This window comes from Porcincola intestinalis (assembly GCF_009696445.1).
Classification (GTDB): Bacteria; Bacillota; Clostridia; order Lachnospirales; family Lachnospiraceae; genus Porcincola; species Porcincola intestinalis.
Genome location: NZ_VULZ01000008.1, coordinates 1 through 115,343 on the forward strand (window position 1 = coordinate 1; position 115,343 = coordinate 115,343).

At 50.4% G+C, this 115,343-nt stretch carries 103 protein-coding genes and 6 pseudogenes (1 of these 109 running past the window's edge); 88 read left to right on the forward strand and 21 right to left on the reverse strand.

Going from position 1 to position 115,343, the window contains the following annotated elements; genetic code table 11:
* Nucleotides 1–128: 128 nt before the first annotated feature.
* Nucleotides 129–1,433 carry an MATE family efflux transporter gene (locus FYJ35_RS08215; RefSeq protein ID WP_154525440.1) on the forward strand — a complete coding sequence of 435 codons (1,305 nt, stop codon included), beginning with the start codon at nucleotides 129–131 and terminating at the stop codon, nucleotides 1,431–1,433.
* A gap of 133 nt (nucleotides 1,434–1,566) precedes the next feature.
* On the opposite strand, the gene FYJ35_RS08225 is transcribed toward FYJ35_RS08215, so the two are convergent.
* Nucleotides 1,567–2,091: a GNAT family N-acetyltransferase gene (locus FYJ35_RS08225; RefSeq protein ID WP_154525444.1), complete on the reverse strand. Its 525-nt coding sequence runs from the start codon at nucleotides 2,089–2,091 to the stop codon at nucleotides 1,567–1,569.
* A 69-nt stretch (nucleotides 2,092–2,160) separates the two neighbouring features.
* Here FYJ35_RS08225 and FYJ35_RS08230 point away from each other — a divergent pair.
* The 13 genes and pseudogenes from FYJ35_RS08230 to FYJ35_RS08290 all read left to right on the forward strand — a co-directional run.
* Nucleotides 2,161–2,325: pseudogene (locus FYJ35_RS08230) on the forward strand (recombinase family protein); the annotation flags it as partial.
* A gap of 163 nt (nucleotides 2,326–2,488) precedes the next feature.
* Nucleotides 2,489–2,794 (forward strand): hypothetical protein, encoded by a 306-nt coding sequence (locus FYJ35_RS08235; RefSeq protein WP_154525446.1) that lies wholly within the window; start codon nucleotides 2,489–2,491, stop codon nucleotides 2,792–2,794.
* Between the two features lie 63 nt (nucleotides 2,795–2,857).
* Nucleotides 2,858–3,778 carry a carbon-nitrogen hydrolase family protein gene (locus FYJ35_RS08240; protein WP_154525448.1) on the forward strand — a complete coding sequence of 307 codons (921 nt, stop codon included), beginning with the start codon at nucleotides 2,858–2,860 and terminating at the stop codon, nucleotides 3,776–3,778.
* A gap of 336 nt (nucleotides 3,779–4,114) precedes the next feature.
* Nucleotides 4,115–4,522: a MerR family transcriptional regulator gene (locus FYJ35_RS08245; RefSeq protein ID WP_154525450.1), complete on the forward strand. Its 408-nt coding sequence runs from the start codon at nucleotides 4,115–4,117 to the stop codon at nucleotides 4,520–4,522.
* A 38-nt stretch (nucleotides 4,523–4,560) separates the two neighbouring features.
* Entirely contained in the window at nucleotides 4,561–4,911 is a 351-nt protein-coding gene (locus FYJ35_RS08250) for an alpha/beta hydrolase (RefSeq protein ID WP_205839775.1), read from the forward strand.
* A 46-nt stretch (nucleotides 4,912–4,957) separates the two neighbouring features.
* On the forward strand, nucleotides 4,958–5,479 hold the full coding sequence (locus FYJ35_RS08255; protein WP_235906465.1) for a cyclophilin-like fold protein: 522 nt from the start codon (nucleotides 4,958–4,960) through the stop codon (nucleotides 5,477–5,479).
* 26 nt (nucleotides 5,480–5,505) lie between these two features.
* A complete protein-coding gene (locus tag FYJ35_RS08260) occupies nucleotides 5,506–6,048 on the forward strand; it encodes a flavodoxin family protein (RefSeq protein ID WP_154525452.1) in 543 nt (180 codons plus the stop codon).
* 67 nt (nucleotides 6,049–6,115) lie between these two features.
* A pseudogene (locus tag FYJ35_RS08265) lies at nucleotides 6,116–6,430 on the forward strand (cupin domain-containing protein); the annotation flags it as partial.
* 378 nt (nucleotides 6,431–6,808) lie between these two features.
* On the forward strand, nucleotides 6,809–7,054 hold the full coding sequence (locus FYJ35_RS08270) for a helix-turn-helix domain-containing protein (protein WP_154525454.1): 246 nt from the start codon (nucleotides 6,809–6,811) through the stop codon (nucleotides 7,052–7,054).
* Nucleotides 7,051–7,650, forward strand: a complete 600-nt coding sequence (locus FYJ35_RS08275) for a DUF1819 family protein (protein ID WP_154525456.1) — start codon at nucleotides 7,051–7,053, stop codon at nucleotides 7,648–7,650. The genes FYJ35_RS08270 and FYJ35_RS08275 overlap by 4 nt, the downstream gene beginning before the upstream one ends.
* Before the next feature lie 5 nt (nucleotides 7,651–7,655).
* Nucleotides 7,656–8,285 (forward strand): DUF1788 domain-containing protein, encoded by a 630-nt coding sequence (locus tag FYJ35_RS08280; protein ID WP_154525458.1) that lies wholly within the window; start codon nucleotides 7,656–7,658, stop codon nucleotides 8,283–8,285.
* A 22-nt stretch (nucleotides 8,286–8,307) separates the two neighbouring features.
* Nucleotides 8,308–10,767 (forward strand): annotated as a pseudogene (gene brxC / locus FYJ35_RS08285) (BREX system P-loop protein BrxC); the annotation flags it as partial.
* A 262-nt stretch (nucleotides 10,768–11,029) separates the two neighbouring features.
* Complete coding sequence (locus tag FYJ35_RS08290; RefSeq protein WP_154525462.1) at nucleotides 11,030–11,794, forward strand: class I SAM-dependent methyltransferase; 765 nt, start codon at nucleotides 11,030–11,032, stop codon at nucleotides 11,792–11,794.
* Nucleotides 11,795–11,878: 84 nt separating this feature from the next.
* Here the strand turns inward: FYJ35_RS08290 and mobQ are convergent, their stop codons facing one another.
* From mobQ to FYJ35_RS08310, 4 genes are all read right to left on the reverse strand, one after another.
* Complete coding sequence (mobQ, locus tag FYJ35_RS08295; RefSeq protein ID WP_154525464.1) at nucleotides 11,879–13,405, reverse strand: MobQ family relaxase; 1,527 nt, start codon at nucleotides 13,403–13,405, stop codon at nucleotides 11,879–11,881.
* Between the two features lie 137 nt (nucleotides 13,406–13,542).
* Nucleotides 13,543–13,902: a DUF3847 domain-containing protein gene (locus FYJ35_RS08300; RefSeq protein WP_154525466.1), complete on the reverse strand. Its 360-nt coding sequence runs from the start codon at nucleotides 13,900–13,902 to the stop codon at nucleotides 13,543–13,545.
* 74 nt (nucleotides 13,903–13,976) lie between these two features.
* Entirely contained in the window at nucleotides 13,977–14,159 is a 183-nt protein-coding gene (locus FYJ35_RS08305) for a hypothetical protein (protein WP_154525468.1), read from the reverse strand.
* A 79-nt stretch (nucleotides 14,160–14,238) separates the two neighbouring features.
* Nucleotides 14,239–16,074 (reverse strand): recombinase family protein, encoded by a 1,836-nt coding sequence (locus tag FYJ35_RS08310; RefSeq protein ID WP_154525470.1) that lies wholly within the window; start codon nucleotides 16,072–16,074, stop codon nucleotides 14,239–14,241.
* A 64-nt stretch (nucleotides 16,075–16,138) separates the two neighbouring features.
* Between FYJ35_RS08310 and FYJ35_RS08315 the strand changes: the two genes are divergently transcribed.
* The 13 genes from FYJ35_RS08315 (at nucleotide 16,139) to FYJ35_RS14705 (ending at nucleotide 33,463) form a co-directional block, all read left to right on the forward strand.
* Nucleotides 16,139–17,422, forward strand: a complete 1,284-nt coding sequence (locus FYJ35_RS08315) for a hypothetical protein (protein WP_456300130.1) — start codon at nucleotides 16,139–16,141, stop codon at nucleotides 17,420–17,422.
* A 127-nt stretch (nucleotides 17,423–17,549) separates the two neighbouring features.
* On the forward strand, nucleotides 17,550–21,188 hold the full coding sequence (pglX, locus tag FYJ35_RS08320; protein WP_328597065.1) for a BREX-1 system adenine-specific DNA-methyltransferase PglX: 3,639 nt from the start codon (nucleotides 17,550–17,552) through the stop codon (nucleotides 21,186–21,188).
* Between the two features lie 3 nt (nucleotides 21,189–21,191).
* On the forward strand, nucleotides 21,192–21,368 hold the full coding sequence (locus FYJ35_RS08325; RefSeq protein WP_154525474.1) for a hypothetical protein: 177 nt from the start codon (nucleotides 21,192–21,194) through the stop codon (nucleotides 21,366–21,368).
* 90 nt (nucleotides 21,369–21,458) lie between these two features.
* Nucleotides 21,459–21,794, forward strand: a complete 336-nt coding sequence (locus FYJ35_RS14990; protein WP_328597066.1) for a hypothetical protein — start codon at nucleotides 21,459–21,461, stop codon at nucleotides 21,792–21,794.
* Complete coding sequence (gene pglZ, locus FYJ35_RS08330) at nucleotides 21,794–23,992, forward strand: BREX-1 system phosphatase PglZ type A (protein WP_328597067.1); 2,199 nt, start codon at nucleotides 21,794–21,796, stop codon at nucleotides 23,990–23,992. The genes FYJ35_RS14990 and pglZ overlap by 1 nt, the downstream gene beginning before the upstream one ends.
* A 26-nt stretch (nucleotides 23,993–24,018) precedes the next feature.
* The gene (gene brxL / locus FYJ35_RS08335; protein ID WP_154525476.1) at nucleotides 24,019–26,130 is read left to right on the forward strand and encodes a protease Lon-related BREX system protein BrxL; all 2,112 of its coding nucleotides are present in this window, start codon (nucleotides 24,019–24,021) and stop codon (nucleotides 26,128–26,130) included.
* Between the two features lie 40 nt (nucleotides 26,131–26,170).
* Nucleotides 26,171–29,800, forward strand: coding sequence for an ATP-binding protein (locus FYJ35_RS08340; protein ID WP_154525478.1), 3,630 nt, complete (start codon nucleotides 26,171–26,173; stop codon nucleotides 29,798–29,800).
* Nucleotides 29,801–29,809: 9 nt separating this feature from the next.
* A complete protein-coding gene (locus tag FYJ35_RS08345) occupies nucleotides 29,810–30,367 on the forward strand; it encodes a hypothetical protein (protein ID WP_154525480.1) in 558 nt (185 codons plus the stop codon).
* 133 nt (nucleotides 30,368–30,500) lie between these two features.
* Nucleotides 30,501–32,345, forward strand: coding sequence for a DUF262 domain-containing protein (locus FYJ35_RS08350; RefSeq protein ID WP_154525482.1), 1,845 nt, complete (start codon nucleotides 30,501–30,503; stop codon nucleotides 32,343–32,345).
* Between the two features lie 50 nt (nucleotides 32,346–32,395).
* Nucleotides 32,396–32,530 carry a DUF6998 domain-containing protein gene (locus FYJ35_RS15390; protein ID WP_408634777.1) on the forward strand — a complete coding sequence of 45 codons (135 nt, stop codon included), beginning with the start codon at nucleotides 32,396–32,398 and terminating at the stop codon, nucleotides 32,528–32,530.
* A 10-nt stretch (nucleotides 32,531–32,540) separates the two neighbouring features.
* Nucleotides 32,541–32,732, forward strand: a complete 192-nt coding sequence (locus FYJ35_RS15395) for a hypothetical protein (protein ID WP_408634785.1) — start codon at nucleotides 32,541–32,543, stop codon at nucleotides 32,730–32,732.
* A gap of 12 nt (nucleotides 32,733–32,744) precedes the next feature.
* Nucleotides 32,745–33,263, forward strand: coding sequence for a pyridoxamine 5'-phosphate oxidase family protein (locus FYJ35_RS08355; RefSeq protein WP_154525484.1), 519 nt, complete (start codon nucleotides 32,745–32,747; stop codon nucleotides 33,261–33,263).
* Complete coding sequence (locus FYJ35_RS14705; protein WP_235906466.1) at nucleotides 33,242–33,463, forward strand: Fic family protein; 222 nt, start codon at nucleotides 33,242–33,244, stop codon at nucleotides 33,461–33,463. Before FYJ35_RS08355 ends, FYJ35_RS14705 begins: the two co-directional genes overlap by 22 nt.
* A 647-nt stretch (nucleotides 33,464–34,110) precedes the next feature.
* Here FYJ35_RS14705 and FYJ35_RS08365 read toward each other — a convergent pair.
* Together FYJ35_RS08365 and FYJ35_RS08370 are read right to left on the reverse strand one after the other, a co-directional pair.
* Nucleotides 34,111–34,998: a nucleotidyl transferase AbiEii/AbiGii toxin family protein gene (locus tag FYJ35_RS08365; RefSeq protein WP_154525486.1), complete on the reverse strand. Its 888-nt coding sequence runs from the start codon at nucleotides 34,996–34,998 to the stop codon at nucleotides 34,111–34,113.
* A complete protein-coding gene (locus tag FYJ35_RS08370; RefSeq protein WP_154525488.1) occupies nucleotides 34,995–35,582 on the reverse strand; it encodes a type IV toxin-antitoxin system AbiEi family antitoxin domain-containing protein in 588 nt (195 codons plus the stop codon). The genes FYJ35_RS08365 and FYJ35_RS08370 overlap by 4 nt, the downstream gene beginning before the upstream one ends.
* Nucleotides 35,583–35,719: 137 nt before the next feature.
* On the opposite strand from FYJ35_RS08370, the gene FYJ35_RS15400 reads away from it, so the two are divergent.
* The 5 genes and pseudogenes from FYJ35_RS15400 to FYJ35_RS08390 all read left to right on the forward strand — a co-directional run bounded on the left by FYJ35_RS15400 (nucleotide 35,720) and on the right by FYJ35_RS08390 (nucleotide 38,900).
* Nucleotides 35,720–35,962, forward strand: coding sequence for a type II toxin-antitoxin system PemK/MazF family toxin (locus FYJ35_RS15400; protein WP_154525490.1), 243 nt, complete (start codon nucleotides 35,720–35,722; stop codon nucleotides 35,960–35,962).
* Complete coding sequence (locus tag FYJ35_RS08380) at nucleotides 35,959–37,314, forward strand: MATE family efflux transporter (protein ID WP_154525492.1); 1,356 nt, start codon at nucleotides 35,959–35,961, stop codon at nucleotides 37,312–37,314. The genes FYJ35_RS15400 and FYJ35_RS08380 overlap by 4 nt, the downstream gene beginning before the upstream one ends.
* Nucleotides 37,315–37,332: 18 nt before the next feature.
* Nucleotides 37,333–37,554 (forward strand): annotated as a pseudogene (locus tag FYJ35_RS14425) (DDE-type integrase/transposase/recombinase); the annotation flags it as partial.
* A gap of 81 nt (nucleotides 37,555–37,635) precedes the next feature.
* On the forward strand, nucleotides 37,636–38,307 hold the full coding sequence (locus FYJ35_RS08385; RefSeq protein ID WP_154525494.1) for an MFS transporter: 672 nt from the start codon (nucleotides 37,636–37,638) through the stop codon (nucleotides 38,305–38,307).
* A gap of 38 nt (nucleotides 38,308–38,345) precedes the next feature.
* The gene (locus FYJ35_RS08390; RefSeq protein ID WP_328597071.1) at nucleotides 38,346–38,900 is read left to right on the forward strand and encodes an MFS transporter; all 555 of its coding nucleotides are present in this window, start codon (nucleotides 38,346–38,348) and stop codon (nucleotides 38,898–38,900) included.
* A 131-nt stretch (nucleotides 38,901–39,031) separates the two neighbouring features.
* Here FYJ35_RS08390 and FYJ35_RS08395 read toward each other — a convergent pair whose 3' ends face one another.
* From FYJ35_RS08395 to FYJ35_RS08410, 5 genes are all read right to left on the reverse strand, one after another.
* Entirely contained in the window at nucleotides 39,032–39,811 is a 780-nt protein-coding gene (locus FYJ35_RS08395) for a DUF4097 family beta strand repeat-containing protein (RefSeq protein ID WP_205839777.1), read from the reverse strand.
* Nucleotides 39,808–40,812 (reverse strand): permease prefix domain 1-containing protein, encoded by a 1,005-nt coding sequence (locus FYJ35_RS14430; protein WP_205839778.1) that lies wholly within the window; start codon nucleotides 40,810–40,812, stop codon nucleotides 39,808–39,810. The genes FYJ35_RS08395 and FYJ35_RS14430 overlap by 4 nt, the downstream gene beginning before the upstream one ends.
* Entirely contained in the window at nucleotides 40,809–41,144 is a 336-nt protein-coding gene (locus FYJ35_RS08400) for a PadR family transcriptional regulator (protein ID WP_154525500.1), read from the reverse strand. The genes FYJ35_RS14430 and FYJ35_RS08400 overlap by 4 nt, the downstream gene beginning before the upstream one ends.
* Nucleotides 41,145–41,283: 139 nt before the next feature.
* Nucleotides 41,284–41,610, reverse strand: a complete 327-nt coding sequence (locus tag FYJ35_RS08405; RefSeq protein ID WP_154525661.1) for a branched-chain amino acid transporter permease — start codon at nucleotides 41,608–41,610, stop codon at nucleotides 41,284–41,286.
* A 5-nt stretch (nucleotides 41,611–41,615) separates the two neighbouring features.
* The gene (locus FYJ35_RS08410) at nucleotides 41,616–42,320 is read right to left on the reverse strand and encodes an AzlC family ABC transporter permease (protein WP_154525502.1); all 705 of its coding nucleotides are present in this window, start codon (nucleotides 42,318–42,320) and stop codon (nucleotides 41,616–41,618) included.
* Between the two features lie 185 nt (nucleotides 42,321–42,505).
* Here FYJ35_RS08410 and FYJ35_RS08415 point away from each other — a divergent pair, with 185 nt between their 5' ends.
* The 19 genes from FYJ35_RS08415 (at nucleotide 42,506) to lysS (ending at nucleotide 62,576) form a co-directional block, all read left to right on the forward strand.
* The gene (locus FYJ35_RS08415; protein ID WP_154525504.1) at nucleotides 42,506–44,092 is read left to right on the forward strand and encodes an ATP-binding protein; all 1,587 of its coding nucleotides are present in this window, start codon (nucleotides 42,506–42,508) and stop codon (nucleotides 44,090–44,092) included.
* 9 nt (nucleotides 44,093–44,101) lie between these two features.
* Entirely contained in the window at nucleotides 44,102–46,624 is a 2,523-nt protein-coding gene (locus FYJ35_RS08420) for a DEAD/DEAH box helicase (RefSeq protein ID WP_154525506.1), read from the forward strand.
* A gap of 70 nt (nucleotides 46,625–46,694) precedes the next feature.
* Nucleotides 46,695–47,471: a uridine phosphorylase gene (udp, locus tag FYJ35_RS08425; protein WP_154525508.1), complete on the forward strand. Its 777-nt coding sequence runs from the start codon at nucleotides 46,695–46,697 to the stop codon at nucleotides 47,469–47,471.
* 118 nt (nucleotides 47,472–47,589) lie between these two features.
* Nucleotides 47,590–48,033 (forward strand): cytidine deaminase, encoded by a 444-nt coding sequence (gene cdd / locus FYJ35_RS08430; RefSeq protein ID WP_268892540.1) that lies wholly within the window; start codon nucleotides 47,590–47,592, stop codon nucleotides 48,031–48,033.
* Between the two features lie 33 nt (nucleotides 48,034–48,066).
* Nucleotides 48,067–48,210 carry a hypothetical protein gene (locus tag FYJ35_RS08435; protein ID WP_154525512.1) on the forward strand — a complete coding sequence of 48 codons (144 nt, stop codon included), beginning with the start codon at nucleotides 48,067–48,069 and terminating at the stop codon, nucleotides 48,208–48,210.
* Complete coding sequence (locus FYJ35_RS08440; protein ID WP_154525514.1) at nucleotides 48,207–49,058, forward strand: hypothetical protein; 852 nt, start codon at nucleotides 48,207–48,209, stop codon at nucleotides 49,056–49,058. Before FYJ35_RS08435 ends, FYJ35_RS08440 begins: the two co-directional genes overlap by 4 nt.
* Nucleotides 49,059–49,201: 143 nt before the next feature.
* Complete coding sequence (locus FYJ35_RS08445; RefSeq protein WP_154525516.1) at nucleotides 49,202–50,263, forward strand: peptidoglycan-binding domain-containing protein; 1,062 nt, start codon at nucleotides 49,202–49,204, stop codon at nucleotides 50,261–50,263.
* A 7-nt stretch (nucleotides 50,264–50,270) separates the two neighbouring features.
* The gene (locus FYJ35_RS08450) at nucleotides 50,271–51,425 is read left to right on the forward strand and encodes a GTP 3',8-cyclase MoaA (RefSeq protein ID WP_154525518.1); all 1,155 of its coding nucleotides are present in this window, start codon (nucleotides 50,271–50,273) and stop codon (nucleotides 51,423–51,425) included.
* Nucleotides 51,426–51,431: 6 nt separating this feature from the next.
* Entirely contained in the window at nucleotides 51,432–52,448 is a 1,017-nt protein-coding gene (locus FYJ35_RS08455; RefSeq protein WP_154525520.1) for an MOSC domain-containing protein, read from the forward strand.
* Between the two features lie 27 nt (nucleotides 52,449–52,475).
* Nucleotides 52,476–53,519, forward strand: a complete 1,044-nt coding sequence (locus FYJ35_RS08460) for a molybdopterin-binding protein (RefSeq protein ID WP_154525522.1) — start codon at nucleotides 52,476–52,478, stop codon at nucleotides 53,517–53,519.
* A 23-nt stretch (nucleotides 53,520–53,542) separates the two neighbouring features.
* Nucleotides 53,543–54,076: a cyclic pyranopterin monophosphate synthase MoaC gene (gene moaC / locus FYJ35_RS08465; RefSeq protein ID WP_328597068.1), complete on the forward strand. Its 534-nt coding sequence runs from the start codon at nucleotides 53,543–53,545 to the stop codon at nucleotides 54,074–54,076.
* A 346-nt stretch (nucleotides 54,077–54,422) separates the two neighbouring features.
* Complete coding sequence (locus FYJ35_RS08470) at nucleotides 54,423–55,478, forward strand: SPFH domain-containing protein (RefSeq protein ID WP_154525524.1); 1,056 nt, start codon at nucleotides 54,423–54,425, stop codon at nucleotides 55,476–55,478.
* 186 nt (nucleotides 55,479–55,664) lie between these two features.
* Complete coding sequence (gene argF, locus FYJ35_RS08475; RefSeq protein ID WP_154525526.1) at nucleotides 55,665–56,648, forward strand: ornithine carbamoyltransferase; 984 nt, start codon at nucleotides 55,665–55,667, stop codon at nucleotides 56,646–56,648.
* Between the two features lie 205 nt (nucleotides 56,649–56,853).
* Entirely contained in the window at nucleotides 56,854–57,141 is a 288-nt protein-coding gene (locus tag FYJ35_RS08480; RefSeq protein WP_154525528.1) for a hypothetical protein, read from the forward strand.
* A 100-nt stretch (nucleotides 57,142–57,241) separates the two neighbouring features.
* Nucleotides 57,242–58,225, forward strand: coding sequence for a biotin--[acetyl-CoA-carboxylase] ligase (locus tag FYJ35_RS08485; protein ID WP_154525530.1), 984 nt, complete (start codon nucleotides 57,242–57,244; stop codon nucleotides 58,223–58,225).
* Between the two features lie 41 nt (nucleotides 58,226–58,266).
* Complete coding sequence (locus FYJ35_RS08490) at nucleotides 58,267–58,689, forward strand: DUF6145 family protein (RefSeq protein ID WP_235906467.1); 423 nt, start codon at nucleotides 58,267–58,269, stop codon at nucleotides 58,687–58,689.
* Complete coding sequence (gene dusB, locus FYJ35_RS08495) at nucleotides 58,674–59,687, forward strand: tRNA dihydrouridine synthase DusB (RefSeq protein WP_235906468.1); 1,014 nt, start codon at nucleotides 58,674–58,676, stop codon at nucleotides 59,685–59,687. The genes FYJ35_RS08490 and dusB overlap by 16 nt, the downstream gene beginning before the upstream one ends.
* A 134-nt stretch (nucleotides 59,688–59,821) precedes the next feature.
* Complete coding sequence (greA, locus tag FYJ35_RS08500; protein ID WP_154525534.1) at nucleotides 59,822–60,304, forward strand: transcription elongation factor GreA; 483 nt, start codon at nucleotides 59,822–59,824, stop codon at nucleotides 60,302–60,304.
* Between the two features lie 25 nt (nucleotides 60,305–60,329).
* Entirely contained in the window at nucleotides 60,330–62,576 is a 2,247-nt protein-coding gene (gene lysS / locus FYJ35_RS08505; protein ID WP_328597069.1) for a lysine--tRNA ligase, read from the forward strand.
* Between the two features lie 157 nt (nucleotides 62,577–62,733).
* Here lysS and FYJ35_RS08510 read toward each other — a convergent pair whose 3' ends face one another.
* The gene (locus tag FYJ35_RS08510) at nucleotides 62,734–63,606 is read right to left on the reverse strand and encodes a LysR family transcriptional regulator (RefSeq protein ID WP_154525536.1); all 873 of its coding nucleotides are present in this window, start codon (nucleotides 63,604–63,606) and stop codon (nucleotides 62,734–62,736) included.
* A gap of 122 nt (nucleotides 63,607–63,728) precedes the next feature.
* Between FYJ35_RS08510 and FYJ35_RS08515 the strand changes: the two genes are divergently transcribed.
* The 8 genes and pseudogenes from FYJ35_RS08515 to FYJ35_RS08550 all read left to right on the forward strand — a co-directional run bounded on the left by FYJ35_RS08515 (nucleotide 63,729) and on the right by FYJ35_RS08550 (nucleotide 68,754).
* Complete coding sequence (locus tag FYJ35_RS08515; protein WP_154525538.1) at nucleotides 63,729–63,944, forward strand: hypothetical protein; 216 nt, start codon at nucleotides 63,729–63,731, stop codon at nucleotides 63,942–63,944.
* A gap of 20 nt (nucleotides 63,945–63,964) precedes the next feature.
* Nucleotides 63,965–64,966, forward strand: coding sequence for an alpha/beta hydrolase (locus FYJ35_RS08520; protein ID WP_154525540.1), 1,002 nt, complete (start codon nucleotides 63,965–63,967; stop codon nucleotides 64,964–64,966).
* A gap of 2 nt (nucleotides 64,967–64,968) precedes the next feature.
* Nucleotides 64,969–65,556, forward strand: coding sequence for a sugar O-acetyltransferase (locus tag FYJ35_RS15230; protein WP_408634786.1), 588 nt, complete (start codon nucleotides 64,969–64,971; stop codon nucleotides 65,554–65,556).
* Between the two features lie 64 nt (nucleotides 65,557–65,620).
* Nucleotides 65,621–65,842 (forward strand): annotated as a pseudogene (locus tag FYJ35_RS15235) (flavodoxin family protein); the annotation flags it as partial.
* A gap of 227 nt (nucleotides 65,843–66,069) precedes the next feature.
* Nucleotides 66,070–66,558, forward strand: a pseudogene (locus tag FYJ35_RS08535) (DUF4143 domain-containing protein); the annotation flags it as partial.
* Between the two features lie 386 nt (nucleotides 66,559–66,944).
* The gene (locus FYJ35_RS08540) at nucleotides 66,945–67,523 is read left to right on the forward strand and encodes a GNAT family N-acetyltransferase (RefSeq protein WP_235906469.1); all 579 of its coding nucleotides are present in this window, start codon (nucleotides 66,945–66,947) and stop codon (nucleotides 67,521–67,523) included.
* Nucleotides 67,524–67,732: 209 nt separating this feature from the next.
* Nucleotides 67,733–68,155, forward strand: coding sequence for a flavodoxin domain-containing protein (locus tag FYJ35_RS08545; RefSeq protein ID WP_154525544.1), 423 nt, complete (start codon nucleotides 67,733–67,735; stop codon nucleotides 68,153–68,155).
* Nucleotides 68,156–68,193: 38 nt separating this feature from the next.
* A complete protein-coding gene (locus FYJ35_RS08550; RefSeq protein ID WP_154525546.1) occupies nucleotides 68,194–68,754 on the forward strand; it encodes a DUF3793 family protein in 561 nt (186 codons plus the stop codon).
* Nucleotides 68,755–68,767: 13 nt separating this feature from the next.
* Here the strand turns inward: FYJ35_RS08550 and FYJ35_RS08555 are convergent, their stop codons facing one another.
* The 3 genes from FYJ35_RS08555 to FYJ35_RS08570 all read right to left on the reverse strand — a co-directional run bounded on the left by FYJ35_RS08555 (nucleotide 68,768) and on the right by FYJ35_RS08570 (nucleotide 72,072).
* The gene (locus FYJ35_RS08555) at nucleotides 68,768–69,721 is read right to left on the reverse strand and encodes an L-lactate dehydrogenase (protein ID WP_154525548.1); all 954 of its coding nucleotides are present in this window, start codon (nucleotides 69,719–69,721) and stop codon (nucleotides 68,768–68,770) included.
* 56 nt (nucleotides 69,722–69,777) lie between these two features.
* Complete coding sequence (locus FYJ35_RS15405) at nucleotides 69,778–71,007, reverse strand: DNA/RNA non-specific endonuclease (protein WP_328597070.1); 1,230 nt, start codon at nucleotides 71,005–71,007, stop codon at nucleotides 69,778–69,780.
* A 207-nt stretch (nucleotides 71,008–71,214) separates the two neighbouring features.
* Nucleotides 71,215–72,072 carry a DegV family protein gene (locus FYJ35_RS08570; protein WP_154525550.1) on the reverse strand — a complete coding sequence of 286 codons (858 nt, stop codon included), beginning with the start codon at nucleotides 72,070–72,072 and terminating at the stop codon, nucleotides 71,215–71,217.
* A gap of 246 nt (nucleotides 72,073–72,318) precedes the next feature.
* On the opposite strand from FYJ35_RS08570, the gene FYJ35_RS08575 reads away from it, so the two are divergent.
* Nucleotides 72,319–72,597, forward strand: a complete 279-nt coding sequence (locus tag FYJ35_RS08575; protein WP_154525552.1) for a glutathione S-transferase N-terminal domain-containing protein — start codon at nucleotides 72,319–72,321, stop codon at nucleotides 72,595–72,597.
* A 187-nt stretch (nucleotides 72,598–72,784) separates the two neighbouring features.
* On the opposite strand, the gene FYJ35_RS15000 is transcribed toward FYJ35_RS08575, so the two are convergent.
* The gene (locus tag FYJ35_RS15000; protein ID WP_331469197.1) at nucleotides 72,785–73,552 is read right to left on the reverse strand and encodes a gamma-glutamyl-gamma-aminobutyrate hydrolase family protein; all 768 of its coding nucleotides are present in this window, start codon (nucleotides 73,550–73,552) and stop codon (nucleotides 72,785–72,787) included.
* 190 nt (nucleotides 73,553–73,742) lie between these two features.
* Between FYJ35_RS15000 and FYJ35_RS14435 the strand changes: the two genes are divergently transcribed.
* From FYJ35_RS14435 to FYJ35_RS08615, 7 genes are all read left to right on the forward strand, one after another.
* Nucleotides 73,743–74,753, forward strand: a complete 1,011-nt coding sequence (locus FYJ35_RS14435) for a hypothetical protein (protein WP_205839780.1) — start codon at nucleotides 73,743–73,745, stop codon at nucleotides 74,751–74,753.
* A gap of 136 nt (nucleotides 74,754–74,889) precedes the next feature.
* Nucleotides 74,890–75,279 carry a MerR family transcriptional regulator gene (locus FYJ35_RS08590; RefSeq protein ID WP_154525554.1) on the forward strand — a complete coding sequence of 130 codons (390 nt, stop codon included), beginning with the start codon at nucleotides 74,890–74,892 and terminating at the stop codon, nucleotides 75,277–75,279.
* Nucleotides 75,280–75,344: 65 nt separating this feature from the next.
* On the forward strand, nucleotides 75,345–76,748 hold the full coding sequence (locus tag FYJ35_RS08595; RefSeq protein ID WP_154525556.1) for a hypothetical protein: 1,404 nt from the start codon (nucleotides 75,345–75,347) through the stop codon (nucleotides 76,746–76,748).
* Nucleotides 76,749–77,221: 473 nt separating this feature from the next.
* The gene (locus tag FYJ35_RS08600; RefSeq protein WP_154525558.1) at nucleotides 77,222–79,039 is read left to right on the forward strand and encodes an outer membrane protein assembly factor BamD; all 1,818 of its coding nucleotides are present in this window, start codon (nucleotides 77,222–77,224) and stop codon (nucleotides 79,037–79,039) included.
* On the forward strand, nucleotides 79,036–79,884 hold the full coding sequence (locus tag FYJ35_RS08605) for a hypothetical protein (protein WP_154525560.1): 849 nt from the start codon (nucleotides 79,036–79,038) through the stop codon (nucleotides 79,882–79,884). The genes FYJ35_RS08600 and FYJ35_RS08605 overlap by 4 nt, the downstream gene beginning before the upstream one ends.
* 469 nt (nucleotides 79,885–80,353) lie before the next feature.
* Entirely contained in the window at nucleotides 80,354–80,632 is a 279-nt protein-coding gene (locus FYJ35_RS08610; RefSeq protein WP_154525562.1) for a type II toxin-antitoxin system Phd/YefM family antitoxin, read from the forward strand.
* A 2-nt stretch (nucleotides 80,633–80,634) separates the two neighbouring features.
* A complete protein-coding gene (locus FYJ35_RS08615) occupies nucleotides 80,635–80,952 on the forward strand; it encodes a type II toxin-antitoxin system RelE/ParE family toxin (RefSeq protein ID WP_154525564.1) in 318 nt (105 codons plus the stop codon).
* 81 nt (nucleotides 80,953–81,033) lie between these two features.
* Here the strand turns inward: FYJ35_RS08615 and FYJ35_RS08620 are convergent, their stop codons facing one another.
* Nucleotides 81,034–82,422, reverse strand: a complete 1,389-nt coding sequence (locus FYJ35_RS08620; RefSeq protein WP_205839781.1) for an MATE family efflux transporter — start codon at nucleotides 82,420–82,422, stop codon at nucleotides 81,034–81,036.
* A 300-nt stretch (nucleotides 82,423–82,722) separates the two neighbouring features.
* Here FYJ35_RS08620 and FYJ35_RS08625 point away from each other — a divergent pair, with 300 nt between their 5' ends.
* The 6 genes from FYJ35_RS08625 to FYJ35_RS08650 all read left to right on the forward strand — a co-directional run bounded on the left by FYJ35_RS08625 (nucleotide 82,723) and on the right by FYJ35_RS08650 (nucleotide 89,849).
* Nucleotides 82,723–84,084: an MATE family efflux transporter gene (locus FYJ35_RS08625; RefSeq protein WP_154525566.1), complete on the forward strand. Its 1,362-nt coding sequence runs from the start codon at nucleotides 82,723–82,725 to the stop codon at nucleotides 84,082–84,084.
* 329 nt (nucleotides 84,085–84,413) lie between these two features.
* The gene (locus tag FYJ35_RS08630) at nucleotides 84,414–85,103 is read left to right on the forward strand and encodes a histidine phosphatase family protein (RefSeq protein ID WP_154525568.1); all 690 of its coding nucleotides are present in this window, start codon (nucleotides 84,414–84,416) and stop codon (nucleotides 85,101–85,103) included.
* Between the two features lie 61 nt (nucleotides 85,104–85,164).
* On the forward strand, nucleotides 85,165–86,556 hold the full coding sequence (locus tag FYJ35_RS08635; protein ID WP_154525570.1) for an MATE family efflux transporter: 1,392 nt from the start codon (nucleotides 85,165–85,167) through the stop codon (nucleotides 86,554–86,556).
* Between the two features lie 179 nt (nucleotides 86,557–86,735).
* Nucleotides 86,736–87,530 (forward strand): tRNA (guanosine(37)-N1)-methyltransferase TrmD, encoded by a 795-nt coding sequence (trmD, locus tag FYJ35_RS08640; RefSeq protein ID WP_154525572.1) that lies wholly within the window; start codon nucleotides 86,736–86,738, stop codon nucleotides 87,528–87,530.
* 17 nt (nucleotides 87,531–87,547) lie between these two features.
* Entirely contained in the window at nucleotides 87,548–88,633 is a 1,086-nt protein-coding gene (locus tag FYJ35_RS08645) for an asparaginase (RefSeq protein ID WP_235906470.1), read from the forward strand.
* Nucleotides 88,634–88,676: 43 nt separating this feature from the next.
* Nucleotides 88,677–89,849, forward strand: a complete 1,173-nt coding sequence (locus FYJ35_RS08650; protein ID WP_277067456.1) for a cation diffusion facilitator family transporter — start codon at nucleotides 88,677–88,679, stop codon at nucleotides 89,847–89,849.
* Nucleotides 89,850–89,978: 129 nt separating this feature from the next.
* Here FYJ35_RS08650 and FYJ35_RS08655 read toward each other — a convergent pair whose 3' ends face one another.
* On the reverse strand, nucleotides 89,979–91,325 hold the full coding sequence (locus tag FYJ35_RS08655) for an MATE family efflux transporter (RefSeq protein WP_154525578.1): 1,347 nt from the start codon (nucleotides 91,323–91,325) through the stop codon (nucleotides 89,979–89,981).
* A 255-nt stretch (nucleotides 91,326–91,580) separates the two neighbouring features.
* On the opposite strand from FYJ35_RS08655, the gene FYJ35_RS15005 reads away from it, so the two are divergent.
* The gene (locus FYJ35_RS15005; RefSeq protein ID WP_205839782.1) at nucleotides 91,581–92,726 is read left to right on the forward strand and encodes a GNAT family N-acetyltransferase; all 1,146 of its coding nucleotides are present in this window, start codon (nucleotides 91,581–91,583) and stop codon (nucleotides 92,724–92,726) included.
* A 51-nt stretch (nucleotides 92,727–92,777) separates the two neighbouring features.
* Entirely contained in the window at nucleotides 92,778–93,539 is a 762-nt protein-coding gene (locus tag FYJ35_RS08670; protein WP_154525580.1) for a UTRA domain-containing protein, read from the forward strand.
* Nucleotides 93,540–93,693: 154 nt separating this feature from the next.
* Here the strand turns inward: FYJ35_RS08670 and FYJ35_RS08675 are convergent, their stop codons facing one another.
* Nucleotides 93,694–95,046 carry a glutamate-5-semialdehyde dehydrogenase gene (locus FYJ35_RS08675; RefSeq protein WP_154525582.1) on the reverse strand — a complete coding sequence of 451 codons (1,353 nt, stop codon included), beginning with the start codon at nucleotides 95,044–95,046 and terminating at the stop codon, nucleotides 93,694–93,696.
* Between the two features lie 341 nt (nucleotides 95,047–95,387).
* Between FYJ35_RS08675 and pckA the strand changes: the two genes are divergently transcribed.
* From pckA to FYJ35_RS08715, 8 genes are all read left to right on the forward strand, one after another.
* Nucleotides 95,388–96,995, forward strand: a complete 1,608-nt coding sequence (pckA, locus tag FYJ35_RS08680) for a phosphoenolpyruvate carboxykinase (ATP) (protein ID WP_154525584.1) — start codon at nucleotides 95,388–95,390, stop codon at nucleotides 96,993–96,995.
* Between the two features lie 128 nt (nucleotides 96,996–97,123).
* A complete protein-coding gene (locus tag FYJ35_RS08685) occupies nucleotides 97,124–97,300 on the forward strand; it encodes a hypothetical protein (protein ID WP_154525586.1) in 177 nt (58 codons plus the stop codon).
* A gap of 32 nt (nucleotides 97,301–97,332) precedes the next feature.
* Nucleotides 97,333–99,456 carry a glycogen debranching protein gene (locus tag FYJ35_RS08690; RefSeq protein WP_154525588.1) on the forward strand — a complete coding sequence of 708 codons (2,124 nt, stop codon included), beginning with the start codon at nucleotides 97,333–97,335 and terminating at the stop codon, nucleotides 99,454–99,456.
* 48 nt (nucleotides 99,457–99,504) lie between these two features.
* The gene (mnmA, locus tag FYJ35_RS08695; protein ID WP_154525590.1) at nucleotides 99,505–100,701 is read left to right on the forward strand and encodes a tRNA 2-thiouridine(34) synthase MnmA; all 1,197 of its coding nucleotides are present in this window, start codon (nucleotides 99,505–99,507) and stop codon (nucleotides 100,699–100,701) included.
* A 157-nt stretch (nucleotides 100,702–100,858) separates the two neighbouring features.
* Nucleotides 100,859–102,841 carry an excinuclease ABC subunit UvrB gene (gene uvrB / locus FYJ35_RS08700; protein ID WP_277067462.1) on the forward strand — a complete coding sequence of 661 codons (1,983 nt, stop codon included), beginning with the start codon at nucleotides 100,859–100,861 and terminating at the stop codon, nucleotides 102,839–102,841.
* 80 nt (nucleotides 102,842–102,921) lie between these two features.
* Nucleotides 102,922–106,002, forward strand: coding sequence for an excinuclease ABC subunit UvrA (gene uvrA / locus FYJ35_RS08705; protein WP_154525594.1), 3,081 nt, complete (start codon nucleotides 102,922–102,924; stop codon nucleotides 106,000–106,002).
* Nucleotides 106,003–106,063: 61 nt separating this feature from the next.
* Nucleotides 106,064–107,044 (forward strand): serine O-acetyltransferase, encoded by a 981-nt coding sequence (locus FYJ35_RS08710; protein ID WP_235906471.1) that lies wholly within the window; start codon nucleotides 106,064–106,066, stop codon nucleotides 107,042–107,044.
* 48 nt (nucleotides 107,045–107,092) lie between these two features.
* Nucleotides 107,093–108,214 carry a cobalt-precorrin 5A hydrolase gene (locus FYJ35_RS08715; RefSeq protein WP_154525596.1) on the forward strand — a complete coding sequence of 374 codons (1,122 nt, stop codon included), beginning with the start codon at nucleotides 107,093–107,095 and terminating at the stop codon, nucleotides 108,212–108,214.
* Here FYJ35_RS08715 and FYJ35_RS08720 read toward each other — a convergent pair.
* Nucleotides 108,181–108,690: a tRNA (cytidine(34)-2'-O)-methyltransferase gene (locus FYJ35_RS08720; protein ID WP_154525598.1), complete on the reverse strand. Its 510-nt coding sequence runs from the start codon at nucleotides 108,688–108,690 to the stop codon at nucleotides 108,181–108,183. The genes FYJ35_RS08715 and FYJ35_RS08720 overlap by 34 nt on opposite strands.
* 330 nt (nucleotides 108,691–109,020) lie before the next feature.
* On the opposite strand from FYJ35_RS08720, the gene FYJ35_RS08725 reads away from it, so the two are divergent.
* From FYJ35_RS08725 to FYJ35_RS08745, 5 genes are all read left to right on the forward strand, one after another.
* On the forward strand, nucleotides 109,021–109,845 hold the full coding sequence (locus FYJ35_RS08725; protein ID WP_154525600.1) for a nucleotide-binding protein: 825 nt from the start codon (nucleotides 109,021–109,023) through the stop codon (nucleotides 109,843–109,845).
* On the forward strand, nucleotides 109,833–111,218 hold the full coding sequence (locus FYJ35_RS08730; RefSeq protein ID WP_154525602.1) for a nitrogenase component 1: 1,386 nt from the start codon (nucleotides 109,833–109,835) through the stop codon (nucleotides 111,216–111,218). Before FYJ35_RS08725 ends, FYJ35_RS08730 begins: the two co-directional genes overlap by 13 nt.
* Nucleotides 111,219–111,315: 97 nt before the next feature.
* Nucleotides 111,316–112,569: a nitrogenase component 1 gene (locus tag FYJ35_RS08735; protein ID WP_154525604.1), complete on the forward strand. Its 1,254-nt coding sequence runs from the start codon at nucleotides 111,316–111,318 to the stop codon at nucleotides 112,567–112,569.
* 143 nt (nucleotides 112,570–112,712) lie between these two features.
* Nucleotides 112,713–115,172, forward strand: a complete 2,460-nt coding sequence (gene hypF, locus FYJ35_RS08740; RefSeq protein WP_154525606.1) for a carbamoyltransferase HypF — start codon at nucleotides 112,713–112,715, stop codon at nucleotides 115,170–115,172.
* A 40-nt stretch (nucleotides 115,173–115,212) separates the two neighbouring features.
* On the forward strand, nucleotides 115,213–115,343 hold the 5' portion of the coding sequence (locus FYJ35_RS08745; RefSeq protein WP_154525608.1) for a HypC/HybG/HupF family hydrogenase formation chaperone. Its footprint extends 76 nt past the window's final position; the window shows 131 of its 207 coding nt (coding positions 1–131); it begins with the start codon at nucleotides 115,213–115,215; the stop codon falls past the right edge of the window.

The window sequence follows — 115,343 nt, forward strand, 5'->3', positions numbered from 1 at the left end:
TCATGACCCCTGTTGAATACCATGAGAACTATTATGTAGCGGCATAAGAATACCGCCAGTCGATCATTCGACTGGCGGCACAAAACTTTTTAATTATTCACTGTCCTCTTGACGGGTAGCACAGCACCATGACCCTGCCTATGGTTTTATCCATGCTGGTTAATTCTCTATACAACATTATCGACAGCTTTTTCGTCGCGCAGATTAGCGAGGAAGCTATGACGGCGTTATCACTGGTTTACCCGGTTCAAAATTTTATCAATGCTGCCGGAATTGGATTTGGCGTTGGCATCAATGCAGTGATCTCCTTCTATCTGGGCGCGGGGGATCACAGAAAAGCGGATCAGGCAGCCACGCAGGGACTTGTGCTTGCCGTGATTCATGGCATTGTTATGACAGTCTGCTGTATTACGATCATGCCGGCTTTTTTAGGAATGTTCACTTCATCCAAGACAGTGATTGAACTTGGCGTCCGCTATTCTGTTATTGCGTTCGCTTTTACATTGATTATCATTGTTGGTGTTACATTCGAGAAACTATTCCAAGCTGTAGGAAACATGAAAACAACCATGATCAGCTTGATGTGTGGGTGTATAACAAACATTGTCTTAGACCCCGTTCTGATTTTTGGCTATGGTCTATTCCCTGAAATGGGAATCGAAGGCGCCGCGCTGGCAACCGACATCGGGCAGGCTCTGACGCTGACGATTTACCTTGTAGTCTATCTTGCGCGGCCAATTCGCGTGCATATCCGCAGGCAGTACATTCTCCCCAGCAAAAAGATGGTAATAAAGCTGTACTCCATCGGCATTCCCGCAACCCTGAATCTCGCGCTTCCGTCTCTTTTGATTTCGGCGCTTAATGCGATTTTGGCGGCATATTCCGAAGTGTATATTCTGGTTTTGGGAATCTATTACAAATTGCAGACATTTGTCTATCTTCCAGCGAATGGCATTGTGCAGGGGATGCGCCCCCTGATCGGCTATAACTACGGCGCGGGGGAACACCAACGGGTCAGCCAGATCTTTAAGATCGTTTTGTGCATAAGTGGTATCATTATGGTGCTTGGGACAGTGATATGTCTGCTAATCCCCGGCCAGCTTATGGGGCTGTTTACCCACACAGAAGCGACAATCCAGACCGGGGAAACAGCCCTGCGTATCATCGGCGCCGGTTTTATCGTCTCGGCGGTTTCCGTTACATCTTCCGGCGCACTGGAGGGACTTGGAAAAGGCATTCCTTCATTACTGATTTCACTTTGCCGGTATGTTGTGGTTATCATCCCAACTGCGTTTTTACTCAGCAGGTTTTTCGGAGCGGTTGGCGTCTGGAATGCGTTTTGGATCACGGAAGCGATTACAGCAATCATTTCTATTTGTGTTTACTACAAGGCAATAGCACAAAGCCAGCTGAGCCAGTCAACAGTAAAATGAACGTTGCTTTGCGACGCCGTTGACAGCCCCGACTGCGTGACGGAAATCCGCATGGGCAACTCTGTCCTTGTGGTGTCCGGCTTTTTCAAGCAGGGCAGCACCGAAAACGCCGCCGACAATATAGCCACTTTTCTCACAAAAGAAGTTCGTAAAGTTTAAATTGCATGGGGATACCTATATCAGCATAAGTAATGGCTACCGTATCTACATACTCAAAGCCAAATGATGTATATACTTTCACCGGCACATCGTTTCCTACAATACAGTCCAAGCGTATTGCTTTTTGTTTCCAGCCTTTTGCGGTCTGAATTGCGTGTTTCACAAGTTGTTTTGAGTATCCTCGGCCGCCATAGTCCGGTAAAACGCGCAGAGCGTGGAGAATGACTACTTCATTTTTCTCCGCGTTAATATGCCACTGGACGGTATGATAAGCGTCGTCACAATCGTGGTTTATAATATAGGCAGCGACAATTTTATCACTTTCTACACCAACAAACTGAAAACCACTGTGAATAGCGTCCTTTACCATGTCTTGCGAGGGAAACCCACCTTTATCTCCATCAGGCAAGAAATCCTTTTCTCCGAGAACTTCACACATCACATTGTAAAAGGACATGATTTTCTCAAAATCGCACATTGTAGCTTGCTTTATCTTCATTGTTTTGCTTACCTCATGTCCGGATTTTAAGATAATCTACCATAAAAACATAAAGATTTCTACTCAACACAAGACTGCTACATCTGCGGCAGCTACAAGAAACGCACCCGCGACTGTACGACGCACTCTATCCGCACCGACCTACTGACCGCCGGTGTCCTCGCCAATCTCCGGCAAGTGACCGAATACGCCGCCAAGCATGAGAGTCGCTTTGTGAAGCTGCTTGTCCAGCAGGAAGCCCACCAGAAATTAGTCACTCGCTTTATATAGCTAAAGTAGGTGTGGTCAAAATGACCATGCCTGCTTCGTTTGGAAAAGAATGGCTTCATTTATTCTAAAGTAGGTGTCCCCAAATTGGGGACACCTACTTTAACACACGAAAGTGGTTTGGGCCATTTTGACCCTAAGCAAAATTGAAGCCTTGCTGGCTTTTAGTCGTGCCCATTTTGGGCACGACTACCACAAGATGCTGAAGATCGTGATCCCCAATGCGGGCAGCACATGCTGCCCCATACATCTGAAACAGGCCGAAAGGCCTTCTCACATTGACAAGCAGGGCAATGCAGATACAACTGCGGACACAGGTGCGAAACTTAAAAAAAATTTTAATTTCGGAAGTGACGATATATCGCGGCATGAGACCTATGATTATGAAGGCATTAAAATCCAAAATTTATCAGACTGGCTGCTGAAGATTGAATAAAGGCAGCAAGAAAGTGATAGAATTAAGCAAATCGAAAATTGTATAAGGAGTGAAATCGTCGGTATGAAAGACCTCGAACCCACTTGTAAAATCGCACTGGTGCAAGCAGAGCCTGTTATGTTCAACAAAAGCGCATCGCTTAAAAAGGTGCTTCAATATATTAATGAAGCTGCAAGCCAAAAGCCGAATTTAATCGTTTTCCCGGAACTGTTTATTCCTGGATACCCTGTTGGAATGAATTTCGGTTTTAGCATGGGAAAACGAAGCGAAGAAGGGCGAATAGACTGGAAGCGATATTATGATGCCTCCATTGTTGCTGGAGAGACGGAGTTCCGACAACTCGCAGAGGCAGCCAAGAAAACAGAGGCATATATCAGTCTCGGTTTTTCCGAGAGAGATGCCGTTAGCGGAACACTTTATAACAGTAATGTCATTTTTGAACCGGACGGGTCATATAAGGTGCACAGAAAATTGAAGCCGACAGGCTCTGAGCGCCTTGTATGGGGAGATGCAAATAAGGATTATTTTCCTGTTACTGAAACGCCGTGGGGACCGATCGGCAGCATGATTTGTTGGGAGAGCTATATGCCACTTGCTCGTGTGGCACTCTATCAAAAGGGAATTACCATTTATATTTCACCAAATACTAATGACAATCCGGAGTGGCAAGCCACTATTCAGCACATTGCAATCGAAGGAAAATGCTTCTTTGTAAATGCTGATATGATCATCAGACGCAGTTCATATCCTTCTGACTTATGTGAGCACAATATCATATCTGAACTTCCGGAATTTGTGTGCAGAGGTGGAAGTTGTATACTTGATCCGTATGGTCATTATTTGACAAAGCCGGTATGGGATGAAGAGACCATCATCTATGCAGAACTCGATATGAGCTTGCCTGCTGCCTGTAAAATGGAGCATGATGTAATCGGACACTATGCTCGTCCAGATATACTTGAATTAAAAGTTAGTGAAAAATGATAATCTGTTGTCTCGATAACTTCCGGTTTGTCGAACTGAAAACTTCACTACTGATGATACATATCAGTCTTTCACATCCAGTGAGAGGCTGATTTTTTATGGCTTTCGTTTTACCGTTCCGAAGCATTGCATTGGCATCCGGCAGCCATACAGTGAAGAGCGGAGACGCCAAAGGAACGCCTTCGTTTTTCAGCCTGAAGAGATTCTGCTGATGCTTTTTTGTAAGGAAAACCACGATAATTTCAAAATAGTACTTGACCTGGAGCTAACTCCAAGGGGTATAGTCCAACTACAGATGACAAAGCAAGCGGCATACTGTAAAGAAGGGTGATGACGATGACGATAAAAGAAGTTTGCGAAAAATTCAATCTTTCTCCGGACACGCTGCGCTACTATGAGCGCGCAGGTGTAATTCCGGAAGTCAGAAGAACGAAAGGCGGGATCAGAGATTATTCCGATGAAGATCTGAAATGGGTTGAGAATGCTGTCTGTATGCGAGGTGCCGGAGTCCCCGTCGAGATGCTGATTGAGTATGTACGACTGTTTCAAATGGGAGATGAAACCATTGAGGCAAGACGTGATCTTTTTTTGGAGGTTCGTAGTGGAATTCAGAAAAAACTGGATCAGTATCAGGAAACGATGAACCGGCTCAATTACAAGATTTCCCGGTATGAAGAAGCCGTGAAGACGGGTGTACTCAGCTGGGATGCCGAAGATAACAAGAAGGATTCCTTAAGCCAATAAGAGTGATTCGAAGGAGAAAAGAAACGCCATATCCTTCCGTGGAAGCTCTGCCGAAAACGGATCGGATCACCAATGAATGGAATCGCTTCTATGCAGTGCCGCGGGGGCATCATCCGAACGCGAGAGGCGGTTTTACTACTACCTCCAATCTGGCCATGATGCAGTTTAAGTGCCTTGATTATATTGATGAAATTTCGCCGCGTCCGATTCTCTTTGTGGCAGGCGATCATGCTCATTCTCGCTCTTTCTCAGAAAAAGCGTACGAGAAGGCGGCGGAGCCGAAAGAACTGTATATTGTTCCGGATGCGGAGCATATCGATCTTTATGATCAAGTGGATAAGATTCCGTTTGATAAGCTGGAGAATTTCTTCAAAGATTCGTTAAAGTGATGAATGGCAAGCAGCCTGATTGAGTGAAAGGAGCGCACGGAAAGAAATGAACAGGTTTGTATTGGCCGGAATGCTCAGTTTGATTTTACTTATCTCAGGGTGCGGCTTCAACATGGATACGGAGGAAACCATCAAGGAAACAGATCCTCCATCGGAAAGCAATGCTGGAGATGAGATGGAAAATAATATGGATGAATCAATGCCGGAGGAATCTGCGGCTATAAGGATGACAATAGAAAACATACCGGTCCGGATTACATGGGAAGACAATGAATCCGTAACAGCTTTGAGAGAACTTGCCCGGAAAGAACCAATTCAGATCCACATGTCAATGTATGGCGGCTTTGAGCAGGTTGGACCGATCGGGACATCGCTTCCAAGAGATGATGCAGAGACAACGACATCTGCTGGAGATATTGTTCTTTACTCTGGAAATCAGCTGGTAGTTTTCTATGGGTCCAATTCATGGGCTTATACAAGACTTGGCAGAATTACGGACAAAACGAAGGAAGATCTGTCTGAACTGCTTGGAAATGGTGATGTGACGATAACGATACAGACAGATTGAGAACAACATCAGAAAGGAACCAATCCATGAGTAAAATACTTGTAATTTCAACCAGTCTCAGGAGTCATAGTAATTCAGAATTCCTAACCGAAAAAATGACAGAGGGTATCCGGGAAGCTGGCCATGAAGTGGAAACAATCAGTCTCAAAGGTAAGAACCTGAAGTTCTGCACCGGCTGCCTCGTCTGTCAGAAGACGCAGAAATGCGTTCTGAATGATGATGCGGTCTGGATCGCGGAAAAGGTAAAGATGGCAGATACACTGGTATTTTCAACACCGATTTATTATTACGGCTTAAGCGGGCAGATGAAGACCCTGCTTGATCGGATGAATCCGCTGTATCCTTCCGATTATCAGTTCCGGAATGTTTATCTGTTGACCGTCGCGGCAGAAGATGAATCCAGTACACCGGAGAGGGCAGTCAGCAGTCTGCAGGGATGGATTGACTGCTTTCCTAAGGCGCGTCTTGCCGGAACTTTATTCTGTGGCGGCTTGAACGATGCGGGAGAGGCAGCGGAGAATTCTGATATTTTGGAGAAGGCTTACCAGTTTGGCAAGGCAGTTATTTAAAGGGAGTAGAGGAGAAACGGAAGCATGGACGATAAGATTGTTCAGACGGCGGGAAGAGACAGACTTGCAGAAGTTTCTAGCACCGGTTTCCGCTTCGCAGATCGGAATCCACAATGTTACCTTTGAGCCGGGCTGTCAGAACAACTGGCATATCCATCATGCCAAAAGCGGCGGCGGTCAGATTCTGATCTGTGTCGGGGGCAGAGGATGGTATCAGGAATGGAGCAAGGAACCGGTTGCGATGAAGCCGGGTGACTGCGTAAACATTCCTGTTGGCGTGAAGCATTGGCATGGCGCAGCAGAGGACAGCTGGTTCTCGCATCTGGCAATAGAAGTTCCGGGTGAGGAAACATCCACAGAGTGGCTGGAAGCATCCAAATAATACGGAATAAGCAGCACTAAGCCATAACGATATTGGAGTGATACCGGGTAACTGGTATCACTCTTTTTTAGTGTTCGAAGGAACGCGCAGCCATCTCTGCAGGAGATGTTCAAGGGGATTTGGGGGTGCTTCCCCAGCGAACAAAAATTGGCTTTGTATTACAAAGACACGGCTCGCACAGTAACTGCGAGATTATGTTCTTAGGTGATTCGCAGGAGAAGAAAACGAATACCAGTCGGATGATTTGAGATTTGCAAATGCCAATTATATTGTTGTTGGTATGCACCACTATTGCTATACTGACAATATCCAAATAAGCACATGGTTGAAGTGCATGCTTGAGCGTACAATCTGTTAATTCATGATGGAGAGAAGACAATGGCTGTGAGTTATAACAAACTTTGGAAACTGTTAATCGATAAAGGCATGAAGCGGACGGAACTTCGAGATGCTGTTGATATGAGTACAAATACGCTGGCGAAGCTGGGAAAGAACGACTACATCTCTCTGGAGATTTTGGATAGAATCTGCACGTATCTTAAATGTGATATCGGTGATGTGATGGAGTTTGTGCCTCCCAAGGAGCAGCCTGAAAATCCTTTCGGGAAAAAGGAGGGCAGATGAAACAAAAAAGTTATAGTGCCAGCGCGGTTAAATTCGCCTTCTGGTTTCCAGAGTTCCGAAAAATAATTGGCCTACTTGCGGAAGGAAAATCACAGGATGAAATCAAAAGATTGTGCCTTAAAGAAAATGCACTTGGAACATCATCTGTTGCAAGAGCAAATAGAATTTTTCTGACGGTTACAGCGAGGATTAGAGAGCTTGATTCAAGCATCTATTCTTTGTTTACGACTTCTGATCTTGCGACACAGAAACTGATTGATCTGGCTGCAATCATGGCTTCAGATCTGCTTTTCTTTGAGTTTATGTACGAAGTTTTCAAAGAAAAACTTTTGGTTGGGGCGGAGGAATTGTCCGACCTCGATTACAGGTTTTTCTTCCACAATAAACAGCTTCAGGCTGAAAAGGTAGCGGCTTGGACGGATCAGACGATTCAGCGTCTGACCAGAACGTATAAAAGTTATCTGCTCGAAGCCGGGCTTACAGGCGATGGAAAGCAGTCTCGTCATATTTTGAGGCCGATCTTGGATCCGGCTTTTCAGGACTGGCTGACACATAACAATATGAAAGCGATATTAAGCGCGTTGACAGGGGCATAAGACAGATGACAGATCAGGCATTATCCCGTGACCATTTTAGAAAACGGAGAAGTCTTTCGGAACGTTTCTCTGAAATGGATGAGAAAATAAAGAACCCATCTTTCCGGAAAGCAACGGGAAAAGCAAATGAAGTAAATTACTGGGTCTTTGATTACGCACCGGAGCAGGAAATGGAAGTGCGCAGTCATATTCAATGGCTTCAGAACAGGAACAGGAAAGGATTCGATGACTATCAGCTTGTTGTATTTGATCTCTATGATCTTATTATCGATGAGCTGAAGACAAAAGGATTTCTCGAGAAGACAGAAAAGCTGGAAGAACGGGGTGGCATCCATCGTGTTGTGAAGGCTGTGCAAAGAACGCTGCGGATTACGGACAAGGACAACTATCTGGTGCAGTATATAACAGATCATACGCCGGATAATTCCATTGTTCTGCTCTGCGGAATTGGCAAATGCTATCCGCTTCTGGAAGCACCGGAGGTCTTCAATAAGGTGCTTTATAATATGCCGCAGAAGTTTGCTTCGACACCAATCATTCTGTTTTATCCCGGCACATATACGGAGCAGGAACTGGTCGTGTTCAATGAAGTCGTTGAGGATAGTTACTATCGTGCATTTCGCATCGCACGTTGAAGAGTAAGAGGGGAATATTATCATGGAAGTCAAGGATATGTTTGTTAAACCAATTGATCGTGACCTGCAGGGAGTCATTAAGGTCGGTGACGTTGAGAATGAAAATATCCGTCAGGAGCTAGAAGAGTATGTCGTGACGAATGAACTGCAAAAATACTTTGCAGACTTCTTTGCGGCTTATAAGAAAGGTATCCTCGGTACAACGCCGAAAATGGGCGTATGGATCTCCGGCTTCTTTGGAAGTGGTAAATCTCACCTGTTAAAAATCCTCTCATATATCCTTGAAAATAAAGAAGTTGGTGGGAAAAAGGCAATTGATTACTTCATAGATGATCACAAGATCTCAGATCCCATGGTTCTGGCAGATATGAAGCTCGCGGCAGATACGCCGACAGACGTTGTCCTTTTTAACATTGATTCCAAGAGTGATTCGAATGGCAAGAAGGATAAGGATGCGATTGTCAATGTCTTCCTGAAGGTCTTTAACGAGATGCAGGGGTTCTGCGGTGCAATACCTTATCTTGCTGATCTTGAGCGAAAGCTGACCGAAGATGGTAGATACGATGAGTTCCAGCAGAAATTTGAAGAAACTTATGGCAGCTCATGGGTAGAGTCCCGAAATGATTTTGATTTTGTACAGGATGATATTGTGGAAGTGCTCGCTGACATGAACTACATGAGTGAGGAAGCTGGGCGGAATTGGTGTGAGAAGGCGATCCAGCCTTACCGAATTTCCATCGAAGAATTTGCAGACCGGGTTAAGACATATATCGACTGCAAAGGAAACAATCATCATGTTGCTTTTCTTGTCGATGAAGTAGGCCAGTATATTGGTGATGATCGGAATCTCATGCTGAATCTTCAGACTGTCACAGAGGATCTTGGGACAGCATGTAATGGAAAGGCATGGGTCATTGTGACTTCCCAGCAGGATATTGATTCTGTGGTCAAGGTCAAGGGAAATGACTTCTCCAAGATTCAGGGACGCTTTGATACGAGGCTTTCTCTGTCTTCTGCAAATGTGGATGCGGTTATCAAAAAGAGAATACTGGAGAAGACAGATACAGCGGCACAGATGCTGCGCCTTCTGTATGGGCAGAAGGAAACAACTATCAAGAACAAGATCGTTTTCACAGATTCTGTAGAACGTAAATTATATGCTGGACCAGAAGATTTTTCTGAAGTTTATCCGTTTATTCCGTATCAGTTTAACTTGCTTGCGTCTGTACTGACAGCGATCCGAACACATGGTGCATCAGGAAAGCATCTCTCAGAAGGAGAGCGTTCCATGCTTGCCATGTTTAAGGAATCAGCTGTTGCGTATATGCATGAGAATGAAGGAACAATTATTCCATTCTATGCCTTTTATACGCCGATGGAGAATTTTCTTGACCATAGCCATCGTGGCGTAATTATCAAGGCATATGAAAACGACTATATCAATCCGGAGCATAAGACGGGAGATGTCTTTGCTATCAATGTCCTGAAGACACTGTTCCTGATTAAGTATGTACAGGATATCACGGCTAATGTTGACAACATAACGACACTTATGATGTCAAATATTGATGATGACCGTATCACCCTGAAGGAAAAGGTGGAGGATGCATTACGAGTCCTGATTGGTCAGCACCTGATTCAGAAGAATGGGGATGTTTATGCCTTCCTGACCGATGAAGAGCAGGAAATCAATATGTGGATTGAAAGAGAAGATATTGATAATGCGGATGTCATCAACAAGATTTCAGAACTGATTTTTGATGATATTTTTACTGACAAAAAGTATAGATATCCGAAGTTTAATGGACGCTATACGTTTGGATTTAATCAGAGCGTGGATGACCGTCCTTATAAAACAAGTCCGGCTAATGATATCGGTGTCCGTGTTCTGACGCCTGCATCTGAAATTACGGATGAAATAACAAAACGGATGATGTCCGGTCAGGGAAAAGAAATTCTTGTTGTGCTTCCGAATGACCGTTCCTTCATGGACGAGATTCAGATGTATCTAAAAATTGAGAGGTTCCTGCGCCATAATACCAGTTCTTCTGTGATTCAGTATGAAAGCATTAAGGATACAAAGCGCAGGGAAATGTCAGACCGTTTCGCCAATGCTAAACTGTTCCTTTCTGAATCGTTGAAAGATGCAGAGATTTACGTCAATGGAGATCGGGCAGAAATCAAGTCCAAGGATGTAACAACACGGATCAACGAAGCATTGCAACGGCTGGTAGAGACAGTGTACAACAAGCTTTCTTATATTGATGCGCCTCTTGGAGATGATGAAATTCGAAAGCTGTTTGCTGCCAGCAATCAATTCTCCATGAAAGTGGATGAGACACTGGAAGCGAATCATGAAGCGTTTTGTCAAGTGCTTTTTCTGATTTATAGACGCTTTTTCTTGGGTGGGGGCGAGTTAGTAGCAGAGGAAGATGTCAAAATGCGTCTTGTGGATAGTTTGAAGCTGTTTTATGGGCAGGTAATATAAAAACCTTGCCCACATTGAAAATGAGTTTGCGGCAGGAGTAGAAAAATTCACATTTCTATGTTATACTGTCAAGGCTAACAGGCAAATTCAGCTTTTGGAGGTAACCAATGATGCGACGAATTATCTACTCGGTACAGTTCCGCAACTGACAACAATCTGTATCGAGTAAAGACGTTCTGTGCAGGAGGTTGTCAGGAACTGTACCGATCTAAAGAAAAACCACAATCATCATTTTTCTTTTGAAAGGAGCAGTAAAATGAACACAGAACAATTAAAAGAAGTCTGGAAACAAGAAGAAGCCATTGCCCATATCCACGGATGGGATTTTTCTCATATCCACGGCAGGTACAAGGAAGAAGATGTTTTGCCGTGGGATTTTCGAGAGGTTATTCAGAACTATCGGAAAGACAGCATGAAGCTGATGGATATGGAAACCGGCGGCGGAGAGTTTCTGCTTTCCCTCCATCACCCTAACAAAAATACGGCAGCGATTGAGGGCTATCCGCCCAATGTGGAATTATGCAAAGAAGTTTTGCTCCCGCTGGGCATTGATTTCAAGGAAGCAGACGGAGGCGAAACACTTCCATTCGCTGACAGAAGCTTTGATATGATCACAAACCGGCATGGCGATTATGACGTCGCTGAGCTGCGGCGTGTATTGAAGCCGAATGGGTTATTCCTTACCCAACAGGTAGGCGCAGAAAACGACCGGGAACTGGTGCAGCTTCTTCTTCCCCATATCACAGAAGTGCCCTATCCCAAACAATACCTTGATGTGAGAAAGGCAGAACTTCTCGAACACGGATTTGAAGTACTGGAGAGTGGGGAAACCCATCAGCCGATCCGGTTCTTTGACGTAGGAGCTCTTGTCTGGTTTGCAAGGATCATTGAGTGGGAGTTCCTTGGTTTTTCCGTTGAAAGATGCCTTGAACAACTGTACAAGGCGCAGGAAATTCTTGATAAGAATGGCGTGATTGAGGGAAGCATCCACAGATTTTATATCGTAGCCAGGAAACAATAATTGACAAGTCGGGATTTATCATACTGATAACAACCCCAAAACACAAGCGGCGGGATAGTGCTATTATCCCGCCGTTCTTCATTTTTACAGTTCAAGGTTGTGATTTCGATTCGGCTGTTCTCTACCTCTTTCCTCTTTCAAAATACTGTAAACATTCCTGCGGATTTGCTCCACTTCCTTAACCTCGTTTTTCAGTCTGTCATACTCGTGGGATAGCTGTTGCCTTTCGGCTTTCAGCTTGTCGCGCTCGGCTTCCCATTTCCTTATCGGCGGCAGCTTCTTCGGGTCAAAGCGTTCCTGCATAACATCTTTCAAATACCGTTCAGCGGCTTCAAAAAGCACGATTTCCGTATCATGAGCGTGATAATAGGAGTTAGCGGCATCAAGCGCTTTCTGCGCTTTGCGCTCCGCTCCGAACCCTCCCGCTTTTTTGATTTGGCGGTATTGTGCATACAGCTTTTCATACTGCGCCTTATGCCCGTGATAGGCTTTATAGTTTCCGCTGTGCCGCAAATGCTCATCAAGGGTTTTCAATCGCCTGTCGATAGGTTTCAGCTTTTCGGATATGCTGCGCTGCTCGCCGTACATATCCATCACCTTTTCTTCCAGTCCAGCCATTTCCTTTATGCCGTTGGCTGTGAGGAAGTTCAGCATATTTGCCGCTGCTTTCAGGTTGTGAATGGTCGTGTATCGGCTCTGTTTTCCTGCCTGCTCCCGCTTCAACAGAATACCCTGTATCACATCGGCAAGTGTCGGCGGCTCAGTATTGGCAGTTTCCTCTTTCAGCCAGTTTTGCAGCTTGGATATACGGGCTTTGAGCTGCCGCAAACGCCGGTTCGTGACTTCGATTTCGCGGTTGAGATTGCCGCGCTCGGTGCGTATGCCGCGCTTCTCCATCTGAAAAGCCGCTACACCTAAATGAACGGTAGGGATTTGGTCTATCCCTTGTCTCACATAGCTACGATGGTCTATGCGCTCGGTGTGTCCGTTCCGTTCCAATGCCCGATTGCAGATTTCAGCCCATGCGCTGCGCCATTCCTCCGCTTTTGTTTGTTCGTTCCAATAGGTAGTGGGAATGGTTTTGCATTTGTATTGCCTCTTTTTCGGGTCATAGATTTTGTTACCGTCCTTATCAAGAATATACTCCTTTTTCTGCTTTGCTCCCCAGGTTCCGTCTTTCTCAATAGGGCGTATCGTTAGCATGACATGGGCGTGGGGGTTGCCGTCATTTTTGTCATGTATGGCTATGTCGGCGCACATTCCCGCACTCACAAACTGCTTTTTGACATACTCCCTTACAAGCGAAATGCTCTGCTCCCTCGTCAGTTCGTGGGGCAGGGCAAGTTCGATCTCCCTTGCAAGCTGGGCGTCTTTCGCTTTCTCGGCTTTCTCAACCGCATTCCATAAAACGGAGCGGCCTGCATACTCGGCGGGGGCGTGGTCGGGCAATAAAATCTCGGTATGGACGATACCGCCTTTGCGAGAGTAATCGTGAGTTATACCGTCATATTCGTTGGTGAGGGTTTCGCCGCTGCGATAAGCGGCGGCAGCAACGGCAGACTTGCCCTTGCCGCGGGATATGATTTTGATACTGCAATGGTAAATCGCCATGTGCTGCGCTCCTTTCTGCGGGCTTTGCCCGCTGTTTTCTTTTGTGCCGGCAGGCACAAAACGCCGTCTGCAAGACCGCACATACCACAGTCATGTGGTATATAAGTGCGCCCTTGCTAAAAGCAAGGGTATGGGGGTTATCCCGTTACCCTTGCGTCGCTCTCGTCGTCCTCTTCCTCGTCTGCGTCGTCCTGTGTTTCGCTGATAGCGGGGCTTGCAGGTGACGGGGCGCTTGATTGTGCGGTCAATCTGTCCAGTATGCGACGGCTCTGTTCGGTGGCTACGGTCTTTTCAAGGAAGATATGAAACTGCTCGTCTGTCAGCGATATACTTTCGGGTATCATACTTTCAAAAAGCCCCATGCGCTTGCAAAGACGTTTCGTTCTGTCCTTTCGCTCCTGCTGTTTTTTCTCTTGGATCAGCTTCTTTCTCTGGTTTTCAAGCTGCGTCATTTGTAATTCGATGGCAGCGATTTTCTCCGCTTTGGTCTTTGCCATGTGCGTTTTCTCCTTTCAATTTTTGGATTGGATAGGAAGGGAACGGAATAGAGATACAAAAAACTGTTGTCCGTTTACTCTGTCTGCTCGGAGCAAATGACTTTTACCATCTTGTCTTGAAAGGTGTCCTTGCTGTCGTGGTCGAAATATATCTCGGTGATAAAGGTCTTTCCTTCCATCTTCGTTGTCAGAACGCCGTCCGGCTTTCGGGATGCGGTCTGCTCCCCGGCGACGGGCGTTTCGGGTTTTTCTGTCATCTAATTCCTCCTTTGATTGTGTAAAAAAAGAGATTTCCCGTAGTAGGAAATCTCTTTTTGCGGTATTGGGTATTCGGTTTTAGGTCATGGCTTGCAACTTCTTCTTTGCCCTGTACTCCCGCGCTTTCTTTCGGTCATACTCGCGGAGCCTTTCAAGGTTTTTCGCTCGGTATTCCTTGTAATATGCTCGGTGGTAGGCGCGGGATTTTTCCCGTTTAGCTTCTTCAATTTCCTCCCTCATGCGTTCGCATTCTTGCTCCGTAAGCTCTATCTGTTCGGTCAGTTCGTTTTCAAATCTGCCGATATGGTTGAAGTACACCTCTATACGATGGACGGCGTATTTTGCTCTTTTTACGTCGCGTTCATGCACAAGGATTTTGCTGATAAACTCATTTAGGATAGCAGGGGTAAGTTCGGTAAAGGCGGCATAGCGTTCTGTCAGCTTCACAAACTTCTGCGCCCGTCCATCTGCATTTTCAAAGGCGGATAGCTGCTCTTTGATTTCCGCAAGCTCCGCTTTCAGCGTGTAGTATTCTTCGGAATACTTCTGCGACATCTGCTCATAGCGGTCTTGCTCAATCCTGCCGAGGGCAATATCCTCATAGAGTTTATTCAACACCTTGTCGATCTGTTCAAGCCTTGCCGTGATTTGCGGTATGCGTTTTTGCTGCTTCTTTACTTTGTCCGTCTGCTGCATGGAAAGGCTGTTTTTGACCAATGCTTCAAAGTCTGCCCTGTTGCTGATAGAGTAGCCTGCGATTTTGCGCAGTACGTCCGCGACGGTCTGCATGAGTAAATCCGCGTCGATGATGTGAGGGGAATTGCATTTTGGATTCCTGGCTTTGCCCTTGTGGTACTCGCTGCAAAATGCGACATGGCGTTTGCCGCCGTTCCTGTAATCTATGCGAATGTGCATTTTTGCGCCGCAGTCTTTACAGAAAAGCAAGCCCGACAAGGGGTGTATTTCCCCGTCCCCGTTGGGGCGTCTAACAGGCGCGTTTTCCAATATGCGCTGCACGTTTTCAAAGTCGGCGCGGTCAATGATCGGCTCATGCACGTTTTCCGTAATGTGCCACTGGCTCCTGTCAACATAGTGGTTTCGCTTGTCGCGGAAATGCTTTGTGGTCTTGAAGTTGACAACATCACCACAATACTCCTGCCGTGTGAGAATATGGGTCAGTGTTACCTTGTTCCAGTTATAGCGGTTTTCCTCGTTCAGTTTTCGACTTTTCGATGTTCCTCTGTTATGCTGTTTCAAGTAAAAGGTGGGTGTTAAGACTTCCTCGTTTTTCAGATATACGGCGATCTGGTTTCGGTTTTTGCCGTCCAGAAACAGGCGAAAAATGAGGCGGACAACCTGTGCGGCTTCCTCGTCAATTATCCAAAAATCCTTGTTGTCAGGGTCTTTCATATACCCGTATGGGGCTTCGGTGGCGATAGGTTTTCCGCTCATGCCTTTGGTCTTAATTCCCGTCTTTACTTTCTTGCTGATGTCCTTTGCATACCACTCTGACATGATATTGATGAACGGCGCAAACTCCAATGTGTCGGGCTTCTCGCTGTCTATCCCGTTGTTGACGGCGATAAAGCGCACCCTGTTTCTGCGGAAGATCTCCATTGCGTTTCCCACCTGGAGATAATCGCGCCCCCAGCGTGTCATGTCTTTCATAACGACAATGCCGATTTTGCCGCTTTCCACATCGTCCATCATCCGCACATAAGCAGAGCGGTCAAAGAACCTGCCGCTTTCATCGTCGTCGATATAGTGACGGATATTCGGCAGCTTTTCCTGCCGTGCGTATCGTTCTAAAAATGCCTTTTGGTTGACTATGCTGTTGCTCTCGCCGCCGTCCCTATCCTCGTCACCAACTGAAAGGCGGGAGTATAGCGCGGTGATCTTATTGTATTGCATCATGGCGTTATCCTCCTTGCGTCCATATATGCGTCCTTACAGTTGATAGTATGCATCCCACCTGGCCTTGCAGGATGTGCTTGCCTATATTGACGGAAATACACAGATGCACATGAAAACATCCATGAAATCTGTGAGGGACCGCTTCATGAGAGCGCCATACGGATTTATTAAGGAAGACGTGGACTATCTCGTCGCAAAACTATTCAAAAGAGGAGATATTTCATTTACGGTGAATGGGGCTGCGGTAAACCTTTTGAATAAGTCAAAAGAGGAGATTATCGACTACATAACAAAGAAACAGTTTGCTGAAAAGCTGATGATGGAACGTAAGGTTCGCATCTCCGATCGTGACAAGAAGATCTGCAAAGATGTTATGAAAGAACTGTTCCAGGTTGCACCGACAAATGACGACGAAGATGCGATGATGCAACTCTTTATCCATGCATCTTCGAGAACGATAACGGACCTGAAAGAACTTCTGGTACGTTATGAAAACAGAAGCTATCCAGGTAGAGACACGGTTTCATCTGGTGTCAAACTATTGTCTGCAATTTCAGAATCACAGTCTGCAGAAGATTTCTATAAGCTGATTGCAAGATGGAAAGACTCTCTACTTCAATTTGCGGATGATTATGAACCAATCCGGGGCTTCTTCAAGGGAGAGCAGAAACAGATCTTTGATGAAGCACTGCGTTTGATGAAGATCTACGACGATAGCAAGACTTACATCGTCAATGAAGAATTGGAGAATACAGTTGCTGATGTCAAAAATATCCTGAGCGAAAAAGAACCATACCGTGATATTCCGAAGCTTCCAGAGCTCTTGGATAACTTCAGAAATATCTATGGTGTCATTTTGGATGAGCAGGAGAAGCCTGTAAAAAGTGCAATCGACGATTCCTATCAGCGTGTCATGGAAGTTCTGGATACGAAATCCTATGTTGCCGAGAAAAAGGCATCCTATGGCAGCCAGTTTAAGGAATTATTTGAGGGAGTAGAGCATTGCAACAACGTATCGGTTCTTCGCAGTTATGCAGATCGGGCAGATGCCCTCAAGATCCGTCTGCTGAACGAGATGGATGCGGAAGATCAGAAATTAGCGGAGAAGAAAGCTGAAGAAGAACGAAAGAAAGCGGAAGAAGCTGCCAGAGAGAATGGGAAAACGGTGGAAACACCGGTAGTTAAGCCGCATTTTAAGACAACGAAGAACGTACCGATCAAGTCCGTTACAGGAACCGCATCCTGGCGGCTCGAATCTCAGAAAGATGTCGATAAGTATATCAATGCGCTTCGCAAGAAACTGGAAGCAGAATTAGATGATGATACGATCGTGAATATTGAATTTTAGAGACTTTAATTGGGAAAGCTCAATTATCCAACGAGATAAGTCAACTATCTTACAAGATAATTCAACTAAATGCATGGATGAAGAAATAATTCAATGTAAGTTAATTGAAAATTCAAAAGGAACTTGAATGATGGATAAAACTAATATTAAGAATTTTGCCATTTGGGCAAGAAAGAAGCTGATCGCAGATAGCATTTATAAAGCCAGTTTGCTTGGTATTTCTGAAAAAGGTATCGAGGAGCCTCTTCCGCAATCTACTAATGATACACAGCTCTTTGATATTGGCATGAAAGAACCATATGCCATTACCGGACAGGAGATCGGGCAAAGAAAGAAGCTCGTTGAAGCCATTCGGAAGAAAGAAAGAAATCTGAAATATAAAGATGCTTTCCAGAGCGTTATGGAAGAGGTGGCTTATACATGGTTTAACCGGCTTATTGCGATTCGCTTTATGGAAGTCAATGATTATTTGCCATCTCGCGTCCGTGTCCTTTCCTCTGATAATCCGGGGAAAACAGAACCGGATCTGGTGACAACACCTTTTGATTCTGATCTTTTATTCAGCGAAAAAGAGAAACAACAGATCATCGATTGGAAGAATGCAAACAAGATTGATGACGTATTTCGTATGCTCTTTATCAAGCAGTGCAATGCACTGAATAATTGTCTTCCTATGTTGTTTGAAAGGATCTCTGATTATACAGAGTTGCTGCTTAATGTGTCGGTAACGGACCGGGATGGCATTCTCTGGCATCTTATCCATGACATTCCGGAAAAGAATTTTGACGTTAATGCCATTGACGATGATGGCAAGCCGGCCGGGCAGGTGGAGATTATCGGGTGGTTCTACCAGTACTATATCTCCGAGAAGCATGATTCCGTTGTTGACCCCCTTCATGGGAAAGTAGTTGAGAAAGAGGATATCCCGGCAGCTACGCAGTTATTTACGACAGACTGGGTAGTTCGATATATTATTGATAATTCAGTTGGAAGATATTGGATTGAGAGAAATCCATCCAGTAATTTAAGAAATAAACTGGAATATTTTGTTGCTCCGAAGACTGGTAATATCAAATTTGTTGATGAAAAGATAACTCCAGAAGATCTGACTGTATTTGATCCCTGCATGGGTTCAGCCCACTTTGGAGTCTATGCTTTTGATGTGCTGGAACAGATTTATCAGGAATGCGGTTATTCCGAGCGTGACGCGGCTGCTTCTATTGTAAAAAACAATCTGTTTGGACTCGACATTGATAAGCGTGCAGCCCAGCTTGCTAGCTTTGCCATTACGATGAAAGCAATGCAGTACGATAAACGCTTCCTGAAGCGTCATATATATCCTCATTTTTATGAAATCAAGGAGAGCAATGGCATCAATCCAAATACTGTGGATTATTTTGTAAATGGTGACGAGAGTCTGAAACAAGATATGCAGTCAATTATTCATGACCTGCATGATGCAAAAGAATATGGATCTATCCTCCAGATCAATCCGGTCAACTTTGATGCAATGTTTGCAAGGTTTGCGGAGATCGAAGATGTTAGCAGTCTCGGTAAAATTGATGCTTTTGATACTCTTCTGCCGTTAGTTCGGGAGGCAAAAGTATTATCGGACAAGTACACTGTTGTAGCGACGAATCCGCCGTACCTAAACAAGTTTAATGCTAAGCTGAAAAAATACATCGTTGATAATTATGCTGATTATAAGGGAGACCTTTTCAGCGTATTCATCTGCAGAAATTTTGGGCTTTGTACAATGAATGGCTATTCTGGATTTATGACGCCTATGGTATGGATGTTTATTAAGACATACGAACCGCTTCGTAATTATGTACTGAAGAATAAAGCCATCACAACATTAATCCAGTTTGAGTATTCTGTGTTTGAGGAAGCGACAGTGCCAATCTGTTCGTTTGTTCTTAAGAATGGGAAAGCAAACGGTGATGGCGAATACTTTCGTCTTTCCGATTTCACTGGCGGAATGGAAGTGCAACGACGGAAGGTTGAGGAAGCACTAGCAAATCCAGACTGTGGATTTTTTTACGAATCCTCTCAGCACAATTTCTCCAAAATCCCCGGTAGCCCAGTAGCGTATTGGGCGAGTAAGCAGGTTCTAAAAGATTTTGAAGATAATCCTATAATTGATAAGGTCTTTGAGACGCGTAATGGAATGTCAACTACGAATAATAATAAATTTTTACGTAACTGGTTTGAATGTGATTATACAAAATGTGGACTGGGTCAATATTCAGCTCAGACAGCAAATGAGAGTGGAAAGAAGTGGTTTAGATATAACAAGGGTGGAGAATTTCGTAGATGGTATGGAAATAATCAGTACTTAGTAAACTGGTACAAAGATGGGGAAGAATTAAAAGCTTATGTTGTAGAAAGATATGGAAGTTATAGCAAAGAAATAAGAAGTGAGGATAGATATTTTTTTGAATCAATCACTTGGAGTGGAATAACTTCTAGCCAGACAGGATTTCGCTTTTCACCAAAAGGCGCTCTATTCGATTCTGGAGCAAATGGTCTATTTGCTAGTGATGATATTAACTTAAAATATCTATTGGGATTTCTTAACTCAAAACTTGTCATTGAATTAATCAGATTTATAAATCCCACAATTAATACGGGCTCTGGAACGGTAGGAAGCTTACCCATTATTGTAAATAATAAATATAAAGAGGGAATAAATAGAACGGTAAATGAAAGCATTCAAATATCACAGACTGACTGGGACTCCTTTGAAGCCTCATGGGATTTCCAAAGGCACCCATTGATTAGAAATACCTGTACCATCAAAGAAGCCTTCACTCAGTGGCAGTCTGAATGCGATGATCGCTTCAATCGCCTCAAAGCCAACGAGGAAGAACTGAACCGCATCTTCATCGACATTTACGGATTTCAGGACGAGCTGACACCCGAGGAAGAGGACAAAGATGTTACTGTCCGCAAAGCTGATCTCGGACGTGATATCCGCTCGTTTGTCTCCTATGCCGTTGGCTGTATGGTTGGTCGTTACTCTCTTGATGCTGATGGTCTTGCCTATGCCGGCGGGGATTGGGATGCATCGAAGTACAAGACCTTTATTCCTGACAGGGATGCTATCATCCCAATCACGGATGAAGAATATCTGGATGATGATATCGTTGGACGCTTTGTTCGGTTCGTGAAGGTTGTTTATGGTGACAAGACACTGGAAGAGAATCTGACTTTCATTGCGGATGCACTTGGTGGTAAGGGTAAGTCCAGCCGTGAAGTAATCCGAAACTATTTCCTCAGGGACTTCTTCAAGGATCACTGCAAGACGTATCAGAAGAGACCGATTTACTGGCTGTATGACAGTGGTAAGCAGAATGGCTTTAAGGCGCTCGTATACTTGCATCGTATGGATGAGAATACGACGGGCAAGGTTCGTGCGGATTATCTGCATCATATAGAGCAGATCTATTCGAATGAAGCTGCCAGAATGCAGGATACGATGGAACGCAGTAAGTCCGCCCATGAGGTTTCTGTAGCAGAGAAGCAACTTGAAAAGCTGAAGAAGCAGATTAAGGAATGCCAGGATTATGATGCAAAACTTGGACATCTGGCACTGGATCAAATCAGATTGAATCTTGATGATGGTGTGAAGGTGAATTACCGGAAAGCACAGACCGGCCGTAATGGAAAGTTTTACGAGGTTTTTGCGGATTCCAAGAATATCATGGCAAATGATGCTCTCTGGAAAGAATATCTGACGGAGTGGCCGCATGAGGAGGAATAGGCGATGAGTGATGAATATGTTCCTCCGTTTCAGGTAACCGAAGAGATTACCAGTCTGACAATTGAGATTGGCCAGTATGTTGGCTCTATTACAGCATTTGAATCGTTGCATCCAAACCCTGTACTGAGAAAAGTTCTTGCCGGAACGATGGGAATTACGCGCGGCAGGTGGAACGCATGATTGCGAAGATGAAAAAGGAAGGTATTTTAGTTCGCCATGGGGCTAGCAAGAATGGCTTCTGGGAAGTTGTAGAAAAGGATTTGCGATTACATGGCAGAATTGAATCTAAAACAGATTGAAGACAGGCTGAATGCAGAGTTTTTATCCGGATCAGAGGACAATCGCAAGCTGGTCTTCTGGTATGACGATAAGGCGGAATTTGCAGAGGACGTGGATTCTCTGCGTCTTTCATCTGCCAAAATTCTGCATCTTACGGAATTAAATCAGTTTAAGACAAAGTTATTTTTGGAGCAGGAAGACCGGACCACGAATTATTTGATCTATGCGCCATTTTCAAAGCCTGATGTTCATGAGAATCACTTGGAAGATGTACTGCTGTACTGCTGTACTCAAAACGCTTTTTTGCCGATCGTGCTTCGCTTCTAGTGGCGGATCTTGGTATCAGTGAATCACTGAAACCTTTACTGGAAAAGCATATTGTTTTTTTTGCCAATAAAGAGCGTACAAAGAAATTCTATGATCTGGGCATCAGTTTTTACGATGAAAGACACATCCTGCTTGGCATGATGTGCGTGCTTTCCGGCATTAAAACCTGTTCGTTTGAAGAAGTTCTGCGCATGATCCTGTCGGGAGAAGATATTGATCACAGCCAGATCATTGAAAACTTTAGGCACTATGAATTGGAAGATGAATTCTGGAAGATGTCTCTGGATGAGTTTGGCAGTTCGGTTCATGATCCGAGCATAAGCAAGCTTGTGATTTCTCTTTTCGTAACCTGTGCTGATCACGAAATAACGGAAGATATTCCGGAGGCGTGGAAGCCTTTCCTGCTGAGTAAGACTGGCAATGCAGTTGCCTTCCTTGACAGCATGATGAACAGTGTTGTCTATCAGAATACGTTTGACAATCTTTCACGTTTTGTCAGCGTGCAGCTGCATGTGAAAGATGCTCTGAGGAATGCAGCTCCGGAGAATCTGACGGAATGTGAATGCTTTGCGGATATCGACGGGATATTACTGCACTGGATAACGGGAAGGTTGCTCGCAGAGGATCTTGGCGCACATCTGGGACAGTATGATATTCCATCTCTGTGTGAGCAACGTGTGAAAACACATTTTGGCAGGAAAAGACAGAATGATTATGAAATGCTGATCAGTGCGTTTCATATCGAGTCTTCATTCACCGAGACAATACCGGACGGTTTTAAGAATATTATCAATGCGTATCAGGACCACCTTTACAAGATTGACCATGAGTATCGGCGTTTTTACTACTGTCTGGATCAGCTTGAAGACGCAGAGCCATATGAGAAGCTACGCATTCTGATTGAGAACATCTATACGAATGAATTTCTTGGAAAACTATTGCCAAAGTGGAACTCGGAAATCATGGAAAAGGATGCCTTGTTTGCTCTTCCTCTTCAGCGAAATTTCTACATAAAATACGTTTCTGGCAGCAAAGATAGGGTGGTTGTTATAATTTCTGATGCTATGCGTTATGAAGTGGGACGAGAGCTTTTTGATAAGCTGGCTGACAATCCCCGGAGTCAGGTAAAGATTGAGCCAATGCTGAGTACATTGCCTTCTTATACAAGACTGGGCATGTCTGCACTGCTTCCGCATAGAAAACTGGAGCTTTCAGAAGATGGAAAAGAGCTGGTTAATAGAATTTACTGTATTGATCTGGCGTCCCGGGAAAAAGTGCTGCAGGCAAGGCAGCCGTTGTCCCGATGTGTTCAGTTTGACGAAATCAAGAATAAGAGCACACAGGATCTGCGGGAGATCTTTACAGGTCAGCAGGTGATTTATGTTTATCATGATCAGATTGATGTGCGTGGCGAGCATACTGAAGATGAGGTCTTCCTTGCCTGTGAAGAGGCAGTTAAGGAGATCACAGCGTTCATTGAAAAAATTCATAATGGAGTCAATACGCATCACTTCATTGTGACGGCAGATCATGGCTTCATCTACAAGCGGGATAAGGTGCAGGAATCGGATAAGATTGGCAATGTCAGTCATAACGAGATTGTAAAGAGGCGGTATATTATTTCCTACAATGGTGTTCAGGAAGATGGCGTATGTAATCTGAATCTTGGACATCTGCTTGGAAATGATGATTCCCGAATGGTTTCCTTTCCTATTGGTACAAGTGTATTTAAGACGCAGGGGAGCGGTGGCCAGAATTATGTTCATGGTGGTTCATCTCCAGAGGAAATGCTAGTTCCGGTGATTGATGTTCGCATGGAGCGTGGAAAGGCAGAGACCAGATCTGCGCAGATCATGCTGGTCAGTATCATCAGCAAGATTACCAGCCTGATTACCACGCTGGATTTTATCCAGTCAGAGGCGGTCAGTGATGTGGTACGCACGGCAAGTTATCAGATTTGTTTTGTTGATGAAGAAGGAAATCTGATCTCGAGTGAGAATAAATATGTTGCGGATAGCAAAGAAGAGGATTCTGCAAAGAGAATTTTCCGGCTGCGGTTCACGTTTAAGAATCAGGAATATGACAAAGACAAGCCATATTACCTGATTGGAAAAGATGAGAATACTGGAGTAGAAGTATTCCGTCATCAGGTCATCATGGATCTTCCATTTGCAGGAGATTTTGGCTTTAACCTGTAATGCAGGCAGTGAGAGAAGGTAATGTAATGAGTGCAGAAGTCAGGACGACAAACAGAGATACCATACGTGCAAAGCTGCGGGAAAATTTTCAAGGGAAGATTGTCCGCAAAGACCTTACAAAGAAAATCAAGGAAGGAGCCAATGTTCCGATCTATGTATTGGAATTTCTCCTTGGGCAGTATTGCAGCTCCGATGATGAAGAAGTGATTCAGCAGGGCGTTGAGAATGTAAAGCAGATCCTTGCAAATAACTATGTCCGTCCGGATGAGGCACAGAAGATTCTCTCGCTTCTTCGCCAGCATGGAAGCTATACCATCATCGACATGGTATCTGTTGAACTTAACATCAAGAAGGATCGCTATGAAGCGTCTTTTACGAACATGGGATTGACCGGCATTCCTATTGGTGAGACATATCCGGAAAAGTACGATCGTCTTCTTTGCGGAGGAATCTGGTGTATTGTACAGCTGGAATATGAATCGGATGAAGATGCCGATGTCGAAGGGTATGGAGAATTTAATGATTCTGGCGTCAAGTATAAGAAGAAAAAGGACTTCTCACCGATTCGCATTCGCTCTCTTACACCGGTGCAGATGCCACATATCGATCTGGAAGAACTGAAGCAGGGCAGGAAAGCATTTACCAAGGAAGAGTGGATTGATGTCTTGCTTCGTTCCACCGGGATGGAACCGGATGAATTCACGTACCGTGAGAAGTGGCTGCTTTTGAACCGGATGCTGCCGCTGGTCGAGAACAATTTAAATTTCTGTGAGCTAGGTCCGCGCAGCACTGGGAAATCCCATCTGTACAAGGAGATCTCTCCGAACAGTATTCTCGTGTCCGGCGGACAGACAACGGTTGCCAACCTCTTCTATAACATGGGCAGACGTCAGGTCGGCTTAGTCGGTCTTTGGGACTGTGTTGCTTTTGACGAGGTTGCCGGGATTAATTTCAAGGATAAGGATGGAGTCCAAATCATGAAGGACTATATGGCGTCCGGATCCTTTGCACGTGGAAAAGAGGAGATCTCGGCCTCTGCTTCTATGGTCTTTGTCGGCAATATCAATCAGAGTGTGGATGTGCTTCTCAAGACATCCAGTCTCTTTGATCCGTTCCCGCCAGAGATGGGAACAGACACCGCCTTCCTTGACCGTATGCATTGCTACAATCCCGGTTGGGAAATTCCTAAATTTCGTCCGGAACACTTTACGGATGACTATGGTTTCATCACGGACTATTTGGCGGAATTCATTCGGGAATTGCGCAAGGAAAATTATGGGGATGCGCTGGACCAGTACTTCCGCCTTGGACGGAATCTCAATCAGAGAGACACCATAGCTGTGCGTAAGATGGTAGACGGGTACATTAAGCTCTTGTATCCGGATGGAAGCTTTACAAAAGACGATGTTGCAGAGTGCCTGACAATGGCACTGGAGATGCGTCGCCGTGTTAAGGAACAGCTCAAGAAACTCGGAGGCATGGAGTTCTACGACGTAAACTTCAGCTACATCGACGATGAAACTTTCGAAGAAAAATTCGTCTCAGTTCCGGAACAGGGCGGTGGCAAGCTGATCCCTGAAGGTATGTGCAATCCGGGGCAGGTATACACAGTATCCCGCGGCAAGTCTGGGATGATCGGTGTATTCCGGCTGGAGTCACAGATGCTTCCGGGAAGCGGAAAGTTTGAACGTACTGGTCTGGGATCTGACCGGGATGCCAAGGAAGCCACGAATACAGCATTCAATTTTCTGAAGGCAAACGGAAAGCGGATCAGCGGATCGATCAGCACGACGAATAAAGACTATATTATCGGATATCAGGATCTACAGGGGATCGGTATGACCGATAAGCTTGCGCTTCCAACCTTGATTGCGCTGTGCTCCATTGCGCTTGGAAAACCAGCAGTCAGTACACTGGCGATCCTTGGTGAAATCAGCATCAGCGGTAGTATCATCAAGGTAGATGAGCTTGCAAATGCGCTGCAGGTGTGCCTGGATTCCGGTGCGAAAAAAGTATTACTTCCGATAACCTCTGCAGGGGATCTCGGTACTGTTCCCGCGGATCTGGTCGGAAGCTTTAATCTGATTTTCTATAATAGCGCCGAAGATGCAGTGTATAAGGCGTTGGGAGTGGAATAAAACCGTTATTTTACGGAAGGATTAAGAAAGGGTATAGAATATGCTGGCTAGCGAAATTACATGGGAAAGGTTCGCAAATATTCATGAGAACCCAACCAAAGAATTTGAAAGATTATGTTGGCATTTGTTTAAGCACTACTATGCCCATAATGAGTCTATTCCCCATTCAAACCCTAATAATCCTGGAATCGAAATCGATCCTGTTTTATCACGTGATAGTAAAACACGAATCAGTTTTCAATCAAAATGGTTTGAGAAGATGGATTATGGCCAGGTTCGTCATTCTGCAAAAATGGCTGTAAAATATTACTCGGGAAAAGTTGACAAGATATATCTCTTTAGCAACAAAGATGTGACTGTAACATCTGTAGCATATACTGATATCTTAAATCTTTTAAAGGAAGCAGGGATAGAATTAGAACCAGTAACAAATTTAACAATACTTCAAATGGCTGAAAATCACCCTGGTATTGCAGAGCTTTATTTTGGGACTTTTGTTCCAGATGATGACTGGTTTAAGGAAAAATTGAATCGAAGTATCGCAATATTGGACAAGAGGTATAATCCACTCTTCAATGTAGATAATACAACGGAACTAATGTTGTCATTATTTTCGAGCGGAAATAAAGCCATAAAGTATATCAATAATAAAAAGATTCTAGCAATAGAAGAGATAGCAACGATTTCAAGGTATTCAAATATCCCTATTAAGAAGAAGGCAGTAGGTATTATATCTTCTTTACCAGATGTTAGCGATGAAACAATCGTAAACGCTTTAAGCTGGTCTTCCATTTTAAAAGATGAGTTGAGCGACGATATTAAACAATTAGAAGATAAACTTCTCAAACTTCGGGATGAATTTGAACATTTTGAAGAGAATAATGGTAATCAGAAAAAAGAAACGCAATCTTCTAGTCAGTTCCTTTCGCGTGAAAAGAAAAACGAGATTTACAGGCAAATTCTCGAAGTTGAGCGTTTAATGGCAATTCCAGAACTACTATCTCTTAATAAAAATGAACAGCAAGCGATATTAAGTAAAATAATGCTTATGACTGGAGAAGCAGGGATCGGGAAATCACACTCTATAGCATTAATAGCTTCAGAGTCTATGGAAAGTGGAACGCCTGTTTTGCTATTGCTGGGACAGCAGTATATTTCTGATGAAGACATTTTCAAGCAGGTAATGACTAATCTTGGTGTTCATGCAGATTTTGTTACATTACTTGATGTCTTAGATGCATTTGGTGATCGGTTACAAAAGAAGATCGTAATATATATAGATGCCCTCAATGAATCCAGAAACAAAGAAGTATGGCGACAGGGACTTCCAAAGATTGTCAATGAGATTCAAAAAAGAAACAATCTAAAACTATTGGTTTCATGCAGAGATGGGTATCAAAGTACAGTCCTCTCTGATGAAATCGAATCGCTAATTCACAGAGGGGACATTTTACATGTGATTCATTTTGGCTTTTCGGACAATACATTAGAAGCAGCAAGCGATTTTATGAATCATTATGGAATACCATTTACCCCAGTGGCTGCTTTAGAAGTAGAGGCGTCAAATCCTTTATTTCTATCATTATTATGTGAAACATATAGCGGAAGCTATCCGACAATTGATGAAGTTTTTGAGCGTTTGATTGAGAAGGCTGATAAAGAGACTAGAACTGCATTAGGCATTTCTTCGGATATCAACCTTGCAGGGCGGCTTGTTAAAGATTTTTGCATGAAGATATTAGATAGCGGCTTTGCCCACTCAATTCCGTTAGAAGATTTATTAGCAATGCGCTTTTGGGATACGTATGGTTTGTCAAATAGCAAAGTGGAGTATTTTCATTTATTGAAGTCTACTGGATTGTTTATGGATATACCTATAAACGGCGAAGAGTATGTCTGCTTTTCTTATGATAGATTCCGAGAGCTTGCTTGCGCAAAATACTTGCTTGGTAGCTGCGACAGCAAAGATAATGCTTATCAGGTAATGAAAGATCAGATACTGTGTATTACCGACGGAAAAGTCTGTAATCGAAACAATATAGAGTTATTCATAGCTTGCTGCGCTGAGTATGCGAAAAAATATCATGAGGAATGTATAAGCATAATTGATGATCTCAGTGATGATGGTAAAGACTGGTTCTCAGAAAAGAATGAAATACTCTCACGGTATTATAAATCCTTTGATTGGAGAGATGGGAGAGATTACACATGGGTATCATTTTACGATGTAATAAAGAAGTATGGTGCCCCTATTGAGGATATTTTAAGTTTATTTGTCCGACATAGCGCTTCACCCAACCATCCATTGAATGCTGATCGGTTACATTCGATACTAATTAGGCAAAAGCTTGCGGAAAGAGATGGACAGTGGACGATTTTTGTGAATGGTCTCAATAGCGAAGATCGCATGCTTCAATTAATTGAATATATTCAAAGCGGTAGAGAATATCAGTTTCGGTCTACTGATGAGAGTCGGCTGTTATTGATTTTGCTGACATGGACATTAAGTTCAAGTAATCGTATTGTACGCGATAAAGCATCAAAGGCAATGATTGAAATATTACGGACAAATTTTAACCATTGTAAATATTTAATCGGATTATATCAAGGCTGTGATGATCCATATGTTCTGCAAAGACTTTATGGCATCATTCTTGGTGCATGCATAAAACGGAATAAGGCATATAAAGAAGAGTATTCACTTCTGGCAAAAGAAGTTTATCAACTGATTTTCAATAGGGATGATGTATATCCGGATATTTTGCTGCGTGACTACGCAAGAATGATAATCGAAAGGTGGCTGTTCGAATATCCGGGATCTGAGCATGAAATCGATGTAAATAAGATTACTCCACCATACCCTGCAATTGAATTTCCACAGATAGCACCACCTGTTGAAGCAAGTTATGACTCAGAACCAGGACTACATTTAATACAGATGTCAATGACTCCGGACAAAGCCAATGTTGGTATAGGAATGTATGGTGATTTTGGAAGATATGTTTTTCAATCGCGTGTCGAAGATTTTATAGGGGCAGATATTGAGCAATGTTATAACTATGCTATTGACTTTATAAAGAACAAGTTGGGATACGAAGAAAAAACACTTGGCTTTTATGACACACATGAATGTCGGAGTGCATCGAGAAGTGAAAATAAAAAATTAGAGCGGATCGGTAAAAAGTATGAGTGGATAGCATATTTTAATATATTGGCTCGTTTATCAGATAAATATTCAATTGAATCGTATGAATATGGTCAATCAGCTTCATATGAAGGTCCGTGGAATCCAATGATTAGGGATTTTGATCCAACACTAAATGTGCACTTCTTTGGTTCTACCAATGATCCGGTATTTGATAAGGCTGAAATGTGCTCTGGCTTTATAGATAGCACTGATATGACAATTGAGGAATTGTCACAATGGGCTGTGATTGAACCGGAATGCATTCAAAAACATGGTAATGCATTGAAAGTAAAAGATAATCATGGAACACCCTGGATCTATCTGATGCATAGAACGGATTATGAAAATGAAATATACCACAGTCAATACAAAACAGGATTCTCCGAAGGTGGACAGTGTCTCTGGATTGATTCATATGCTTGTGTTGTGGAAAAGAAAAATGCAGCTGCTTTTTTACAAATATTACAACAAGCAAACTTCTAGGGAAGATGGATGACAGATTTTCCGGAAGAATATTCATTGTTTAATATGGAATATGCTTGGTCTAATGGCTACAAGAGTATATTTGATCATCCATGGCATGTTCTTGAGTTGCCGTCTGAGTCCGGACTTGATCTGGATGTTGCCGCCTCCCTTGGAAAATATGCCCCCTTAACAAGCGGGTATATATGGGAGGGCGAGTATGATGGATCAATAGATGATGCAATCAGTATATGTATGCCAAACGGTTTACTAATCAAAGGATTGAGCCTACATCAAAAAGAGTATAATGGCCACTTTTATAATGATAACAATGAACTCATTATTATCGATGGTAGAACGGCAGGGTGTGCTGAAGGACTTCTCATAAGAGAGGATGCTCTGAATGAATTTTTGAATACAAATGATTACGTTCTATTTTGGACAACTTTGGCGAACAAGCTCTATAAAACAGCATCAAGTAGAAATGAATATGTTCAAAGTGACTGGTCTGGTCTGTATTATTATGAAAACGGCGAGATTAAAGGTGCAATGAGGTGTGTAGGTGTCTATCCGCACGATGTAAGGTAGTCACAGTGGTTGATACATTCGAAGCGGATACATTTGAGCCGGAAAATACCAGAATTAAATTTCTAAGATGCAGCGAGATGGCTTTACTAAAAATGGATATGCTTAAGAAATACAGGTGGCAGGAAGAAACAGGATGATTAAGACAGTAGACCAGACCACAGTTGCTGACATCTTTTCAATTAATAGCGATAGGGTTTATCGGATTCCCAAATATCAAAGAGAATACACATGGGGAATTAATGACTGGGATGCACTCTTTAATGATGTCACCGAAAATGACTGCGGCTATTTCCTTGGCTCATATATTTGTGTAAACAGTGGTTCCTTAAATGGTACGGTTCTTGAAGTGATTGATGGGCAGCAAAGATTTTCAACTTTGTCATTATTACTGACAGCTCTATATGAAAAACTGTCCGCCCTCGAGAGCCAGATGGAACTTGAGGACAAAACGGATTTATCGAACTTAAGAAGCGAACTTGCAAACAAGAAGCAGATCCTTTCGGCAACGGGTAGAAAATATGATTATACGCAGCGCTTGATTCTGCAAAAGCAAAATATGAATGATGAGGATTTTTCGTATATTCTTTCTGAAAAAGGAGTGATCAGTGCCAAAAAGAGCAGACCGTTAAATTTTGGCAATAGAAGGATCGCAAAGGCGTATCGTCACTTTATCAAGCTGATTGAAGATGAGGTGGAAAAGATAAAGAGTGAAAACTCGAATGCTGATGACATTAGTGCATTATTCAGTATTAAGAGCAAATTTGAGCAGGCTGTTCTTGTGGGAATCGAAGTAGATACCAATAAAGATGCCTACATGCTTTTTGAATCATTGAATCATCGAGGTGTTCCGCTTTCGGCGCTTGATCTGATAAAGAATACACTTATAGCGCAGGCTGCTACAGAGGCAGAAGCTGATAATAGCTATGAGCTTTGGAAACAGATTCTCTCCAATGTTGGCCAGGATGATTATGCCGTTCAGGAACGATTTTTCCGTCAGTACTATAATGCATTTCGTGAAGAATTGAATGCACCATATAAGGTTCCTGATAAGAAGTATTATTTGGGGTATTTGGCGACCAGAACAACACTGATTGATATTTACGAGAAAATGATCAAAAGCGATTATGTTACATTGCTGGATGATCTTCTTGCGAAATCTCAAAAATACTCATTGATCGTCAATAACAGTGATGAGGAATATGCTTATACACCAGCTTTGCAGGATCTGGAACGTATTTCTGGTGCGCCATCGTACATTCTGATGCTGTATATTATGTCGAATCAGGCGGAGCTTGAGCTGACAGATGATCATCTCAATTCCATCATCAAAACACTCATTACATTTTTCGTTCGCCGTAATGTAACAGACGTTCCGAACACACGAAAACTGACACAGTTGTTTATTGACGTCATTGCTGAGGCAAAGCTGCTGCAAGGTGATGATATTGTTAATGTGATACATGATCGCCTGCAGGCAGTCGCTGCATCTGATGAATTGTTCGAAGAAAAACTTAGAGGCTCAATATACGATGAAAATCCGGAAGCGACGAGATTCATACTCTGTAGCATCGAGGCACGTCATCAGACGAAGGAAATCTATTCTGATCTTTGGGCGAGAGATAACAGCAATAAGTATATCTGGACTATTGAACATATCTTCCCGGAAGGGGAAAATATCCCGGACTCATGGGTCGATATGATAGCTGGTGGAGATAAGATGCTTGCTAAGCAGTATCGCTCAGACTATGTCCATACGCTCGGGAATCTCACAATTACTGGATATAATCAGAACCTTTCTAATATGGCTTTTGAACAAAAACGCGACCGTAAATCAAAAGACAAAACGAAAGATGTCGGTTATCGTAACGGCCTTTATTTGAATCAGGATGTCGTGAATGAAGACACATGGACTATTAAGAAGATAACTGAGCGAACAGATGCTCTTGTGAAGACACTTCTTGAAATGTACAAATGGTGAGATAAGGAACGGGTAAGTGGAACAGATAGATTACACATAGAAAAGAAGAAATGGAATTGGTCCAGAGTAAGATACAAGAATTGATAATAATCGAATCTGAGCTTGAGACAGAAGTCCCTGGATGCCATTTCACCACAGACGGGCATTTAGTTGGCAGCATCGTGGAAGTAATGGCAACATATTAATTATTACTTTATCGATCTTTATGATGCTTCTGCGAAGAGACATGATGGAGTTGTTGATGGTAGACAGGTTCAAATTAAGGTTATGCAGCGGGACGATATTATGATATCTGCTGAGCCATACCATTCTACAGCTTTAGCAATGAAGGGGGGAGCAGATCCTGACTGGTTGCCAGGTATTCTGTTACCCACAACCTTATTGTAGGAGGAAGAATAAATGACTGACGAACAGTATGCACTTGCTGAGTCCTTCTGGACTCGTAAAGATGAAAACGAAAAGAAGCTGGATGCTGATACTCTGTATAGCTGGATAGACGAGTTCTTATTATCCCATAAGGTTCTTGCCCTGGCGACTGCCACGAAGGATTTTATTCGTTGCACGCCGCTTGAGTACAGTTGGTATACGGGAGCACTTTGGATCTTCACCGAAGGTGGGCTCAAGTTCAAAGCTTTGAAGGAGAATAAGCGTATCGCGGCAGCGGTCTTCGAGACGGGCGCGTCCTTTGGCGGATTGAAGTCGCTGCAGATCGAAGGAACAGCGGAGCTTGTCGGGCTGTTCTCCGATGAATATAAGAATGCCGCGGAGTTCAGAAAGATACCGATGGAAGCATTGAAGAAACTCGAAGAGCCTATGTGGCTTTTGAAGATCATACCGATAGAGATCACCTGCCTGAATTCAGATTTCAAGAAAGACGGATTTGGCAGCAGGCAGATATGGAAGAGATGTCATCAATGAATGAGTATAAACCGCCATTTCACATGACGGATAAGACAACCAATCTTGTGGGAGATATCAGCGAGCAGGTCGGCAGGATCAAAGTGCTCTCGCATGGCAATCTGAATCCGGCATTAGCACAAGGAGTTATCGAAATGACAATTCCCGACAAGCCTAACAGCCGAAATCAGAGGTACAGGAGAAAGCAACTTGATCGGTGACCGACCAAGATAAGCGACCAAGATGCCGACCAAGTTAACGGCATACTGGGCCTAGAATTTGATCATAAACCGATCGAGCAGAGGAGAGCATGTTGAGACGGTAGTATTGATGGCAAGGGTCGATGTACAATAGCCGCGCAGGTAGGGATTTTTCACTATCTGCCAATCATGATATAGTAAATCAGGAAGATAGGATGAAGAAAGTATGAAGCCTCGAAGGATAAAACCTCTGGGGCCTTTTACGTGGGAAAACTCAGGAATGGAGGCGATGGACATGCCGATGAAACCAAAAGTACCTTGCAGGCACCCCGGCTGTGCAGAACTGGTCGCGCCGGGACAAAAGTACTGTGAGAAACACAAGACGATGCATCCAGAGAAGAACCGGTCAGCCGCTGGCCGAGGATACAATAGCCGCTGGAGCCGGGAGAGCAAGAAGTCCTTAGAGCTTCATCCACTCTGCGAGGTGTGTCTGCGCCGTGATCGGGATTCAGAGATACCCATTACCGGAAGATCGAAGCCGGTACCAGGACCGGATCGCTGGAGCTGGCCGTGGAGATGGAGGAGTACTTCCATGTGAGCCTGGATTATCAGCTGCTGGGAGAAACAGAATCAAACAGCAAGGCAAAGAGGGATTCACTGATAATGGTTTATTTCCAGCAGCCCTCGTTCGGATCCCATTCAGTGACTGGCACACTGGGTTGAGTAAGAAGGGGTGTTACAAATGTTCTGATCCGGGATATAGCATCATTCATTGAGACCGGGATCAGAGCTCTTTTCTTTTTCAAGAACGAGTTCCATCTGGTCTGGTGTATTGAATCACTCAAAAACTCATTGCTGAATGCCGGCGTGTCCATAGTGATGGGAGTATTCCGGTTTGTAAAGGTTTCCGTGACAGCGTTGTTCAGTTTTTTATAGTTGAAAGGATATTTCTCTGAGAGCACAAAAATGTCGTAGAAATCCTTATAACGGCTGTTCAGAAAGCCGTTTTTGACGATTGCTTCCAGCTTTTCGGCAATGGAAGATTCCAAGGAATATGCATTAACTCTGGGTGCTTCCATGTCAAGAATCACGGGAAAATCCATCTCCACGGCATCCGGATAAATCACATCACCAAATCCGATATCAATTCCGATTGGAATTCTGGTCCGGTCAAGATATGCGACCGCTGAGATATGCAGTCCATGATATTCTTTGAATTCTGTGATATCTTCCGCTGTAATGGAATCAAGGTCGAAAACAAGAGCATCATCGGTGTCCTGGGCAAAGATATCACGGAAGACAGTTTTCATTTCCTCAGCGCTGTTTGAGATACGTCTGGCCAGCAGGTCAACATCTGTCGTGGCCCGCTCGTACTTCCTGTCGAAGATGGCGTACAGAAAGATGCCGCCTTTCAGAACAAAATGGCCGGCATACGGAGATACCGAGATCCGGTAGATCGTACGCTCAAGCCCGTAATAGACGAGAGCGTCCTGAAACGTGCAGCCGGAGCTGACAGCGAAATTCTTCAGTCTTGCCTTTACGGAATCTGCGTTCATGAAACAAGCACCTCCAGATAAGTTCTTACAATAGCTTCGCATCGCAGCATTTTGGCATAGTTATAAAGCCGGTCGATCTGACGATCCTTCCTTTTCAGATAGTTGCGCAGCACCTCTGATGTTTCTTCAATGCCGATCTTATTGCGGTAGTAGATGATATCAACGACGGTCTTTTCAATGTCAAAGATACGGAATGAATCGCCGCCTTCCGCGATCTGTGAAACACCGGTTTCCATACGGGAAGGATCAAAATAGAATATCTTGATTTCCGGCCAGTCGGGAAGAGTACTGACTTTTTTCTTCCGGTCGATCGCAACATCGACAACGTCTGGCAGGAAATTCGTAAGTTCATAATATCGGGCGGCACTCATCAGGCAGATCACACCGTCCGGAACATACGCAGCAGCGTTGATGAAATCATTCTCGTCACCTTGATAGGAGAGATTCTCGTATGTGGTCCGGTTGATGCGGTGCAGCTGACTGTTTTCTTCCATTTGGCCGATCTTGTAGTAAGAATAGCCCATGTTTTTCAGTTCACTGGTCGTGTAGTATTTCTGATTTGCTTCAAGCGCGATCACAATCATCACCTCCTTGCCCGGAGTGTACATCGTTCCGAGAATAATTTCAACTAAATTCGGCAAATAAAATTAGCAGCAGAAAATAGTCAAAATACAGCTGGCGTGAATCAGAGATCGTACCGGTCTTATAAAGGACGGTGACCATGGTGCCGTTAACCTCGAATCTGAAGAGGGTATCCATGGTTCTGGGTGAACAGATTGATACGATTGATAAACATAGACTTCATACATTTTTGGGAAGACTCAGTGAAAAAGGTATGGCCCATACAGCGGAAACTGTCAGGGAACACCTCGGATTTTATTGCATTATGAGTTTTTCATGCATAGAATCATTACTATACGAAATGCTTAGATTTCTTATTTGTAAGGGGATGGTGCAGAAATGAACAGAGATCTGACAAAGGGGAGTATTGCCAGAGGCATGTTGCTGTTTGCACTGCCAATGATTGCCGGTGATCTATTGCAGCAGTTATATAACATGACAGACACATTGATTGTCGGTCAGGCACTTGGCAAGGATGCCCTGGCAGCAGTAGGCTCTGCCTATGCGCTGATGACATTTCTCACCTCGATCTTTCTTGGAATGTCCATGGGTGCTGGTGCATACTTCTCCATCTGCTATGGCCGCAAAGATCAAACATCTCTGAAAAAAGGCTGTGCCCAAGCCTTTGTACTGATCATGGCCATCGCCGTTGTCATCAACATTACCGTCTATGCAGGCATGGATCCCATTTTGCACTTTCTGGCTGTGCCGGATCAGATCTACACCGGCATGCGTCTCTATCTTTCCTGGATCTTTGCCGGCATTCTGGCCACATCCCTCTACAACTTCTTTGCCTGCAGCCTGCGTGCCATCGGCAATTCCATTGTACCGCTCTGGTTTCTTGCCATATCCACAGTTATGAACATCATTCTGGACCTGCTGTTTGTTCTTGTCTTTCACCAGGGCATCGCAGGTGCTGCCATCGCCACCATCATCGCACAGTATGTTTCCGGCATCGGCATTCTGCTCTATACCATCACAAAAGAAAAAGAATTGCTCCCTGCCAGATCAGATTTTCATCCGGATCCTGCTGTACTCAAGGAAATCTGGAATCAGTCCTTTCTGACCTGTGCCCAGCAGTCCTGCATGAACTTCGGCATCCTGCTTGTACAAAGACTGGTAGACAGCTTTGGACCGGTTACCATGGCTGCTTTTGCAGCAGCGGTCAAGATTGATACCTTTGCCTATCTGCCTGTTCAGGACTTTGGCAATGCCTTCTCCACATATATTGCCCAGAACTATGGTGCCGGCAATACTGACCGTGTACGCAGAGGCATCCACACCTCCCTTGTCATCAGTACCTTATTCTCTGCCATCCTGTCTGTACTTGTCGTTGTCAATGCACCGTTCCTGATGAAAGTCTTCATCTCTGCATCGGAAACAGAGGTCATCGCATCCGGTGTGCATTATCTGCACATTGAAGGTGCCTTCTACGTCGGCATCGGCTGTCTCTTTCTGCTCTATGGTCTGTACCGTGCCATTGACAGACCAGGCATCTCACTTGTACTGACCATCATCTCACTCGGCCTGCGGGTTGTTCTGGCCTATGTATTCGCACCGATCTTTCAGGAGACCGGCATCTGGGCAGCCATTCCCATTGGCTGGATCCTGGCAGATATCGCCGGACTATGTTACTACAAGATCCATCAGGATCATCTGCTGCAGGTACCCGGTACGGTAAGCACGGCTGCCTGACCATGATAAAACACGTAGTTTCATATACCGGCAGGAAAAATCTATCTTTCTCAGATTATTGACTGTTTTGATGGGTTATCTGTTTCCTGGACTATAGGAACTTCTCCCGATGCCGAACTGGTCAATACGATGCTTGATAACGCTATCGGAACCCTTAAGGAAAACGATCACCCCATTATTCATTCTGATCGAGGTGCACACTACCGTTGGTCAGGCCGGATCGAAAGGATGGAGAATGCCGACCCCCACCCCCGTTTATAGGGATGATGGCATTTTTGAATTGCGCTGCAAGCATGGAAGTAACATAACTCCTTAGAGGGCATGAATCCTGAGTGGGATTTTGGGAATATGACAGAAACGGGTAGTATGAAAATATTTTCACAGTATAAAGGTTTGGGAAGAGAGAACTTCATCCTTTTCGTTGGAAAGATCGTAACGAATCTTGGCGCAATGATATGGCCAATGATGACATTGATACTAAATAGGAAGCTGGGACTTGATGCAACGCAGACAGCACTGTTTTTTATAATAACCGGATTTATGTTTTTACCTGCAAATATATGGGGTGGACAGCTTGCAGACAGATTCAGCAAAAAAAAGATAATAATATTGTGTGACGTCGTTTCGATCGTATCGTTTGTAATAAGCGGTTTTCTCCCACTCACTTTGTATACGCTATGTGTGACCCTGACAGGTGCTTTTTTTCAGACACTGGAAGGACCTGTATATCAGGCTATGGTGGCAGATATCACTCCATCAGATAAAAGAGAACAAGCTTTTTCACTGCTTTACATGGGCGGGAACATTGGACTGATACTGTCGCCAACCATTGCAGGAATACTTTTTGATCATTATCTCTGGCTCTGCTTTGTAATAAGTGGAGTGTCTATATCGGTATCAACAGTCCTGATCGCTTTCTTTATAAAGGATACAACGGAACGAATAAGAAAAAATCCAGGGAAGAGGTTAAGGGGCAGGATGGGAATATTTTAAGGGTTGTAAAAAACAGTGCAACTCTGCTTCTTTTTCTGATTGCCATGAGTTTTTATCAGGGGGCTTATTCCCAATTCAGTTATCTGATGCCGCTTGATATCTCAAAGGCATATCCTGAGAATGGATCCATTATTTATGGAACAGTGACCAGCCTGAACTGTATCATTGTAGTGGTACTTACACCTGTAATAACAATGGCTATGGAAAAAGTGGCTATGACAAAGAAATATCTGCTCGGAATCATCCTGCAGGCATTGAGCTTTGGAGCATTTGCGCTTTCATTTGGAGTGATTGCGGGATATTATGTCTCAATAACACTTTTTACGCTGGGAGAGATACTGACGACGATCGTAACGGGGGCATTTCTTGCGGACAGGGTTTCAGCAAATTTTAGAGGAAGAATATATGGCATAACCAGCTTTTCAGTAGCTTTTATGACAGGGATAGTGGAGTGGAACAGCGGATGGCTGTTTGATCATTATGGTTCTGAACCGGCATGGATTTTTTCTGTTGCAATGACGATGATCGCAGTGATTGCTTCGTTTGTTCTGGTGTTTACTGATAAGAGAGAGTACGGTGAGTTGTACAAGTGATTGCTGCAGGTCCATACACTGGTGAGCCATTTCTGCGGCACCCGTCTTTTCCAAAGGAGAGGCGGGTGCCGATTTTTGAAGATAGGAAACCTGGTCAGGTATAACAGTGTATGAAATTCGGTCAAGTGCAGTTAGTTCTCTATTTCGATATCACCGGACTGTGTCCGTACTTTCAGAACCTTTTGACCGCTGCCGATGGTGATCTGGTTTTCGGCTCCGTTCGTCGTGCTGTATGAAGTGTCTCCGATGGTGATATCACCGGATGAGGTCGAGGGATATACCGTGTAGTTTTTTATGCTGTCATCCAAATTGACAATAAGGTCTCCGTTTTCACTGCTCAGGTCTGACTGCTCAAAGCTTACGTGTTCCATACCGATATTTCCGTTGTCTGTGGAGGCTTTCAGGACGGAGCCATGACACTGTTCCAGCGAGAGATCTCCGTTTTCACTTGTTAGTGTCAGATTTTTTACCGTGATCGTATCGTTCGGCTCGATACAAATATCACCATTGCTGGTGTCCAGGGAAACATCCTGCAGCGCTTTCAGATCGGCCGGAACAGTAACCGTCAGTATTCCGCCGGTTCTGTCGGATCTGTTTCCGCTGTTACGGACAGTCAGGATGCCGTCTGCCGTTTCGGCGGTGGGAACGGCATCTTTCGGGCCTGTATAAGTCATTTTATATTCTGTTCCTGTTTCAATCTGAATGTCATCATTCTGCAGATGGATCTGAAGTCCGGTGAAGGATTCCAGTTTTTTTGTTGTCTCCGTGTTGTTTTTCCCCTGGAAGTAAAAAGAAAAGTTATGATCTGAATGTAAAAAGACAGGTTTTCCCACATGCCACAGCGTTCCCAGGATGATTGCAGCTGTGGTGGCCAGTGACATCAGGATCAGGTAGAGGTTTCGTTTCTTCATGATTGATCCTCCTCTTTTCTTGTTCCGAAAATGGCTTTTATCAAGGAGTCGGCGACGGCAGCCAGTGGCCAGATGATCCAGGTGATGTACCAGGCGAAGGAAAGAAAGCTCCAGATCAGATACACACATGTTACTGTCGGCCAGAAAACAGACATGATGATGCGCACGGTTTTGTTTTCATAGTAGTTTTTTCCATTGTTCTGGCTGTAATATTCGGAGGAACAGGAGCTGTTGTTCAGATTCAGAAGAGTGCGGTAACCGTTCTCACGGGAGGAGCTGACGGTCAGAATCAGAACGCCCAGACCGACCATAAAAAGCAGGATATCAACACCCAGTCCCACAAACACACTCTGACCTGTCAGCATAGACAGAACAATCAGCGGAATGTAGCTGGTGCAGAAAAGCAGAATGGCAATCGTCCGCTGAAGAATGGACGTATCGTGCGTGTTGCGTCTCAGGTCATTGATCATCCCGGCAGTACCGTAATCAATGCTGCAGGGCTCCTTTTTCAGATAATTCCATTTGTTCATCTGCAGGCTGCTGTAGGTATGTAATGCCACGCAGGCCGCGATGGAGATGAACAGAAAAAGCAGTCCGGATACAATGGTTTTCTGTGAACCGTTTTCCAGTGAGCCGGCCAGAATGATTCCGCAGGAACAGATGATGGCGAAAAAGGTTCCCAGCCCGTGAAACAGGCCATAACAGGCCTTATCATCAAGATAGCTCTGTGCCTCCTGAAGTGTTACCTGACGTCCGGCGGTGAAGTTTCTGGATTCATGATTCAGGATACTGCTGATGCCGAGAACGTCGCCAAGTTCATCCAGATTTCCGAATTCTGATATCACCTGCGCAACAGCTTCATTCTCCGATTTTCCCTCGTTGACCAGCTCAGTATATTTGTCCTCCATCATCTGTCCCAGCTCACACTTTGCTTTGATGACGTCCGGCGTATTCGGCAGCTTTGCAAACATCGATTCCAGATAACTGCGTATGGTGTTCATGGATTCTCCTCCCTGATAAATCTCTCTACAACAGTTTTCGTCAGGCCCCATTCCTCGCATTTTTCACGATAGTAGCGGCGCCCGGATTCAGTGATCCGGTAATAGGTGCGCCGTTTGCCGTTTTCTGCAAATCCCGGAAATGACTCAATGCAGCCTTCTTTTTCAAGACGGGTGAATGCCGAGTAGAGGGTGGTTTCCTTTATGATATAAGCATCTTCTGTCATCAGCCGGATTCTTCTGGATATTTCATATCCGTAAGACGGACCGTCCAGCAGCAGGCACAGTATGATTGTGTCATTGCATCCGCGGATGACATCACTGCTGATTCCCATGGCATCTCCTTTCTGTCAGGTCTTGGAATATTCGCCTGTCGTACTACGACTAACATACTACGACAGATGAAGTATATCTGACAAACTGAATGTACTACGACAGCCGAAGTATGTCAAGAGAAAGAATCGGCCATCTTTGTCAAAATACGAGCTGCACCAGCAGCATATACACAATGGTTCCGCCCGCGATGGACAGAAGCATATTCTTTTTCCACAGGTGAAGCCCTGCTGTGACGGCAATGGCAAGCAATTCCGGAAGACCATGCGTCCCAGAGAGAATGGAAACATTCTTCAGGCAGTAGACGACAAGCATGCCAAACACAGCGCATGGCAGGGCTTTTCCCAGATACACGATGTACTTCGGGGTCGGTTTCTTCGAAGAAAAAACCAGGAACGGGAGGAATCTTGTAAGCATCGTGCCAAGGACACAGATGGCGATTGTGATGATCTGCTGGGGAATGGTCATCGGACTCATTGTATCTCTGCCTCCTGATAGGATTGTTCGATCGGTTTTCTGAAGATGGTCAGAAGAATCAGGATTGTCACCATTGCCGGAACCATGAAGGATTTGGCACCGAACAGGACAAGGCATGCAGCGGTTGCACCGATGCCGATCAGACCGGTATCTTTTTTCTTCTCTTTCATCCACTGGTTCATGAAGATCGTTACAAACATGGCGGTCATCACAAAGTCAAGTCCTTTTGTGTTGAATTTTAGAAAGGATCCGATGAGGCCGCCGATGGTGGCGCCGGAAACCCAGTAGAGCTGATTCAGAAGTGTGACAAAAAACATGAACCAGCCACGGTCAACCCCCTCCGGAATGTCTGCCGAATAGTTGATCGAGAAGGTCTCATCGCACATGCCGAAAATCAGATAGAACTTTTTCCATCCCATCCCCCGAAATCGATCCAGCATGGCAATTCCGTAGAATAGATGTCTCGACTGCACCAGAAGCGTCACAGCGAGGGCTGACAGAGGGGCGAAAGGGGACATCAGCATCGTCACGACAATAAATTCGAGAGAGCCGCCATAGATCAGCATGCTCATCAACATGGGATAGATGAAAGAAAAGCCGTTGACATTCATCAGGATTCCATAGGCAAGCGCGAGAAACCAGAATCCTGCGAAGATGGGGATGGTGTATGGAAATGCGGCTTTCAGGGCTTTGGTTTTCATAAAAATAATCCTTTCAATCGCAGATCATTGCCTGCAATGAAAGAGTATAGCACCGAAGGCATTCAGAACAATAGGATGAATGATTTTGCACCTCGCTGCGGTGAGGTGCTTTTCTTTGCCAGGACTGCCCGCGTGATGTATCATAGAGGCTGAACGAGTTTGTTTTTTGAGAAATGGAGCAGCGCATGCCAGTTGAGAATCAGACGAAAAGACGGGTGCCGAGGCGGATCGCGCAGGCAGTAATTGGTTCCTTGAAGGGTGGTGTCGTCCCCCGGGTCGGTCTGCCTTATATCACGGTTGGACGGAAGGCGGAGATTGACGCGCTGCTCTCGGATGTGGATGTGATTTCGGAGGGCGGGGCGTCTTTCCGGTTTATTGTCGGGCGCTACGGAAGCGGAAAGAGCTTTCTGCTGCAGACGATCCGGAATTATGTCATGGACAGGAACTTTGTGGTGATGGATGCGGACCTGTCCCCGGAGCGGAAGCTGACCGGGACGAAGGGACAGGGACTGGGTACATACCGTGAGCTGATCGGGAATCTGGCAACCAGGACGAAGCCGGAGGGCGGTGCCCTGTCGCTGGTGCTGGACAGGTGGATTTCAGGGATCCAGATGCAGGTGCAGGAAGAAATGAGAGCGGCGGCTTCGTCTGCCCAGCCGGTGCCGGAGGAGATGAGAGGGGCGGCTTCTTCCATCCAGTCGGTACCGGGGATCATGGAGGGCATGGATTCCTTCAGCTCATCGGCATTCAGCGGGCGCGTGGCGGAGAAGATCAGTCTGGTGGTGAATTCGATCAGCGGGATGGTTCACGGGTTTGATTTTGCAAGGCTGCTGACGCTGTACTTCGAGGCAGAGCAGAACGGAGACGACGCACAGAAGGCGAAGGTTCTCAAGTGGTTCCGAGGGGAGTACCCGACACGGACGGAGGCCAGGCAGGATCTGGGGGTGAATGTCATCATCACAGACGAGGACTGGTACGATTACCTGAAGCTGTTCGCGTTTTTCTTCCGGCAGGCCGGTTACCAGGGACTGATGGTCTTTGTCGATGAACTTGTGAACATCTACAAGATCCCGAATTCGGTCGCGCGCAACAACAACTACGAGAAGATTCTGACGATGTACAATGACGCGCTCCAGGGAAAAGCGCACTATATCGGGATGCTGATGTCCGGTACGCCGCAGTGCATCGAGGATACGCGCCGCGGTGTCTACAGCTATGAGGCACTCCGCTCTCGTCTGCAGGAGGGCAGGTTTTCGGTGGAGGGCGCCCGGGATATGATGGCACCGGTCATCCGTCTGGAGCCGCTTTCCCCGGAGGAAATGCTTGTCCTGACGGAAAAGCTGACGGATATGCATGCGGGGCTTTACGGGTATGGAAGCCGCATCCGGCAGGAGGAGCGGGTGCAGTTTATTCAGATGGAGTACAGCCGGGTCGGAGCAGATTCGCACATCACGCCCCGCGAGATCATCCGGGATTTCATCGAGCTTCTGGATATTCTGTATCAGCACCCGGAGAAGACCGCTGGAGAGCTGCTGAAGGGCCAGGCCTTCGGAAATATGTCAACAGGCACTTTGCAATATACCCAGGGCATAAAGCCAGATGTATTGGCGGGGATTCCGCAGAATGCGAGGGCAGACACATCGGCGGGGATTTCGCAGAATATGCAGGCAGGCGCACAGACAGCCGGCAGAAGCACTGTGGGCAGCTCGTTCGTCAAGCCGGAGAACACCGACAGAGAGGATGCGGACGAGCTGGCGACATTTACGCTGTAAGGACAGGCTATGGATATCTTTGACCGCTATGCACCGTTCATACAGGATTTTATCTACGAGAATCGATGGGAGAATCTGCGGGCAATCCAGGTTGCGGCAGGGGAAGCCATCTTCAACACCGACCAGAACGTTCTGCTCTGTGCCTCAACGGCCTCTGGAAAGACGGAGGCCGCCTTCTTCCCGATTCTGACGCTGTTTTCGGAGGATGAGCCAAGGTCGGTTGGATGCATCTACGTCGCACCACTTAAGGCGCTGATCAATGATCAGTTTTTGAGACTGAACGATCTGTGCAGGGATGCACAGATCCCGGTCTGGCACTGGCATGGAGATGTGTCGGCTTCAGAGAAGAAACGACTGATGAGAAAGCCATCCGGGATTCTTCAGATCACACCGGAGTCACTGGAAGCGCTTCTGATACACAAGCATGCGGATATACCGAGCCTGTTCGGCGATCTGCGGTTTGTTGTGATCGATGAAATTCATTCCATGCTGCGGGGTGACCGCGGCGGACAGACCTTGTGTCTGATTGAACGGCTGTCACGTCTTGCAGGTGTCCGGCCACGGCGAATCGGGTTGTCAGCGACCATCGGCGATACGAAAAAAGCCGGAGCATTTCTGTCCGCCGGTTCCGGCAGGGGCTGTGTGATCCCGAGAATTGAAACGAAAGGGGTGCAGTGGCGGCTGTCGATGGAACACTTTTATAACAGTGCCCCGCAGGCAGACGAGGCATGGTATATCGGGACAGACACCATGATTCCTGGAACTGTACAATCAGCAAGCCTGACCGCCGTACCGTCAGGCCGTCAGGAGCTGAACAGATCATCTGCCGCACCGGCAGACCGTCAGGAGCTGAGCAGTCCATCCGCCGCACCGGCAGGCCGCCAGGAGCAGGTTAAGCCGTCTGCTGCCATGCCAGAAAACGGGCAGGAGCGGGACAGTCTATTCGCTTTGCAGGTGGGCAGGCAGCAGGACACAGCTGCATCACACCTGGGTGCTATAAAGAAAGAACCGGCACCGGAGATCCTGGCGCCGCGCTGCGAGGCGACAGACAAAGCACCATATGCGGCGGACCCAGGCTGCGGGTATATCTTCGAGCATACGCGGGGCAAAAAGTGCCTGGTTTTCACAAATTCGCGCGAGGAGTGCGAGGCTGTCACGACAACGCTCCGTCAGTACTGCGAGAAAAATCACGAGCCGGACCGTTTCCTGATCCACCATGGAAACCTCGCGACCTCCTTCCGCCAGAGTGCGGAGGAGCAGATGAAGGATGACGACAACCGCATGACGATCTGCACAACCTCGACGCTGGAGCTCGGGATCGACATTGGTCGGCTGGAGCGCGCTTTTCAGGTAGAGGCGCCCTTCACGGTATCGTCATTTCTGCAGCGGATGGGCCGGACAGGCAGGCGTGGGGAGCCCTGCGAGATGTGGTTTGTCATGCGCGAGGAACATGCGGAGCCCCGGGACCTGTTTCCGGACACGATTCCCTGGTCCCTGATTCAGGGGATTGCGCTGGTGCAGCTGTATCTGGAGGAACGCTGGGTCGAGCCGCCGAGAGACGGCCGTCTGCCCTACAGCCTGCTTTACCACCAGACGATGTCGACGCTCGCCTCCTGCGGGGAAATGACGCCGCAGGAGCTCGCCTCCCGCGTCCTGACGCTGGCTTACTTCCACAATATCACAGCCGAAGACTACAAAGTGCTGCTGCATCATCTGCTGGAGACGGACCAGATCCAGTGGACAGAAGAGGGCGGGCTGATTGTCGGACTGGCCGGGGAACGGATCACAAACTCGTTCAAGTTCTACGCTGTGTTTCAGGAGAACGAGGAGTACAGTGTCCGCTGCGAATCGGAGGAGATCGGAACCATCGTGAAGCCGCCGCCAGTGGGGGAGCGGATTGCAATCGCCGGTCATGTGTGGGTCTGCGAGGAGGTTGACCGGGTGCATCACCAGGTCTACGTCCACATGATCAAGGGCAATGTGCCGGCCTATTTCGGGGATGAGCCGGGAGACATCCACACAAGGATTCTGGAGCGAATGGCGCAGGTACTGCGCGAGAATACGGATTATCCCTACTTGAGGAAACATGCGAGAGCCCGTCTTCTCACAGCCAGAAGGGCGGCAGCGGCCTCCGGCATGAATGACAGGCCGCTGATCTGTCTCGGTGAGCGGATGTACTGCCTGTTTCCATGGCTTGGAAGCTATGCATTTCTGGCGCTGGAGCGGCTGCTGCGGCTTCGGTGTGCCGACAGGCTCGGGCTGAAGGGGTTCAACTCTGTCAGACCGTATTTTATCCAGTTTACCCTCGGGGTCAGCGAAGCGGAGTTCTTCCGGATTCTGGGGGAGGAGGCAGAAAAGCCATTTGACCCGATGGAGCTGCTTTACCCGAAAGAGGTACCGGTGTTTGACAAGTATGACGACCTGCTTCCGGAGGAACTTGTCCGGAAGGGCTTTGCGTATGGAGTCCTGGACATCGAAGGCATGAAGAAGCGGGTCCGGGAATGGGCAGATCGATACGGACAGGAAGCTTGAGCAGATGAAGTCCGATTCTGTGAGAGCGTGAGAAATATGAAGGAAACAAGATGGAAAGGAGATGCCTGACATGATTGATTATTCAGAAGGATCCGGGAAGCTTTATCACATCCAGGTGGCGCCGGGGGAGGTCGGGAGGTATGTCATTCTCCCTGGGGATCCAAAACGGTGCGAGAAGATCGCGCGTCACTTTGACGATGCGAAGCTGATTGCGGACAATCGTGAATTCACCACCTACACAGGGACACTCGACGGGGTGAAGGTTTCTGTCACATCGACCGGAATCGGAGGCCCCTCCGCCGCGATTGCGATGGAAGAGCTGAAGAGGTGCGGCGCAGATACCTTTATCCGTGTCGGCACCTGCGGAGGCATGGCACTGGATGTCAAGGGAGGGGACCTGGTCATCGCGACCGGTGCGATCCGTGCGGAGGGCACCAGCCGGGAGTATGCGCCGATCGAGTTCCCGGCGGTGGCGGACTTTGATGTTGTTTGTGCACTGACACAGGCGGCGCAGAAGCTGGGCAGGCACTACCACACAGGTGTCGTTCAGTGCAAGGATTCCTTCTACGGTCAGCACGAGCCAGAGGCGAAGCCAGTGGGCTATGACCTGCTCAACAAGTGGAATGCCTGGCTGAAGCTCGGGACACTGGCCTCGGAAATGGAGTCTGCGGCGCTCTTCATCGTGGCGTCTGCGCTCCATGTCCGGGTTGGGACGGTGCTGCTTGCGATCGCGAATCAGGAGCGCGCAAAGGCAGGACTGGACAATGAGCAGGTCCACGATACGGAAGGAGCGATCGACACTGCCATCGAAGCGATACGAATTTTGATTGCACGTGACGATGCCTGACGGGAGAGACTGACTTTGCCCGGAAGGGCTGTTTGATCTGTGTCGATCGGAATGAGCGGGCATGGCAGGCGTCAAGGCAGTCCGTGGAGGACACCACACCGCAGGACATGTCCGCGTGATGCGACAGGAGGAAGAGATTATGACAGAGCAGGAGGTCCGGGATATCTGCAGGCTGGCGGTCCGTATGCGGGAGCGGGCGTATACGCCCTACTCGCATTTCCGGGTCGGAGCGGCGCTGCTTGGAGTGAGCGGGCGGGTCTACACGGGCTGCAACATCGAGAATGCATCCTATCCGGTTTCGGTCTGCGCGGAGCGGACGGCGCTGTTCAAGGCCGTCTCAGAAGGAGAGCGCGAATTTCAGGCACTCGCCATCGCCGGCGGACCGGAGGGCGGGGCGCTTCAATACTGCGCGCCCTGCGGTGTCTGCAGGCAGGCGTTTCAGGAATTCTGCCCGCCGCATTTCCCGATCTACCTGGCAAAGTCCGAGACAGACTTTCGACGGTATGAACTTCAGGAGCTGCTGCCGGAAGCGTTTGGAGGTGGCAACCTGCGGGAAAACTGAACCTGTGAATCCGGGCCGGCACCGGGGAAAGGTATGCAGTGCGCGACACTTCAGCACAGCAGAGCTGCCGCGAGGCAGTCTGGAAAGCGCAGCGTGATGCCGTTCGTGCGGCTCCTGCCTGAGGAGGTTGTGGACGCGTTCGGGGATGGCGAGACAATCAGGAAGGGTGAGACATGACATCAGATCTGGGGCGATACTATGTCCAGCATTATTTTAACCTGGCAAATTTCGGGAAGTATCTGATTGTGGCAATCATCGGGCTTGCAGCCGTCATGGCCGTCATGCTGACGATTGCCTGGCAGCAGAGACAGGCGACCGAGAGAAGCATCCGGGAACATTTTTCGTATGACCGGGAGGCGTATGCGCATGACGTCCGCTACCGGGAGTCGGTCAACAGCCGCATCTACAGCCGGAGGAGGGCAGCTGCCCACAGGGGGATCAGCATCATTGAGAGTTTTTACGAGCTTGTGTTTTCAAGCACATCGATCCTGCTGTTTCTGAGCCTTTACAACATTGTGGATTGGCATATGCCGCAGGTCTGGGCAGTCTGGGACAAGTACAAGGACCTGATACTTGTCATTTTCCTGATGTTTTCGGTGCTTTTCGCAAACATCCTTGACCGCTTCCTTGTGCAGCTGCCGCACCTGTCGGATGAAGACAAGGGAGCCCTGAGACTGGTCAGCAACCTCTATATCATCCTGATTCTGCTGTACATCAAGTTCATCTATGAGGATGCCAACTACGACTCGATGATCATCTACTTCATCAGCCTGTCACTGGGCCGGTTCATCTACTTTGACTTTTCGTGGCAGGATTTTACAAAAACGGTTTCCGGCGTGCTGTCCAAGCTTCCGGTCATGCTGCTCCTTCTGGCCTACTCGGCGTTCATGTGCTGGTACGGATTCAGGGTGGACTTTCTGCTGACTTCAAATGGTGTGCTTGTGAGCACCCTGATCGCGCACCTTTTCATGGATCTCTCGATCTTTATCCTCGAGAAAATGCAGCTGCTGAAGCTGTTTCTCTGAGCTGCAGGGAGCTGTAAAGCGCGGCGCACTATGTCGCCGTGTGGTTGCCGCAGGTTGTCCTGAATGATAAGATAGAGGCAGGATACACCGATACACCGTGGGATGAGGGGCCTGCGGAGGAAAGCTGTTAAGGGGAAGATGGCATGAGGGGGAAGAGATGGACGCTGCTTTTTGCTGCATGCGCGGCGGGTACGGCGCTTCTGGCATATCCGGCATCGGCAGTGACGGTGAAGTGGGAAGACCTGACGAATGCACAGCAGAAGGCGGCTTATCAAAGTCTTGAATCTGAGAATGAGAGCCTGCGCGCGCAGCTGAAGGAGCTGCAGGCGCAGACTGCTGCAGGAAGCAGCGCAGATAATAACGGCGGAGCATCAGCGGATGGCGAAACATCTGCCGGAAGCGCAGCGGATTCGGATGATGCTGCACCAGCGGACGCATCAGATGGAAATGCGGAATCAGGGGCAGATGCACAAGGAATAGCTGGTTCCGGCAGTGGAGGCGATGCAGACAGTGGAAGCACTGCAGCAGGCAGCGGGGAAAGCGCGCAGACGCAGCGAAAGGACACAGCCACATTTCTGAAGGATATCGGGGCTTCATTTGAGAAAAGACAGACTGAAGCCGGGACCTGCAGCGCGGACCAGATCGCCCAGATGTCCGCATCCGATTTGTGGGCATACCGCTTCCGGTGCGCGGAGGCGGAGCGGGATTTTTACGAGGCGTACAAGGGCGCCCAGCTGGAGAGCCTGAATCTTCAGTATCTCTGCGACGAGTACTGTGCGGGACTTGGAAAGCAGTACAAGGCGGAGACAGCCTGGAAAGACACGCAGGATGCGGACAAGACCAGTCAGCTGTACTCGGCAGGCTATTACAACCGTGCTTATGCGCTGGTAGAGCTTCATGACTACTACAGTCTGGAGCTGCCGGATGGCTACCAGGACCTGAAGGAGGCTGTCGACAAGATGAACGCTGCCGCAGGCGCGGAGACAAGGAACGCTTCGGCAGACAGCGCAGCGGTGAAGAAGGTGCAGGAGCTTCTGAATGCACTGGGATTCTTATGCGGGACGCCGGATGGGATCTGCGGGCGCCAGACGGTAAGCTGCATCGAGCGGTTCCAGACCATGTATGGGTTTGAGCCGGCGGACGGTCTGATTGACGACGAGCTGCTGGGTCAGATGCAGGAGATGCTGAACCGGCAAGGTGCGTGAGTGGGATATGAAAGATTGTTTCGGAAGAGAAATTGACTACCTGCGGATCTCGATTACAGACCGCTGCAATCTGAGATGCAGGTACTGTATGCCGGACGGCATGTCCGGCAAGCTGTGTCATGAGGATGTCCTGCGGTACGAGGAGTTTCTCCGGATTGTACGAGCCGCCTCAAGACTTGGAATCCGTCATCTGAAGGTGACCGGCGGAGAACCGCTGGTGCGGCGGGGCTGCCCGGCATTCATCGGCGCGCTGAAGGCGGTCAAGGGCATCCAGACGGTGACGCTGACGACGAATGGGCTTCTTCTGAGAGAGAATCTGGATGCGCTTGTGCAGGCGGGCGTGGACGGCATCAACGTGAGTCTTGACACGACAGACCCGCAGCAGTACCGGCTGATCACCGGGGACAGCGGGGTGGGCGGTGCAGAGGAGGCTTCCGCGGCGCTTCTTGAGGCAGCAAAGCGGGGGATCCGCGTCAAGGTGAACGCCGTGACGATGCCGGGGACAGATGTTCTCAGCCTGATTTCATTTGCAAGGGAGCATCCGGTGGACGTGCGCTTTATAGAAATGATGCCGATCGGGTACGGCCGGCTGTTTCCGGATTCGGATAACCGAAGGCTCATAGCCCGGCTTGCAGAGGCGTTTCCGGATCTGGAACCTGAGAGTGAGGCCGCTCTGGAGTTGCTTTGGGAGGCTGCCGGAAGGGAGAAGGCCTTTTCTTTTGCAGAGCGTCATTCTCTGGAAAGAATAACGAAAAAGCATGGGGAAGGGCCGGCGGTGTATTTCCACATCCCGGGGTATCAGGGCAGCATCGGCTTTATCAGCGCGGTGCACGGGAAGTTCTGCTCTTCCTGCAACCGGATTCGGCTGACGTCGACCGGATTTCTGAAGACCTGCCTCTGCTACGACCAGGGCGCGGACCTCAGGGCAGTGCTGAGGGACGCGGGGCCGGACAGCAGACCTGGGGCAGCGTCAGACAGCGGCAGGTGTGTGAAACAGACCGCTGGATGCGCGGAGCGGACCGTTGACTGCGCGGGGCCGGACAGGGATCTGCAGCTGGAGGAGGTCATGCGGGCGGCGATTCTGAAAAAACCGGCTGCCCACTGTTTTGAGACACCTGATCAGATGACGGAGCATCATGAAATGAGCCAGATTGGAGGATAACCAGACATGGAGGGAACAGTGAAGGCGGTCTGCACCAGCAGCGTGAAGGGCGTCCGGAAGGAGCCGGTGAAGGAGGCGCGCCTGATTGAGGACTATGGCATTGAGAAGGATGCCCATGCCGGCAAATGGCACAGGCAGGTCAGCCTGCTTTCCTGGGAAAAGGTCCAGGAGTTCAACAAGAGCGGCGCAGGCGTGAGCGACGGGGACTTCGGGGAGAATCTGCTTGTGTCCGGGATCAACTTCAGGAGTCTTCCGGTCGGGACGCGTTTCCTGATCTGCCCGGCTGAGGAGGCTGTCCATGCGGCGGCAGACAGCCTGACTGAGGAGACTGTCCATGCAACCGACCTGAAAAACGAGGAAGCTGCCGGGGGCGCTCTCCTCGAGCTGACGCAGATTGGCAAGGCCTGCCATCATTCCTGCGAGATCAGAAAGCGTGTCGGGGTCTGCATCATGCCGACGGACGGCGTGTTTGCGAAGGTTGTCCGGGGCGGGATGGTGAAGCCGGGAGACCGTGTTCGGGTGCTTCCGCCTGACCCGGACCGGCCGTATACAGCAGCGGTGATCACGCTGAGCGACCGTGCATTTTCGGGCGTCTACGAGGACAGAAGCGGGCCGAAGGCGGCCGAAGTCCTGAAGGCAGCAGGCTATGAGGTGGTCGAGACGATTCTGCTGCCGGATGACCAGAGCAGGCTTGAGCGGGAGCTCGAGCGGCTCGCCGACCAGAGACAGGTCAGCCTGGTGCTGACGACAGGTGGAACCGGGTTCTCGGAGCGGGACTGCACGCCGGAGGCAACGCGGGCAGTCGCGGACCGGGATGCGCCCGGGATCGCGGAAGCGATCCGGGTGAGATCGCTGGCAGTGACCGACCATGCGATGCTGTCGAGAGGCGTGTCCGTTATCCGGAAGAAAACACTGATTGTCAACCTGCCGGGATCGGTCAAAGCGGTGCAGGAGAGCCTTGGATTTATTCTGGGGGCGCTGGACCACGGGCTGGGGATCCTGCGCGGGACTGCAGACAACTGAGAAGAGAACAGGAGAAGAGAGGATAAGATGAAGCTGATCAGGACAGTCGATGCGGAAGGTGCGGTGCTGTGCCACGATGTGACGCAGATCATTCCGGGAACATTCAAGGGCCCCGCATTCCGCAAGGGGCATGTCATTACAAAGGAAGATATCCCGGTGCTTCTGAGCATCGGGAAGGAGAATCTCTATGTCTGGGAGAAGAAGGAAGGCATGCTCCATGAAGATGAGGCGGCTGCCGTCCTGCGGGATCTGGCAATCGGCGCCCATATGAGCGCGAGCGAGCCAAAGGAAGGGAAGATCGAGCTGACGGCTGACTGTGACGGCCTGTTCAAGGTTGATTCGGGAGCGCTGCGGCTGGTCAACCGGACACCCCAGATGATGATCGCCACGCGGCATGGAAACACACCGGTCCGAAAGGGCGACAAGCTTGCCGGGACGAGGATCATCCCGCTCGTGATCGAGGAGCAGAAAATGAACGATCTGTCGGCATGTGTCCGTGAGGCAACAGGCGGCAGACCGATCCTGTCGCTTCATCCATTTGTCCATAAGAGGATCGGGATTGTGACGACAGGCTCGGAGGTATATAAGGGACGGATCAAGGATTCGTTCACGCCGATCCTCGAAAGGAAGCTCCAGGAGTACGACACGGAGGTGGTCGGGCACGAGGTCACGGATGACGATGACCGGATGACGACGGCCGCCATCTGGAAGATGGTCGGTCTCGGGGCGGACGTGGTGCTCTGCACAGGCGGCATGAGCGTCGACCCGGATGACCGGACACCGCTCGCAATCCGGAATACCGGAGCGGAAATCGTGACGTACGGTGCACCGGTTCTGCCCGGCGCAATGTTCCTGCTGTCCTATCTGCAGACAGAAGGGAATAGAACGGTGACCGTCTGCGGGCTTCCGGGCTGCGTGATGTATGCAAAGCGTACCATCTTCGATCTGATGCTGCCGCGGATTCTTGCGAATGACCGGATCACGGCGGACGAGATTGCCGCGCTCGGGGAGGGCGGACTCTGCCTGGGCTGCAGCACCTGCATCTGGCCAAACTGCGGCTTCGGCGTGTGAAATATAAGGAGGAGAAGGAGAGCGTGCAGGAGGAATACGGAAATACAGAGCCGGCGTTCACGCACTTTGATGCGCAGGGAAATGCCGTGATGGTGGATGTCTCTGGGAAGGATATCACGCTCCGGGAGGCGACAGCGGAGGGTGTCATCCGGATGTCACAGCAGTGCTTTGAGCTGGTCAGAAGCGGGGGCATGAAGAAGGGCGACGTGCTGGGCGTGGCGCGGATTGCGGGCATCATGGGTGCGAAGCGGACAGCAGAACTGATTCCGCTCTGCCACATCCTGAACCTGACGAAGGCTTCGGTGGACTTTGAGCTGATGCCGGCAGACCGTGATGCCCGCCCTGGCATCCGGGCGCTCTGCACAGTCCGGTGCAGCGGGAAAACCGGTGTCGAGATGGAGGCGCTGACCGGCGTGAGCGTTGCACTGCTCACAATCTACGACATGTGCAAGGCGGTCGACCGCAGCATGGAAATGGAACAGGTCCGGCTTGTCAGAAAATCGGGCGGAAAATCCGGACTTTTCGAAAGAGTGCCGCATGTGATAAAATCTATGTAAATCGCACAGCGATCGGTCACAATGTTCAGAATTCTGAGATGACAGCTCGGGAATTTTCCGGAAGACAGGAAAGTGCCGCGCTGCCGATTCCGGCATCCGCGGCACTTTCTGTATGTTTCAGTTGGAGGGAGTGCCGGCCGGAATTTCACCGACCGGCTGAAGTATGAAAAGTATCAAATCAGGTGAAACACTTGATTTGATGGTTCACACTATAGCGGGTCTTTGTGAAAAGCATATGATGTAATTGTGAACAAAATGTGAACACGTGCACTGCTTTCGTTTGCTTGTGCGATGAAAAACAGTGTATTAATCGTTCAACAGTACACAGATTGAAAGGAGATGAAAGATGGGTTCTACAGTTTTGATTGTGCTTGGGGTTTTCCTTGCCGTCATTATCCTGATGCTGGTCTTCTCAAACATCCGGATCGTGCCGCAGGCAAGGGCATTTGTCATTGAACGGCTGGGGGTCTACAAGACAACCTGGAATGCAGGTCTTCATCTCAAGGTTCCGTTCATCGAACGAGTTGTCAAAAGTGTTTCGCTGAAGGAACAGGTGCTGGACTTTCCGCCTCAGCCTGTCATCACGAAGGACAATGTCACGATGCAGATTGATTCAGTCGTATTCTGCAAGGTTTTTGATCCGAAGCTGTTCTGCTATGGGGTGGAGAATCCGATGGCCGGACTCCAGAATCTTTCCGCGACGACGCTCCGGAGCATCATCGGTGACATGGAACTTGACGCGACGCTGACATCCCGTGAAATGATCAATGCCAAGATGCAGAAGGTGCTGGACGAGGCGACGGATGCCTGGGGCATCAAGGTGACCCGTGTCGAGATCAAGAACATTCAGCCGCCGAAGGAGATCGAGGAGGTCATGACGAAACAGATGCGCGCGGAGCGCGAGCGCCGTCAGACCGTTCTGGAGGCGCAGGCGCACCAGGAGGCAGTCGTCTCCCGTGCGGAGGGTGACAAGCGGGCGAAGATCCTTGCCGCAGAAGCGGAGCGCGACGCGCAGATTTCGCTTGCGGAAGGCCGCGCCAAGTCGATTCAGCTGGTCTACCAGGCAGAGGCGGACGGCCTGGAAGCCCTCAAGAATGCGAATGTTTCCGAGACTGTCCTGAAGCTGAAGAGCATTGAGGCACTGAAGAATGTTGCCGACGGACGTGCGACCAAGATCTTTATGCCGTCTGACATCTCAAATCTTGTGTCCGCGCTCGGCGTTGCCGGCGAGGCGCTCGGAATCGGGGATGCGACGAAGATTGACCACAGCGAAAAGCCGAGGCAGGCGCCAAAGGCGGACCCGTGCCTGTCCTCCGAGACCAGCGCGGAAGGCGTGCGCGCAGCGGTCACAACCCAGAAGATCAGCGCTGATCTTGAGCATCAGAGCCGCAGTGAGTCCTGAGACAGCTGACCGGCAGATGCCTGCTTGAGCGTGTATGGAACCCTCCTTGCCTTGCTCAGCCTTTCTGTGCTTCTGCCGGCCCTGCCGGCCTGCTCCAGCGTGTATGGAACCCTCCCCTTGCGGGAGGGTTTTATTTGCGATAAGATGAAACGAATCGCAGACAGACGCATAAGGGAGGTGCCTGACATGAATCTGAAAGGCAGAAATTTTCTGACACTGAAGGACTTTACACCGGAGGAGATTCTCTGTTTCCTCGATCGCGCCGAGGAGCTGAAGCAGCAGAAGAAGGCGGGGATCGCGCATCAGAATCATCCGGGAAAGAATATCGCGCTGATCTTTGAGAAGACCAGCACCAGAACCAGATGCTCCTTTGAGGTTGCGGCACACGACCTTGGCATGCATGTCACCTACCTGGACCCGACAGGCTCCCAGATCGGAAAGAAGGAGTCCATCGCGGACACCGCAAGAGTTCTGGGCCGCATGTACGACGGAATTGAGTACAGAGGCTATGGACAGAACATCGTTGAGGAGCTTGCGAAGGATGCCGGCGTCCCGGTCTGGAATGGCCTGACAAATGAATACCATCCGACCCAGATGCTGGCGGACATGCTCACAATCCGCGAGCATTTCGGAAAACTGAAGGGGCTGAAGCTGACGTACATGGGCGATGCGCGCTACAACATGGGCAACTCTCTGATGGTTGTCTGCAGCAAGCTGGGACTGGATTTCACCGCGTGCACAAGGAAGGAATACTTCCCGAACCCACAGCTGGTCGAGGAGTGCCAGGCATACGCGAAGGCAAGCGGGAGCACGATCACGTTGACGGAGGATGTCCAGGAAGGAACGAGCGGGGCGGATGTCATCTATACCGATGTCTGGGTCTCCATGGGCGAGCCGGACAGCGTCTGGGAGGAGAGAATCAATGCCCTTCTTCCGTACCAGGTGAACGCGAAGGCCATGGCGAATGCAAAGCCGGAAGCAGTCTTCATGCACTGCCTGCCGGCGTTCCATGACCTCAATACCGGGATCGGGAGACAGATCCACGACAAGTTCGGACTCGACGCAATGGAGGTCACAGACGAGGTCTTTGAGTCGAAACAGTCGGTTGTGTTCGACGAGGCCGAGAACCGGATGCACACCATCAAGGCCGTGATGGATCTGACGCTGTAAGTCGTCGGATAATAAGGGAAGCCGGCTTCGGGGGCATGCAGTGCGGGGCTGGCTCCGTATGAAGAAGGCGAGGCATCCGGCTGAAGCGCAGCACAGAGTAGGGCGTGTGGTGTGGGTTGGTCCCACATGGAAATGGCCAGGCGGATGGCGGCTGCGCCAGTGAAAGATCCGGCCAGGGAACGTTCAGGAAGGACAGGGCGAAAGGATGCAGGAAGACGAGGAGAAACTCAGGGAAGGACAGCTGAAATACCGGCGGGCCGCAGAGCAGACCACGCTCTTTCTGTCCCTTTTCATCCTGGCGCTTGGTATCATGTTCCTGACAAGAGACCGGGAAGAGCTGCTGAAGGAGGAGATCGTGACATTCCTTGGCATTGTTCTGAATGTCAGCCTGGCTGTGGAGTTCAGCCTCCGGGAAAAGTGGACATTCGCGGTATTTGCGATGCTGGTCGCGGTGGCGGCGGGGCTCGTACTCGGAACGCAGCTGTTTGCCTGATAGCCGGAAGACTTGTTTTTGGAAGCGGCGGCCTGCTTTTGGGCACAGATCTGTCTGAATGAGGGCAGGGAGACTTTGGTTGAAGGGGGAGCGCAGGCTCATGAAGGAAAAGGTGCTCCGGGCGCTGAGGGATGAGGATGACTATGTATCCGGCCAGGCGCTCTGTGAAAAACTCGGAGTTTCCAGGACGGCTGTCTGGAAAGCGATCCAGTCTCTCCGGGAGGATGGATATGTCATAGAAGCGGTTCCGAACAAGGGGTACCGCATCACAGGCTGTCCGGATACGATCGCGGCGGAGGAGGTTGCGTCCAGGCTCCGGACGAAGTGGATGGGAAAGAAGCTCTATTACTTTTCTACGATTGACTCCACCAACCAGTATGCGAAGAAGCTCGGCGAGGAACAGGCTCCGGACGGGACAATTGTGATCGCAGATGAGCAGACAGCCGGGAAGGGAAGGAGCGGACGTCACTGGGTGACACCGCCGAAAAGCGCGATTGCGTTCACCATCCTGGTGCGGCCAAAGCTTCCGCCGTCCCGTATCTCCATGGTGACACTTGTCAAGGGACTTGCGGTCTGCAATGCCATCCGGCAGCTCTACAGCCTTCCGGCAGGAATTAAGTGGCCGAACGATGTCGTGATCCATGGCAGGAAGATCTGCGGCATCCTCACAGAGATGAGCGCGGAGGTGGATGGTGTCCACTATGTCGTCATCGGAACCGGTATCAACGCGAATCTGACCTCATTTCCGGAGGAGATCAGGAAAATCGCGACCTCACTGGAGCTTGAGCTGGGGCATCCTGTCGACCGAGCACAGGTGCTGTGCAGAGTCATCGAGCTGTTTGAGCAATACTACGATCTGTTCGAAAAGCGGGGCGATCTGACCGATCTTCAGGAGATGTACAACAAAGAGCTGCTGAATCTGAATCAGAAGGTCCGCGTGCTGGATCCGAAGGGCGCCTACACCGGGACCGCGCTTGGAATCGACCCGGAGGGCGAGCTTCTTGTGAAACGGGATGACGACGGAAAGACGGTGAAGGTCTGGTCGGGCGAGGTCTCCGTGCGGGGCATCTACGGATATGTATGATTACAGTGTCAAAGGAAACATTAGAAATATAAGGGAACAGAATGGCAGAGAATCATAAGGAAACAAAGGACACAAGGGACACAAGGGACACTGTTCGGTCGGCGCAGCGTGCCGGAGACGGAACCGTTGTTCTGTGCGCAGCCAGCGCATATGAAAAGAAATATTTCTTCAACAAGTCGTTTGAAGGCATTCCGAAGGATATCCAGGATCAGCTTCATATCATCTGTGTACTGTTCACGGAGGATATCGGGGGCATTATCCTGTTTGAGTTCGATAAGGACGGGAAACTAAGCATCCGCACGGAAGCGAAGGCGTCCGATTACAACTACGATGAGATCGGCGCCGCCCTGGAGGTCAAGGAGATTCAGAAACAGCGTCGTGACATGATGAACGGGCTGGAGCTTTACTATAAGGCAGTCGTCCTGCATCAGCCGCTCGACCTGGAGGCATGGCAGCTGGAATGAGAAAGACCCTGCAGATCGGGAGCGTCATGCTCCCCAACAACCTGATCCTTGCACCGATGGCCGGCGTCAGCGATCTGTCCTTCCGCCTTCTGTGCAAGGAGCAGGGCGCCGGGCTCGTCTGCATGGAAATGATCTCCGCGAAGGCCATCTACTATGGAAACAGGCACACGGACGAGCTGATGGTCACAACCGAGGCGGAGCGCCCGGTCTCGCTTCAGCTGTTTGGAAATGATCCTGAGATTATGGCCTCGATGGCGGAGCGAATCGAGGACCGGCCATTTGACCTCTTCGACATCAACATGGGCTGCCCGGTTCAGAAGGTGGTCAAAAACGGGGAGGGCAGCGCCCTGATGAATAATCCCGGGCTGGTCTACGACATTGTGAGTGCCATGGTGAAGCGCGTGCGCAAGCCGGTGACGGTGAAGATCCGCAAGGGCTGGGATGAAAACCATGTGAATGCGGTTGAGATCGCAAGGATCGCGGAACAGGCCGGAGCCGCGGCCATCGCGGTACATGGCCGGACGCGGGAGCAGCTCTACTCGGGGCAGGCGGACTGGGAGATCATCCGGCAGGTGAAGGAGGCCGTTAAAATTCCGGTCATCGGCAATGGGGATGTGACAGATCCGCTGTCGGCCGAGGCGCTTGTCCGTGAGACAGGCTGTGACGGCATCATGATTGCCAGAGCGGCGCGTGGCAACCCCTGGATCTTTCACCGGATCCTGACCTATGAGGAGACCGGAGTCGATCCCGGGCAGCCGGATATGGAGACGGTGAAGGCAGAGATCCTGAGGCATGCCAGAATGGCAGTCCGGCAGAAGGGCGAGCGGACAGCCATGAGTGAGATGCGGAAGCACATTGCCTGGTACACGGCCGGCATGCCGCACTCCGCCATGCTGAGACGCGCGTCCAGCTCCATTTCCACGCTGGATGAGCTGGAAAACCTGCTTGACGGAGCGGAAAACGGGGCCGTACGGACGGGTGCGGAACACATTCGTTAAGTTGACTTTACCCTTGCATTACGCTATAATTTTGCACTGACTGTGCGGGTCCCCGGTGCAAAGGGACGGCAGATCAGATGGAAAAACCCGCCAGATGGGCGGAAAACATGGGTTCCGGAGAGGTGTAACGCAAGATGGCAGAGATCAAAAAGACGCGCCTGACGCAGGCAGGATTTGATAAGCTGGTGGCAGAGCTTGAAGACCTGAAGGTCAACAAGCGCAAGGAGATCGCCGACAAGATCAAGGAAGCCAGAGCGCAGGGCGATTTGTCGGAGAATGCAGAGTATGATGCGGCGAAGGACGAGCAGAGCGAGATGGAAGGCCGCATCGAAGAGATCGAGCAGATCATGAAGAACCACGAGATCGTCACCAATGTCGGCGACGGCAGGATCGGAATCGGCTGCAAGGTGCTCGTGAAAGATATCGAGATGGACGAGACGATGGAGCTGAATGTGGTCGGCTCATCCGAGGCCAACCCGCTGGAGGGCTTCATCTCGGATGACTCTCCGGTCGGGAAAGCGCTTTCCGGCAAAAAGGCAGGCGACAAGGTTGAAGTTGAGACGCCGGCAGGGGTCATCGAGTATGAGATCCTGAGCGTGGAGAGAAATCAGCAGTAAGGAATTGACGGAGGACAGGCAGAAAGTGGCGAACCAGAGACAGAACAGCGGAGAGCAGGACCTCAATCAGCTTCTGAAGATCAGGAGAGAGAAGCTGAAGACCCTGCAGGAGGAAGGAAAGGATCCGTTCCGGATCACGACCTACGACCAGACAGAGCACTCCACCGACATCAAGAATCACTTTGATGAGATGGAAGGGAAGGAAGTGTCGATTGCCGGCCGTATGATGTCCAAGCGTGTCATGGGCAAGGCCTCTTTCTGCGATGTCCTGGACCGCTATGACAGCATTCAGGTTTACGTGGCGCGCGATCAGGTTGGCGAGGATTCCTACAAGGATTTCAAAAAGTACGATATCGGCGACATCATCGGTGTGAAGGGTACGGTGTTCCGCACGAAGATGGGCGAGATCTCGGTCCACGCAGATCAGGTCACGCTGCTCTCCAAGAACCTGGTTCCGCTGCCGGAGAAGTTCCATGGCCTTCAGGACACTGACATCCGGTACCGTCAGCGGTATCTGGACCTCATCATGAACCGGGACGTCCGGACGACATTTGAGAAGCGGTCGCAGATCATCAAGGAGATCCGCAACTTCCTCGATAAGCGCGATTTCATGGAAGTCGAAACCCCGATGCTGGTCGAGAATGCCGGCGGCGCCGCTGCTCGCCCATTTGTCACGCACTACAACGCCCTTGACGAAGATGTCAAGCTGCGCATTTCACTGGAGCTTTATCTGAAGCGTCTGATTGTCGGCGGATTTGAACGAGTCTATGAGATCGGCCGCGTCTTCCGGAATGAGGGAGTGGACACCCGTCACAACCCGGAGTTTACGCTGATGGAGCTTTATCAGGCGTACACCGATTACAATGGCATGATGGAGCTGACCGAGTCTATGTTCCGCTATCTGGCGGAGAAGGTCTGCGGAAGCGCCGTCATCCAGTACGAAGATACGGTCATTGACATGGCGAAGCCGTTCCGCAGGCTGACCATGATCGATGCGGTGAAGGAATACGCCGGCGTGGACTTCAGCACGATCCGCACCGATGAGGAGGCCAAGGCAGTCGCAAAGGCCCACAATGTGGAGTTCGAGGAGCGCCACAAGAGAGGCGATATTATCAACCTCTTCTTTGAGCAGTTCTGCGAGGAGAAGATGATCCAGCCGACCTTCATCATGGATCATCCGGTTGAGATTTCCCCTCTGACCAAGAGAAAACCGTCGGATCCGTCCCTTGTCGAGCGGTTCGAGCTGTACATCTACGGCCGTGAGATGTGTAATGCATACTCTGAGCTGAATGACCCGATTGACCAGAGAGAACGCTTCAAGGCGCAGGATGCGCTTGCCGCTGCAGGAGATGAGGAAGCCAATCACACTGATGAGGATTTCCTTCATGCCATGGAGATTGGCATGCCGCCGACAGGCGGAATCGGATACGGCATTGACAGACTTGTGATGCTGCTGACGAACAGCTCCGCCATTCGCGATGTGCTCCTGTTCCCCACAATGAAGTCCCTCAACGCAAAGAAGGACGAGGGAGCGGCAGAAGAAAACGCAGCGCCGAAGAAAGATGCACCTGCAGCAGAGGACAAGGCTGATAAAGTTGACAATGTTGACAAGGCTCCAGAAGAGATGTCTGCGGCGGCTTCCGATGCAGATGAAAAGGCTGCGTCTGCTTCCGTCCCGCAGACACCGTCCGTCCCGGCAGGCGAGAAGCTTGACGCTGGGATCAGCTATGAGGATGCGCTGGCGCTTCTGAAGAAGTATAACGAGGATGAGTTCCACATCATCCACGGCGAGACGGTTGCGAGGCTGATGGAATACTTTGCTCGGAAATATGATCCGGAGAACGAGGCGTTCTGGAAGATCTGCGGCCTTCTCCATGATCTGGACTGGGAGAAGTGGCAGGATGCCGTGCAGCATACCGTCAAGACGGCAGAGCTGCTTCAGGAAGCCGGTGTCAGCCCGATGGTTGCACATGTTATCGAGACCCACAATTCCGACAATAACCCGGCGCTTCCAAAGCCGGAACATCAGATGGAATGCGTCCTGTGGGCCTGCGATGAGCTGTCCGGACTGCTTGGCGCGATTGTCCGCATGTATCCGTCAAAGTCCGCGCAGGACCTGAACCTTAAGTCCGTGAAGAAGAAGTTCAAGGACAAGCGCTTTGCGGCAGGCTGTGACAGGGACAACATCGCCCGTGGTGCAGAGCTGAACCATGTGGACCTCGATACACTTTTTGCAGACATGATCGAAGCTTATCAGGCGACAAACGACTGACAGTCGCTGAAGAAACGGAATACAAACGCCCGGAGTGTGGCTGTGCAGCAGGAGAGTCCTGCGGCAGCCCGCTCCGGGCGTTTTGGGATTTGACAACAATTCTTCCAATAAACACGAAGTTTGTCAAAGGATTATGAAGCTATGACCTTCATACATATTACTTGAAAGCCCTTTTTATCTGCTCCAGAAACTTACCAGCAATAGGAGTAAAGGTCTGATATTTATTCCATATGAGATATAGTTCTGACTTCAGTTCAGGTGAAAGTGGTCTGAATACCATGTCAGTTCCTTCGGTATTTATCAGATCCTTAAATGTAAGAAGTATTCCAAGGTTTTCTCTTGCAAATACAGAGCCGTTATAAGATAGCCTGAAGGAGCCTTCAAGTTTTAGCTTAGGAAATCTTTCTTTAGCCCATATTTTGATTTCATTGTTCCAGCTTTGCTCAGAGACAAACAGAGGCTGTCCTATCAGGTCAGAGACATGGATGGATTTTTTCTTTGCAAGGGGATGAGATGAAGATATGATTGCTCCCCATACATCGGCTTCCGGAAACTTAACATATTCATATTTATTGCTGTCAGGTGTTTCACATAGTACAGCAAAGTCTAAAATGCCCTTATCAAGCTTTTCAGTTACCTGCTCAGTATCTCCGCTGGTTATATGATAAGTGAAGTTGGGGTATTTTTCTTTTAACTTATAGATCTCTCTGGCAAGATATCTGATCTGATAGCTCTCGGCCAGTCCAAAATAAATATCCCCACCTGTTATATCATCCAGGGAACTAAATTCCTGTTCTATCTTATCTGACATAGCCACAAGATCCTGAGCACGGTCACGTAGAAGCATCCCTTCGTCCGTAAGCGAAATGCTGAAACTGTGCCTTACAAACAGTTTCTTTCCAAGTTCTTCCTCTAATGATTTTAATGTCTTTGAAAGAGTAGGCTGTGATACATGAAGCTGCTCAGCAGCCTTTGACATATTTTCTTCCCTTGCAACTGCAAGAAAATATCTGAGATTTTTTATTTCCATGAAAACCTCCATAAAGTTGACGATGAAAGTGTTATTCCAAAAACGAATATCATGAAATTTATTTTATTCATTAGCGAAAACCTGGTCAAGGATTTACTATGAAATCAGAAGGAGCAAAAAAGATGGATACCAAAAAGATTCTTGAAAGCCTTACTGACATGGGCTGTGATGAGAAAGAAATAAGCTTTATGAAAAAGATGTATGAAGAAGGGGATACAGATACGCTTCTTCGAGATCTTAGAAAATGCCGGTGCCATCTGATGGACGATCTTCATGACAGTCAGAAGAAAGTTGATAACATGGATTTTTTGATAAGACAGATCCAAAAAGAAAAGTAATTAAAACGGAGGAATGTAAAATGATCAGAAAAGAAGAACTGAACCTTGTAACGGAATGGGATAAAACTTTTAAGAAAAGTGATAAGGTAGACCACAGCAAAGTTACATTTGTAAACAGATATGGAATCACCCTTGCGGCAGATATGTATGTTCCAAAGAATGCAGATGGTAAGCTCCCTGCAATTGCTGTATGCGGGCCATTCGGTGCAGTTAAAGAGCAGTGCTCAGGTCTTTATGCTCAGACAATGGCAGAGAGAGGATTCTTAACAATAGCATTTGACCCATCATTTACAGGAGAGTCCGGTGGAAATGTAAGATATATGGCATCTCCTGATATCAACACAGAAGATTTCATGGCGGCAGTTGATTTTCTTTCCTTGAATGAGAAGGTTGATCCTGACAGGATTGGAATCATCGGTATCTGTGGCTGGGGAGGAATGGCTGTAAACACAGCAGCTCTTGATACAAGGATCAAAGCTACAGTTGCAATGACAATGTATGACATGACAAGAGTAAATGCAAAGGGATATTTTGACTCCGAGGACAGCGAGGAAGCAAGGTATCAGAAGAGGGCTGCCATGTGCGCTCAGAGACTTGAAGACCTTAAGGCAGGTGAGTATAAGCTTGGCGGCGGTGTAGTAGATCCACTTCCGGAGGATGCACCTTTCTTTGTGAAAGACTATTATAATTACTACAAGACTGACAGAGGTTATCACAAGAGAAGCCTTAATTCTAATGGTGGCTGGAATGTAATCGGCTGTGAATCCTTTGTTAATCAGCCAATCCTTAAATACAGCAACGAGATCAGAAGTGCAGTTTTACTTGTTCATGGAGAAAAGGCTCATTCATGTTATTTCTCAAAGGATGCTTATGCAGATATGATCAAAGACAGCAAGTATGCTGATAATAAAGAACTTATGATAATTCCTGATGCGGTACATACAGATCTATATGATGGCGGAGATAAGGATTATATTCCTTATGACAAGCTGGAGAGCTTCTTTAAGGAGAATTTAAAATAATGATAACGGTTGAAGAAATACTGGAATATCTTAATTCGGACAGAGTAGAAGATATGACAGAAGAGATGCATGAATGTTCCATGAGGCAGAGCCAGGCTGCCATAAAACAGACCATGGAATTAAATACCAAGTACCATACGCCAGAGGAAATCGTCAGTATCATGACTGAACTGACAGGTGAGGAAGTGGATGAAAGCTTGAGATTGTTCCCACCTTTTTATACGGATTTTGGAAGAAACATTCACATCGGAAAAAATGTATTCATCAATTCCGGATGCAGCTTCCAGGATCAGGGCGGCATATACATTGGTGATAACACCCTGATTGGGCACAGGGTCGTCCTTGCTACTCTGGATCATGATTTGAATCCTTATGACAGGCACCTTCTGTGTGCTCCTATACATATTGGAAACAGGGTTTGGATTGGAGCAGGAGCGATAATTACAAGAGGTGTGACAATTGGTGATGGTGCTGTAATTGCAGCCGGAGCTGTTGTGACAAAGGATGTTGAGGAAAACACAATTGTAGGAGGCGTTCCTGCAAAATTTATCAAGAAGATAGAAAATGTTAAACCGATAGAGAAGAAATAAAGGATGGGATGATATGAGTAAAGTGTTAGCGATTTCTACAAGTCTTTGAGCAAAGAGTAATTCCGATATACTTACGAAAAAGCTTATAGAGGGAGCAAAAGCTTCAGGTCATGATGTGGAACATATAAGCCTGAAAGGGAAAAGTATCGGTTTTTGTATAGGCTGTCTTGCCTGTCAGAATACTCAGAGGTGTGTCACTAATGATGATGCTGTTGAGATTGCAGAAAAAGTAAAGAACTCAGACACGTTGGTATTTGCGACTCCAATTTATAAATGCATATGTTAAATGCGCAAAGATGCACTCGTTTTTCAGTATCAATTTGAGAGAGGAACCTCCTTTTGCGTTTCGTTTGCAGGTGGTGCAAAACTTCAATTCATATAAGATGGACAAAAATGCGGAATCCGCAAAAATGTCACATGAAGCGTTGACGACCAGGATCAATACTATGTGCTGTTGGACGAGGTGCAGCTTCTCGGAGATTTTGAGTCCATTCTGAATAGCCTGGTGCGAAGGAAGACGCTTTCCTGATTGACAGTGCAATTCGCTACGATATAAAAGGTAAGAAATATATTGATACACCATCCAAGTATTATTTCACGGACCTGGGTCTTCGAAATGCCAGATTAAATTTCCGACAGGTCGAAGAAACACACGCGATGGAGAATATCATTTTCAATGAACTGAAAGTCAGAGGATATAACGTTGATGTAGGCGTCGTTGTGATGAATGAAACAGATCAGACAGGTAAAAAAATAAGAAAACAATTAGAGATTGATTTTGTCTGCAATAAAGGTTCCAAACGTTACTATATTCAGTCGGCATTTGCTATGCATGATGAAAAGAAAATGCAGCAGGAACAACGCGCTCTGGTCAATACAAGCGATGGGTTCAAGAAAATCATAATCACAAAAGATGCCATAGCACCGCTTTACAATGAAGAAGGTGTGTTGGTGATGAGTGTTTTTGACTTCCTGTTGAATCCTGACAGCATGGATTTATAATCAGGCGACACAAAGCGAGAGTACGATTTAGTCAAGGAGAATGTTGTGGTGGTGTATGAGAAGCAGTGATTATGATATTTCAGTACTATAATTTTTACTTCAATATGGAGACCATTCATTGAAATTTAGAATGGAGTCATTCGATGAAATTTTACTTGAGGCGATGATGGAAACAATGCGATTCCCGTCCACGATGGTGATGAAGAAAAACACCCAAATGGGCAAAAAACATCATCGAACGTTGGCGGAACCAATTCAGGAGTGATATTCTGCTATTGAAGAAAAACGTAATAAATGTCAAAAATCTTCATTTGCAGGTGGAAGTTTGAAAAAAGAGGCAGGCGGCTAGATGCCGCAATGAGAAATATGAAGGAAGAAATAGATAAATGGATAAATCAAAATTTGGAGGATTGGACATGAATCACTGTGGAACCTGTACGCTAGAAACGGAAAGGCTGTTGTTAAGAAGATTCGTGATCGAGGATGCCGAGGCCATGTTCCAAAATTGGGCGTCTGACAAAGAGGTTACAAAGTTTCTGACATGGCCCGTTTATACCAGTTTGGATACCGCAATCCATATATTGAATGAATGGACTACGTCCTATGAAAGGCCGGACTTTTATCAGTGGGCAATTGTGCCGAAAGATATCAATGAACCGATTGGTTCAATTTCTGTCGTATCAACCAATGAAAAAACGCAGATGGCAGAAATCGGTTACTGCATTGGCAGGCCGTGGTGGAATCAGGGAATAACCTCGGAAGCGTTGAGTGCAGTAATAAATTTTATGCTCGATCAGGTCGGCGCGAATCGCGTCCAGGCAAAACACGACGTAAATAATCCTCATTCAGGACTGGTTATGAAAAAGTGCGGAATGAAATATGAAGGTACCTTGAGAAGCGCGGCAGTTAATAATCAAGGTGTCTGCGATGTGAGCATCTATGCATTATTAAAGTCAGATCGATAAATCCCAGTTTTGCATGCAATTGAATACTCACATTTATAATCTCCCCGGAATTTCACAAGGCTGGTTGACAGATACTCTAAATAGTATATACTAATATATGTTAGTAAAAGCTAACAATAAGGCATGCGAACCTGTAGCAAAGGCTGCTCGTATGGCGAAGCAGGCAGAGGGGTCATTCGGCAAATGGATAAGGAGGAGAAACTCAGCATATGGGTAAAATAGCGGTTGTTTATTGGTCAGGCACTGGTAACACAGAGAATATGGCTCATGCAGTAGCAGATGGTGCACGCAAGGGCGGGGCTTCTTCGGTTGAGGAAGTAACTGCTGACCAGTTTTCGGCGGCAGATGTCGAAAAGTATGATGCCTTTGCGTTTGGCTGCCCTGCCATGGGCAGTGAGATGCTGGAGGAGGATGTCTTTCAGCCGATGTGGGACGAGGTCAAGGACTTGCTTGGAGAGAAGAAGACGGTGCTTTTCGGATCCTATGGCTGGGGGACAGGTGAATGGATGGATTCATGGCGGGAAGATGCGGGGGCTTCAGGCGTGCATGTTGTCGAAACAGCAATCGCCAACAATGAACCGGATGACGAGGCACTCGAGACATGCCGGAAGGCCGGAGAAGCGCTGATTTGACATGATATTCGGGAAATGAGGCAGAAGGGAGGCGGCAGATGTCCGAAGAAATGCTGATACGGTATTGTGCGCCTACATTGGCAGGGATTAAGACTGCCAGCCTTTTTACCTGTCCGAGCGATTCCAAAGAGGAACTTAGGGAACAAATCCGCTCCGCCAACAGACAGCTGCTGCCGCGCGGCATCCGGCTTTTGCCGCTGAGGCAGCAGAGCGGGCACGCTTTGATCTATATGTACCGGCCGAAACGGCTGGAGAGAGATCTTGCCAGCCAGAAAGCGGAGGCGATTCTTGTCAGAGCACATTACCCGGCAGGGGATCCGCAGCGGCGGCTTGCAGAGCTGTCGCTGCGCCTGCGTCAATTCCATGAATTCCCCCATGAGATTGGCCTGTTTCTCGGTTATCCCCCGGATGATGTCGAAGGTTTTATCGAGAACCGGGCGAAGGCATTCAAGTGCCCCGGTTACTGGAAAGTGTATGGAGATGAGGAAAAAGCGAAGGCACAGTTCCGCGCAATTTCTACCTGTACGGCTTGTTATTGCCGGTGTTATATACACGGAATGAGCCTGGAAAAACTGGCAGTCCGGGAGAAAGCCAGTTGAGCTGGATAATCACTTACATCTCAAGCTCCTTGTAAAATGACTTCAGCAGGCTGGCCGACTTCTGGAGTGCCGCTTCCTCGTCCGGCTGCAGCTTGATCTCAACCACTTCCTTTGCACCTGTCTTGTCGATGATGGTCGGGACGGACAGAAACACACCTTTCAGGCCGTAGGCACCGTCCACATAAACAGTGACCGGATAAATCTGGTTTTCGTTGAACAGGATGGACTTCACAATAGAGGTTGCCGATGCGGCGATGCCGTAGCAGGTATTGCCCTTGCGGCTGAAGATTTCCCATCCGGACTGTGCCGTCATCTTCAGAAGGCTCTGCTTTGTCGCCGAGCCTGTGCGCGGGGCATTGTCACTCATCACATCATCGATCTTTTTACCGCCAATCGTCGCGGAGTTCCATACAACAAATTCACTGTCGCCGTGTTCCCCGCAGACAAATGCCGAGACGCTCTTCGCGTCCAGGTCGTAGAGCTTTGCAAGCTCGCAGCACAGTCTGGCGCTGTCCAGATTCGTGCCGCTGCCGATGACCTGTTTTGCCGGCAGTCCCGAGATCTTCCAGGCGTAGTAGGTCATGATGTCGACTGGGTTGGAAATGACGAGAAGAATGCCGTTAAATCCGCTTGCCATGATGCTGCTCACGATGCTCTTCATGATCCGCATACTTGGAGCAAGCATTTCCAGTCTGCTTGTCGAGTCTTTTGGCATAGGAGCAGACGCAGTGATGATGACGACATCCGCATCTGCGCAGTCGTTGTAGTCTCCCGCGTGAACATTGATATTCCGGTTCATGAAATAAACCGAATGCGCCATGTCCAGTGCCTCCGCGTAGGCCTTGTCCTTGTTCACATCGATCAGGACAATCTCCTCACACAGCCCCTGATTCAAAATGCTGTATGCTGTCGTTGATCCGACATTTCCAGTTCCTACGATTACAACTTTCGAGTTCTTAAAGCTCATGATAATCTCCATTCCGCCGCCTATAACTGGCGGCACAACTGCCTTTGATTGAATGTTTACGGATTGCATCGCTTGCAGGGCTGATAACCCATCGCAATCAGGTCATCCCTGGAGCCGGTGTATTCCATCTTGTTGGAGTCGGACATCTGGCCGATCGAGCTGCATCCCGGGTTATGGAACTTCCCGGTATTTGTATTGACGATATAGCTCATTGCCGGTCCGGCCGACCCGCTTCCGGATGCCTCCCCGGCCTGTGCGCCGGATGCCTGCCCGGCTGTGCCTGAGGACTGTCCGTTTTGCGCGGCGGATGATGCCTGATCCGCTGCAGCTTCGGAGCTCAGGTCCAGTAGCTGGTAAGCGTTCAGCCCGAGTGTCAGTGCGAGGGCAGCATCGATACTGTCACCTGATAAACCGTGATCGGCTTTGAAATGAGCGGCTGCCGATGCCGTTCCGTTTCCTGCGATGCCGTCCGGCGTTCCGCAGTCATATCCCTTGTCGTTCAGTGCCTGCTGGACGGCCTTGATGACTGCCGGCGACTGAAAATTCACGCCATCATACTTTGAGGCTTCGCTGCCGGTATATGCCTGGCCGGAGCTGTCACCAGTTGCGTAATCAATCGAAATGCCCGGCTGGACATTGTAGCAGTAGGCATTGAATGAGATACCGCTTCCGCCATCCTCAACCGACTCTGCCTCCATCAGGACACCGGACGCGAGCAGGTTGTCGTCCTCGAAAACAGGTGTGACACGGTACAGGACATGATTCCCGGTCGATTTGATATAGTCGGCAACCTCATTTTCGTAGGGAAGCATCCCATTCACGTTCATGTAGCGGGTGCCGGTGATCAGATTTTCCTCATTCGCATTCTCGCCCGACAACTCATAGGCAATCAGATGGCACCGGTTGTAGAGATAATTGCCATCGATGCCTTCATACTTGACTGTATGCCAGCCGGTCGGTTTGACGCTGCCGATGGGACCTCTCGGAGCATCCGGGAGCAGATCCGGGCCGAGGCAGGCGACAGCGTATCCACATCGCCCCTCGTCGTCCAGACTTGAGAAGGTCTCGTAGGAGGACGATGTCAGGTCGGAGGCCTGAAAATACGGGACATTGTCATGGATCTCAGTGGATGGTTCGGTCGAGTAGACCGGCAGCTCTTCCTGCGTGAGAGTCTGTTCATCTGACAGCACAGTCGTGATGGCTGCATATCCCGGCGTCAGCAGAGACAGACACAGGACCAGCGACAGCGATAATGATGCAATTACCTTTTGATGATGGTGGTTCATATTGAATTTTGATCTCCTTTCCTCAATCGGCGCTCAATTTACAAAGCTTCCTGCCTGACACATTGTCACCCAGCCGTCCTGAGCAGACATGGCAGGCCTGCAAAACCAGGCGGCGTGCAAAGCAGCAGGCGGACCGGCAGAGAACCTGGCAGGACGTGCAAAGAACCAGGCAGCCTGAAAGCTGCCTGGCTCTGAATGGGGCTGTTTTTATTCGAGTGGCAGGATGCCGATTCCAAGCAGTCCGCTTCCTGTGTTGACCGCAAGCGATGCGGCAATCTGAAGCTCATACAGGACTTCGCTGTCCGGGTATTCTTCCTTCAGCGTTCTGACAGCCTCCATGGCAGCCTCATGGCCATCCCCTTCCGCGACGATGAACCAGCACTTTCTGCCTGCTGCATACTTCCGAACTTCATCCATCAGGCGGTTTTTCGCCTGGCGTCCACCCCTGAGTTTGGCGACGGTGATGTACGTACCGTCTTCATTGCAGGCAATGATTGGACGGATGCGAAGAAGCTGAGCGGCCATGTACTCGACTCTGCCGATCCGGCCGCCGTGCTTGAGGTAATCAAGCGAGTCCATGTAGAACATGACGGTGGAGCGGCGGATGATTTCGTCAAGCTGACTCTCCACTGCCTCAAAGCTGCTGCCCTGCGCAAGCTGGTCTGCTGCCCAGATGGCGGTCAGTGCACAGGCGACAGAGATATTAAGTGTATCCACAGGCCGGACGTTCAGACCGAGCTGGTAGGATTCGGACACCATGCGAACCGTATTGTAGGTGCCGGACAGCTTGTCGGATATGCAGAAGACGAAGACATTCTCGAAGCCTTCTTCTTTCAGCCCCTTCATCAGCTCCACGACATCCCCGGGGGACGGCGTGGAGGTTGTCGGGATCTCGCCCGGGAACCTTCTGTAAACCATCATCGGATCGATATCGACAGCATCCAGGTACTCCTTCTCAGGATAGCGAACCTTGAAGGGAAGAAGCCGGATGTCATATTTTTCGCGGAATTCCGGGGACACATCGCAGCCGGAATCTACAACCACAGCGGTTTTCTGTTTGTTCATCTCTCAGTATCCTTTGTCCATGTACCCGGTGGATAACTGTTTTCTTCAGTTTGCCAGCGGATCATCTTTTTGCTTCATTATACACAAAACGACGGGATAGGAACAGCACAACCTTGATCAGGTGTAGAGGGTGGAAAGACAGAGTGGCAAGACTGGGATCATATTCTTGAGTATCCGGAGTTCTCTGTGGTATTCTTCGATGTATACAGGAGGATCAGAACAACAGGCAGAAGAAAGGAGTTGTCTATGAAACAGGTCAAAGCGTTTATTTTATCTGGATGCCCGTACTGCAAAAAGGCACGTCTCGCTTACAATGAACTCTGCGAGAACAATGCCTCATACCGCGAGGTTCCGGTTGACTGGATCCTGGAGGATCAGCAGCCTGACATCGCGGACCAGTATGATTACTACTACACACCGACGATGTATGTGGATGAACAGAAGGTTTACGAGTCACACCCGGGACAGACCTACGAGGAGATCCGGGATGAGGTGGAGAAGGTGCTGAAGGCCGCCTTGGCGTGATCCAAGGCGCGGAACGGCACAACCTGCCCCCGGTTCCGCGCAGAACGAGCGGATGGAGGAAGTCCAGAAGGCAACTGTCAGGAACGGCACGACCCGGTTCCCGGTCCCGCGCAGAACGAGCGGATGGAGGAAGTCCAGAAGGCAGCTGTCAGGAACGGCACAACCTGCCCTGGTTCAGCGCAGAACCCTAGATACAGGTGCACGTATTATGAGTGTCCGGCTGCTTCCGCGAGAGCGGAGAAGAGCAGCCGGGCATTTTTGTCTTCAGGGTACATGAACTCAGGATGCCACTGGACAGCCCAGAGGAAATGTCTGTCCGGGGCATAGAGTGCCTCCACAAGACCGTCATCTGACCAGGCCATCGGGACGAGGCCATTGCCGATCTGCCTGACTGCCTGACTGCCTGGTGGTGGTAGCTGTTGACGGAGATCTCATCAAGCTTTAGCAGCTGGTGCAGCGGGGAGCTACGCGCAATCCGGACAAGATGTTCGACGTGGTTTTCATCGTATGGCGGGGCCATGGTGTGGCGGATAAGCGGGACAGAGCTGCTGCAAGCCTGCTTTTGAAACTGGGAGGGAATATCCTGCCAGAGCGTTCCGCCCCGGGCAACATTGAAAAGCTGGATTCCCCGGCAGATGCCAAGCGCAGGAATATCCTGCTGGTCGCACCATTTGAAAACCATCATCTCCAGGCGGTCCCGTCTGTCACAGAACGCTTCATCTTCCGGAACCGGTTTTTCTCCATAAAGAGCCGGATTGACATCATGGCCGCCGGTGAAGAGATACCCATCAATCATATCGCGGATATGGGAAAAGCCCTCTTCGTCCAGATTGGGCGAGAGCATGAGCGGGATGGCACCCGCTTCCTCAAGGCCCTCAAAATAGCCCGGAACCATCCAGAAGCTGTCTTTTTCATCATCATAAAGCGGCATCACGCCGATCACAGGTCTCTTCATCAGATGCTCCTCCCTTTCCACAGCCGGGAATGCCCGGCTTTCAGCATAAAATTCAGTATAAAATTCAGCGAACGAACACTTTGGGCGGGCAGTGTCTGATATACATAAATAAGGGAGCAGACGCATGCCCTGTCTGCTCCCTTGCAACGATTTGATTATAGCCGCATTTGAAGGAAAGAGGAAGGGAAATATGGAGAAGAGAAGCCTCCGGTTCGGGAGCATTGTGGAAATTTACTATGAGCTGAAGGGAGAGAAGCTGCCAAAGCAGATGGAACTGCTCGACATCTGGTTTCCCGGGCTTGTGATCACAATCGACGAGTCGGATGGAAAAACCAAGACACCGGCGGAGTATGTCGACCGCGAATATAAAATCCACGCCGTCCGATATCAGGGAAGGCTCTATGCCGGCGCCAGCAAGCGGGTGTCCCAGATTCTGGGGCGCCTGATCGGGACAGCTTCAGGGAATCAGGAGAAGGAGCGCAGATCCGCGGAACTGATTCAGCGGAACGTAGCGGAGCAGTTTGTGACCGATATGGATCTGGCTCCGCGCCTGCAGGAGAATACGGCTGTGCTGCTGGAGAAACTGACGGAGGAGAAGAAGGAAATGCTGGGGCAGCAGATCTTTGACTTGCTCTATGCGTTTGCTGATCTCAGAAGTACGACCGATCGTTACATCCTGGACACGGAGCTTTTTGCGCTGGATGACGAGGTCTTTGACAGTATCCTTTACAACGCAGCCTACCAGCTGAATCTTGGTTCCTTCAGCGGACTGTGCAACGCCTGGCTCTGGCTGCTGACAGGCGGTCTGCTTCGAAATGAAACAGGCAGAGTTCTCAGACTTTACGAAAGTTCATTTATTGCCATTCGCCGTCAGATAAGCGAGACCGGGGAACTGAAGGATAAACTGAATACTCTCTTCTACCCGGAAACATATCACAGCTTTTACAGAGGAGATGATCTGGATCATCGCTTTCCTGGTGTGGAGTGGTACTGCGACCGCTGCGATGCACATCTGAATGAACAGGATGGATTCGATGATCATCTTCCGGAATGGACATGCACAGCCTGCGGCTATGTAAATAAGCTGGATATAAACGAGATCTACGCGAATGATGAGGACTGGGACAATCGCCGATCCGTTGATCCGGAGGATTTTAACGCAGCCATTGAGCAGAGAAGGAAAGAAATCGAACAGCAGTGATTCTGTTTTTTGGAAACTTTTTGGGCATATCAATTGACCGTTCCCCGGGGTACTCTTCTATCATAAGAGGACGAAAGAACCTCTGGCAGCACTGAATCTGCAAAAGAGTACTCTTCTCGAAACGGGAGATGAACAGGTGAAAAGCAGTATCAAAGAAGAAATGCTGTTTTCGGTTGGCGAAGTATGCAAACAGACAGGCATCACACGCAAAACATTATTTTATTATGACAAAATCGGCCTCCTGAAACCAACGGAGCGGACCAGAACACAGCAGTTCAAGCGCTACGACAGCGGTGGGCTGGACAGACTCCGAAAGATCCTGGAGTACAGAAAAGCCGGACTGAACATTGCGGAGATCCGACACCTGCTCGACGACCCAGACGCGGACAGGCTCCGGATTCTGAACGGTGCGATGCAAAGGCTTCTTGATCAAAAGGTCGGCATCAATCAAGAAATCCGGAACCTGGAAGCGTTGGTCCGGGAAGAGAAAACCTTGACCGTTCCACGGGGCACGGTGACAGAGTAAGGATAAGTGACAGATCGAAGCGGACGACACAGAAGCATAAAAGCATCATCACAAGGGAGGTATCTATGAGAAGAAAGTGGACGGCAGTGTTTCTGTCAGTAGTTTTGTCAGTATTAGCAGGAAGTATTATCAGCCTGCAGGCTACAGCTGCAACTTCGGATCAGGCCGAAGATCAGTCATCAGAGCAGGCAATGGAACAGGAAATGACGGAAGGCGGGGCAGATGTCCTGGCTCCAGATAGCGATGCAGGATTCACAGGCAGGGCAACCATCGACAGCACCGTGCTGGTGGATGAAAAGGATGTGAAAATCACGGCCAGTAATCTGGCCTATGAAAGCTATCAGACGACAATTGATCTGCTGATTGAAAATAACACTAGTCAGGATTTATCGTTCACGAGTGGGACGATGGCGTTTTGCTGCAATACGGTCAATGGCTATGCCATTTCTTCGATGTACGTGAATGAGGATGTCACAGCCGGCATGAAGAAGAATGCCGAAGTTTCCATCCGAAATGATGAGCTGGAGCTTCTGGGAATCAAGGATATTGCGGAGATCGAGATGGGCTTCCGCGTTGAAACGGAGGATAATGATGACTATCTGGTAACAGCCCCGGTTAAAATTCAGACGTCATCAGCCGGCTCGGTCGACTTGACAGAGGACACCTATCAGAAGGGGCTTTCAGACGGGAGCTTCGAGCATATCAGCGGCGGCAAGGTGGAAGCATTTCAGAAAGGCTCATTTTATTCGGCAAATGGAATCAATTTGATCTCAGCGGCGATCGTGAAGAAGGATGGAACAGACGCCGTCCTGCTTGAGCTGGAGAACACGACGGATCAGGTTCTGAGTTTCCATATCGGTGATTTCGCAATCAATAATCTGGTGATCTCTTCGCCGTTCTGGGACTCGATCACACTGAACCCGCACGGACGCGCTGTCATGGCGGAAAATATCAATAACATGGCGGATGCCAAGGAATACGCAGCTTTTGGAATCGGTCAGCCAGAAGCCATCGCCTTCCATGCGACTATCAGCGATTCTCAGAACAATGACCTTACAGAGAATGGACAGGTCGGCATCTCATTCGGGGACAGCCCGGCAGTCAACCAGGATGGTGCTGAACTCTACAACCAGAACGGCATCCGGATTCTTTACAAAGGTGAGTCTGACGACTCCCTGTACAACTATCTGCTGCTGATCATTTTCAATGACTCATCAGATACCATCTATGTCAGCGACGAGACTGGCTCGACCTCTGTCAATGGCTTCATGGTCGATGAAAACACCTACAGCAGAACCATCGAACCAGGGCAGGCCGGTGGGATGATGTACGGCATCTCTAAAAGTTCACTCGAGGAGAACCAGATCACCACAGCTGACATCACAACAGCTACCTTCCAGCTCAACATCGGCAGCGGCAGCTATTATAACTACATCGATCAGCCGAAGCTGACGGTGAATGTTAAGTGAGGATAGAAATGATTTCGGCTATATGATCGTCTGACGGATAGTGTGACCATAGATATTGATTTCCATGCGGTATTTGGAGAAACGGTTTGTAGGAGGAGGTGATAAATATTCAGATGTAAGTTACATGTCATCTTAGAGGGAAAAGACTACTATCTGCTACGTCGCAATAAATAATGAAAAATAACAGAACACTAAGTTAGTATAGCAATTTAACCTACTGGCTCAAATTTGGTTCAATCATGCTATATAGATTAATCACCGATTGTAAAAGAGCAATCTATTTGTACGGAATATTTGGAATGCCTATCTACGTATGGAATTCAAAAAATGGGTATGGTAAAATGTTACAGTAATGTGGTAGATAGCTAATACCTATATGGACATTATAGCAATTTGCTGACCGTGGACGCTTGTCCAATTTATCCATGAATTGGTGATAGGCGCTTGAGGGGTTATTCTCAGAGGGTAGAGAGATGAAAAGTAGGAAATCAGCATGGACCAGGGTTGTGATTATTTTTTTAGCTCTAATACTGGTTTCAATTTTAATTGTCCAGTTGCTGGAGATGTGGAAGAAAGCAGCATTGGAAACTCCGCAAGCAACCAAGGAGAGTAGGAGAGATGAGGACATCATAGAAGATAATTATATCGCTATGATGAATTATATATCTTTGGTTAATGATGAAATCGATTCTTCAAAGAAAAATAAGCTTCTATTGGAGCAGGTGTATAAATCTTTGATGGATAATACAGCACCCCATGCGATTGATGACAGAACTCAGGTTCAGTTTAACAATATGTTAACTGAAATCAATAATTTGCGAATGATTGATGTTAAGAGAGACAGATTAAATTACATCTATCAGCAGAATCAAGCGCAGTCCATGAGGGCAGTGGTTCCCAACCCTATCTCGTTCCTTGCGGGAACAACATCAATTCAATTTGGAGCATTGGCTTCAGCAATTGCTTATATGGCTATTGATTCTACCACGAGTTACAAAAGCGCAACATCAACAACAGATTTAAAGTATCTTCAAGATGGATGGGAGCTTGATGACGAGGAAACAAATTCATTGAACCAGAGTCGAGAAGATCTCTTCAATTATATGATTGATATGGTACAAAAAAACCATATCCCGGACCAATATGTACTGGATAGTGAGACAGTTGAGGAATATGTCAAATATAAGGAAGAGAAAAATAATACACGCCGTATAGAATATTTAGAATCGAAGAAGGATACATTTTTAAAATTCGGCGATTATTGGTTAACGCTTGCAGATAGCTATTACCAAAATGGGGATTATTCCAATTGTATTGATGCAATTGATTCTTACATTAACTTGAATGTTGACATATTTAGGAAAGACCATGGGCTAGCCAAAGTACTTCCACTTGCAATCTCAGCCACACAGGAAAGTGTACATAATAAAGCGAAGCAACGAAAATCTATTGAATCATATCTTAGCTTGTTGAAGAGTAATCTTGAGACTGATGATTGGGCCCTTCGTTATTTTGCGGCTCAAACAGATGAGTATTTGTATTCAATGACTCAAAACAAGGGCTATTTACAGGATGCGTATTCATTGGCAAAAGAGAACGTCAATTATTTGATTGACAAACAACTGAGCTTAAACAAACAGTATTTAAAGAGGGTACAGAAAAAGAAAATTCCTAAGGATGCTTCAAAAGAGCAGAAAAAAGAAATCAAAGAATATAATAAATTGTTGGTGGAAAAGAGAAAAACAGAACTTCCTCCGGTCTATGAGCCGCTCTACTTAAATTGTGATTTGATGTTTGCTCTTTTGAAAAAATTAAACCTTCCATTAGAAGAGAGCAAAAAATTGGAAACTATATTGCATGGGAATGATTCTAAGAGTACTTTGTTTTTAACAGCTCCTTTAGAGAACATGTATGATGCTGATGATTCTAAAACAATAGATGATAGTGGAATTGCCTTCGATGACAAAAAACTAATCATCCCCGCATACCTGGTATCAGAACGTGCAAAGGTTGTTGTTATGATTGGTGAGAAGAGTGACAAGGTAAATATTTCGGATTGGGTTGTATCAGAAGTCGATCGGAGTAAGAAAAAGAAATCAAAGATATCTGATATCACAATTCGTTATGAAAGTAAGAATTTTTCGGACTACGCTTTCGAAAAAAACATGCCAGTCCAAGTAGTAATTACGCCTGTAAATGGGAGCAGTTGTCCAGATATATCTGTTAAGTTCCGGACAAAAATGAAAAAGTTTCTTTGGATACCTTCACCAGTGTTTGAGAGGGTGACATGAAAAAACTAAGACTTTCTATCTTATGGTTTGTACTCATTCTATGCATGCTAGCATTTCCTGCGAATGCTTCAAATGGCGCTGAACATGGTTCGGTATTGCAACGGGTTCTTTTCCACTCAAATATGGTTTCTAATAATAAAGAAGTTTTTTATGCAATCAGTGATGCGAGCCAACTTGCAATTGATGAGCATGGACGTGATGGAAAGCAATTACTAAATAAGCTTAGAACAAAATATAAAATAAAAAATATACCAAAAAGTGTCGACAAGTTTGATGTAGGCCATGGCAATCAACATAGGAATTATACGCATAAAGGCTGGACATATACGTATACGGAATACGGAGATGAAGCAAAATGGGTAAGTGTAAGAAAAAATATACTTCTTCAGACAATCAATCAGAAATTTGATTTTGATGGAATTGACTTAGCACAATGGGTCGGCGGTAAGTTTAATAAGTACTGTGATCAATGTGATGCATTTGGAGCCATGATCTATTATGTGCATATGATACAGGATCATATATCAAATGAAAGTCCAAAGCAAGATGAGGTAATTCCTTTGGTGAAAGGCTCTGGGCAGTACGGTATAATCGATGAGCTAATTCAGTATAGTCCAATTCTATTTAAGCACGAAGAAGACAATTCAACCTATCATAGTTATATGATTAAACTGGATGAAATCCAAAGTGAAGTAGATGAAATATATGATAATTCCGACGACTTGGGTAAACCGGGAGTGTACCAGGAGTATCATGAATATGCAAGTGAACTAATGGATTGCTTGCAAGACTATGTCCCGCTTTTAATTAAAAATGAACCGTTTTTCAAAAAAGCATTTTATTAAATAATGGTAGTGTTTCTATTACCTAAAAACAGGAAACAGTTCAGTGCATCCCGTGTGTATACTGATACTCATTTCCGTAGCTGAGCATTTTAATCGCGCCAGCACACTCCACACTCTATTCTTACGGGCTCCTGAACGCTGTCAGAAACGCGAAATTGGATGATAAGTATTCCTTGGGCGATGTTTTGAAGTTGATAAAGAATATTTACCGTGTCGATACCGGCGACAAAGAGGGGATTCGGATTTCCGTAATCCAGAAAAAGACTCAGGCAATCCTGGATACACTCGGAGTCGTTCTATTACGTAAAAAATGATGTTTCAGTGTGTCAATATATGATTGTGACAGATACAAACGCTACGCGGATGAGGCATATATAACAGGAAAGTGAATAGTAGTTTTTTATCTATGCGTTGCTGAAATAGACATATCAAGATATAATATGTCTATAAAGAAACGGAGGCGATCCCGATGTATGCACTTCAAGAAACAATTCGTCCATCAGCGGACCTTAGAAATCATTATAACGAGGTATCAAAACAGTGTCGCGAGAATAATGAGGCTGTAATTATTACAGTAAACGGAAGAGGTGACACTGTTTCTCTTGGTTATGAAGAATATAAAAGAATGAAGGCAAGGATAGAACTTCTGGAAATACTTGCAGAAGCGGATGAGGATGTAAAGTTCGGCAGAGTCGCTCCGATAAAGGATACCTTCGATGATCTGCGAAGAATTCTTAAGGAGGGATAGGCTTGAAGTATAAGGTTGAAAGAACAGATACTGCCGATTCCATGATCCGTAAGATCGTTCTGTTTGTCGCGGAAAACTTTGGAACTGATGTAGCACTTGAGAAACTGGATTATCTGGAAAAGTCTATTATGAATTTGGGAGATCATCCATACATCGGTGCAGAACCAAGATATAACGTATTAAAGCGCCAGGGATATCTGGTGCTTATATTAGAAAAAGATCTTGTTTTTTATAAGGTTGATGATGCTAAGAAGCTTGTGACAGTATACGCTGTCTTAGATCAAAGGCAAGACTACCTGAGTATTATTCGGGGCCTTTAATAATATCTTCAAATATACTCACCTCTCAACGCTGTTTGGGAATGATCTGGCGGGCGGATACCATGAGGTAGCCTCCATGTGTCAAATTTGCACCGTAAGAGTTTCGGGTTTTCTGTATTCTTTCCTTGTAAAGATGAAGTACATCACAATAATCGCGCTCCCGGTCACGATCCAGGTGACCGGATAGATGAGCACCACCTGGTAGAAGGATGTAAAGCGCTGCAGCATGGCTCCAATAAAGGCAACCCGCAGGCCGCAGCATCCGAATAGCGTGATCAGGGCGGGGGCCATGGAGTGTCCGATTCCACGCAGGCTGGCGCCGGTGATTTCGTACGAAGCGGTCATTGGTTCCAGGAGTGTGATGAAGGTCATCCGAACGTAGGCATAGCGGAGCACGTCCGGCTGTTGTGAGAAGAGATGAAGAAGCGGGGCCTTCAGCAGGAAAAAGGAAACGGATACCATGGCGCAGAAACCGACGGAGCAGATCATGGCGGTGCGCGTTGTTTTTCGGCAGAGCACATAATTCCCGGCGGCATAGTTCTGACTGATAAAGGTCATGACGGCCTGTGCGAAGCCGTTGACAACAAAATAGCTGATGTATTCAAAATTCAGAGCTGCAGAGTTCCCGGCGATGCAGGCGGAGCCAAAATGGTTGATGGCGGACTGTATCACCACGTTGGAGACGGAGAAGATCATTCCCTGAAGTCCCGCCGGGCCGCCAATCCATAGGATTTTCTTCAGATAGGGCGTTTTAAGCTGAAGATGCCTCAGTTCGAGATGCAGCATCCCCTTTTCACGGATGAGTGCACGCAGGATAAGGAAAGCGCTCACTGCATTGCTGATGGTTGTGGCGATGGCAACGCCGTCTGCATTTCTGTGCAGTACAATCACGAAGAAGAGATTCAGAAAAACGTTCAGGATGCCAGAACAGGTCAGATACAACAGTGGTCTCCGGGTGTCCCCGATCGCGCGCAGGATGGAGCTTCCGAAGTCATAGATCATCAGAAAGGGCATCCCGAGAAAATAGATCCGCAGGTAAGTGACGGCCATGCCCATGACATCCTCAGGCGTGCCGAGGAGTGTCAGAACAGGCTGTGCGATCACCTGACCGAGCACAAGCATGAGAAGTCCGCTGATCAGGGCGACCATGAAGCTGGTGTGAAGGGCTTCGTTGACCTTGTCACGGTTGCCGGAGCCGATGAAGCTGGACAGCATGACATTGGAACCGATGGACAGACCGCTGAAAAAGGTCACAACCACGTTGATCACCGGCGCGTTGGTGCCGACGGCTGCCATTGCCTGGCTGGATGAAAAATTTCCGACAACTGCTGTGTCCGAGGCATTAAACAGCTGCTGCAGGATGCTGGACAGGCAGATCGGGATCGCGATCGCGCAGAGCTTGCGGAAGATACTGCCGCTCAGCATATCCATTTCCCTGTTGTTTTTCATCTCTGACCCGGAAGTCTTCAAGGTCCATTCCTCCTGCTGTTTCGCTGCGCCTGCATTGATTTTTCCCAACACTGATTTCACTTGCTGCCTGTTCGATTGTGGAAAACGGATCACCTGAAGCCCGGGGAGGCTGACAGATGACTGTTTTGCAGCCAGTTGTCTGTCCACGGCTTGGATCATACCATCTAAGGGGCGCTGATTCAATCATACCCCGGGAGCTTTCATCAGATTGACAAGCCGAAAAGCGGGAGATTACAATCAAATCAGGACATGGCTTAATCATGATGATCTTAGATTGAAAGGATGGGGACAGCAGTGGATATGGGGACCGGTTATGAAGAGCGGATGGGAACGGAGCCGGTGACGAAGCTGATCTTTCAGATGGCACTTCCGGCTGTTGTGGCCCAGTTCGTGAACCTTCTATATAATATTGTCGACCGAATTTACATCGGCCATATCGCCGGGCATGGTGCGGACGCGCTGGCCGGCGTGGGAATCTGCAGCACCCTGATCATTTTGATCTCTGCGTTTGCTTCATTTGCTGGAGGCGGCGGAGCTCCGCTTGCGTCGATGGCGCTGGGGCGCGGGGACAGACGGCTGGCTGAGAGGATTCTGGGCAACGGCTTTACGCTGGATTTGTTTTTCACGGTCATCCTGACGGTCCTGATGGCGGTCTTCATGAAACCGCTGCTGATCCTGACAGGGGCGTCGGACAGGACGCTGGGATACGCGGTCAGTTATTTTGCGGTTTACCTGACCGGTACGTTCTTCGTGATGGTGACGGCCGGTCTGACAATGTTCATCAATGCACAGGGGCGTCCGGGCTTCGCGATGGTATCGACGCTGGTCGGAGCCGGACTAAATATCGGGCTGGATCCGCTGTTCATATTTACCTTCCGGATGGGGGTGGCCGGTGCGGCGCTGGCATCGGTGATATCCCAGGTGGTGAGTGGCTTTATGGTGCTTGGCTTTCTCTTTTCCGGGAAAGCTTCGCTGAGGCTGAAGAGAGAGGCGATGAAGCCGGACGGGGCAGTGCTGAAGCAGATGCTGGCGCTGGGCGTTTCACCGTTTGTCATGGCGAGTACGGAAAGCATCATCGGGTTTGTCCTGAACGGGACCCTCTCGAAATTCGGGGATATCTACGTGAGCGCGCTTTCCGTCATGCAGAGCTGCATGCAGATTGTTGGTGTTCCGCTGAATGGATTCTCGCAGGGATGTACGCCGGTGATCAGCTACAATTTCGGCAGACGAAACAATGACAGAGTCCGGAAGGCCTTCCGTGTGTCATGGAGTGTGAATCTTTTCTACGGTCTTGCCCTGGTTCTGACCATGATGGTCTTCCCTGCCTTTTATGCGAGGATCTTTACAGCGGACGCGAAGCTGATCGAGACGGTCAGGCGGACAATGCCGGTCTTCGTAGCCGGGATGGGCATCTTCGGCATGCAGAGAGCCTGCCAGAATACATTTGTGGCGCTGAATGAGGCGAAGATCTCACTGTTCATCGCATTTCTGCGGAAGATCTTCCTGCTGGTCCCGCTGGCTCTGATCCTGCCTCATTTCATGGGGGTCATGGGTGTCTTTACGGCGGAGGCAGTGGCAGACGCGACGGCAGCTGTAATCTGCATGCTGATCTTTCTTGTTCGTTTTCCGAAGATTCTGAAGGGCAACACCACAGAGAACTGACGGATGAGACGGGTGCCTGGAAAAGCCGACCTGATGATGCCCTGGATTGATTCAAATTCTGTGCGGTCTTGCAGTGGGAGAACAATCCGTTTCAGAAATGCAGCTTCCGTCCTTCCGGGACAGGGAGAAAATCATGGCCATTCTGCGGACCTGCAGTGGGATCAGCTTCTACGAGATCCTATGAGATTCTGCAAGGGCTGTATATAAGGGAGCAGATTGACTCTTCTGTACGGGCTGTATATCGGGGAGCGGATTGACTCTTCTGTATGGGTCGTCTACAATCAGTGGGATATCAGGAATGACAGAGGAATGGGCAGGGAGCAGGCGGAATGAAGATATACATACTGAGACATGGCGAGACGGAATGGAACAAGCTCAAACGTCTTCAGGGACGGTCGGATATTCCGCTTGACGACAAGGGAGAAGCACTTGCGCGCATGACAGGAGAGGGGATGCGGAGAGCCGGTCTCTTTTTTGATGCCTGTGTATCAAGCCCGCTTGACCGGGCAAGGCGGACGGCAGAGTTGGTGCTGGGCGTGGAGCCTGCCGGAGCGGCCTCAGGCCACGCGCAGAAGCACTGGGAGGGTATGAGACAGGCGGTTCCGATCGCACTGGATGAGCGGATTGCGGAGGTGGATCTCGGCCCATGGGAGGGGCATTGCATGATCGATGACCCCAGGTTTCCGAAGGCGGATCCGGAGGCGTTTGTGTTTTTCCGGTCGCCCGAGCTGGCCAGAGTTCCGGAGGGTGCGGAGACGTACAGCGAAGTGATTGAGCGGACGGGCGCTTTCCTGAGGGACATTGCAAAGCAGTACCAGAATGATGAAGGAAAGCCTTTCAATCTGCTGGTATCGACACATGGCTGTGCCAGCAGAGCACTGCTGATGAACATTGATCCGGTACCTCTGAGGGATTTCTGGCGGGAAAAGGTCCCGCAGAACTGTTCCGTGAGCATCGCGGAACTTCAGGATGGGATGTGGAAGCTGCTGGATATAGATCTGACATACGCGGAGCTGTGAAACAGAAACGCACGGGATGTCTGAAAGTTGAAGGAGCGGCACAAAGGGGTGCCGGTTGAGTATGAGGGGACAAGTGCGCAGACAGGATGAGACGCAACAATACAATGGCATCACGCAGGGCGTGATCTGGCAGCAGCTTCTGATCTTTTTCTTCCCGCTGCTGTTCGGCACATTCTTTCAGATGCTGTATAATACGACCGACGCGGTGATTGTCGGTCGGTTTGTCGGGACGGTCGCCCTGTCAGCGATCGGAGGCGCGGCATCGCAGATCGTCAATGTGATTGTCGGCGCTTTTCTGGGGCTGGCTTCAGGTGCGTCCGTCGTCATTGCTCAGTACTTCGGGGCTAGGGATGATGAGAAGGTATCAGCGTCGGTTCATACCTCGATTGCGATGTCTGTGTTATTCGGCGCAGTATTTATGGTGGCAGGGATCCTGCTGGCGGACCCCATGCTGAAGGGCATGAATACGCCGGCAGATTCATTTGCAGACTCCAGAATCTACATGCAGATCTATTTTGCCGGGATGGTGCCGAACCTGATCTACAACATGGGCGCCGGGATTCTCCGGGCAATCGGCGATTCAAAGCGGCCGTTGTACTACCTGATTGTGTCCTGCCTTGCAAACATCGGACTCGATCTTCTGTTTGTTGCGGGATTGAAAATGGGCGTGTTCGGGGCTGCTCTGGCGACGATTCTCTGCCAGCTCCTCTCGGCGATCCTGGTGATGCAGTGCCTAATGAAGAGCCGGGAGAGCTATGGCGTCCGGCTTCGGGAGATCCGGATCAACAGACGCCAGATGACCCGGATTCTGCAGATCGGGATTCCTGCGATGGTGCAGTCACTGTCATACTCGATCACGAATGTCATTCTGCAGGCGGCTGTCAACGGGTTCGGAACGAATTATGTGGCAGCCTGGGCGGCCTGCGGCAAGGCGGACCAGGTTTTCTGGATGACCAGCAATTCGTTCGGTGTGGCTGTGACGACCTTCATCGGGCAGAATTATGGAGCCGGAAAGATGAAACGCGTCCGCAGGTGCATTCGTGAATCGCTGATCATCGATACGATCATTACGATCTCGCTCTCTCTGATACTCTGGTTCATGGCAGATATCCTGATCGGGCTGTTCACGACGGACCGGACCGTCATCGGACTTGGAAGGATGATGATGCACTTCTTCGTTCCATGCTACGTGACCTTTATTGCGATTGAAATCTTTTCGGATGTGCTGAGAGGCCTGGGAGATTCATTTGCACCGATGGTCATCTGTGTATCGGGGATCTGCGTGCTGCGGGTTCTGTGGGTTCTGATCGCGACGCGGGTCTGGCCGCAGTTCTCCACCCTGATGTGGAGCTATCCGGTGAGCTGGGTGCCGACCGGCATCCTGCTGGTGCTGTATTTCTGCCTGACGTGGGGGAGAAATGGAAAGCTGGCGGGTGCCGGAGACTCGCTCTGAACGACGGTCGAAGCGCCCGATGGACAGATCTCATATGTGTGATAGCTCATGAGAAGAAGGAGATGGCTTTATGTGGAAATTTCTTGCCTGGATGATCATACTGGACATCGCTGCCTGGGCGGTGGAGGCGCTGATCTTCTATACGCCGCGGCACGGACATCATTCCTGAGCGGACGGATATGAAGATATCGGTACTGACAATTTTCCCGGAGATGTTTGACGGGTTCCTGAGGGAGCCGGTGATCGCGAGGGCGGTCAGCCGCGGGACTGCTTCGATTGAGATTGTCGACATCCGAAGGTTTGCGGGCGGAAGCTTCAGACATATCGATGATGATACATATGGAGGCGGCGCCGGCATGGTCATGCGGGCACAGCCCATTCTGGATGCGCTGATGGCTGTACAGAAAGGCAACGGGCGGGCGGAGGATCTGACAGAAGACGCGGAAGGGTATGTCTGTGTCATGACACCGGCAGGGCGGCTGTACAGTCAGCAGACTGCCAGAAGGCTGGCGGAGAAGGAGCACCTGATTCTGATCTGCGGGCATTATGAGGGCATTGACGAGCGTGTCATGCGTCATGCCGACGAAGAGATCTCCATCGGAGACTATATTCTGACCGGGGGTGAGCTTCCGGCGAAGGTTGTAATGGATTCTGTGATCCGGCTGCTGGACGGGGTTCTCAGGAAAGAGAGCACGCAGAGAGAGTCATTTGAGGAAGGCCTGCTGGAGTATCCGCAGTACACAAAGCCTCTGGTTGTGGAAGGGGAGCCGGTTCCGGAAGCGCTGCTGACAGGGGATCATCAGAGGATAGAGGCGTGGCGGCTGAGACAGTCGCTGATCAGGACCCTGAGGCGGAGACCGGATTTGCTCAGAAGGAGAGGACTGTCAGAGCGGGAACGGCACATGCTTGAGACGGAAGAGCTGACAGATGAAGAGAGACAGCTGCTTCGGACGATCCGGGAAACAGGCAGATGACGAGAGGGAATTTCCAAATGAAGCATATTCTTCTGATTGCGACCGGAGGCACCATTGCTTCCAAATATACGAAGGACGGACTCAGTCCGGCGATCACGGCAAAGGAGCTTCTGACCTATATTCCGGCAGCGGGTGCGTTCTGCCGGATCGAGACGGTTCAGCCGTTCTTTCTGGACTCGACCAATGTCGGACCGGATCAGTGGCTGATCCTTTCGGATCTGATTGAGAAAAAATACGATCATTACGACGGGTTTGTGATCTGTCATGGGACAGACACAATGGCGTACACGGCTGCCGCACTTTCCTACCTGGTTCAGAACAGCCGCAAGCCGATTGTGATTACCGGTGCGCAGAAGCCGATTGACCTGGCGGTCACGGACGCCAGGACGAATCTTCTGGACAGTCTTCGGTTTGTCTGTGATGAGCGTGCCTGCGGGGTCAACATTGTGTTTGGCGGTCAGGTGATCGCCGGGACAAGGGCAAAGAAGGAGCGCTCAAAGAGCTATAATGCATTCTCCAGCATCAACTATCCGACCATTGCGGTGATTCAGGATGACCGGATTGCCTTCTACATCGATGACAAGTTCATGATTACAAGGCCACTGAAGGTTTATCACAAGCTTGACAGACGCGTCATGCTGCATAAACTGATTCCTGGGGAGGACGGCAGCCTGATCGACCTGATGCGGAGCCGTACGGACGCTGTGATCATCGAGTCTTTTGGCGTCGGGGGACTGCCGAACTGCACGCCGGCGCAGGGTGGCACTTTGCCGGATGCGCAGGCAGAAGGCGGAACGGCGTGTGTTCCCGGCGAGGATGCGCCGGTCAGCTACGCGGATGCCATCTCCAGATACATCGCGGATGGGAAGCAGGTCATCATGGCAACACAGGTTGTCCATGAGGGCAGTGACATGTCGGTGTATGAGGTCGGAAAGACGATGAAGAGTCGGTTCGATCTTCCGGAATCCTACGACATGACACTGGAGGCCTGCGTGACGAAGACGATGTGGGCGCTTGGACAGACGAAGGATGCGGACAAGTTCCGTGAACTGTTCTACACGCCGATTGGCAGGGACTTGCTTTTTTCGCCGCTGAGACTGTGAAAGACGGGCAGAGCTGCAGGCGGACAAGAGAGGAGGAATGATTGTGTCAGTATCATTGAAGGAGTCCAGACTCGCGGCGGAGTCTGACGAGGAGAAGAATGAAAGCGAGAAGAGAGGCCGGACAATTGTCAGGACCAGCCTGATCGGGATTTTTGCCAATGTCCTGCTGGCAGGCTTCAAGGCGGTTGTGGGGGCGGCATCCGGATCTGTTGCCATCGTGATGGATGCTGTGAACAACCTGAGCGATGCGGCATCCTCGATCATTACGATTGTCGGGACGAAGCTGGCGGGACGGCCGGCAGACAAGAAGCACCCGTTCGGCTATGGCCGGATGGAGTATCTGAGCGCGATGGTGATCTCTCTGATCGTGCTGTACGCCGGCATCACATCGCTTCAGGAGTCCGTTAAAAAGATCATCCATCCGCAGACGCCGGAGTACACGGCTGTGACGCTCGTGATTGTCGCGGTGGCAGTGCTTGTGAAGATTGTGCTTGGACGGTTTGTGAAGGCGACTGGCAAGAGGGTCAACTCCGATTCGCTGGTCAACTCCGGGCAGGACGCCATCATGGATTCCGTGATCTCTGCCTCGACACTGGCGGCTGCGGCCATCTATCTGACAACGAACGTCTCGCTGGAGGCCTGGCTCGGCGCGGCAATTTCCGCTGTGATCATCAAGTCCGGAATTGACATGCTGCGGGAAACCCTCTCGGAAATCCTGGGGGAGGAAGCGAGCGCGGATCTCGCAAGAAAAATCAAAGCCGATGTCTGTTCATTTCCGGAGGTCCGGGGAGCGTACGATCTGGTCCTCAACAACTATGGACCGGATGTCTATAATGGATCGATTCATGTCGAAGTGTGCGATACGTTGAACGCAGACGAAATAGACAGTCTGACAAGGGCAATTACAGCAAAGGTCTATCAAAAGGAGGGCGTACTGCTGACCGCTATCAGTGTGTATTCTTACAATACCAAGGATCTGGAGGTCACGCAGATGCGTGATAAGCTTGTCAGCATTCTTAAGGAGAACCCCAATGTGCTTCAGGTGCATGGTTTCTATGTCGAGAAAGAGAAGAAGGCGATGCGCTTTGATATGGTTGTCAGTTTCAATGAGAAGGACCGCGGGAAGCTCTATCAGGATATGCTGAGAAAGGCCAGAGAAGCCTTCCCGGACTATCATGTGACAGCCGCGATGGATACAGACTTCTCAGAAGAATAAAGAGAATAGCAGGCGCTGCCCTCAGGCCGAGGCTCTTTGGAGCCCAGCCTGTTTTTTTATGAAGTCGACTGCTCATCATCGAGTGCGGAGCGAGATGAAGGCTAAGTCACCGTATCGAGCAGGGAAGAGTCAATCTGCTCTTTTTGATTGGATATCCTTCATGACATACAGGTATGCCAGTCCGGTGTAGACGCCGGCGGCAACCCAGGCGCTGGGATCGCTGACGGCAGCGAACAGATAAATACCTGTGTGGATGGCCAGCAGGGAGGCAACCAGACGGGCAGCCAGCTCCATTGCGCCGCCCAGCATCGGGAGCAGACCGTAGCCGCAGCCCTGCATCGTATTGCGGAAGATGAACAGCAGGGAGAGCGGAATATAGCAGAGCACACAGGCGCCGATGTACGGTGTTGCCCAGGGCAGAAGCTCCTGAATATTGGTCTGACTGTTGAAGAACAGACCGAGTGTATACGGAGTGAGGAACCAGACGATGAGGCCTTCGACAACGGAGAGCGCAGCGGAGAAGAGAGCGGCAGTCCGGACACCCTGGTGGATGCGGTCAATCCGTCCTGCGCCATAGTTCTGTCCGCTGTAGGTGGCCATGGTCTGCCCCATCGAGACCATGCTCTGCGTCATGATATTCTGGAACTTCGAAGCCGATGTAAATGAAGCTACGGCGGTCGATCCGAAGGTGTTGATTGCGGACTGCTGAATCATGGTCCCGGAGGCTGTGATGGCGAACTGGAGCGCCATCGGCAGCCCGACATGGAGCTGGAAGGCTGTATCAGTCCTGCCGATGTACCATTCTTCCCTGTGCGGGATCAAGAGCTTTTCCTTCCTGCTGATGTAGAGGAAGCAGAGGGCAGCAGAGATGGCCTGGGAAATGTTGGTCGCGACGGCGGCGCCGCGGGTCCCCATGTGGAAGACGAGGATGAGCAGAAGATCCAGGAATACGTTCAGAACAGCGGAGAACAGCAGGGTGAAAAGCGGAATCTTGCTGTTTCCGACCGCGCGCAGCAGTGAGCTGCCGAGATTGTAGAAGACGCAGCAGATAAGTCCCCACGCGATTGTGTAGATGTAGCTGTAGGCGTCCTCAAAGATGTCGGACGGCGTATTCATGAGATGCAGAATCTGTTTCATGAAGACAACAAAAATGGCGGTGACAGTGGCAGCCGTGATCAGGGCAAGCAGAACCGCATTCGCCACCGAGCGGCGGGTACGCCGTTCATCCCCGGCACCGAAGGTCTGACTGGTCAGGACGGTGAAGCCGGTCGTCAGGCCGATCGCGAATCCCTGCATCAGAAACATGATGGTGCCGGTGGAGCCGACTGCGGCCAGGGCGGTCTGCCCGACGGTCCGTCCGACAATGATGGTGTCTGCCATGTTGTAGAGCTGCTGAAATATATTCCCGAGCATGAGCGGAAGCATAAACCGGATGATGATGGAAAAAGGATTCCCTTTTGTCATGTTTGTCTGCATAAGTCTGATCCCCCTCGCATGCTGCAGAATGTTCCCCACAGTCTTCCCTTCCGGATGCGGTCTTGAATGTGGTCTTCTTTCTTTGGTAAAACAGTGGTATCTTATGGGACAGTATATAGGTTGTCAATGCAGAACTTTGACCTTTTTCAAATGCGAAATTCCATGAATTTGACATGGCAGGTGAAGAAACACATACCGGTGACCGAAGCGGATACGGACTGAAACGGCTTCTGAATGGAGAGATTGGAGAGAGCAATGAGAGAAACATCCCTTGTCTATATCGTGAAGGATGAGAAGGTGCTGATGCTGCACCGGATCCGCAAGGAGAACGACGAGAACCATGGGAAATGGATTGGCGTCGGCGGTAAGTTTGAGCAGGGGGAGTGCCCCGAGGACTGTATGCGGAGAGAGGTGCTGGAGGAAACCGGACTTCATATCGACCGGTATCGCTATTGCGGAATCGTGACATTCCAGAACGATGACGCGGAGACAGAGTTCATGCATCTGTTTCTGGTGACGGCATTTCATAAAGCAGGAGAAAATCAGCCCGGCGATGCCGGACAAAGCGCGGATGGCGAAGTCATCTCTTTTGAGGAGGGGGATCTGGCCTGGCTGCCAAAGGATCGTCTGACCCGGATTCCGCACTGGGCAGGCGACCGGATCTTCCTGTCGCTTATTTTTGCGGAGCCTGAGGTGCCGTTCTTCTCCCTGAAGCTGGTTTACAGGAAGGGGGATCTGATCCGCGCTTCCCTGAATGAGCACAATTGTCTGGTCACGGAAAGGCTGATACTGAGGCCATTTCTGGAGCGGGACGCTTGTTCCCTCTATGAGCAGGCGAAAAATCCGGCGATCGGCCTTCCTGCCGGCTGGCCGCCGCACAAAAGCCCGCAGGAGAGTCTGGGAGTCATCCGCAACGTTTTGAGCAGGCCGGAGGCCTATGCGATTGTTCTGCGCGATACCGCCGATCCGGTCGGCGCTGTCGCGCTTCAGAACTTCCGCCTCGCTGATGAAAACGGAAGCCTGCTGACCTTCTACGACGAGCGTAGGACAAAAAGCCCGCTAGTCTGTACCATGCCGGAGAGCGGAGAGGTGCAGCCGGGGGTTCAGTTTGAGGCGGAACTTGGCTACTGGCTCGGTGAGAAATACTGGGGAGCCGGTCTGATGACCGAGGCGGCGCAGGCTGTGATCGCCCATGGATTCCGGGATCTGAATCTTTCCAGAATCTGGTGCGGCTTCTACCGCGGAAATGAACGGTCAGCCGCGACGCAGAAGCGGCTGGGATTTCATTATCACCATGTAAACGGGAAGGCGGAGGTGAAGCTCCTTGGAGAAGTCCGGGAGGAGACTGTAAATGTGATGACAAGGGAAGAGTGGCTTGACGATCTTCCGCTTCGTGTATAAAATAAAAAGAGATATGTTTAAACAATCCTTTCCGCAAGGGGGAGCGTGCCGATGCCAAAATCCAAGTTTGAAGCCATATACCGGGAACTGAAGTCTGACATAGAGAGCGAGAAACTGCCGTATCAATCCCTGATGCCGTCCGAAAACCAGCTGATCATCCGGTTCAGCTGCAGCAGAAATACCGTCCGCAGGGCGATTGCCATGCTGGCGGAGGAAGGATACGTTCAGCCGATGCATGGGAGAGGGGTCCGCATCATTTACACCAGATCGGAAAAGCCCTCGTCCTTCCTGATCGGCGGAATCGAAACATTCCGGGAATCCGCACAGCGGAACAACCTGAAGACAACAACGAAGCTTGTGCTGTTCACGGAAATTACGGCGGATGATCATGTCGCGAGGCGGACGGGCTTTCCGGTTGGGAAGGAGCTTTACTTTGTGCAGCGTGTCCGGCTGCTGGACGGGGAACCGTGCATCTTTGATGTCAGCGTCCTTGACAAGAGTCTTGTGCCGGGGCTGACGAAGGAGATCTGCGTTCATTCCATCTATCAGTATATTGAGAAGCAGCTGGGCATGCAGATTGTGATGAGCAAGCGCCAGATCACCGTCGAGCGGGTCACGCAGGTTGATGAGGAAAACCTGGTGCTGAACGGATATGACTGCCTCGGTGTGGTGACCGGACAGACATTTAACTCGGAGGGCGTGATGTTCGAGTATACGGAATCACGGCACCGCCCGGATTACTTCTGCTTCCAGACGACGGCGATCCGCCACAAGGAGAAGATGGAGGATACCAGCTTCATGGAGGGGCACTGAGCAGAGACAGGAAACCACCGTATTACACCATATTTATATAGAATAAAGGCTTGATATATTGAGAAGGCGGGGAGATCGGATCAGTCCGAATCCCCGCCTTTTCCGGTCCTGTCTGAAAAGCTGGACCTGGATGGATACAGGATGGTGCTCAGTTTCAGCTCAGGGGCAGGTCCTTGAAATGAAATGACTTTGCGCCGGAAGCGTAGTCACCGACGATCTGGCCGGAGCCGTACAGCCGGTATTTGTATGTGACGAGCCCGTCCAGACCGACCGGCCCGCGGGCGTGGAGTTTTCCGGTCGAGATCCCGACCTCGGCACCGAAGCCGTAGCGGAACCCGTCGGCAAAGCGGGTCGAGCAGTTGCGGTAGACGCCGGCGGAGTCCACAAGGGACATGAACTTTTCACCGGCGGCATCATCCTCCGTGACGATGCAGTCCGTGTGGTGGGAGCCATAGCGGTTGATGTGCGCCGCGGCTTCCTCGACAGAGTCAACCAATTTTACAGCGAGGATGAGATCCAGATATTCTTTGTGGAAATCGGTGTCCTGCAGGATATCTTCGCTGTGGATGGTGCCGTCCGGAAGGCCTGAGGAAAGGCTGGAATCGCATAGCGTTTTCACTGGCCTTCGCAGAATCTGCGCGACCTCCTCTGTTCCTCTCAGCCGGACACCAGCCTCTGCGAGTGCCTTCGCGGCAAGGGGGAGAAATGTCGGTGCAATCTTTCGATTGACGAGCAGCGTTTCTGCAGCGTTGCAGGCCGCCGTGTACTGCGTTTTCGCATCGATGAGGATCGGTATGGCTTTTCTGAAATCTGCATGCTCGTCCACATAAATGCTGCAGATGCCATCGGAGTGCCCCATGACCGGAATCCTTGTGTGTTCCATAATATATCGGACAAACTGGTTGGAGCCTCTCGGAATCAGCAGATCCACGCAGTCATCGCATTCCAGCAGTTCATCAATCTCGCTGTGTGCGGAGGCCTGGAGCAGGCAGCTTTCCGGAAGCCCGGCGGAGACGGCGGCCTGGTGGATGAGGTCGAAAAGAATTTTATTCGTGGAGGCCGTTTCCTTCCCGCCCTTCAGGACAGCACAGTTCCCGCTCTTGATGCAGAGGCAGCTGATCTGGACAAGAGCATCCGGTCTGGCTTCAAAGATGATGCCGATCACGCCGATCGGCACGGTCACGCGGCGGAGAATGAGACCAGCGTCAAGTTCCCGGTTTAGGGTGACACGGCCGACCGGATCCGGGAGGGAAAGCAGACTGTCGATTCCGGCACAGACATCCGCAAGCTTGTGCGCGTCGAATTTCAGCCGTTTTCTTACAGCCGGAGCGATCTGCTGGGCATCGGCACGGCAAAGATCCTCCTCATTGGCCCTGAAGATTGCTTCTTTATTCTGAAGAAGGGACTCCTTCACGGATTGGAGCGCCCGGTCCCGGAGACTGAGCGGAGAGGCTGCCATCTGCGGACTTGACTGTTTCATGAGCTGGACGTGTTCCCGGATTCCCATATCGATCCTCCTGCATATGATCAGACGGACAGGTACATTTCTCTGCGGGTCTGTCTGAATACCTGTGTGCACCCGGCGGTTTCCTGCAAGGTGAAATGCTGTAGCTGAGGTTACTATACCACACCGGGGCAGAACCAGGAGACCGCTGCCTTTTGATTTTCAGCTGGAAATCACAGAATATCCACGGAATCTTCGTTTTGTTCCGTCTTGTATTTTGTATCAAAGAAGGTGCAGGATGTTGATTTATAGGCTTTTGTTCTGTATAATACAGTCGGTCAGGGACAGAAAACGATGCCCCTGAATGCTGCAAACGTAATCGTCTTAAGAAAAGAGGTTCTGCAATGGCAAATATTGATCTGTCTCAGTATGGCATTGAGAATGTCAAGGAGGTTGTTTACAACCCGTCCTACGAGCTGCTCTTTGAGGAGGAGACCAAGCCGGGACTTACCGGTTTTGAGAAAGGCGTGGAGAGTGAGCTTGGCGCAGTTGACGTCAAGACTGGTATCTTCACCGGACGTTCTCCGAAAGACAAGTACATCGTCAAGGATGCACAGTCCGAGAACACTGTATGGTGGAACACACCGGAGTATCCGAATGATAACCATCCGATGAGCGAGGAGACCTGGGCGACTGTCAAGGAGATCGCGAAGAAGGAACTGTCCGGAAAGAGACTGTTCGTCGTCGATGGTTTCTGCGGCGCAAACAAGGATACCCGCATGGCAATCCGCTTTATCGTCGAGGTTGCGTGGCAGGCTCATTTCGTCAAGAACATGTTCATCAGACCGACGGAAGAAGAGCTGAAGGATTTCAAGCCGGATTTCGTCATTTACAACGCTTCCAAGGCGAAGGTTGAGAACTACAAGGAGCTGGGACTCCGCAGCGAGACCTGCGTTGCCTTCAACGTTACTTCCCGTGAGCAGGTTATCATCAACACCTGGTACGGCGGAGAGATGAAGAAGGGTATGTTCTCCATGATGAACTACTATCTGCCGCTGAAGGGCATTGCTTCCATGCACTGCTCTGCAAACACAGACCTGAACGGCGAGCACACCTGCATCTTCTTCGGTCTGTCCGGAACCGGCAAGACCACGCTTTCCACCGACCCGAAGAGACTGCTGATCGGCGATGATGAGCACGGATGGGATGACAACGGCGTCTTCAACTTCGAGGGCGGCTGCTACGCAAAGGTCATCAACCTGGACAAGGACGCTGAGCCGGATATCTACGGCGCAATCAAGAGAGATGCGCTTCTTGAGAACGTCACGGTTGATGAAAAGACCGGAAAGCTTGATTTCGCTGACAAGAGCGTGACCGAGAATACCCGTGTCTCCTACCCGATCTATCACATCGAGAAGATCGTAAAGCCGATTTCCCATGGCCCGGCAGGCGAGAACGTCATCTTCCTGTCCGCTGATGCATTCGGTGTTCTTCCGCCGGTTTCCATCCTGAACGCTGAGCAGACGAAGTACTACTTCCTGTCCGGCTTCACTGCAAAGCTTGCAGGAACCGAGCGCGGTATCACTGAGCCGACCCCGACCTTCTCCGCTTGCTTCGGACAGGCATTCCTGGAGCTGCATCCGACAAAGTATGCAGAGGAGCTTGTCAAGAGAATGGAGAAGTCTGGTGCAAAGGCATACCTTGTCAACACCGGCTGGAACGGAACCGGCAAGCGTATCTCCATCAAGGATACCCGTGGAATCATCACAGCGATCCAGAGCGGCGCTGCTCTGAAGGCTCCGACCAAGACGATCCCGTACTTCGATTTCGTTGTTCCGACAGAGCTTCCGGGTGTTGATCCGGCGATCCTTGATCCGCGTGACACCTATGCAAACCCGGCTGACTGGGATGCAAAGGCAAAGGATCTTGCTGAGAGGTTCATCAAGAACTTCCATAAGTATGAGAACAATGAGGCCGGCAAGGCACTTGTTGCTGCAGGACCGAAGCTGTAATTTGAAAGACAGATCAGCACAGGAGGGAGATCCCTGCTGAGCATGAAGATGAGAGAAACCCGGGTGAGTCATCATCCGGGCTTCTTTTTGCGATGGCGGTTTCTCTTCATCGGGTTACGGAGCACAAGATGACGGCGGAGTTTCCGAATCGAGAAGGAAATTCCTGCAGTGGACAAGGCGGCCGCCGGAACCGGTGGGTCGAGCTCCGGAAAAGCGGCTCTGTCCGGCTGGACAAGCTGGGACAAGCTGTACAGGAGGTCTGGGCGGATCTGCTGATTGTGTGCTATACTGTCGTGACAGACTGACTAGGCAAGACAAAAGAAAGAGATGAGATGTTATGGCGGATCAGGATCAGAATACCAGGAGCGTCACACTGCACCCGCTTGATTCGGCGTCCGGATACCCGGTATGCCCGGGCCTGTTTGACCGTAACGGAGCGGTACCGCTTGGCTATGAAGGAGCTGTAAGCTTTACGGTCCATTCAGCCGGGGCAACAGCCGTGACACTGCTGCTGTATCACAGAGGAGAAGAGAAACCATACTCTGAGATCGTGTTTCCTAAGACATATCGGATCGGATCAGTCTGGTCGATGGTCGTGTTCGGCCTTGATATTTCCAGGTTTGAGTATTCATATTCAGTGGACGGACCATGGAACCCGGAGAAGGGACTGCTGTTCGACCGGCAGCATGAGCTGCTCGACATCTATGCGAAGGCCGTGACAGGGCAGCGGATCTGGGGGAAGAAGGACGATGTGCCGAAGTACCGTGCGCGGGTTGTCCGGACATCCTATGACTGGGACAATGACCACCAGTCTGTTCCGATGGAGGATCTGGTGATCTATGAGCTCCATGTGCGCGGCTTCACGATGGGAAAGAGCGCCGGCGTGACGGCGCCAGGTACATTTCAGGGACTCCGGGAAAAAATCCCGTATCTGAAGTGGCTCGGGATCACGGCAGTGGAGATGATGCCGATCTTCGAGTTTGACGAGATGCAGAACTGCAGGCACTTTGATGGAAAGGAACTGATCGATTACTGGGGATATAACACAGTCAGCTATTTTGCTCCCAATACGAGCTATTGCTCGGAGCAGGAGTACAACCACGAGGGGGATGAGCTGCGGTCGCTGATCCGTGATCTTCATGCGGCCGGCATCCAGGTCATTCTGGATGTGGTGTTCAACCATACCGCGGAGGGGAATGAAGACGGGCCTTTCATATCCTTCAAGGGATTCGATAACAACATCTACTATATGCTCACGCCGGATGGAAATTACTACAATTTCTCCGGCTGCGGGAACACCGTCAACTGCAATCATCCGGTTGTCCAGGAGCTGATCGTGGAATGCCTGAGGTACTGGACGGTCAACTACCATATCGATGGATTTAGATTCGACCTGGCCAGCATCCTTGGACGCAATGAGGATGGTTCCCCGATGGAATATCCGCCGCTTCTGTACCGTCTGGCTCGGGATCCGCTGCTGTCCGGCGTCAAGCTGATCGCGGAGGCCTGGGATGCGGGCGGCATGTACCAGGTGGGAAGCTTTCCGGCCTGGAGCAGATGGGCAGAGTGGAACGGAAAGTACCGGGACGCGCTCCGGTCGTATCTGAAGGGAGATATCTGGATGGCGCCGGAGGCGGCGAAGCGAATGATCGGGTCTCCGGATCTGTATTCGGACAAGCCGGCGGAACAGGGCAGGAGCCCGAGAGGATATCTCGGATACAATTCGTCCGTCAATTTCATTACCTGCCATGACGGCTTTACGCTGTACGACCTGTATGCGTACAACGGCAAGCACAATGAGGCAAACGGCTGGGGCAACTCGGACGGCGCGGATGATAACAGAAGCTGGAACTGCGGCGAGGAAGGACCGTCTTCAAATCCGGAGATCGAGAAGCTCCGTACCCGGATGATGAAGAATGCGATGGGAATCCTTCTGATGAGCCGGGGGACGCCGATGTTTCTGGCAGGAGATGAGTTTGCGAACACGCAGTTCGGCAACAACAATGCCTACTGCCAGGACAATGAGATCAGCTGGCTGGACTGGAACTATTGTGACAAGAACAGGGATATCCTGGAGTTTACAAAAGGAATGATCGCATTACGGAAGCAGCATGACTGCATCCGAAGGGACTTGAAGGCTGCAAAGTGCGGCTTTCCGAACATATCCGTTCATGCGGGGACACCCTGGAACGCCCTGATTACGAAGGATACGAAGGCCATGTATGTGGTCTATGCCGGGTATGACGAGAACACCAGAGATGACGACATTGTCTGCGTCTGTCTGAATGTCTGGTGGGAAGGCGTGGAGATCCAGCTTCCGGATCTGCCGGAGGGAAAGAGCTGGCACCTGGTTGTCTCGACGGCCGGGGAGGAGCGCGGGATGGCCTGGAAGCGGGTTGTCATGCAGCCAAGATCGCTGGCAGTGCTGGTGGCGGAATCGTATATACCGCCGCAGCGTTAACGGGACGGGGACAGCGTGAGATGTCCGGACAGGCAACAGGAGAGGGATATGTCTGAGAAAGAGCATGCAGAGAAGAGAGCGCTGATTGCGATGAGCGGCGGGGTGGATTCCTCCGTCGCGGCAGCCCTGATGCTGAAGAGGGGATATAAGTGCATTGGTGTCACCATGAAACTCTATTCAAATGAGGATATCGGGGTGTGCCGGACGCATACCTGCTGCAGCCTGGATGACGTGGAGGATGCGCGGGCCGTTGCCGGGCGGCTGGGGATGCGGTACTATGTCTTCAACTTCGCGGATGATTTTCAGGCGAAGGTCATCGATAAATTTATCCGGACATATGAGGAAGGCGGAACACCGAACCCGTGTATCGATTGCAATCGATATATGAAGTTTGACAAGCTGTATGACCGGGCGAGGGAGCTGTCCTGCGATACCATCGTGACCGGCCATTACGCCAGGACGCATTACGACGAAAAGAGCGGGAGGTGGCAGCTTCTGAGGTCGGAGAATCCGGCCAAGGATCAGACCTATGTGCTGTACGCGATGACGCAGGATCAGCTCGCGCATACCGTTTTCCCGCTTGGAAGCTACAGGGATAAGGAACAGGTAAGGCAGACGGCGGAGGAATATGGCTTTGTGAACGCGCAGAAGCCGGACTCGCAGGATATCTGCTTTGTTCAGAATGGAGACTACGGAGATTTCATCGAGCGGCAGACCGGGCATACCTATCCGCACGGCAGATTTGTGGACGAGGATGGAAGGGTGCTGGGCGAGCACAAAGGACTGATCCGTTATACCATCGGACAGCGAAAAGGGCTCGGACTGGCGCTTCCTCATCCGATGTATGTCAAGGCCAAGGATATGGAGAAGAACGAGGTGATTCTCTCTGAGAACAGCGGGCTGTATTCCAGCCGCCTGGAGGCCGGGGATTTCAACTGGATCTGGTGGCCGGGTGCGGAGAAAACCTGTCATTTCGAAGACATCGAAAGCGGAACAGAACAGCAGGACGCCGGGGGTTGTGCCGGACAGAAGCGCCCGGCACCCGGTACAGTGCTTCGCGCAACGGCGAAGCCACGCTACCGTGCCGTGGAGGCTGCCGGCACAGCAGTCGTTCTGGATGACGGCGGTGTTTCATTTACCTTTGACGAACCGCAGAGGGCGCTTACACTCGGACAGGCGCTCGTTCTGTATGATGGCGAGCGCGTGATCGGCGGCGGAACCATCACCAGAGTGCCGCGCACATAAGAATGGCAGGCGGCGCAGAACCTCTATACGCGCAGGGCGGATCGACTGCGAGGCGTTGCCAGATCGAGAGCATGTGTATGCGCAAGAGAAATCGTGACAGCGCGGCAGACATGTCCACGTATGCGCCAGGACATAAACAGGCAGAAGGAGGATGTGCATGGATTTCAGGCTTCACGCACCCTATCAGCCGACCGGAGATCAGCCGGAGGCGATCAGGGAACTGGTGGAAGGCTTCCGGGAAGGCAACCAGATGGAGACCCTGCTCGGCGTGACAGGCTCCGGAAAGACCTACACGATGGCGAATGTCATCCAGCAGCTCCAGAAGCCGACGCTGGTCATTGCGCACAACAAGACGCTGGCCGCGCAGCTCTACGGCGAATTCAAGGAGTTCTTTCCGGAGAACGCCGTCGAGTATTTTGTCTCCTACTACGATTACTACCAGCCGGAGGCATATGTGCCGCAGACAGACACGTATATCGAGAAAGACTCGATGATCAACGATGAGATCGACAAGCTGCGCCTGTCGGCAACCGCCTCGCTGACGTCCAGAAACGATGTGATTGTCGTCAGTTCGGTCTCCTGTATCTACGGTCTGGGCAGTCCGATCGACTTCAAGGAGATGGCGCTCTACCTTCGGCCAGGCGAGGAGCGGGACCGGGACGAGGTCATGAAGAAGCTGATCAGTCTTCACTATGACCGCAACGAAATGGATTTCCACCGGTCTACATTTCGCGTGAAGGGGGATACCCTCGACATCTTTCCGGCCGATACGGATGAATATGCGTACCGGGTGGAGTTCTTCGGGGACGAGATCGACCGGATCTGCGAGATCGATCCCCTCACCGGACAGGTTCGGCGGGAACTGAACTTTATCGCTGTCTTTCCGGCATCCCACTACGTGATGCCGCAGGACAAGATTGTGAAAGCGACAGAGAGCATCAAGGCGGAGCTCGAGGAGCGCGTGAAATATTTCAAGTCGGAGGACAAGCTGCTGGAGGCGCAGCGCATCGCCGAGCGGACGAACTATGACATCGAGATGCTTCGGGAGACGGGTTTCTGCACCGGGATCGAGAACTACTCCCGCCATATGGAAGGCCGGGAACCGGGCTCGCCGCCGCAGACGCTGATGGATTATTTCCCGGACGAGTTTCTGATCATCATCGACGAGTCCCACATGACGCTGCCGCAGATCAACGCGATGTACAACGGCGACAGAAGCCGGAAGCAGACGCTGATCGACTATGGATTCCGCCTTCCGAGTGCACTTGACAACCGGCCGCTGAAATTCGAGGAGTTCGAGAACAAGATTGACCAGATCCTGTTCGTGTCCGCAACGCCAGGCCCGTATGAGAAGGGGCACGAGATGCTGCGTGCCGAGCAGATCATCCGGCCGACGGGGCTTCTGGACCCGAAGATTGATGTCCGCCCGGTCAAAGGACAGGTGGATGACCTGATTGCAGAGATCCGGAAGGAGACGAAGAAGGGGAACAAGGTGCTTGTGACGACCCTGACGAAGCGGATGGCTGAGGACCTGACCCAGTATCTCAGGGAGGCGGACATCCGGGTCCGGTACCTGCATTCCGACATCGATACGCTGGAACGCTCGAAGATCATCCGCGACATGCGGCTGGATGTCTTCGATGTGCTGGTCGGCATCAACCTCCTCAGAGAGGGGCTGGATATTCCGGAGATCACGCTGGTCGCGATTCTGGACGCGGACAAGGAGGGCTTTCTCCGCTCGGAGACATCGCTGATTCAGACAATCGGCCGGGCGGCCAGAAATGCGGAAGGCCATGTCGTTATGTACGCGGATACGATGACCGATTCCATGAAGGCGGCCATCGGGGAGACAAACCGCAGGCGGACAGTCCAGCAGCGGTACAATGAGGAACATCACATCACGCCGACAACGATCAAAAAGGCAGTCCGCGACCTGATTGCAGTGTCAAAGGACATCGCAAAGAAGGAGAAGGACTGGGAGAAGGATCCGGAGTCGATGTCAAAGAAGGAGCTTGGCCAGTTGATCGACAGTGTTGAGAAGCAGATGAAGAAGGCCGCCGCTGATCTGAATTTCGAGGCAGCGGCAAAGCTGCGCGACAAGATGATCGAGCTGAAGAAAGAGCTTCAGAAGATGGAGTAAATCGAACAAGCCTGCGGACAGAGCTTCGTGCAAATGGCATAGCTTTGAGGCAGGAATCCGGTCAGTGAAGGAAGAGTTGAATGTGTGCATATGATCCAGCCCCGAAAAGGGACGTTAAAAAATATATCCGCATCCGCGGCGCGTCTGAGAACAATCTCAAGCATGTGGATGTCGACATTCCGAGAAATGAACTGGTGGTTCTGACAGGATTGTCGGGATCAGGAAAAAGCTCCCTGGCCTTTGACACCATCTACGCAGAAGGACAGCGGCGGTATATGGAGTCGCTCTCCAGCTATGCACGCCAGTTCCTCGGCCAGATGGAGAAGCCGAAGGTGGACAGCATCGAGGGCCTCCCGCCTGCAATCTCCATCGACCAGAAGTCCACAAACCACAATCCGCGCTCGACAGTCGGGACGGTGACGGAGATTTATGATTATTTTCGTCTGCTCTATGCCCGCTGCGGAACGGTGCACTGCCCCACATGCGGCAGGGAGATCAAAAAGCAGACCGTCGATCAGATGACGGACGCCATCATGAAGCTTCCGGAGAGAAGCCGGATCCAGCTGCTTGCACCGGTCGTGAGAGGCAGGAAGGGGGAGCATACCAAGCTTCTTGAACATGCAAGGCGCTCCGGCTATGTCCGTGTACGGATCGACGGGAACCTGTATGAACTCAGCGAGCAGGTGAAGCTGGACAAGAATGTCAAGCATAACATCGAGATCCTGGTTGACCGGCTGATTGTGAAGCCGGGAATCGAGAAGCGCCTGACAGAATCGCTGGAACAGGTTCTGGCGCTGGCAGACGGACTGGCCTATGTCGAGGTGCAGAGACCGAAGACGGAGAAGGACCTTCATCCGGACGAAATCGGCAGAGTTCAGAATCATGGAACCGGGATGGAGGATACAGCAGCCCATCCGGCATCAGAGGGGGACGTGCAGGCGCCTGTCAGGGCAGGTGCCCGCGCTGCCGGGGATATGTCCGAGGAAGCCCCGGATACGCATAAAGAGACGGAGATGCTCATTTTTTCGGAGAATTTCTCCTGCCCGTATGACGGAACCTCGATTGCAGAGATCGAGCCGAGATCCTTCTCCTTCAACAACCCCTATGGCGCATGCCCGGAGTGCACGGGACTGGGCTACAAGATGGAGTTTGACGAGAATTTGATGATCCCGGACAAGTCGCTGAGCATCGATCAGGGAGCCATTGTGGTGCCCGGATGGCAGTCATCGAAGGCGGAGGGATCCTTTACGCGGGCCCTTCTGGTCGCGCTTGCGGATGCCTATGGATTCAGATTGGACACACCATTCCGGGATTATCCGAAGAAGATCCATGATATCCTGATTTATGGGACAGGTGGACGTGAGGTCGCCGTCCATTATAAGGGGCAGAGAGGCGAGGGCGTCTACAATGTCGCGTTCGAGGGCCTGATCAGCAATGTGCAAAGACGTTACCGGGAGACCTTCGGGGAAGCCATGAAGGCGGAATACGAGACATTCATGCGTGTGACGCCCTGTCCCGCCTGCCATGGGCAGCGTCTGAAGAAGGAGGCACTTGCCGTCACGATCGGCGGGAAAAATATCTACGAGATGACGAACATGTCCGTGGCGGACCTGCTCGAGTATCTGAGCACGGCTGATCTGGGACTGTCGACGCAGATGATGCAGGTCGGCGACCAGATTCTGAAGGAGATCCGGGCACGCGTCCGGTTTCTGAACGATGTCGGCCTCGATTATCTGTCCCTGGGGAGGGGAACCGCAACCCTTTCCGGCGGAGAAGCGCAGCGGATCCGGCTTGCGACGCAGATCGGATCCGGGCTGGTCGGGGTGGCCTACATCCTGGACGAGCCGTCCATCGGTCTGCACCAGCGGGATAACGACAAGCTTCTGAAAACGCTGCTCCGCCTCCGGGATCTGGGCAACTCTGTTCTGGTTGTCGAGCATGACGAGGACACGATGCGCGCGGCAGACTTCATCGTCGATGTCGGACCGGGTGCGGGAGAGCACGGCGGACAGATTGTGGCAACCGGGACAGCGGAGGAGATCATGAAGTGCCCGCAGTCCATCACCGGCAAGTATCTCTCCGGTGAGCTGAGAATCCCGATTCCGAAGACCCGGAGGAAACCGGCCGGCTGGCTGACCGTACGGGGCGCTGAGGAACACAATTTGAAAAACATCGACGTGAAATTCCCGCTCGGGGTCTTCACCTGTGTGACAGGTGTGTCAGGCTCCGGGAAGAGCTCCCTGGTCAATGAGATCCTCTACAAGGATCTGGCGAACCGGCTCAACCGGGCTCGTCACATTCCGGGAAAGCACAAGGGAATCGAGGGCTATGAAGCCCTCGACAAGGTGATCAACATCGATCAGTCGCCGATCGGCAGGACGCCGCGCTCCAACCCGGCAACCTATACCGGTGTGTTCGATCAGATCCGGGATCTGTTTGCGGCGACGCAGGAGGCGAAGGCGAGAGGATACAAGAAGGGCAGATTTTCATTCAATGTCAAGGGCGGACGCTGCGAGGCCTGCGGCGGGGACGGCATCATCAAGATTGAGATGAACTTCCTGCCGGATGTCTATGTACCCTGCGAGGTCTGCCATGGTCAGCGGTACAACCGCGAGACGCTGGAGGTCCACTACAAGGGGAAGAACATCTATGAGGTGCTGAACATGACGGTGGAGGAGGCACTGAAGTTCTTTGACCATGTGCCGTCCATCCGCAACAAGATTCAGACCCTGTACGATGTCGGCCTGGGATATATCCGGCTGGGGCAGCCGTCGACCGAGCTTTCCGGCGGGGAGGCACAGCGTATCAAGCTGGCGACCGAGCTGGCGAGACGGTCCACCGGAAGGACGATCTACATTCTGGATGAGCCCACAACCGGGCTGCATTTTGCGGATGTGAGCAAGCTGGTGGAGATCCTGCAGCGGCTCACGGATGGCGGAAACACAGTCGTTGTCATCGAGCACAATCTGGATGTCATCAAGACGGCAGATTACCTGATCGACATGGGGCCGGAAGGCGGAGACGGCGGCGGAACCGTGATCGCACAGGGGACGCCGGAGGAAGTCGCAAAGGTGAAGCATTCGTACACCGGTTTCTATGTCGCGAAGATGCTCAGACAGGCGAAAGAACCGGCGCCGGAAAAGACACAGGAAAAGGCATGACAGCAGCGGCAGACTGCCGCATCAGTAAAACCGCCGCGGCGGGGCGAGCATGGAGAACGTTATGGAGAATACAGCAAAAGCAGTCGGGCTCTGCATGAAGGATGAGGCTGCGCAGGTTGTGCGGACCATTCTGGATGATTATCAGGGCGGACGTGCCATCGATAAGATCAGCAGCGCACAGGCGCCGAACCGGGATGTGGTCATCCGGATTCTGCATGAGCTCTTTCAGGTCATCTATCCGGGGTACTACAGGGATCCAAACAACAAGGGCCGTGTCTACAACGTGGAGGCGCAGATATCGACTGTTGTCGATGACGTTATCATCAATCTTGAGGAACAGGTTGAGATCGCGCTCCGGTATACCAATGAGTTTACGGGGCGCTCCGGAAAGGAGCTGAGGGCTGAGTCTCAGAAGATTGCCATCGAGTTCGTCCGCCGGATCCCAAAGATCAGGGAATATCTGGACACGGACCTTCAGGCGATTTTGGACGGCGACCCGGCCGCGTATTCCAAGAGCGAGATTATCCTCAGCTACCCGGGCATGTATGCCATCACGGTCTACCGCTGCGCGCATGAACTCTACAAGCTCCACGTTCCGATGATCCCGCGCATTCTCTCCGAGCATGCGCACAGCAAGACAGGCGTGGACATCCATCCCGGCGCGACAATCGGAAAGTATTTCATGATTGACCATGCGACAGGTGTCGTGGTCGGCGAGACAACGATCATCGGAGAGCACGCGAAGATCTATCAGGGCGTGACAATCGGGGCACTTTCAACCAGACTGGGTCAGAAGCTTCAGGGCAGGAAACGCCATCCGACGATCGAGGACAATGTCACAATCTATTCCGGGGCATCCATCCTTGGCGGGGAGACAATTATCGGGCACGATGCGGTCATCGGCGGCAACTGCTTCATCACCGCCTCGGTGCCGCCGTACACCAAGGTGAATGTCAAGAACCAGGAAATGGTGCTCAATCAGGGAAAGGGCGTTCCGGAGAAGGTGGAAGCCGAAGACTCAGGCTGGTTCTACGTCATCTGAACAGCCGGGCGATAAGCCTGACATGACAGGAGGGAGGCGCGTAAGCTCATGAGAATATCCTGCATCTGCTTTACGGAAAAGGGAGCACAAACCGCTCTGATGATTCGTCATGCACTGGATGATACATCTACAGATATCGATGTGTGGACGGAGAGAAAGTCGAAGACCGCGGACGAGGAGGTTCATGTTGTCAGCAAGAACATCCATGCGTGGATGGCGGATCATTTTCTGACAGACGATGCGATCATCTTTGTCGGGGCTGTCGGGATTGCGGTGAGGCTGATCGCCCCGCAGATTCAGTCGAAGACAACAGACCCGGCGATTGTTGTGGTCGATGAGGGGGGCAGGTGGGCGATCTCCCTGCTGTCCGGACACCTGGACAGGGCAAATGACCTTGCGCGGCGGACTGCCGCAGGAATCGGAGCGGAGGCGATTGTAACGACCGCAGCCGATTTGCATGCGGCGTTTGCAGTGGATGAATTTGCGAAGGAGAACAACTGCGTGGTCGGCAGCATGGAGCTGGCCAAGGAGGTCTCCTCTGCGGTGCTGGGCGGCCGGCCTGTCGGGTTTTATGCAGATCCGCTCCTTCCGATTGACGGCACATGCCCGGAGGAACTAACCTGCTATCCGCCGGGAACAGAACCCTATACAGAAGAAGGATGTGAGGACAGGCCGGTGCTTGGAATCACGATGTCCCTGAACAGTCAGGTGCCGTATTTTCAGAGCAATCTTTCGCTGGTGCCGAAGGCTGTGGTCCTCGGTGTGGGCTGCAGGAGAGGGGTGGATGCGGAGGAGATGGAGCGGTTTCTGTTCAATTTCCTGGATGTGGCGGGGGTCAGCATTGAAGCAATCTGCAAGGTGGCAAGCGTCGATCTGAAGGCGCAGGAACCGGCTATCCGGTATTTCTGTGAAAGGCAGACGCTTCCGCTTGAAACCTACACGGCATCCCAGCTGATCCGGGTGCCGGGGAAATTCAGCACATCGTCATTTGTCGAGAAGACAATCGGCGTGGACAATGCCTGTGAGCGGGCAGCGGTGCTCGGAGCAATGGACAGAGAGCTCCCTGGCAAGCTGATTGTGGAAAAGAAAGCGTACAACGGTATGACGGCGGCTCTGGCACTGGTGCCAAGGCTGTATCACTGGAAATCATCCGTTTTCCAGACCAGGTGATGGAGAGCGCCATGGAGTTCAAGGCCGCTGAAGTGATTCTGCCGCAGCGCTTCATACAGGACGATGGCGGCGGAGTTGCACAGGTTGAGGGAGCGCTCGCCTGCCATCATGGGGATACGGATGCAGTCTTCCTCGTGTGCGGTCAGAATTTCCTCCGGGATGCCGCGGCTTTCCGGCCCGAACATGATAAAATCATCCGGTCCGAAGGAAACATCCGTATAGATCTGGTGGGCCTTCGTGGTTGCCAGCCAGACACGGTGGCCGACGGCAGCGCGGCAGAATGCCGTATAGTCTTCATGGACAGTCGGATGGAGCCGCGGCCAGTAGTCGAGCCCTGCCCGCCGGATATACTTGTCGGTCAGCTGAAAACCGAGTGGTTTGATCAGATGAAGTCCTGCACCGGAAGCGACGCACGTCCTTCCGATATTGCCGGTGTTGTATGGAATTTCGGGTTCATAAAGCACAATGTTCAGCATATCTGATATCCTTCAGCAACTCATTTTTTCCCTCGTTTACGGTCATTCATTTTATCACGAATCGGGAAAGATGGAGAACAGCCGGCCTGTCTCCGTTTCCGGCCGTGTGGAACGCAAAACCTGATATTCGGTTGAAAAAGGACATCAGCTTCGGTAGAATAGGAGCATCAGCCGCCGGATGAAGGACCGATTCCGGCAGCCAATCCAGGTGCAGCCATCTTGACGGCTAAGAGTGTGAAACGTGTACAGCAGGCATTCTGAGCAGGAAAGAGTCCGGGACCGAAGGATGAACAGGACTCCTCTGCGCAGGATGCAGAGGAGTCTTTTATTATGATCAAACTGGCAATCTACGGCAAAGGCGGAATCGGAAAGTCGACGGTAACCTCGAATCTTTCTGCGGCCTTCGCCATGCGCGGGAAGAAGGTCATCCAGATCGGCTGTGATCCGAAGGCGGATTCCACAGGAAACCTGCTGGCCGGAAAATCGCTGATGCCGGTGATGAATTATCTCCGCGAGTATGATGAGGATCCGACATCGCTCGAGGAGATCACTGCAAGAGGATTCGGGAACGTTCTGTGCATCGAGACAGGCGGGCCGACGCCGGGGCTCGGGTGCGCAGGCCGGGGAATCATCTCCACATTCAATCTGCTGGATGATCTGAGGCTTCTTGAGAGGGAGAAGCCGGATGTGGTGCTCTTTGATGTCCTCGGGGATGTGGTGTGCGGCGGTTTTGCCGCTCCGATCCGGGAGGGCTATGCCGAGAAGGTTCTGATTGTCACGAGCGGTGAGAAGATGGCCCTGTATGCGGCCGGAAACATCAACAGCGCAGTGCTGAATTTTGAGGATCGGGGCTATGCTTCTGTCGAGGGAATCATTCTGAACCGGAGGAATGTCGAGTTGGAGCGCGAGAAGGTGGAGACATTCGCCCGCGAAAGGGGATTGCGTATAGTGGCGGACATCCCGCGGGACAGGGCATTCCAGACAGCGGAGGACCAGGGCAGGACGATTGTCGAGCTGGATCCGGATGGCACGATTGCATTGAAGTTCTTCGATCTGGCAGACCGGCTGCTGGCGGAAGAAGCCGGCGGAATGATGAGCGGGACGGATACACCTCACGGATTTGGAAAACTGGAGGACTGCGGATGCCCGATGTGAGACAGGAGACAGGCGGCTGCAAGACAGAAGACCTGTTTCAGAAAGGTACTGGCGCCGGCTGCGGCGCGGTGCATAAGCCGGGCGGCTGTACGGTTGAGGAGCTCAACAGACTGGGGCCGGAGGGGATACCTGAGGAGTATGTGACATCCTCCCATCTGGTGTACAACTCACCGGCGACGCTGGCCTATAACTCTCCCGGAGCGGAGGGATTCGGTGTCAAGCGGGCCGGGCTTGCGGTACCGGGCTCGATTATGCTGATTGTATCGCCGGGCTGCTGCGGCCGGAACACGGCGGAGATCACAAAGATCAAGGGATATGAGGAGCGCTTCTTCTATCTGGAGATCGGTGAGACCGATCTTGTGACCGGACGCCACCTGAAGGTGATCCCGCAGGCAGTGGCGGAGATTGTAGAAAGCTGCCGTGTTCAGCCTTCTCTGGTGATGATCTGCATCACCTGCGTGGATGCGCTTCTCGGGACAGACATGGAGCGGGTTGCCCGGAAGGCGGAGACGCTGGTTCAGATCCCGGTGCGTCCCTGTTATATGTATGCGCTGACAAGGGAGGGGAGGCGGCCGCCGATGGTGGCGGTCCGTCAGTCGCTCTATTCGCTTCTGCCCAGTCAGAAGCGCATCCGGTCAAGTGTGAATCTGCTCGGCTTTTTTGCCCCTGTCGATCCAGACTGTGAGCTGTTTGGGATGCTTCGGGGGATTGGCGTGAAAACGATCCGGCAGATCTCTACCTGTGAGAACATCGGGGAATTCTACCGGATGGGTGAGGCCAACTTCAATCTGGTGCTGAACCCGGAGGCGCAGGATGCCGCGGATGATCTGAGCAGGAGGCTTGGCATCCCATCGGTTGCCCTGACCCGGTTCTATGGAGCAGACCGGATCGCGCGGCAGTACCGGGCGCTCTCAGCCGCACTTGGGGTAAAATGGAGCTGCGGGGAGGGCCGCCAGGAGGCAGAGGAGGCGCTTGCCAGTCTGAAGAGGCGCTATCCGAAGCTGGTTTTTTCGATCGGGGAAGTTGTGAATGCAAATCCATTTGAACTGGCCCTGGCCCTTTCGGAGACAGGCTTCTGTGTCCGGGAGATTTTCGCCAACCCGGCTCCGGAATATGCCTGGTACATCGGCAGGCTGGCAGAGCGCTCGCCTCAGACGATGGTATATTCCAACATGGAACCGACCATGATCTACTACGACATCGCGGAGGGCGGAGAGCTGCCCTATGCCGTGGCGGTCGGAAAGGATGCGGGGTACTACCACCCGGATGCAGCATTTGTTCCCTGGAATACAGATGAGCAGCCCTTCGGGTACGCAGGCCTCCGCAGGCTTGCCGAGGCGATCCTCTCGTCCTGCGAGGAACGGTATGGCTGAGGCGCAGGCACCAGGCTGAAGGCGGCTTACACAGCGGCCAGCCGGTGCAGTGGGAAAATGACTTTACAAAGCACAGTGAAGAAGGGAGGACAAGTACATGAGGGGACTGCGGAAAGTCCTGACGCCCTTTGCACCCGACCAGTCAGGGGCGGAGTCTGTCCTCTATGAGCTTGGTGGGATCATTGTCATCCTGGATGCCGGCGGCTGTGCCGGGAATATCTGCGGGTTCGACGAACCCAGGTGGTCCAGCAGAAAATCAGCGGTCTTTTCAGCAGGGCTGAGGGATATGGATGCCGTGATGGGACGGGACAGGCTTCTTGTGAAGAAGATCTGCCGGTGTGCAGAGAAGATTGACGCCAGTTTTGTCGCGGTGATCGGCACGCCGGTTCCGGCTGTGATCGGAACAGATCTGAGCGCGGTCAAGCGAATGATCGAGGCACAGATCAGCCTGCCGGTCCTTACGATGGCAACGGATGGCATGCATTTGTACGACCGGGGCGTGCAGCTGGCGTACATGGCCCTTCTCAGAGAGCTGGACCGCCGGGGGATGCTTGAAGAACCAGGAAACTCGGACCAGAAACCTGACAGGGCGGCGGGACATGCGAACCAGAATCCGGACGGGGCAGCGAGAGACATGGAGCGGCCGCCTGACGGGGCGGCGGGACGCATGGAGTCGGCGGCGTTCCCGGATGGAAGAAGAACCAGGCGGGCAGGTGTCTTTGGCGTCACACCGCTTGATCTGCCGAATGGACAATGCGCGGAGCTGATCCGGCTGGCGCTTCAGGCAGAGGGCTATGACGAGGTGATTTTGTATGGAGACGGCGCGGCTCTGGAGGATTACAGGCGGGCCGGGGAAAATGACGTCAACATCGCCGCCTCACCGGACGGTTTGGAAGCCGTTCATTTTCTGAATCAGCGGTTTGGGACGCCGGTTGAGGTGCGTTTTCCGGGTGCGGTGCGCATGCTGGAAAGAGCAGAGCGTGAAAGGTCAGACCGTGAAAAAGCAGACTATAACAGACCAGACTGTGAAAGGCCAGAGAGACAAGGAAAGTCCTGCACGCTGATTGTCCAGAGCCAGATTCTGGGATGCTCCATCCGTGAGGCACTTATAAAGCAGGAGCCTGGACAGAGAATTGTGGTGGCAAGCTGGTTTGAAATGGACCAGGAGCTGATGCAGCCGGGGGATGTCCGCCTGCGGGAGGAAGATGACTTCACGCACCTGGTTCAGATGCTTAAGCCAGACAGGATGATCGCAGACCGTGTGATGGAGAGACTGATCCCGGCGTTTGAAGGGACATTTGTTCATCTGCCGCAGTTTGCCGTCTCCGGGAAGAGCGAGGCAGCCGTCTGAAGTTGATCCGCCGGCGCCGGCAGCCCGACCGCAGGGGGCGGACAAGAGGCCGGCGGCCGGGCTGAAACAGGCAGGGCTGAACAAAACAGACAGAGGCGGGAGAACCAAACTGCAGCAGGAAGGCTGGATGGACAGGCACAGGGATGGAGAAGACTGAGAGAAGACAGATCAGAGTATACGGAATCGTTCAGGGGGTTGGGTTTCGGCCTGCCGTCGACCGCCATGCTCATGCGCTTGGAATCCGGGGGACGGTGGCCAACCGGGGAAGCTTTGTGGAAATCAACGCGGAGGGTGTACCCTCTGTTCTCGATGAATTTGAGAAGCGTGTGAAGGAACAGCCGCCGGAGCGGGCGGTCATCCTGAAAATGGATGTGAAGCTGCTGGAACAAAGCTCTGCCGCCGGATTCGGGGACATAGCGGGACAGAGCCAGGAGTCGGATGGCTTCCGGATCGTCGAGAGTGAGAAAACCTCTGGGGAGATTTTCATATCGCCGGACATTGCCATCTGTGATACCTGCAAGGCGGAACTCTTTGACAAAAACAGCAGGCGGTATCTTCACCCTTTTATCAACTGCACGTGCTGCGGGCCGCGTTTCTCGCTTCTGGAGGCGCTTCCCTATGACCGGGAACGCACATCGATGAAAAAGTTTCCGATGTGCCCGCAGTGCCGCCGGGAATACTACGACCCGAAATCGCGTTTCTATGATGCACAGCCGGTCTGCTGCAACGACTGCGGACCGCAGGTGTATCTGATCGAGCGAGCGGGAGAGACTGACAGGAGGATTTCTGTCCGAGGCGCCGCAGCCATCAGCCGGGCACGGCAGATTCTGGTGCAGGGCGGAATCATTGCTGTGAAGGGAATTGGCGGCTTTCACCTGGCCTGCAATGCAGCGGACGAGGCCGCGGTGATGCGCCTCAGAAGGCTGAAGAGACGGCCGATGAAACCATTTGCCGTCATGGCGAGGGACGAGGCGGTCTGCAGGCGGGAGTGTGAAGTTTCTCCTGAGCAGCACCGGATTCTGACAGGTCATCAGAAACCGATTCTTCTGCTGCCGAAGAAGACAGGAGGCCGGATCTGCAGCGCCGTGGCACCGGATATCCCGACCATCGGCATGATGCTTCCGTATGCGCCGATTCAGCTTCTGCTCTTTACCTATGAGGACGTCTGGCAGGAGAGAATGCCGGATGTGCTCGTCATGACGAGCGGCAATGCATCCGGCGCGCCGATTGCCTCAAACGATGCGGAGGCACTGGACGAGATCGCAGGCTTCTGCGACGCCATCTTGTCCAACAACCGGGATATCCGGATCCGGACAGACGATTCGGTCATGGATTTTTATGACAAAGCGCCTTATATGATTCGCCGTTCAAGAGGATATGCGCCGCTCCCATTTCTGGTGAGCCGGCCGTATCAGGGACAGGTGCTCGGGATTGGCGGAGAGCTGAAGAACACGTTCTGTCTTGGAAAGGATCAGATTTTCTACCCGTCTGCCTATGTCGGAGATCTGGCGGACCTGCGGACGGTGAAGGCGCTTGAGGACGCGGTCAAAAAGACAGAGACGCTTCTGGAAATGAAGCCGCAGGTCATCGCGGCGGATCTTCACCCGAAGTATAACTCGACCCTGGTGGCGGAGAAGCTGGCGGAGGAGCGCGGAATTCCGCTTCTGCGCGTGCAGCATCACTATGCACATGTGCTCTCCTGCATGGCCGAAAATGACTATCTGGAGCCTGTCATCGGTGTTTCATTTGACGGAACCGGATTCGGGACGGATGGTACCATCTGGGGCGGCGAGTTCCTGCTGTCGGATATCGGACACTTTGAGCGGGGCGGTCACATCGCGCCGTTCTGGCAGATCGGCGGCGACATGGCGGCAAGGGAAGGCTGGCGGATTGCGGTATCCATGCTGCAACAGATCTTCGGCGCCGGGGCAGATGACATCATCCGGCGTCTCGGGCTGTGCGACGAAATGGCAGCAGGCGCCTTGAAGGTACTCTTTACCCGGAAAATCAACGCGGTACAGTCTACCAGTGCGGGCAGGCTGTTTGATGCCGTCAGCGCAATCCTGGGAATCCGGCGGGCATCCACATATGAGGGGGAGGCAGCCACGGCGCTGATGTACAGCGCCATGCGGGGGAGAGCGCATGCTGCCGGCAGCCTGGCTTCCCTGACAGAGCTTTGCCAGTCCGGGGACAGTTTGGCGCAAAACAGGCAGGCAGTAGAAGCGGGCGGACAGCCGCAGCCGGATGTCCTGCCGACTGATTCGCTCGTGCGGGCGTTTGTCCTGGCAAAGCTGGACGGAGCCGGAAGCGAAGAACTGGCATATGAATTCCACAGGGGGCTGGCACAGATGATTGTGCAGGAGACGGTTTCGCTCAGCGAAAGAACGGGCGTGAAGACGGCGGCTCTGACAGGGGGCGTTTTCCAGAACCGGCTCCTTCTGGAGCTTGTGGAGAAAGAACTTCAGGCAGAAAAGATTCAGGTGCTGCGCCACCATCTGGTTCCCCCGAATGACGGCGGCATTGCGCTGGGGCAGGCACTCTATGCGATGGCGGCGCTCGGACAGGAAAACGGAAGAAAGCCGCCTGCGGAGCAGCGATCATAACACATGCTGAAGAATAATACACAGGAAGGAAGAGAAAAAGATGTGTGTAGGGTTATCGGCAAAGGTTGTCAGTGTGAAGGATGACGTGGCGATTGTGGATGCCAGCGGCGCCAGACGCAAGGTCTCGGCGGCACTGCTTTCGGATCTGGAACCGGGCGACTTTGTGATGGT

Coding starts and splice junctions, on each gene's coding strand:
- dusB (WP_235906468.1), top strand. CDS start 58,674: ATGGCAGCTGGAATGAGAAAGACCCTGCAGATCGGGAGCGTCATGCTC.
- greA (WP_154525534.1), top strand. CDS start 59,822: ATGGCAGAGATCAAAAAGACGCGCCTGACGCAGGCAGGATTTGATAAG.
- FYJ35_RS14430 (WP_205839778.1), bottom strand. CDS start 40,812: ATGAACACCATACGCAGTTATCTGGAATCGATGTTTGCAAAGCTGCCG.
- FYJ35_RS08510 (WP_154525536.1), bottom strand. CDS start 63,606: ATGGAAATAAAAAATCTCAGATATTTTCTTGCAGTTGCAAGGGAAGAA.
- FYJ35_RS08555 (WP_154525548.1), bottom strand. CDS start 69,721: ATGAGCTTTAAGAACTCGAAAGTTGTAATCGTAGGAACTGGAAATGTC.
- FYJ35_RS08450 (WP_154525518.1), top strand. CDS start 50,271: ATGAAAGATTGTTTCGGAAGAGAAATTGACTACCTGCGGATCTCGATT.
- FYJ35_RS08630 (WP_154525568.1), top strand. CDS start 84,414: ATGAAGATATACATACTGAGACATGGCGAGACGGAATGGAACAAGCTC.
- FYJ35_RS08710 (WP_235906471.1), top strand. CDS start 106,064: ATGGAGAATACAGCAAAAGCAGTCGGGCTCTGCATGAAGGATGAGGCT.
- FYJ35_RS08730 (WP_154525602.1), top strand. CDS start 109,833: ATGCCCGATGTGAGACAGGAGACAGGCGGCTGCAAGACAGAAGACCTG.
- FYJ35_RS08380 (WP_154525492.1), top strand. CDS start 35,959: ATGAACAGAGATCTGACAAAGGGGAGTATTGCCAGAGGCATGTTGCTG.
- FYJ35_RS14435 (WP_205839780.1), top strand. CDS start 73,743: ATGGAGAAGAGAAGCCTCCGGTTCGGGAGCATTGTGGAAATTTACTAT.
- FYJ35_RS08485 (WP_154525530.1), top strand. CDS start 57,242: ATGAAGGAAAAGGTGCTCCGGGCGCTGAGGGATGAGGATGACTATGTA.
- FYJ35_RS08670 (WP_154525580.1), top strand. CDS start 92,778: ATGCCAAAATCCAAGTTTGAAGCCATATACCGGGAACTGAAGTCTGAC.
- FYJ35_RS08405 (WP_154525661.1), bottom strand. CDS start 41,610: ATGACCATTCCCCAGCAGATCATCACAATCGCCATCTGTGTCCTTGGC.
- FYJ35_RS08420 (WP_154525506.1), top strand. CDS start 44,102: ATGGATATCTTTGACCGCTATGCACCGTTCATACAGGATTTTATCTAC.
- FYJ35_RS08410 (WP_154525502.1), bottom strand. CDS start 42,320: ATGAAAACCAAAGCCCTGAAAGCCGCATTTCCATACACCATCCCCATC.
- trmD (WP_154525572.1), top strand. CDS start 86,736: ATGAAGATATCGGTACTGACAATTTTCCCGGAGATGTTTGACGGGTTC.
- FYJ35_RS08725 (WP_154525600.1), top strand. CDS start 109,021: ATGATCAAACTGGCAATCTACGGCAAAGGCGGAATCGGAAAGTCGACG.
- FYJ35_RS08445 (WP_154525516.1), top strand. CDS start 49,202: ATGAGGGGGAAGAGATGGACGCTGCTTTTTGCTGCATGCGCGGCGGGT.
- FYJ35_RS08515 (WP_154525538.1), top strand. CDS start 63,729: ATGGATACCAAAAAGATTCTTGAAAGCCTTACTGACATGGGCTGTGAT.
- FYJ35_RS08245 (WP_154525450.1), top strand. CDS start 4,115: ATGACGATAAAAGAAGTTTGCGAAAAATTCAATCTTTCTCCGGACACG.
- FYJ35_RS08595 (WP_154525556.1), top strand. CDS start 75,345: ATGAGAAGAAAGTGGACGGCAGTGTTTCTGTCAGTAGTTTTGTCAGTA.
- FYJ35_RS08325 (WP_154525474.1), top strand. CDS start 21,192: ATGAGTGATGAATATGTTCCTCCGTTTCAGGTAACCGAAGAGATTACC.
- FYJ35_RS08490 (WP_235906467.1), top strand. CDS start 58,267: ATGGCAGAGAATCATAAGGAAACAAAGGACACAAGGGACACAAGGGAC.
- mnmA (WP_154525590.1), top strand. CDS start 99,505: ATGTCTGAGAAAGAGCATGCAGAGAAGAGAGCGCTGATTGCGATGAGC.
- FYJ35_RS15390 (WP_408634777.1), top strand. CDS start 32,396: ATGGAATTGGTCCAGAGTAAGATACAAGAATTGATAATAATCGAATCT.
- FYJ35_RS08715 (WP_154525596.1), top strand. CDS start 107,093: ATGAGAATATCCTGCATCTGCTTTACGGAAAAGGGAGCACAAACCGCT.
- FYJ35_RS08385 (WP_154525494.1), top strand. CDS start 37,636: ATGAATCCTGAGTGGGATTTTGGGAATATGACAGAAACGGGTAGTATG.
- FYJ35_RS08540 (WP_235906469.1), top strand. CDS start 66,945: ATGGATAAATCAAAATTTGGAGGATTGGACATGAATCACTGTGGAACC.
- FYJ35_RS08305 (WP_154525468.1), bottom strand. CDS start 14,159: ATGACAGAAAAACCCGAAACGCCCGTCGCCGGGGAGCAGACCGCATCC.
- FYJ35_RS08275 (WP_154525456.1), top strand. CDS start 7,051: ATGAAACAAAAAAGTTATAGTGCCAGCGCGGTTAAATTCGCCTTCTGG.
- cdd (WP_268892540.1), top strand. CDS start 47,590: ATGCGACAGGAGGAAGAGATTATGACAGAGCAGGAGGTCCGGGATATC.
- FYJ35_RS08550 (WP_154525546.1), top strand. CDS start 68,194: ATGTCCGAAGAAATGCTGATACGGTATTGTGCGCCTACATTGGCAGGG.
- udp (WP_154525508.1), top strand. CDS start 46,695: ATGATTGATTATTCAGAAGGATCCGGGAAGCTTTATCACATCCAGGTG.
- FYJ35_RS08605 (WP_154525560.1), top strand. CDS start 79,036: ATGAAAAAACTAAGACTTTCTATCTTATGGTTTGTACTCATTCTATGC.
- FYJ35_RS08610 (WP_154525562.1), top strand. CDS start 80,354: ATGTATGCACTTCAAGAAACAATTCGTCCATCAGCGGACCTTAGAAAT.
- FYJ35_RS08225 (WP_154525444.1), bottom strand. CDS start 2,091: ATGAAGATAAAGCAAGCTACAATGTGCGATTTTGAGAAAATCATGTCC.
- FYJ35_RS08735 (WP_154525604.1), top strand. CDS start 111,316: ATGAGGGGACTGCGGAAAGTCCTGACGCCCTTTGCACCCGACCAGTCA.
- FYJ35_RS08575 (WP_154525552.1), top strand. CDS start 72,319: ATGAAACAGGTCAAAGCGTTTATTTTATCTGGATGCCCGTACTGCAAA.
- pglX (WP_328597065.1), top strand. CDS start 17,550: ATGATGGATAAAACTAATATTAAGAATTTTGCCATTTGGGCAAGAAAG.
- FYJ35_RS15400 (WP_154525490.1), top strand. CDS start 35,720: ATGGTGCCGTTAACCTCGAATCTGAAGAGGGTATCCATGGTTCTGGGT.
- FYJ35_RS08655 (WP_154525578.1), bottom strand. CDS start 91,325: ATGCAGACAAACATGACAAAAGGGAATCCTTTTTCCATCATCATCCGG.
- FYJ35_RS14705 (WP_235906466.1), top strand. CDS start 33,242: ATGGAAGAGATGTCATCAATGAATGAGTATAAACCGCCATTTCACATG.
- FYJ35_RS08340 (WP_154525478.1), top strand. CDS start 26,171: ATGCTGGCTAGCGAAATTACATGGGAAAGGTTCGCAAATATTCATGAG.
- FYJ35_RS08625 (WP_154525566.1), top strand. CDS start 82,723: ATGGGGACCGGTTATGAAGAGCGGATGGGAACGGAGCCGGTGACGAAG.
- uvrA (WP_154525594.1), top strand. CDS start 102,922: ATGTGTGCATATGATCCAGCCCCGAAAAGGGACGTTAAAAAATATATC.
- FYJ35_RS08460 (WP_154525522.1), top strand. CDS start 52,476: ATGAAGCTGATCAGGACAGTCGATGCGGAAGGTGCGGTGCTGTGCCAC.
- FYJ35_RS08345 (WP_154525480.1), top strand. CDS start 29,810: ATGACAGATTTTCCGGAAGAATATTCATTGTTTAATATGGAATATGCT.
- FYJ35_RS08365 (WP_154525486.1), bottom strand. CDS start 34,998: ATGAACGCAGATTCCGTAAAGGCAAGACTGAAGAATTTCGCTGTCAGC.
- FYJ35_RS08685 (WP_154525586.1), top strand. CDS start 97,124: ATGACGGCGGAGTTTCCGAATCGAGAAGGAAATTCCTGCAGTGGACAA.
- FYJ35_RS08720 (WP_154525598.1), bottom strand. CDS start 108,690: ATGCTGAACATTGTGCTTTATGAACCCGAAATTCCATACAACACCGGC.
- FYJ35_RS08260 (WP_154525452.1), top strand. CDS start 5,506: ATGAGTAAAATACTTGTAATTTCAACCAGTCTCAGGAGTCATAGTAAT.
- FYJ35_RS08675 (WP_154525582.1), bottom strand. CDS start 95,046: ATGGGAATCCGGGAACACGTCCAGCTCATGAAACAGTCAAGTCCGCAG.
- FYJ35_RS08435 (WP_154525512.1), top strand. CDS start 48,067: ATGCAGTGCGCGACACTTCAGCACAGCAGAGCTGCCGCGAGGCAGTCT.
- FYJ35_RS08400 (WP_154525500.1), bottom strand. CDS start 41,144: ATGGGAATCAGCAGTGATGTCATCCGCGGATGCAATGACACAATCATA.
- FYJ35_RS08415 (WP_154525504.1), top strand. CDS start 42,506: ATGCCAGTTGAGAATCAGACGAAAAGACGGGTGCCGAGGCGGATCGCG.
- FYJ35_RS08570 (WP_154525550.1), bottom strand. CDS start 72,072: ATGAACAAACAGAAAACCGCTGTGGTTGTAGATTCCGGCTGCGATGTG.
- FYJ35_RS08470 (WP_154525524.1), top strand. CDS start 54,423: ATGGGTTCTACAGTTTTGATTGTGCTTGGGGTTTTCCTTGCCGTCATT.
- FYJ35_RS08690 (WP_154525588.1), top strand. CDS start 97,333: ATGGCGGATCAGGATCAGAATACCAGGAGCGTCACACTGCACCCGCTT.
- FYJ35_RS08255 (WP_235906465.1), top strand. CDS start 4,958: ATGAACAGGTTTGTATTGGCCGGAATGCTCAGTTTGATTTTACTTATC.
- FYJ35_RS08480 (WP_154525528.1), top strand. CDS start 56,854: ATGCAGGAAGACGAGGAGAAACTCAGGGAAGGACAGCTGAAATACCGG.
- FYJ35_RS08370 (WP_154525488.1), bottom strand. CDS start 35,582: ATGATTGTGATCGCGCTTGAAGCAAATCAGAAATACTACACGACCAGT.
- uvrB (WP_277067462.1), top strand. CDS start 100,859: ATGGATTTCAGGCTTCACGCACCCTATCAGCCGACCGGAGATCAGCCG.
- FYJ35_RS08300 (WP_154525466.1), bottom strand. CDS start 13,902: ATGGCAAAGACCAAAGCGGAGAAAATCGCTGCCATCGAATTACAAATG.
- pckA (WP_154525584.1), top strand. CDS start 95,388: ATGGCAAATATTGATCTGTCTCAGTATGGCATTGAGAATGTCAAGGAG.
- FYJ35_RS15005 (WP_205839782.1), top strand. CDS start 91,581: ATGAGAGAAACATCCCTTGTCTATATCGTGAAGGATGAGAAGGTGCTG.
- FYJ35_RS15000 (WP_331469197.1), bottom strand. CDS start 73,552: ATGAAGAGACCTGTGATCGGCGTGATGCCGCTTTATGATGATGAAAAA.
- hypF (WP_154525606.1), top strand. CDS start 112,713: ATGGAGAAGACTGAGAGAAGACAGATCAGAGTATACGGAATCGTTCAG.
- FYJ35_RS08635 (WP_154525570.1), top strand. CDS start 85,165: ATGAGGGGACAAGTGCGCAGACAGGATGAGACGCAACAATACAATGGC.
- FYJ35_RS08600 (WP_154525558.1), top strand. CDS start 77,222: ATGAAAAGTAGGAAATCAGCATGGACCAGGGTTGTGATTATTTTTTTA.
- FYJ35_RS08545 (WP_154525544.1), top strand. CDS start 67,733: ATGGGTAAAATAGCGGTTGTTTATTGGTCAGGCACTGGTAACACAGAG.
- FYJ35_RS08440 (WP_154525514.1), top strand. CDS start 48,207: ATGACATCAGATCTGGGGCGATACTATGTCCAGCATTATTTTAACCTG.
- FYJ35_RS08645 (WP_235906470.1), top strand. CDS start 87,548: ATGAAGCATATTCTTCTGATTGCGACCGGAGGCACCATTGCTTCCAAA.
- argF (WP_154525526.1), top strand. CDS start 55,665: ATGAATCTGAAAGGCAGAAATTTTCTGACACTGAAGGACTTTACACCG.
- FYJ35_RS15405 (WP_328597070.1), bottom strand. CDS start 71,007: ATGAACCACCATCATCAAAAGGTAATTGCATCATTATCGCTGTCGCTG.
- FYJ35_RS08455 (WP_154525520.1), top strand. CDS start 51,432: ATGGAGGGAACAGTGAAGGCGGTCTGCACCAGCAGCGTGAAGGGCGTC.
- FYJ35_RS08215 (WP_154525440.1), top strand. CDS start 129: ATGACCCTGCCTATGGTTTTATCCATGCTGGTTAATTCTCTATACAAC.
- FYJ35_RS08280 (WP_154525458.1), top strand. CDS start 7,656: ATGACAGATCAGGCATTATCCCGTGACCATTTTAGAAAACGGAGAAGT.
- mobQ (WP_154525464.1), bottom strand. CDS start 13,405: ATGGCGATTTACCATTGCAGTATCAAAATCATATCCCGCGGCAAGGGC.
- FYJ35_RS08290 (WP_154525462.1), top strand. CDS start 11,030: ATGAACACAGAACAATTAAAAGAAGTCTGGAAACAAGAAGAAGCCATT.
- FYJ35_RS08355 (WP_154525484.1), top strand. CDS start 32,745: ATGACTGACGAACAGTATGCACTTGCTGAGTCCTTCTGGACTCGTAAA.
- FYJ35_RS08395 (WP_205839777.1), bottom strand. CDS start 39,811: ATGAAGAAACGAAACCTCTACCTGATCCTGATGTCACTGGCCACCACA.
- FYJ35_RS08310 (WP_154525470.1), bottom strand. CDS start 16,074: ATGATGCAATACAATAAGATCACCGCGCTATACTCCCGCCTTTCAGTT.
- FYJ35_RS08350 (WP_154525482.1), top strand. CDS start 30,501: ATGATTAAGACAGTAGACCAGACCACAGTTGCTGACATCTTTTCAATT.
- brxL (WP_154525476.1), top strand. CDS start 24,019: ATGAGTGCAGAAGTCAGGACGACAAACAGAGATACCATACGTGCAAAG.
- FYJ35_RS08240 (WP_154525448.1), top strand. CDS start 2,858: ATGAAAGACCTCGAACCCACTTGTAAAATCGCACTGGTGCAAGCAGAG.
- FYJ35_RS08270 (WP_154525454.1), top strand. CDS start 6,809: ATGGCTGTGAGTTATAACAAACTTTGGAAACTGTTAATCGATAAAGGC.
- FYJ35_RS08520 (WP_154525540.1), top strand. CDS start 63,965: ATGATCAGAAAAGAAGAACTGAACCTTGTAACGGAATGGGATAAAACT.
- FYJ35_RS14990 (WP_328597066.1), top strand. CDS start 21,459: ATGGCAGAATTGAATCTAAAACAGATTGAAGACAGGCTGAATGCAGAG.